We start from the raw sequence: 115,343 nt of genomic DNA, 5'->3' as shown, positions 1-115,343 counted from the left end.
CGACTGGAGACCTTGCCGCCGGGTGCGGTCGATCCGGTGAAACTGTTGCGCCGGTGCGAAATCGATGATGCCGACACCGTGCAGGCGTTCGCCGCGGCGCAGGTCGACGCCGCATTGGACCGCCTCGACCCGGCGACCGGAGTTGTCGTGCAGTTCGTCTGGCTCGATCCGCGGCGGCCGGGCATGCCCGGCCGACTGGTCATCTGCGCACACCACATCGCCGTAGACGGTGTGTCATGGCGAATCCTGCTTCCCGATCTGCTCGCTGCCATCCAGGCCGCCGTGAAAGGCGTACCGCCGCAACTGGATTCGCCCGGCACCTCCATGCGCCGGTGGTCGCATGCCCTGGTCGACGCGGCGTGTGATCCGAGCCGGATCGCCGAACTCGTTCGGTGGCAGCACATCTGCGCGACACCGGATCCGCTGCTCGGGTCCCGGCCGCTCGACCCCGGCATCGACGTCGCCTCGCGCATCGCGACGGTGGACGTCACCGTAGACGAGACGGTCACCGCGGCGCTCGTGCGGACCGTCCCCGGCCTATTCCACGCCGGCGTCGACGAGATCCTGATATCCGCGCTGGCCGTCGCGCTGGTGATATGGCGGGCGCGGCGGGGCGAGAACGTACCGGTGTCCCTGCTGCGGCTGGAGGGCCACGGCCGCGAGGAGCAGATCGCGGCCGGCGCCGACCTGTCCCGGACGGTGGGGTGGTGTACCTCGCTCTACCCGGTTCGGCTGGACCTCACCGATATCGACACGGCGGCGGCCGCACTGGCCGGTACCGAGGCGGCCGGTGCGGTGATCAAGGCGGTCAAGGAACAGTTGCGCGCCATCCCCGATCACGGGATCGGCTACGGACTGCTGCGCTACCTGAACCCCGACACCGCGGAACTGCTGCCGGGAGCGATGCCAGGACAGCTTGTCTTCAACTACCTCGGACGCGTCGACGACCGCGGTGCCGGAGTGCTCACGACGCCGGCCGATCCGGACCCCGGCCTGCCCGTGGCCGCCGCGATCGATATCACCGCGATCGTGACCGGCTCCGGGCTCCGCGCCGGATTCGCCTATCCGGAAACACTTCTCGACGCGGCCGAGGTGTCGGAACTGGCCGACCTGTGGGTGCGCGCGCTCGGCGCGATCACCGCCCACGCTCGAACCGCGCACGCGGGCGGGCACACACCCTCGGACTTCCCGCTGGTCCGGGTGAGTGGCGCCGACATCGCCCGGTGGGAGCGCGTCTACGGACGGCTCACCGATGTGTGGCCGCTCGCGCCGCTGCAACCGGGGCTGTATCTGCACGCCATGCTCGCCGAGCCGCTGCCGTCCGGTCGCACCGCCGTCGACGTTTACAACGTGCAGGCGGTGCTGCGTATCGGCGGGACGGTCGACGGCGATCGGCTGCGCCGGGCCGCGCAGGAAATTCTGCGACGGTATCCGAATCTGCGCGCGGCATTCGTGGCCGATACCACCGGCGCGCCTCGGCAGGTGGTGCCGGAGACGGTCGAACTGCCTTGGCGCGAGGTGGATCTGCGTGCCGAGGGCGAACTGACCGAACTCCTCGCCCGCGACGGCGCCCACTGGTTCGACCCGGCAAGGCCGCCCCTGATGCGATTCACCCTCGCCCGCGTCGGGGACTCGGCACACGTATTGATCGCGACCTACCACCACCTTTTGCTGGACGGCTGGTCGGTGCCCCTGGTGCTGCGGGATCTCATGGCGCTCTATGCCTCCGATGATCCGCTGCCGCCGCCCGTGGGTTCGTTCCGCGCCTATCTCGCGTGGCAGCACGACCGCGATGCGACGGCGTCCGCGACGGCATGGCGGCGGGCATTGGACGGTGTGTCCGCGCCGACATTGGTCGCACCGGGCACCCGCAATCGCGAAATCACCGCCACCACCGCCGAGTACCGGTGGGCGCTCGACCCGGACGCCACCGCCGCGCTGGGCGCGACCGCGATCGAACTCGGGATCACGGTCAATACAATGCTGCAGGTCGCGTGGGCAATCCTGTTGGGGCGCAGGCTCGGCCGTGCGGACGTGGTATTCGGTGCGATCGTTTCGGGCCGTCCGGCCGCGCTGCCTGGTGTCGAATCGATTGTCGGACTGTGTATCAACACCGTGCCGGTGCGGGTGCGCTTCGCGCCGGACCTGCCCGCGGCGGCGCTCATGCGGGCCGTGCAGGCCGAGCAGGCGGAACTGATCGAGCACCACCACCTCGGCCTGACCGAGATCCATGCCGCCGCCGGGCTGCAGGACACGCTGTTCGACACGGCGCTGGCCTATGAGTCCTATCCGGTCGATACCGAGCGGCTCGCCGCGGTGGCCGCCGCGGTCGGCGGCGTCACCGATACCCGCGTCGAACTCCACGACGCCACGCACTATCCGCTGACGCTCATCATCGATCCGGGCACCGCACTGACCATCCGATTCGGTTACCTGCGTGACCTTTTCGACGAAGCGCGGGTAGCCGCGCTCGCGGCGGAACTGGGGAACCTGATCGCCGCGTTCGTGCGAAACCCGCATGTCGCCATCGAGGAATTGCCATGACATCGAGCTGGCCGCTGACGAGCGCGCAGCAACATATCTGGGTCGCCCAGCAACTCGACGACACCGGGCGGCAGTTCGTGATCGGTGGGTACGCGCATATCCACGGCGCGGTCGACGAGGTGGCGTTCGAGCGGGCGCTGCGCATCGTCGTCGGCGGCGCCGAGACGATGCGGGTGCGGTTCGACACCGATGCCGAGGGCGAGGTCGCGCAGATCCTCGAAGCGGAGATCGACTGGCCCCTGCACCGCAACAGTTTTCGCGATGCGGCCGACCCGCGCGGCGAGGCGATGCGTTTCATGTACGCGGCACTCGACCGGCCCTTCGACCTGCGCCGCGCCCCGCTGTTCGAACACCATCTGATCGATCTGGGCACCGAGGGCACCGCGTGGTTCGTCAGATCGCATCACGCGGTTCTCGACGGCGCCGCCTCGGCCGCCATGGTCAGACGGGTCGCCGAGACCTACACCGCGCTTGTCGCCGGTCGACCGGTGGTGGAAGCGGTATTCGATCGGGTGCAAGCCCTGGTAGCGGAGGACGTTCGCTATCGCGCCTCCGCCCGGTTCGCCGACGACCGGCGGTTCTGGGCGCAACGGCTCATGATCCCCGGACCGGCCGATGCGCCGCTGTTCGCCGGAATCCCGGCGACCGCCGACGGTCCCCGATACATCAGGCATGTCGGAGCGCTCGAGGCACCGGCGTGGCATACCCTCCGAACCCGTGCGGACGCGTCCGGAACCGCGTGGCCGGCCTGGGTATTCGCCGCGATTGCGACACTGCTGCACGCGGATTCGGGCGCGCGCATGGTCACGCTCGGCCTCGCCGTGCCCGCGAAACGCTCCCGCACCGCACTCGGTGTCACCGCGAATGTCGTCCCGCTACGCATACCGGTCGACCCGTCCACATCCGTCGGCGAACTCGTTCGCGCGGTGCGCGCCGAATCCCTGATCATCCTGCGCCACCAGCGGTACCAGCGAGCCGACATGCTCGCCGACCTCCGGGCGGGCGGTGTCGGGGGCGGTGTCGTCGGTCCCACGATCAACGTGTTGCCCATGCAGAAGGACCTGCGCTTCGGCCCGGAAACCGCGACTCTGCGCCATCTGTCGGCCGGCCGCTCCGACGACCTGACGATCGGCGTATACGACAATGGCGAGCCGGTCCTGCCGCTCGTCCTGGAATCCAGTACGGTCCGGTATTCCGAGCGCGACCTGGCCGCGCACCATCGCCGGCTCACCGAGACGATCGCGGCCATAGCCGCGGCTCCGCAGGATCTCCCGGTGGGGCGCCTACGAACTCGGGCGCACCGGATACTGCCGGGCCTGGCGCTTCGAACGTTTCCAGATCCGCCCGCCCCCGCCGCGGCACCGCCGGAGACGCTCGTCGCCTGGTTCGAGCGGACCGTCACCGCACGCGCCGCCGCCACCGCCGTCGTCTGCGGTGCCGAGTCGCTCACCTATGCGGAACTGGACGAGCGCGGCCGGCGGTTGGCCGAGCTCATTGCCGGATACGGTGTTGGCGCAGGGGAATTCGTGGCACTGGCGCTGCCTCGATCCTTGGACCTCGTTGTCGTCATGGTCGCCGTGCTGCGGGCCGGCGCCGCCTACGTTCCGCTGGACCCCGGCTATCCGGAGCATCGGTTGCGGGCGATCGTCGCCGATACCGCCCCCGCGCTGATCGTCACCGGAGGGGGAGTCGCCCTGCCCGATTCGGTCTCGACGGTGCCCATCCTGCGGATCGGGGACCGGGCCCGGGTCACACCGGCCGAGCCCGCGACCCGGCCGTCCGCGCTGCACCCCGCCTATGTCATCCACACCTCCGGCACGACCGATCGACCCAAGGGGGTGGTGGTCACGCACGCGAACGTCGTGCGACTGCTCACCTCGGCACAGCCGTGGTTCGGGTTCGGCGCCGACGACGTGTGGACGCTGTTCCACTCCACCGCATTCGACTTCTCGGTGTGGGAGATCTGGGGTGCCCTGTGCCATGGCGGCAAGCTCGTCGTCGTCGACGCCGAGGTGGCGCGCGCACCGGGTGACTTCCTGGATCTGCTGGTGGCGCAACGGGTTACGGTGCTGAACCAGACGCCGTCCGCATTCGGGATGCTGGTCGACGCCACGGCGGACCGGCCCGCGGCGAGCGACGGGCTGTCACTGCGCCACGTGATCTTCGGCGGCGAACCGGTGGAGCCGTGGCGGCTGGCCGCCTGGTGGTCGCGATGCGATCCGGAGCGGCCGCGTCTGGTCAATATGTACGGCATCACCGAGACGACGGTGTTTACCACCGGAACGCCGTTGACGCGTGACTCGGCGGCGGGCGAGATCGGCACACCGTTACCGGACCAGTCCGTGTACGTGCTCGATGCCGCGCTGTGTCCGTGCCCGCCGGGAATCCCGGGCGAGCTCTACGTCGCCGGACCCGGCGTCGCCGCGGGGTACCTGCGTCAGCCGGGTCGCACGGCGGCACGTTTCACCGCCGACCCGTTCGGCGCACCCGGCACCGTCATGTATCGCAGCGGGGATATGGCGCGCTGGACCCGCATCGGCACGCTCGAATACCTCGGTCGGGCGGACCGGCAGGTGAAGGTGCGTGGCTTCCGGATCGAGCCCGGTGAGATCGAGGCCGCCCTGTGCGGGCAACCGGCGGTGCGTGCAGCGGCGGTCCTGACTGTCGAGTACCGACCCGGTGACCGTCGACTGGTCGCCTTCGTCACGGGAGACCGGGTCGACGTCGACACCGCTCGCACCGGAATCGCCGAACTGCTTCCCGCGCACGCGATGCCATCCGCGATCATTGCCATCGACACCGTCCCGATGACACCCAACGGCAAGATCGACGAACAGCGGCTGCGTGCCATCGCCACGGACGGCGCCGCCCGCGCCGCCGGCGCACCACCGCGCACCGATATCGAGACGCGGCTGCACGCGCTGTTCGTCGACGTGCTCGGACATGATGGCATCGGCATCGACGACGGCTTCTTCGCCGCCGGCGGCGACAGCATCCTCGCCGTGCGGCTGGCGGATCGGGCGCGGGCGGCCGGGCTCGCCATCGCGCCCCGGGAGGTGTTCGAACAGCAGACCGTGCGCGCGCTCGCGCGCACGGCAGGCACCGCCCGGCCGGTCACCGGGCCTGCCGTCGTGATCACCCCAGCCATAACGAGCGATGGCCGCCGGTTCCTGCCCGCGACACCATTGCAGTCCGGCCTGCTGTTCCATTCCCTCTACGACGGCGCCGACGGCGACGACCCGTATCTCGTCCAGTTCGCACTCGAGCTGGACGGCGCGGTCGACGTGGATCGGCTACGCGCCGCCCTGCGATCCGTGCTCGCGCGGCATCCGCATCTGATGGGATCCTTCGTCGTCGACCACGGCGAGCAGCCGCGGTACGAGATTCAAGACGATATCGAATTGCCTTGGCGGGTAGTCGATCTCGTGGCCGAGACGGCCGACGAGCGGGAGCGCGCCATGCATCGGTCGCGCGCCGAGGACGCCCGGCTCGACCCGCTCCAGGCGCCGCTGCTCACGGTCACCTTGATCCGCACCGAGGTGCGACGCTGCACTCTGGTGCTCACCCACCACCATGCGCTGCTCGACGGCTGGTCGGTGGGAATCCTGCTGCGCCAGTTGCTGATCGGCTACCGGGGCATAGAGCTGCCGCCCGCGACACCGTGGCACCGGTTTCTGGAATGGTCTGCGGCGCAGGATCGCGACAGTGCTCGCCGGGCCTGGGCGCAAGCGCTCACCGACGCCGAACCGACCAAGGTGGCGCGGGCGGCTCGGCAGCCGTGGCGGCGGCCCGAAGACCACACATTCCGTATGCCGGACGCCTTGGTCGCGGCGTTGCGCGAACGGGCCGCCGAACGTGGGTTGACGCTCAACTCACTGATGCAGGCCATGTGGGCGATGGTGCTGTCGAACCTGACCGGCAGCGATGACGTCGTCTTCGGTATCACCGTATCCGGCCGTGCGGGCGCTGAGATGGAAGACGTTGTCGGGCTGCTCATGAACACCGTGCCGCTGCGGGTGCGATTGGTGCCGGGGGAGTCACCGCTCGACCTGGCCGCTCGGATCCAGGCCGGGCGCGCGGAATTGATGGAGCACGACCATCTCGGACTGCCCGACATCATGTCCGCGGCGGGGGAGGTCGACCTTTTCGACACCTCGCTCGTCTTCGAGAACTTCCCTGTCGACACCGGCCTGCTCGATGACCCGGACGCGGACTTCTCGGTCGCGTCCGTCGAAGTCCTTGGTGGCACGCATTTTCCGCTCACGGTGGTCATCGTTCCCGACCGCGGCGAGTTGACCTTCCGGATCGGTGTGCAGCTCGCCCGCATCGACTGCCTCGCTGATGCGGGCGACTTGTGGTCGCGGATGCTGGCCGCCTGCGCGGCGCTCGCCGCACGACAGCAACCGCTGGTCGGGCGAGTCGCCCTGTTCGAGCCCGCGCGCCGGATCGAGCTCCTTGCCGCCGGGCACGGCATGCGCACCGATATCGAAAACGGCAGCATTGCCGACTGTTTCGAGTCCGTCGTGCGACGCTGCCCGCAGCATGCCGCGATCTGGTCCGACGGCGTGGAGATCACCTACGCGGACTTGAACGCCCGTGCCAATCGTGTCGCGCGCTGGCTGCGGGACCGCGGCGCCGGACCAGGAGTTCCGATCGGCATCGCGCTGCCGCGCTCGGTCGATCTCGTGGTCGCCTTTCTCGCCCTCTACAAACTGGGAGCGGTGTGCGTGCCGCTCAGCGACCGCTATCCGCCCGCGCACGTGCGGCGGCTGTTGCGCTTCACCCGAACCGAATTGGTGCTGGACGATCTCGACGGCGCGGCCTGGGCCACCGACGATGACAGTGACCTCGGCATCGTCATCGCCCCGGACGCGGTCGCGACGCTCATGTTCACATCCGGGTCGACCGGAGCGCCGAAGGGCGTCGAGGTAACCCATCGCAATATCGTGGCTCGGGCCCGCGATCGCGTCGGCCACGGCGACGGGCACGACCGGGTGCTGATGCATCTGCCGCACACCTGGGACATGGTGGTCTACGAGCTGTGGCTGCCGCTGCTGGCCGGTCGCACCGTGGTGCTCGCGCGGCCCGGCGTGCTGGATGTCCATGACTACGCGCACGTGCTGCGCGCAGGACGGGTCACATCGATGTTGTTGTCGACGGGCCTGTTCCACCTGCTGGCGGAGCAGGCTCCGGATGAACTCGGCCGCCTGTCGAGACTCGCGGTAGCCGGGGATGTGCTGTCGCCGCGGGCCGCGGTGGCCGTGCGCCGAGGCGCGCATGCGCCGGCGGTGCGGAACCTGTACGGGCCCGTCGAGGCGACGAGCTTCGCGGTGACCTTCTCGATCCCCGACGACGCATCGTCCGAACTGCCGGTCCCGATCGGAGGTCCGGCCGACAACACATGGGTCACGGTGCTCGATTCGGCGCTGCGGCCGGTGCCCACCGGTGTGGCCGGGGAGATCTACCTGTCCGGTGCGGGACTCGCCAACGGCTACCACCGGGCCCCGGCCCGCACCGCGGAGCGGTTCATGGCCGACCCGTACGGCCCGCCCGGTGCCCGCATGTACCGCACGGGTGACCTCGGCCGATGGGATGCGGCAGGTCTGTTGCATTTCCTCGGCCGCGCCGATCGGCAGTTGAAGATCAATGGATTCCGGGTCGAACCCGGGGAGGTGGAAGCGGCGATTCGACGCGAGCCCGGCATTGCCGCGGCGATAGTCACGGTGCGGCGGGCCGCTGACGGGCAGTCACTGGTCGCGCACGTCGTCGGGCGCGCCGGGGTCGACACCGCGGCGCTGCGGACCCGGCTGGCCGCGAGCCTGCCGTCCTACCTGGTGCCGTCGGTGATCGTGCCGGTCGAGGAACTGCCGTTGACCGCCACGGGCAAGGTCGATACCGCCGCGCTCCCGATGCCGTCCGGCATTGCTCGCGTACCCGTCCGAACCCCGCGTCAGCAGGTCATCGCGGCGGCCTTCGCGGAGGCGCTCGGCGGCCGGGAGACCGGGGTCACCGACGATTTCTTCGCGCACGGTGGCAACTCCTTGTCCGCGATTCGCGTTGTCGCAGCACTGCGGTCGTCACTCGGTGTCGAGGTATCGCTGCGCGATCTGTTCGAGTCGCCGACGATCGCCGCACTGGAGCAGGCGCTCGATCGGCGCGGGCACGGCACGGTGACTTCCCGGCCGGGCTTCGCGGCTGTCGCCCGCACCGACCCGATCCCGCTCTCGCCCGCGCAGCTGCGCCTGTGGACGGTGAACTATCTCGGCGGGCAGCAACCCGACTACCTGATCGCGACCGCGCTCGATATCCATGGACCGCTCGACGCGGCGGCGGTCGCGGCGGCGGTCGGCGATCTGGTCGCCCGGCACGAAATCCTGCGCACGGTGCTGCCGTATGCGGTCGATGGCCCGGTGCAGCAAATCCTGCCGATCGGATCGGCGCAGCCGGATTTCCGCATCGTCGACGTCGACGATATCGACAGTGTCGACCGGGCAATGGAATCCGAGCTGCGGCGCGGGTTCGACCTGACGGCGCGGCCGCCGCTGCGCATCCGCCTGTACCGGTTGGGCCGGGAGCATCACGTGTTGTTCGGGGTGGTGCACCACAGTGCCGGCGACGGCGAATCCATGGGCATTCTCCAGCGTGATCTTTTGACCGCCTATCAGGCGCGGGCCGCTGGTTGCGTGCCGCAATGGCCTAGTCCGGCAACGCAGTTCGCGGATTACGCCATGTGGCTGCGGCACCTGCTCGGCTCGGATACTCCCGTACTCGAGCAGCAGTCGCGATACTGGCGCACCATGCTCGACGGCGTGCCGGAACAGCCCGTGCTCCCCGTCGACCGTCCCCGCGCCGCGCGGCTGGCGAATACGGCGGCGGCGGTGCCCGTTCTCGTCGCTGCCGACAGCCATCGCAGGCTCGCCCAGCCCGCCCTCGACTACCGGGCGAGCATCTACATGCTGGTACACACCGCGCTCGCCATAGCGCTGAACGGTCACGGCGCGGGCACCGACCTGCCCATCGGGGTGGCGCTGAGCGGACGCGATTCGGACGGGCTACAGGATGTCGTCGGGTGCGTGGTCGATACGGCGGTGGTCCGCCTCGACCTGTCGTGCACGCCCACCCATCGCGAACTCGTCCATCAGGTCCGCGAGCGGGTCCTCGGCGCGTACGAGAACAAGGAGTTTCCCTTCGATCGCCTGGTCGAGCTGGTGAACCCGCGACGCTCCCGTACCCATCATCCACTGTTCCAGGTGATGGTGACCTATCTGCGCGGATTCGACACCGGCACGGCCCCACACGGATTGGCGATCCGGCAACGGCCGGTGGCGGTGCGCCGAACCCCATTCGAGCTATTGCTGAACCTGCGGGAGGAATACCATCCCGACGGATCATGCGCCGGAATCCGCGGCGAGATGATTTACGCCGCCGAACTTTTCGATCAATCGACGGTCGAGTCCATTGTCACCGCCATGACCGCGTCGCTGGCGGCGATGTGCACCGAACCCGACGCACCCGCGAGCTCCGTTGCGGTCGAGTGTGCCGGTGCGCATGTCGAATTCGGTGGTGATGCCTAAGCGTATGACGCCCGCGGCCACGGCCGCTCGACGTGGCCAGATCGACACGTCGACACAGACTTTTCAGACACTCGCCGACGACCTGGCCGACGTCATCGACATCACACCCGGCGTCATCGTGACGATGTAGCTGCCGGCTCGATGGCGGCCCGCTCACGCGGCGGGCCGCCACCTTGTCACCGTCGTGCCGTAATAATCGACTCGGCCGAACCTGCCTGACGCTGCATCGTGTCGGAGACCGGCCAGGTTCACAAACGCCCCGCTAACCGTCCGTCGGGTGGGCGGTCACCGGCTCTAGGGTCAGCACCTTATTTCAGGAGTACCGGCAGGCGGTCGTGCCCATTGGCGATGAAGCCGGGTACAGTGCCGAGTTCGTCGGGCGAGACGGCGAGTTTCATGTGCGGGAACCGCTGGAAGAGGGAGGGAAGGGCCACCTGTGCCTCCAGCCGTGCCAGCGGTGCGCCCGGGCAGCGGTGGGCGCCGTACCCGAACGCCATGTGGTCTTTGTGCGCCCGTGTGGGGTCGAACTTGTCCGCGCTGTCGCCGTAGATCTTGGGGTCCCGGTTCGCGCCGGCGGGGCAGGAGAGTATCGGATCGCCTTCGGTGATCGCCACGTCACCGAGGACGAAATCCGTGACCGCGTAGCGCAGCGGGGCGTGCGCGATCGATGGCTCGAACCGCAGTGCTTCCTCGATCACATCCACCCAGGGCAGACTGCCGTCGAGCGCGGCGGCCCGGTGTTCCGGGTTGGTGAGCAACAGGTATATCGACTGGTCGATCAGATCCACCGTCGTCTCGTGCCCGGCATTGATTGTCAGATATAGCGTCCCGACGAGTTCCTCAACGCTGAAATCCTTTGCGGGATCGTCCGCGTGGGCGATGAGCGTGCTGGTCATGTCATCAGCGGGATTCTCGCGACGATACGCAACGAGATGCTGCAGGAGCCCGATCATCTCCTCGTAGTTGGCTACGGCTTGCTCTTCGCTCGAGGCGATGTCGAAGATGCCGTCCACGCATTTCCGCAGTGGCCCGACCAGGTGCTCGGGAACTCCCATCAACTCGTTGATCACACGTAGTGGCAGCGGATAGGCGAAATGCTCGCGGATGTCCACGGGGTTGCCCTCCGGCGCGGCATCCAGACCCGTCACCAGGTCATCGGCAATCGCCTGAATGCGGGGCTCCAGCGCCGCGGTGCGCCTGTTGGTGAACGCTGGCGCCACGAAGTTGCGGAGCCGCCGGTGTTCGGATCCGTAGGCGGTGAACATCGAGCGCGTATTCACCCAGTTGAGGAGAGGAAAGTCCTTGCCGATCTCCCCATTCCGGAACGCGGGCCAGTGCTTGTGCGGGTCCTTGGAAACCTCTGAGCCGGAAAGAATCTCCTTGAGCATGGCCGCGTCGGTCACCGACCATGCTGGCACTCCGCCCGGGAGCACGACCTTGGTGACCGGTCCTCGCTTCCGGATGCGGGCGATCTCACCCTGAATGTCCCGACCTTCGGGATCGAGGACGATGGGGTCGGTGTAGTTTTCCATGCAAACTCCAATCTGACCGTAAACCAGCGGGCGGGGCCTTGTGTGTTGCCACCGCGTCCTCTGGGCGCTCACAACAAACGTAGCCGTCGATACCCGTTGGGGCTCTGTCATTTCCGGCAAAGTTGCGATGTTTTCGGCCAGCGGTGGGTCGGCCCGAATTGGTGAGGTTGCCTGTTCAACTGTCGACGTGGTTGTCGACGGAATCTGTCATCCGCTACGGCAAGGTAGCCGAGGGCCAGTTGCTCGGCACGGCCAGACCTCACCGTCGAGCAGGCGGGCCCTATCAAGGCGCGAATGCAGCTCCGTGACAACCAGCACCGAGGCTGCGGGCATGCTCGGTCGCGGCGGCCGGCATCGCCATGTTGGCGTCCACCATGTTCACCCGCACCTCGCAGCAGCGTACTCGGTCAGGAATCAGCCCCTGCCACACGGAATCTCGGCGACATATCGACACTGGGCCAGCAGCTCGGCCGGCCACTGCGGACGGGGCACCTCCGCGGTTTTGGAGCGCGAATTCGGCCCGGCCGGTGTATTCGTCCACCATCAGATCAGTGCTGTCGGTGGGATGTACTGGTCGCCGCGTCTCAAAAGGCTTACGCCTTCAGAGTTGCAATGGAGAAGAAGGCGGGAACACAACCGGCAACGCTTTCAATGCTCGGTGAAATGGGCCCGGCCGCCAGTCCAACTTCTCTGGTGGCAGCGCCAGCCGCATCTCTGGGAGGGCGTCCAGGAGTTGATCGATGGCTTCCTGTGCGAGCAGAAGTCCGTACGGCCGTGCGTGGGCAGGGCAGTTGTGCGGTCCGGTGCTGAACGCCAGATTCCATCCGTTGTCCAGGAATTCGCCTGTGTTCATCTCTGGATCTGTATTACACGCGGCCATGCTGATGATGACCGGCTGATTCGCCGGCAACCAGACGTCGTCGATCAGAATTGGCTGGCGAGGATAGGTAAGGCAATAGTTCGCCATTGGCGGGTCGGTTGCCAGCCGCTCATAGAGTGCGGTCTTGGTTGGCAAGTGATTGTCATGGTTGGTAAAGCGGGGATCGGTCAGCATCAACAGCAGGGTGTTGGCGATGAGGTTCAGTGGTGGTTCGATACCGGTAGCAAACAGCAGGACAAGCTGCTGCACCATCTCTTCGTCGGTCAGCTCGGCGGGATGCTGGACGAGTCTCGTGGCGACGTCGTCAGTCGGGTGCGCGCGCTTCAGCGCGGTAAGGTTGAACAACGCGTTGCCCATTTGCGCGTTCACTGCTTCGGTATCCACACCGTCGAACATCGCGGCACTGGCCGCTGCGACCTCATCACCGATGTCTGGTGGACAGCCGAGTACTTGGCAGAAGACCGAGAAGACCAGCGGGAGGATGTATTGCTGCAACACGTCGGCGTTCCCGTCCTTGCAGAACGTGTTGATGATCGGGATGGCGGTTCTCTGCACCGTGGGTTGCAAGGAGTTGAGGTCGATCCCGGCCAAGGCGTAGTTCAAAGTATCGCGGTAGCGAGCGTGATCTGCGCCGCTGGTGCGGATTGCGTTGGGTCGGGGCTCGATCATCGGCATGATCGGGATATCGGCAGGTGCGGTCTTGTGCCAGACACTCGGATCGGCTGGAAAATGGTCGGGGTCGTTGAGAATGCGTACGGCGGTGCGATAGTTGATAACGAGGGTTGCAGGCACTCCTGGCCACATCTCGACTGGTACCAGCGGACCGAAGTCTCGACGCATCTGGCGGTAGAAGCCGTGGGGATCGGCCGCAAATTCTTTACTGTAGATCTGGATTCGAGGACCTTTGAACTCGATCGACGACATTGGGTCGGCGGTAGTACCCTGCTGCGGATACACATAGTCTCCTTGAGATCGGTTGCGGCAGCATAGTACCCAGGGCGAGGGTCGAGCGATGACTGTCGGGTCGCTATATTGTTCCCTGCCAACAGGATTCCGCCGTCGAGGTTGGTTTCGGCCCCACATCGCCCTTTGCACCCGCCTACCTGGGGAATCTTCGATCCAGCGGAGGCCACTGCAGCACTGGTTGACGCGTTGCACTACGAAAGTCCGGGTAGGGCGCCTCCGTTGGGGGCGCCCTACCCGGACTGGCTTGGCAGGATCAGTTGCGGCTCAGGTCGTTGCAGCGGGAGTCCCATGCGGCGGGCAGATCCTCGGACAGCACTGGTGCGCCGAGGATCTCGTCGTCCAAGCCGAACGCGTCCAGTAGCGCGGGCACGTGGTCGGCGAGATCGTCGATGGCCTGTGGAAGGAGCCCACCGCGGAGTTGCTGCTTCACGGCCTTTATGGCAGCGATGTCGAGTAGACCGTGGGTGAGATACCACGCAGACTGTTTGTTGATCTGCTCCAGAGCGAAAACGTCACGCAGGGCGGCGATCTCGGGATGGTGTTCGGCGTGTTCGTCGAGCAGTCGCAGGGCCTGCTCTGCGCAGTAGGCATCGGCGAGCTCGAGCGCGTCTGGAATGACCTCCAGCCGAGCTTGTAGCGCTGGATCGCCAAGGAGCGGTTGAATCTCTTGCGCGATCGTCAGTGTGCGGGCGCGGAGCAAGCGCGACCGGTCGCCGGGGTCGGCGGGATCGTGGAGAGCGGGTTCGAGTGGCGGCGTGCTAACGAGCTGTTTGGCCAGCACGCGACCGGCGACGGACCCGAGGACGTAGATGTCGCCCTCGCCGGTGATAGCGGCATGATTTACTCCGAGGTAGTTGGCGACCCGGTTGGCGCTGAACATGCCTTGCGCAGCCATTTTGATGCGACAGTCGGTGACTGTCTCCAAGGCATGCTTCTGGATGAAATATTTGGCCAACATCACCGATACGACGGTGTCGCGGGCGGTGAGATCAGCGCCCGCGAGGAAGGTCTTGATCGCGTTCCCATAGATGGTCCGGGCGACAGTGCCGGCCAGATCGGTGAGCAGGGTGTCGCGCACGTGCGGGATATCGATCATGAATGTGGTGTCGACCGGCGTCAACGGCACTACCCGCTTGGCGGCGTAACGCAAAGCGATGTAGAGCGAGGCGCGGGCCGAGGCGTTGAGGCACGACGAGAGCGCCAAACGCCCGACGGTCAGTTGGCTGATCGCCGATGCGAACGCACGCTTCCGGCTTGTCTCATCGCGCCAGGTCAGCACACCCTCATCATCGATAGTGGCCAGGTCGTTGCTCAGCCAGGCACTGCGCTCGACTCGGAGATTATCGAAGCTGATGACCGAGTTGTCCATGATGACCAGCGGCTGGTGGTCGAGCTGGGTGATCGTCACACCGGGGCACGGTTCGCCGTTGGCGTCGCGTAGTCGCGCCGTGAACAGGTGCACGCCCTGATCGACGCCCGCCGCGTCGATGAACCGTGCACCGATGACGCAGACCCGAGCAACCGGGATGCCAACGCTAGGCATGAATTTCCGCGCCCGCGGGTTCGGGGTGTTGAGCACGAACCCGTTACCGTCCCATGTCGCGGTGGTCTGCATGAATCCGATGTTGGAACCGCACCCGTACTCGGTCAGCAGCATGACGCCGACGCTGGAAGCGTCATCCAGGTCGTGAAGGTACGGCGCGGCGGCGTCGGAATCGGTCAGGGTGGCCAGGCTGCCCGAGGCCAAATTGAAGTGGCCGGAGATCAGCGGGATCAGGTCCGTCGCCAGCACGGCGGACCAGTCGAACACCGCGAACAGCTCCGGTAGATCGGTCGCGACATCGCGAGTGCCGCCGATCTCCTTGACCAGATATCGCAAGTGATCATACGCGTTCTCCCGCCGCCGCTCCTGGCTCTGCTTCTCAGTAACGGCGAAGTCCGGGTTGCTCAGAACCTGCTGCAGCTGCTGGTGGAACTCCAGGTTGCCGTGCCGAAGAAGCTCGGCAAGTGCTGTGTGTTCCCTATACCCCTGCGTAACCATAACCGCCTCCTACTCATTTCCGATCCCAGCGGCTACTCGTCCACCGTTGGGCATACCGGGGCCATCGCTGCCGAACTTCGACGCACCGGAGCCAGCCGTTACCCACGCTCACGCGGATACCGTCGGGACCGGGACAACGGAGCCGGACGATGACCTGTCAAAAGCTCAATGCACCATGCAACTTCACGTGAGGTTTCGTTCCGCCACCCGGCCAACACGTTTCGGACACCGCGCCGCAAAGTTGGCGCGCGTCGATCTGGCCCTCGGGGAATCACAGGCACAGGAAACGGCCGCTACCCAAGCGAAAAGCTCAATTTGCACGTCTCCGAGTGTAGCCGTTGTCCGTGAGTTCTCAACTGGGAGAACGCATTTCGGCGTTTACCACAGGGTGTGGCCAACGATCGCCAAATTACCCGCATCTGAGTCGCGCAGAGAGTGGACCTCACCAACCCGAAATGTTGGACTCCACTGGGTGTGGTCATCGACAGCGCAGAATCTGGTGCAGGAGAAGATATTCAGCCGGGCGGGGACGCCGCAGCCAAGGACGTGGCCCGCCGACCGCGGGCAGGAATGGTCGGTGCCGTCTCGTCATCACCCACCTCTCCTGGCGCACGAGGCGTTCCGATCAAATCATTCAACTTTCAACTACATTCGGCGCTGGAGCTGTAAAGCATCAACGCACACTTGGAAAGCTTGGCACGGACGACTCGGCCTCGGGGCAGAGGTGTGATAGGCGCCGATGATCAGGGGAGCGTATGCGCCGGGTGCGCAAAGCGTCTCGACCCGAGTGCTACACCAGTCCAGTCGGGCTCGCAATTGGTAGTCCATGCGGAGCCGGTCTCGTTGTGGCGGAGCGAGTATTGGGCGGAGTTGCAGCGCGACCTCCGCGATGAGCGTGACAGGCATTCTCTGGACGAGCTCGAGACCGATCCGACCCCTAGCGCGGCTTGTCTCGCGCCGAAGGCGGTGGTGACTGTGGATCGACAACCGGTCACGCGGACACTAGAAACCGACTGGACCCGGAGGGTCCAGTCGACGAAACACTGCGAGGGATCTGCACGTCCCAGTGCGATCTCGACATGCTGTGCACTCCCTACTCGTCCGGCCAGTGATCGGCATGATCGCCGAGCTCCAACGGACGGACCACCCGCCCGGCAAAGTCAAAGACGTTCAACCGCAGTCAGTTTCAGCGCGATCAAACCGCCCTATCATACCCGCCGACACCAGGGCTCGCAGCCCGTACCGGCCAGTACTATGCCGGACTCCGGCTTGACGAGGGCCGATATCAGTCACGGGCGGTCAACACGACTGCGGTGAACAACTACAACCTGTCAACGGTGAGAATGCCTGGCCGCCACCGTATGTCGCCACGATATCTCCGGCGCAGCTGTGGCCCCGCAGGGCGATGTCGCTGCGGCGGATCAATGAAAGACGCGAACAGTGATCGGGCCGTGGGGGCTCGATCACTGCTCGTGGTGCCTGGATGCCAGTGCCGCGGGCCGCGTCGGTTGCGAAGAGGAATTGTGAACAACAGCGGGCCAGTACTGCCGGATGGTCCGGCGCAGGCAATCGGGACCGGAACCGGAGCCTGAGCTGTCGTCTGGTTCGTCGCCTCACAACCACTCGTGCAGGACCTCCGCGATATGCCGGAGCGCCGCATCGGTGGTCATCCGCCAGTGGGTGGTGGCCACCGGGTGATTGTGCACGGAACCCGTCACTGCGGCAGTCCAGGTCGCCGCGCCGATGGAACAGGTCGGATCGTCGTGGGTGGCGGTGAAGTAGACGAGGTCCCCGTCGAACGACCGCGCACTATATACCGAGTCGAGAGCGGTCGAATCGATCGCCGCGGCCACGACCCGTTCGATCCGCGCGGCCCCGAAGGATGCGAACGGCTCGGGGAGCATGCTCAAACGCTGGGCCAGCTGGGTCAATTCCACGGTTTCGTCCAGGCCGAATGTCGCGGCCTGGTCACCGAGCAGTCCACCGAGCAGCTCCGGCACCGCTACCTCGATCCCACCGAGGCAGGATTCGGCGGCGGTGCCGAGTAGTCGACTATCCAGCATTCCCAGCAGCGCCACCTGTGCGCCCTCGTTTTGGAGTTGGACGGCCATGGCATGCGCGAGCACACCGCCGAGTGACCAGCCGAGCAGGTGGTAGGGGCCCTCCGGTTGCACCGCACGAACGTGTTTGACGTAGAGCCGTGCCCAATCCTCGATCGAATCCGGCAGTGGCGCCGCCGAACTCAGCACCGGTGACTGCAGTCCGTAGATCGGCCGATCCGCATCGAGGTGGGCGGCCAGCCCGGCGAACGACCACGCGATGCCCCCGATCGGATGGATGCAGAACAGCGGCTCGGCGGTGCCAGAGGTGCGCAGCGGCAGCAGGACATCGAATGCCGCGTCGGCACCGGCGCCCTCCGCGCCGCGCGCACGCAACTCCGCAACGATGCCCGCCGGGGTGGGCGCGCTGAACACCCACATCACCGGAATCGTTTCGGCCAGCGCCGCACTCAACCGAGCCGTCAGCTTGGTCGCGATGAGCGAATTTCCGCCGAGTTCGAAGAAGTTGTCAGCCAATCCGATGCGATCGAGACACAGTACTTCCCCGAAGATCTCGCAGACCGTGGTCTCGAGCGCCGTTGTCGGTGCGCGGTAGGCGCGGGTTCGCAGCTCCGGTTCGGGCAGCGCCGCGCGGTCGAGTTTGCCGACCTGGGTCAAAGGAACATCGTCGAGGACCGCGACCGCCGCGGGCACCATATGCGAAGGCAAAGTGCGTGCGGCCCAGTGGATCAGCCGATCCGGATCGATCACCCGATCCGGGGCGGCCAGCACGTACGACACGAGAATTGTTGCCCCAGCGGAATTCTCCCTGCCGACCGTTACAGCGAAATCCACGTCCGCATGGGCGGCTAGAATCGCGTCGATCTCGCCGAGTTCGATTCGGAAGCCACGGATCTTCACCTGGAAATCGGCACGGCCCCGATAGTCGAGCACGCCGTCGGCATTCCATGCCACCAGATCACCGGTGCGATACATCCGGGCACCCGGCTGGAACGGGTTGGCAACGAAACGATCCGCCGTCAGGTCGGCGCGACCGAAGTAGCCCCGCGCCAACTGCACTCCAGCCAAGTACAGCTCACCCGCGACACCGGCAGGGACCGGCCGCAACCGCGAATCCAGTACGTACAACTGACTGTTCCACGCCGGTCTGCCGATCGGCACGGCCAATTCGTCACGCCGGCCCACCCGATGGCTGGTGATCGACACCGCCGCCTCGGTCGGGCCGTACAGGTTGTACAGCGACGTCTCGGGCGCCGCCGCCGCGAACCGGCGCGCCAGCGCGGCGGGCAGGGTCTCGCCGATGGCCAGCACCCGACGCAACGAGTCCGGTAGCCGACCGGTCAGCAATGCGTCCAGCATCGATGGCACCGCGTGCAGCGTGGTCACGCCCGCACGGGTCATCAGTCCGTTCAGGTACTCCGGGTCGCGATGGCCATCCGGCGCGGCGATCACCAGGCGGCCGCCGCAGACCACGGCCGCCCAGAATTCCCACACCGACAAATCGAACGTCGCCGCCGTCTTCAACAGCACCACGTCATCGATGGTCAATCCGAATTGCGCTGTCTTCCAGACCAATTGATTGACAATCGCGCCGTGTGAGACCGCGACCCCCTTGGGGCGACCCGTGGAACCCGACGTGAAGATCACGTAAGCCAGGTGCTCGGCGCGCAACGGCGCGATCCGCTCGTCGTCGGTGATCGGGGCCGCGTCCACCGCGGACAGGTCCAGCCTGTCCATCAGCACCAGCGGCGCGGCGGAGGTTCCGAAACCCGCATCGGCATTCGTCAGTACACAAACCGGTGCCGCGGTCTCCAGCATGGAATCGGTCCGCTGCGCGGGTTGATCCGGATCGACCGGCACGTACACACCACCGGCCTTGCTCACGGCATACATCGCGACGACCAGATCCACCGAACGCCGAATAGCCAACGCCACCCGCGACTCCGGGCCAATTCCCAACGAAATCAAGTACCGCGCAACTCTGTTCACGCGTGCATCCAGTTCACCATAGGTGATCCGAGTACCATCCGCGGCGACCAGCGCTGTCGACTCCGATGCGGCAGCGACGGTCTCGTCCAGCAGCGACACCAAGGTGGTGGCGGTATTCAGTTGGTGTCGGGTGTCGTTCCATGTCGTGAGGATGCGTGCACGTTCGTCGCTCGCGAGCAGATCGATTGCACCGACCGGCACCCGCGGATCCACGATTACGGCATCGAGCATCCGCACGAACCGGTCCACGAAACTCCGCACCGTCGACTCGTCGAACAGATCCGCGGCGTAGGTGAAGAAGCCGCCGATACCCGTCGGCACACCGTCCACGTCGTAGCTGTCGGCCATGATCACATGCAGATCGAACTGCGAAAGCCCTCGATCCGTTGTCAACTCGGTGACGGTCAAGCCCGGCAACTCCATCGTGGCCGGCGCCAGGTTCTGGAACGACAGCCCCACCTGGAACAGCGGATGCCGTGCCGTCGAACGCGCCGGATTCAGCACTTCAACCAACTGCTCGAACGGCACATCGGCATGGGCGAACGCTTGGACGTCGATATCGCGTTGCCGCGCAAGCAATTCCGTAAAACCAGCGCTCGCGTCCACCCGGGTGCGGAACACCAGGGTGTTGACGAACATACCGATCAGATCGTCGAGCACCGCCTCACCCCGACCCGCTATGGGTGTGCCGATCGCAATATCGTCGGTGCCCGACAATCGGGCGAGCAACACCGCCAGCGCGGTATGCACAACCATGAACAGCGTCGCGCCCTCGGCCTGTGCCAGCTCCGCCAGCGCCGCGTGCGCCCGCGCATCGATGCGCAGCTCCACTCGGCCGCCCGCGAAAGACTGCACCGCCGGGCGCGGCCGATCTCTCGGCAACTCCAGCTCATCCGGCAGGTCGGCAAGGGCCCGCCGCCAGAAGGCGATCTGCTCTGCCGCCATCGACCCCGGCTGTTCCGCACTGCCGAGCAACGCTCGCTGCCACACCGTGTAATCCGCGTACTGCACGGCCAACGGCGACCAATCCGGGGCCTGCCCGAGCGCCCGAGCCGTGTATGCCGACGTCAGGTCACGAGTAAGCGGGCCGCCGGAGTAGCCATCACCCGAGATGTGATGGACGACCATGGCCAGCACGAATTCGCCGTCCTCGACCCGGAACAGTACGGCGCGGACAGGCACCTCGGCAGTCACATCGAAAGTCGTCGACACCAGTTCCAGCACAGCCGATTCCACCTCGGCAACACCGATGGTCCGGACCCCCAGCCGCGGCACATCGGAGTGGCCGGGCGGCAGGATGACCTGCACCGGATCCGCGGCGCTCGACTCACCCGTCTCCGGCTGCGGATAGATGGTTCGCAGGATCTCATGGCGCACAACGACATCGGTGAACGCCTGTCCGAGCGCTGCGATATCCAGATCGCCGGTCAAGCGGATCGCGACCGGAATGTTGTATGCGGTCGATTCGGTATCGAACCTGTTGAGGAACCACATCCGCTGCTGTGCGGGCGACAGCGGAATACGTTCCGGCCGTGGGCCCGCTACCAGGGCGCGGCGACTCCCGGTACCGGTGAGCTCGGCCACCTCCCGCGCACAACCCGCGACGGTGGGCGCGGCGAACAGCACACGCACCGGAATGCGGGCATCCACCGCCACGCCGAGGCGGGCTGTCACCCGAGTGGCGAGCAGCGAATTGCCGCCCAGCTCGAAGAAATTGTCGTCGGTGCCGATGCGTTCGATGCCGAGCACCTCGGCGAAGACACCGGCTACGACCCGTTCCGCAACTGTCGACGGTTCCCGATAGGTGCGCGCCCCGAACTGTGGTTCGGGGAGTGCATTCCGGTCGAGCTTGCCGACCGCCGTCAACGGAATCGCGTCGAGCACCACGACCGACGCGGGAACCATATGCGACGGCAGGCTCCGCCCCGCCCAGCGCGCCAGTTGCTCCGAATCCAGCGCCCTGCCCGTCACATACGACACCAGAATCATAGTCCCGCTGAGGTTTTCACGCCCGAGGGTCACCGCGTAGTTCACGTCGGGGTGCGTGGTGAGCACCGCGTCGATCTCGCCCAGTTCGATACGGAAGCCACGGATCTTCACCTGGAAGTCCGTGCGGCCCAGGTACTCCAACTCCCAGCCGGCAGCTGTGGCATCCGGTAGCCATCGGACCAGATCGCCGGTCCGGTACATCCGGTCGCCCGGCATGCCCCACGGATTCGCAACGAACCGTTCCGCCGTCGGGCCGGTACGCCCGTGATAGCCGCGGGCGAGTGCCGGGCCCGCCAGATACAGCTCACCGGCGACACCCGTGGGCACTGGCTGCAACCGCTCGTCGAGCACCGCTGCCCATCCGCCGGGTATCGGACGGCCGATCGTTATCCGTTGTCCCGCAAGCAGAGTCGCATAGGTGGCGCCGATCGTCGCCTCGGTCGGGCCGTATCCGTTGATGAAGCGGCGTCCCGGCTGCCATGTGGCCAGCAGTTCGGCAGTGGTGGCCTCGCCACCCGCGGACACCACCGCCAAGTCGGGCAGGCCGCAGGGATCGACGGTGCCGAGCAGCGCCGGGGTGATGATCGTATGCGTCACCCGTTCGACGCGCAGCAGGTCATGTAGTTCGGTGCCGCCGACGATATCCGGTGCGGCGATTACCAGGGTCGCGCCGCTGTAGAAGGCACTGGTCCACTCCTCCACCGATTGGTCGAAACTAGGCGAGCAGACATGCAGCATCCGATGGTGCGGGCCGAGTCCGAGCATGTCGACGGTGTGCCCGATGAGTCCACCGAGCCCGGCGTGGGTGACGGCGACCCCCTTGGGCAATCCTGTCGACCCCGACGTGTAGATCACATAGGCCGGATGCGACATGCGCAGCGGCGCACGCCGATCCGCATCTGTCACCGCGGCAGCCGAGTGAGCGGCGCAGCGAGCGAGCACGGCGGGATCGTCGAGCACCAGCCAATCCACCGTGTCGGGTAGACCGGCCTGCTGAGCGACCGTAATGCCCACCACCGCACCGGAATCGATCACCATATGCCGCACCCGGTCCACCGGATAGGTCGGATCGACCGGCAGATACGCGCCACCCGCCTTGGCGACCGCCCATACCGCGGCGATCATCTCGTACGAACGGCGCATAGCCAGTGCCACCACCGTCTCCGACGCGACACCTCGATCGATCAGTACGCGTGCCAGACGCGACGACAGCTCGTCGAGCTCACCGTAGGTGTACGCCCGCCCGGCGTCGCGCACCGCGACTCGATCACGCCCGAGACCGACTCCCCGGGCCAGCAGATCCGGCAGCATCCCGACGGTAACCGGGGCGCCGCCGCCCATCCCGGTCAGCCACGTGTACTCGTCGTCGACCAACAGTGGCAGATCGCTCACCCGCGCCGCTGGCTCGTCCACGACCGTCGTGAGCACCTGTACCAACCGCCGGGCAAACAGCTCCGCCGTACGGTCATCGAAAAGATCACGCAGGAAAGACATCTCGCCGCTCATCCGGGCCGAGTGACCGTCCTCGGACGAGATGGCCAGTGCCAGATCCCCGACCGCGTCCGGCGGACTCTGGAACGACAGAGCCACCTGGAACAGGGGATGGCGCCCCGGCGATCGCCGCGCTCCCAAAAGATCGACCAACTCGTCGAACGGAATCCCGGTGTGCGCGAACCCTTGCAGTTCACGCTGGTGTGCGTCCGGTAGCAGGTCGACGAAGCGCGCGCTCCGATCCACGCGGGTACGCAGCACCAATTCCGCACGGCGGCTACCCGGCATCGGTGTCCCGATCGCGATATCGTCGGAGCCCGACAGTCGCGCGAGCACTACCGCCAATGCCGTGCGCACCACCGCGGTCCATGTCACGCCCGCCGTGCGCGCGAGCCGTCGTAGACCCAAGTGCACCTGGTTCGGCACCGAGAACTCAACCCGCCCACGGACATCCGAAAGCACCGCGATGCGCGGCCGGTCCGTTGGCAGCTCCAGTCGATCGGGCAGGCCAGCCAATGTGGTGCGCCAGTACCGGGACCTGGTGATCGGGTCGTCCGATTCGCCGTCGAGCAGCAGCGCGGTATCGGCCGCGGTACGGTCCGGTGTCGTGAGCAGATCGCCGAGCACGCGGCGCAGCCGATCAGCCACCGCCTGCGCCGTCGTGTCGGCGACGATATCGCGCCGGTACTTCACCTGCACCAGCGTCCGGGTATCCAGGAAGACCACAACGGTGATCGGGTAGTGCGTGAAGTCGGCCCCGCGCATTTGCTCGATCCGCAACCCGTCGATGGCGCCGCTGGCCTGCTGCAGCCCTTCGGCGTCGACGGGGTAGGACTCGAAAACCAGCATCGTGTCGAACAGTTCGCCGTGGGGGATGGCAGAGGTCGGAGCTTGCGTAGTCGGCCCGGTGGATTCGGACATTCCGGCGAGGCGCTGGATCGCGGCTAGCCCGAGATGGTGATGGTCCAACAGCGACGCTTGCTCGGCCTGCAATCCTGCTAGCAGTGCCCGCATCGTCGTGTCGCGATCGAACCGGATCCGCACCGGGATGGCATCGACGAACAGGCCGATCATGCCGCCGATACCGTCGAGTTGCGGTGGTCTGCCGGACACGGTCGCGCCGAATACGACGTCGTCGCGTCCGGTGCTACCGGCGACGACCAGACCCCACGCCGCCTGTAGCACCGTATTGGCGGTGACCTCGGCCGTGGCCGCGTACGCGATGAGCGCCGAGGTCTGTGCGGTCGACAGTTCGAATTCACAGAGGCCGAACCCGGCGCCGACGGCCGCGGGCCACGCCAGTTCAGGGGCGAGCGTGGTCGCGGTGGCGCCGGCCAACATGTCCGACCACGCGCGCATCGCGGCCTCCCGGTCTTGTTGCGCGAGCCACCGCAGATAGTCGCGATAGGGCCGGACCGGTGCGAGCAGTGCGGTGTCGCCGCCGGTCGCGTACAGGACCAGGAGTTCCTTCATCAACAGCGGCATCGACCAGCCGTCGAGCAGGATGTGATGTCCGGTCAAGACGAGGTGGCTGTGCTTACCCACCCCGCCGACTCCGCAAGCTCCGTCGGCTGCCATCCCCTTGTGCTTACCCACCCCGCCGACTCCGCAAGCTCCGTCGGCTGCCATCCCCTTGTGCTTACCGCCGCCGTCTGCCGTCCCTGGGTGCCCGGAGTCGTTGGTGTACACCGTGAATCGCAGCAGCGGTGCCACTGCCGGATCGAATCCGCGTCGCCGCTCGGCAAGCAGTAGTTCCGGCAGCTCTGCATCGGACACACCGTCGACAATTTGCCACGGCACCTCGACGCCGTCCACCACCAGCTGCACCGACGTCCCGTCGACCGTGGGTACGAAGGCCGACCGCAGGTTCGCGTGCCGGTCCAGAATCGTCTGCGCGGCTCGGCGCAACCGGCTCATGTCCAGCTCGCCCGTGAGCCGCGCCGCCAGCTGGATGATGTAGGCGTCGACCGAACCATCCAGGAGTTCGATGAGCACCCGCAGTGCGCCCTGCAGCGGTGACAACGGCAGCACATCCGACATCGTGGGATAGTTCCGCCGCCACTGGTCCAGCTCGACCTGCGAGACCGGTACCAGCGGCACATCCGATGGAGTCAGACCGCCAGCGGTCGGATCCTTCGAGTGGTCGGCAATCGCGGTGAGCGCGGACAGCCAGTCCGCGGCCAAATCCCGCACCGCCGCCTCGTCGAGAATCGACGCCGCGAAAGCGAACGACGCCACCATCCGCGGCCCATCCGCGGTATCGCTGACAATCGTGTTGATATCGATCACCGCGGACAGCGGAAGGTCCGGATTCGGCTCCGCGGCAACGGCTCCCAGTTCCGCGGTCGGCAACCAGCCCGCATTCGACAGACCGTCGGGCACCGTACCCGCGGAGACGCGGCCGAGGTAGTTGAAGCTGATCTGCCCGAGATCACCGGCCAGCGCGTCGGCGGTATCCGGATTCAGATGCCGAAGCAGTCCGAAACCGATGCCGCGATCCGGCACGGAAAGCAGTTGCTCCTTCACCGATTTCAGTACCGTGGCGGTGGCCTCGCCACCGGCGAGGGCGGCCTCGGTGTCGATCCCCGACAGGTCGATGGCCACCGGGCTGATGCTGGTGAACCAACCCACGGTGCGGGTCAGGTCGGCGCCGGGCACGGCGTCTTCCTCGCGACCGTGCCCCTCCAGCCGGAGCAGCGTGACCGGAGTATCGATACCGCGCCGCGCCCGCCAAGCACGCACCGCCATCGCGAGCGCCGCGAGCAGACTGTCGTTGGCACTGCCCTGATACAGCGCGGGAACCGTCGTGAGCACCGCGTCGGCGACCTCGACCGGAATCCGGATGTCGAACCCGCCCCTGGTCTCGAAGGTATCGGCGACCGGGTCGAGGGCACGCGCGCCGAGCAGCGGATCCGGCGTGGCCAGTAGCCGCTGCCAGTAATCGATCTCCGCGGCACGGTCCGCCTTGGCGGCCGCCTCCACCAAACCGTGCGCCCAGCGCCGGAAGGAGGTGCCGACCGTGGGCAGTGCCACCGGCTGCCCAGCGCTGCGCTGTGCCCACGCCAGCACCAGATCCGGAATCAGAATCCGCCAGGACACACCATCGATCACGTAGTGATGGACCGCGACGGCGATAGCATCGAGCGCATCGGGTCTGCGCAGCCAGGTGAACGTGATCATCCGGCCCGCAGCGGGATCCAACCTGGCCAGCGCGGAATCCATTGCCGCGTCGGCCATCCGGTTCAGCTCGGACTCGTCGACACCGGTGGGCACTTCGATCTCGGCCACCAGTGTGTCGACCTCGACGGCACCATGTCCCAACACCTCGAACCGCCACGACCCGTCCACCTGCCACACCCGCGAGCGCAGCACATCGTGATGATCGAGCACCGCGTCGAGGGTGGCCACCACACCCGCGCGATCGATCCCCTCCGGCAACCCGAGCACCAAGCTCTGGGCGAACCGATTGAACGAACCGTTGGCGAGGAACCAAGCGAGTACGGGAGTCAGCGGAACCGTGCCGACACCACCGCCGGGCAACTCCGTCAAAACCGCCGCTGTCGATTCGTTACCGACGACGGCGACACGAGCCAACCTCGCGATTGTCTTCTGTTCGAACACATCTCGCGTGGTGAAGATGATCCCCGCCGCCTTGGCCCGCGACACCAACTGGATCGACATGATGCTGTCACCACCGACCGTGAAGAACGAATCGTCCACCCCGACCCGCTCCACAGAAAGCACCTGCGCGAAGAGCTCGGCAATCCGCGACTCCATCGCGCCGACCGGGGCACGCGACACCGTCGTCGGGAACACAGGCTCCGGCAACGCTTTACGGTCCAGCTTCCCATTCGAAGTCAACGGAATCCGGTCCAGCACCACAATCGCCGCGGGCACCATATGCGACAGCAGGAGCTCGGTCGCATACTCCCGCAGCCCGACCGGATCCACGACCCGCCCCGGCGCCGCGCGTACATACGATACCAATGCCGTTGCACCACCGGGCATTTCACGACCCAGCGTGACCACGAAATCGATATCGCCATGTCGCCGGAGCACCGCATCGATCTCGCCGAGCTCGATACGGAAACCACGGACCTTCACCTGGAAATCAGCGCGACCGACATAGTCGAGCTGCCAATCCGCCGACGAAAGGGCGATATTGCCCGTCCGATCCGCCGGCGCCGCGTACCAGCGCACAAGGTCGCCGGTGCGGTACATCCGCGAACCCGGCCCACCCCAGGGATTGGCGACAAACCGCTGTGCCGACAACCCGGCACGGTTCCAGTACCCGCGCGCCAATGCGGAACCGGCCAGATACAGCTCACCCGTGACACCGGGCGGTACCGGATGCAACCGCGAATCCAGCACGAACGCCGAACTACCCGGAATCGGCTTACCGATCGTGATGTGCTGTCCCGCAACCAACTCCACATTCGACGACATGACCGTCGCCTCGGTCGGACCGTACGCGTTGAACAACCGGCGGCCCGGCTGCCACGTGGCCAAGAGCTCCGGGGTCAGGACGTCCCCACCCACGAACAGCGTTTCCAACCGGTCCACACCGGTCGGATCGACTGTGCCGAGCACCGCCGGAGTGATGATCGCGTGCGTCACCTCCTCGGTCCGTAGCAACTCGCCGAGTTCCGCTCCGCCCAGGACAGTCGACGGCACGATCACCAACGTCGCCCCGACCGAGAACGCGCACATCCATTCCATTACCGATGGATCGAAACTCGGCGAACAGATATGCAGGTACCGGTGGTGGGGCTCCAGGCGGTACTGACCAACCGAATGATCGACCAAATCGCGCAATCCGCCGTGGGTTACAGCGACCCCCTTGGGCAGGCCCGTCGAGCCCGAGGTGTAGATCACGTAGGCCGGATGTCGCGTCCGCAATGGCGCGATCCGGTCGGCGTCGGTTACCGTTTCGGCGGATTTGCCAGCGCATAACACCGCGGTCGTTGGTGCATCCAGCACCAGCCAATCCACCCCATCGGGTAGCCGGTCGACATAGTCGGACTCGGTAATGCCCAGGGCCGCACCGGAGTCCGTCACCATGTACCGCACTCGATCCGCGGGAGACGTGGGATCGACCGGCAGGTACGCAGCACCGGCCTTGGCGATCGCGATTGCCGCAAGCACCATGTCGTAGGAACGCGGCAGTGCCACCGCGACCGGCTGTTCGGGACCGAGACCTCGATCGATCAAGACCCGCGCCAACCGCGACGACTGTTCGTCGAGTTCGCCATAACTGATCGACCGACCCTGGTAACGCACCGCAACCCGATCCCGCCCGAGGGCCACTCCACGGGTCAGCAGATCTGGCAGCAACCGGGTTGCCCGCACCTCATCGTCGTGGACCCGGGTCAACAAGGCCAGTTCGGCGTCGCCGAGCAGCGGCAGGTCACCGATCGGGTCCCCGGGGCGGTGCATCGCGGCCGCCAACAGCCGGAGGAATCGCTCGGCGAAGACCTCCACGGTGCGCCGGTCGAACAGATCGGGCGTGAAATATAGGTTCGCGGCGATGCCCGCGCTGTCTCGGCTCTCCCGAATATGCAGGGACAGATCGAACGCCCTGCGCGCGACGGGGGCCTGAGCACCGGCGGACAACATCACCGGTACCAGCGACCGGGCCGGATCCAGCAATGCCAGCAATCCGTCGAAGGGCAGGTCGGCTCGTGTGAATGCCTGTAGAGCAATGTCTTTCGCCTGCACAAGCAGATCGTCGAAGGAGATGTCGCCCGACACCCTGGTGCGCAGTACCACCGTGTTGACCGATCCGCCTGTTTCGGCGGGAGTGCCGATCGCGATGTCATCGGTACCCGATAGTCGCGCGAGCAGTACCGCGAAAGTCGCGTGGACAACGGTGAAAACCGTCGTGTCGCGAGTCTGCGCGACCTGGTGTAGCCGGTGCTGCAGATCCGCACCGATCTCGAACTCGACGCAGGCTTGCGCAAGCGAGGACACCGCAGGCCGTGGATGATCCGTTGGCAGGTTCAGCTCATCCGGCAGCCCCTGGAGCGCGGTGCGCCAGTAGCGCGTCTGTGAAATCAGATCGCCGCGTTCATCGAGGATTCGATTGATTTCCGCCGGCGTGCACTCCGGCGTCGCAACGAATGCACTGATCAGCACCCGCAACCGGTCGGCGAGCGCCTGCGCGGTCGCAGTGCTGATCATGTCGCGCCGGTGCAGCACCTGCACATGTAGTTGGGTGTCCAACTCGACCTGGACAGCCACCGGATAGTGGGTGAAGTTGCGACCTTGGAGATCGACGACTTCCAACCCGTCGATCGTCCCGTGGGCCTGCCGCAGACCATCGGTGTCGACGGGGTACGACTCGAAGGCCACAAGAGAATCGAACAACTCACCAGCACCAACGGCGCGCTGAATATCGGCCAACCCGAGGTGATGACAATCGAGCAGCGAAACCTGTTCGGACTGAAGCCGAATCAGCAGTTGCCGCACCGGCGCATCGGAGTCGAACCGAACCCGAACCGGGACGGTGTTCGCGAAAAGGCCGACCATTTCGTCGACCCCGTCGACCTGTGGTGGTCGCCCGGAAACCACCGCGCCGAACACGACATCGTCGGCGTCGGCGCAGGCCGCGAGCACCAGACCCCACGCTGCCTGAACCACCGTATTGACGGTGACCTCGGTTGCGGCGGCGAATGTCAGCAGCTCCGCTGTCGCGGCAGGTGACAAGTCGGCGGCGCAAACCCCATGGCCGTCCGCGGCCGTCCCGGGCGGCGGCAGGGTCGCGGCCAGCCGAGTCGGCGTCGGACCGGCCAGCGCTTCGCGCCACATCTGCCTGGTTGCGTCCCGGTCGTACACCGCCAACCAGGCGAGATAGTCTCGATACGGCCGGACTCGCGGTAGCGCCGCCGAATTGCCGTCGGCCGCATAGGAAATCAGCAGTTCCTTCATCAGCAACGGCATCGACCAGCCGTCCAACAGGATGTGATGTGCGGTCAACACCAGATGTACGCGTCCGGAGTCCGTGCGGTACACCGTGAATCGCAGCAGTGGCGCCACCGTCGGATCGAATCCGAGGCGCGCTTCGGCGGCCAGCAGCGACGCCAGATCGGTGTCCGGTGTGTCGACGATCCGCCACGGGACCGCCAGCCCCTCGGCAATGATCTGGACCGGGGTGCCCTCGGCCGAAGTTCTGAATGCGGCCCGCAGGATCATATGCCGATCCAGCACCGTCTGCGCCGCCCGCCGCAGGCGATCCAAATCGATCGCGCCGGACAATTCCACCGCCGACTGCAGCAGATACGGATCTGCCGAATCGTCCGAAAGCTGTGTCAGGAAAAGCAATCCGAGCTGCAAGGGCGACAGCGGCAGGACATCGACCAGACCCGGATGCTCGCGCTGCCAGATATCGAGTTCACCCTGGGTGATCCGCACAAGCGGGACATCCGCCGGAGTCAGGCCACCGGCCGCCGGATCGTGTACATGTCCAGCGAGCATGGTCAGTGCGGCCACCCAGTACTCGGCCAGCTCCCGCACGCAGGCCTCGTCGAGGATCTCGGACGCGTACGCGAACGACGCATTCAGCTGGGTGCCCGCGTCGGTATCGGTCACGATCGCGTTGATATCCACCACGGCGGCCGCGGGCATCGCGCGATCTTGGTCGGCCTCCGGGGCGCCCCAGTCGGCGGTCGGCAGCCAACTCCGATCCGTGAGCCCCTCCGGCACGTCGCCCGCGGAAACCCGACCGAGATAGTTGAAACCGATCTGGCCGAGCGCACCGCCGAGCTCGCCTACGGAATCGCCGTCGAGATAACGCAGCATGCCGAAACCGATGCCCTTATCCGGCACCGCGAGCAGCTGCTCCTTCACCGTCTTGAGCATCGACGCGGTGCCATCGGCCTTGTTCCACGCCGCATCGACGTCGATGCCGGACAGGTCGAGCACCACCGGATACATGCTGGTGAACCAGCCGACAGTGCGGTTCAGGTCGGCACCGGCGACGGTGTTTTCTTCACGACCGTGCCCCTCGAGCCGGATTCGCGTGGCCGCGACATCGCCCCCTCTTTTCGCCCGCCACGAGCGCACCGCCAGTGCCAACGCCGTGAGCAGACCGTCGTTGACTCCGCTTCGATACAGCGTCGGCAACTCGGTCAACACCGCATGGGTGACCTCGGCAGGCACGGCGACGGTGAAATGCCGCACTGTTGCCGCGGTATCGACGACCGGGTCGAGCGCCCGTGCGCCCAATAGCGGATCAGCGACGGTCAGAACCTGCCGCCAGTACGGCAGCTCGCTGGCACGGTCCGCGGCGGTCGCCGCCTCGGCCAGACCGTGCGCCCACCGCCGGAACGACGTGCCAACGCCGGGCAGGGTGATCCGGTGCCCAGCATCGCGTTGCACCCACGCGGTCACCAAGTCCGAGATCAGAATGCGCCACGATACGCCATCGATCACGTAGTGATGCGCGGCGATGATCAACGCATCCCGGCCGTCCGGTCGAGACAACCAGGTGCAGGCGATCATCAGGGCCGCCGCCGGGTCGAGTGTGTCGAGGGCGGAATCCATTGCCGCACTGGCGGTTCCGCACAGCTCATCGATGTCCAGACCCGCGGGCACGTCGATACGCGTGAGCAGCGCGTCCGCGTTCACCGCACCCGGCGCAAGAGTTTGCAGCTGCCATCGCCCGTTGGCAGCCCACACCCGTGCGCGCAGCATGTCGTGGTGGTCCAGCACCGCGGTGAGCGTGGCCACCAAACCCGCCCGATCGATGTGCTCGGGTAAGGCCAGCACCATCTGCTGGCTGAATCGGCCGAACGACCTCCCGCCGACGAGGTGCGCGGCCAGCACCGGTGTCAGCGGAACCTCCCCGACACCCCCGCCGGGCAATTCCGCGAGCCTCGGCACGGGCTCGGCACCGACCACCGCGACCCGCGCCAATCCGGCCACCGTGCGCTGCTCGAACACATCTTGGGGAGTGAACACAATCCCGGCCGCACGGGCTCGCGACACCAGCTGGATCGAGAGGATGCTGTCGCCACCGGCGGCGAAGAACGAGTCTTCTGCCCCGACCCGCACACCGAGTACTTGGGCATACAACTCGGCGAGTCGAGATTCCACGGCGCCTACCGGGGCACGCGACACCACCGCATCGAACACCGGCTCGGGTAACGCCTGCCGATCGAGCTTTCCATTGGCGGACAAGGGGATCGCGTCGAGTACAACAATCGCGGACGGCACCATATGGCCAGGCAATGAGGTTCCCACGAAGCCCACGAGCTCTCCGGTATCGATGGAAATGCCGGTCCGCGGCAGCACATAGGAGACCAGCAAGGTCGCGCCCGATGGCGCGACCTTGCCGAGAGTCGCGGCGTATTCGATATCGGGGTGATCGGTCAGTGCCGCGTCGATCTCACCGAGCTCGATACGGAAGCCGCGGATCTTGACCTGGAAATCCGAGCGGCCCACATACTCGATTGCGCCATCGGCCCCGCGGCGCCGCACCAGATCGCCGGTGCGATACATCCGCGCGCCAGGGGTACCGGCTTCCCCGCCGAACGGATTCGCCACGAATCGCTCCGCTGTGAGCGCCGCCCGCCCCAGGTAGCCCTGCGCCAGCGCGGGACCGGAAAGATAGAGCTCGCCGATCACGTCGGCGGGTACCGGCCGCAACCGCGCATCCAGCATCACCGCGCCGACACCCGGCAGGGCGGTACCGATGGTGATCGGCTGCCGAGGCACCAACTCGGCGCTACCCGTGGCGAGAATGGTGACCTCGGTCGGCCCGTATGCGTTGTAGAAAGACCGCCCGGCCACCGCCCACCGCCCGACCAGCCCGGGACCGAACGCGTCACCCGCGACGACCACGACCCGCAACGCGTCGAGTCCGACCGGATCGACCGACTCCAGCGCCGCTGGCGTGATCAGCATGTGCGTGACACGCTCACGACGTAACAGGTCGGCGAGTTCGGTGCCGCCGAACACCGTTGGCGGGGATACCACGAGCGTCGCGCCGGAACTGAAGGCGAGCAGCAGCTCGAGCACCGATACGTCGAAGTTGGGCGAACAAACGTGCAGTACTCGCGAATCGCCATCGACCGCGTAGCGCTCTCGCTGCGCGTTGACCAGCATCGCAAGACCCGCGTGGGTCACCACGACGCCCTTCGGGCGACCGGTGGAGCCGGAGGTGTAGATGACGTAGGCCGCATGCTGTTCGGTCGGTGTGCCCACCCGATCGACGTAGGAGATCGGATGTGCGGGTCGTGCCGCGATCCGCTCCCGCTGCAGTGGATCATCGACATCGAGCCAGCAGATCTCGGTGCCGAGCCGCGAGCGATGCGTCGAGTCGGTAAGCCCCAGCACCGCCCGGGAGTCGGCGACGATGTATGCGATGCGCTCCGGCGGAAGGGTGGGATCGACCGGTAGGTAGGTCGCACCGGTCTTGGCAATGGCCCATACGGCCAGCACCGATTCGATCGAGCGGGTGAAGCCGACGGCGACGATGTCGCCGGGGCCCACGCCCTGTTCGATCAGTTCCCGTGCCAGTCGCGATGACGACTCGTCCAGCTCCGTGTAGGTGAGTTCGCGCTGATCATTCGGTTCGCCGGTCGGGTTGTAGCTGATCGCGATCGAGTCGGCCGCGGATTCGACCGCTGCGGCCAGCAACTGTATGAAGAGCGGGCTACTCGATCTGCGGCGATTTCGACCCCGAACGGTACGACGAACCCTATCCATTCGAGTACTACAGTCCTCTCGCGTCGAGCCCACAGGTGTTGCCGAAACCCACGAACCCGGCTGGATCCCGGCACACCGTTGGGTGGACCAGTGTCGAACTAAGCGAGAAGGAATCGATTTCGGAGCATTTGTGCCATATCAAAGCACAGCAATCGAAATCATGACGTGTCATGTCTTTCGTTCGGCGGGAGAACGCTCACCGGTTGCTGGATCAACAGCTGAGTCCGTCGGAACCGCCGCACGCACCACGGGGGGACGTAGTGCCCGAAGTCTGGGAGGATAGCTGGCTTGCCCCTGTCGCCGGACAGATCATCGAGTGGGCACCCATCCGCGCGATCAGGTGCAGTGCGGCGGCGCGGGCGGTTGACCGCACAGCTCCGCTATTCGGAGGTACGCAGTCGTCGCATTGTCGCGATCGCATCGGTCAACGTCGGGGAGACGGGCGGTGGCGTGTGGGTCACGAGTATCTGTTCGCGGCGATGGTGGCGGCCCTACGGCGGGCGTCGTCGGCGGCGTGCAGTTCGTTTGCGTACAGCAGGCCGTAGGTGAAGCCGTTCTCGCCTGCCGCTGTGCCCGCGGTCGTCGCGGTGCGCCACAGGAATCGTGACGATACGATGCCGTCGTTGTAGTCGCCGAGCACGCTTTGAATCTTCTTGTAGTACTTGATGTTCGGCTTCGCTTGCCTGCATTTTCCGGCCGGCTCGACCAGTTCGGCGGCGTAGCGGGCTCGTTTGGCAGCCTTGCGGGCGCGGTGCAATGACTCGTGTCGTTGGTTATGTAGCGCGGTCGCGAGCCGGCGATCGGCCTTGCGCGCGGCCGCGCGAGCCCGCTGCACGAGTTCACGTCTGCGAAGTCGCCCGTTGAACGGCGGGTGCGATTGCCAGGTATGCAGGGTCGCGAGCAACTCCAGGTAACGAGTCGAGTCCATGGCCTCGGTGAGTGCGTTGCGGCTTGACGCCTGTCGGGCCAGCAGCGTCGCGTCGATGCGCGCGGCGACCGGACCGAGGACGAGTTCGGGCGGCAGTTTGTTCACCTGGTCGGCCAGACGGCGACGTTGGACGTGGCAGTCGCGCACATCGCCGAGCACCCCTGCGTACCAACGCAATTCGTCCTCGACAGCACTGATGGCGCAGCGGTCCAACAGTCTTCCGAATACGCGCAGAGTGCTGCGCAGGCGCCGCGTCGCGACCCGAGTGTCGTGGATCGGATCCTCGCCGCGCCGCAGAGCGACGTCACCGGCGAAGATCATGTCGATCTGCGCGGACAGGTATGCACAGATGGCGCGTTCCGCCCCGGTATCCGTGACCGGCTCAGGCTGCGCGGGTAGCACGCGAGACAGCTTGGAGGGAAACTCCGACCTGCGTGCACCCGCCTCGGCGAGGCTGTCCACCAGCGCCGCGGGTACCGCGTCGATCCGCGGGCCGAGTTCGACCTCGACCTCGTGCCAGGCGACGGAACTTCCGCCCGCCGCTGTCGTGTCGACGATGTCGTCGTCGACTTCGACTATCAATTCGCCGTCCGGCCCGAGTACGCGGTGGCGATGACGCAGCGTGCGAATCGTGGCGACCGCGTGCAGTTGTTTACCCAGCAACGCGCCGGCGACTACCTCGACGAACTCGTGCGGCAGTTCCGTCGAGAGCGGGGCATGCAATTCGGTCCGACCGCTCGGATGGGGAACTTTCAACTGCCAACCGGATTCGTCGGTACCTTCCCGGCGGCGCAGGGTGAGATTGTGAGCGAGCAGATCCAGCTCGGGGGTGTCGAAATAGGTGCTGGTCAATTCGACCGACGTCTCTTCGATCCGACTGCCGGAGACGAGGTTGTCCAATGCCGGAAGCGTAAAAACCCCGTCGACCTCCCATTTTGTCTCGCGTTCCAGTGCTTCCTCCATGTATTGCGCGTTCCCGGCCCACCGCACCTGAAACAGCGGGCATCACCCCCGAGGCGGATGCCGGGCAATCGCACCCGCCCGAAGGACGTTTCCGCCAGGTCGGCACCCGACCGCGGCAATCGGCCTGTATCGGACGGAATACCTGCTCGTCGCTACACCATCCAGACCGTTATTCCGCGTGTCGGTTCGAAGCCGAGGGCATACTGGTCGGGCCATAGCTGCACCGAGGAAAGACAAGACCCGAAGGGGCGCTGTCACATTCGAAGCCGCGCACCACCGCTCGTGAGCACGGTTCGGCGCCGACCCGTGACGGGTAGCCCCAGCCGTGCGCCATCGATAGATACTCGCCTACCTGTGCACGATCCGCCTGGCTGTTCTCGAGCTTTCGCACATTGGAGGAACGGATGAATCCATGGACCGCGCGGCTGTCCGTCAACAGAGTCGCTGTCGCGTCCGCCTCGGTCCTGATGGCACTTGCGGCGGTCGCGTCCTTCATATTCGGACACCATCTGGCACGGTTGGCCGGAACGCCGTCAGCCATCGCATGGCTGTGGCCGATTGTCGTGGGCTGCACGGTCTTTCAGATCGCTTACTGCTACGTGATGGTCGGAACATTGCCGTACCGGACCGGAATCGTCCGACCGTACTTCGGGGTTCTCCTGCTGGGCGGCGTCGCCGTCGGCGTCTTCGGAAACGCTTTCAACGCAACGGATCCCGCCGAGCTTTCGCTGGCCGTGAAAACAGCCATAGCCGCCGTTCCGCCGCTGTGCCTGCTGCTGGTGGTCATCAACACCTCGATCTTCTTCAGCGCTACCAAACCGTGGCTGCACAGTGCGGACGAGCTACTGCGACCTGCGGCAGCTGAAACGCCCGTCGTCGACGCAGCCGGACGTCTGCTGTCGTAGCTCGACCTTTCAGCCTCTCAATTCGCCTGCTCGGTGTTCAGGCGCGCGGCGGTGAGGTGCTCGGCGGCGAACCGGGCGATAGTGCAGGCCTGGCGGGTGTGAGCTTCCGGGTGTGCGGTGCGCTGCTCCAGCGTGGCCCGGATCCGATCCAGCGATGCCGTGGCATCGCTGGTGGCTCGGCGGAGCACGGTGTGCCGATGGTCGAGTTCGCGGTAAGCGAGGTCGATGTCGTGGCAGCGGCGGCGTAGATCGGCGACGTGGTTGAGCAGGTCGGCGACCTCACGGGTGGTCAGGGTGAGGGTCGGGTGCTGCTCGCCGGAGAGGATCGCCTCGCCAGCGACCTCGGCGCAGCGCGCGTGCAGTACATCGAGAATGTCGGCCACCCAGATCACCTCCCACACCGCGCCCGAAACGAGAGAGAGGTTGCAGGTCAACGCATCCGGCAAGGATCGGACGCGAATCGACGCTCCCGCTCGTTTTGATTGCATTGATCGACACGCAATTCGACTACGACCCGATCATGGGTACGGTACTGGAAGCCGGCCCGCCGAGGAATTCCGCCACTAGTGTCATAGGCGCATAGAAGGAATTTCCCACGATACGCGCGGGTAACCACCTGACGTTGTGTACCTACGCGCGATCGAGGTGCAGACTACGCGGGACCGGCAGTCGCAAACCGTCGCCCGACCGGGCCAGTGCTATGGAGTGGAAGGAGTTGGCGAGTGTTCAGCCGCATCGCCATCGTGAACCGGGGAGAGGCCGCTATGCGGCTCATCCATGCCGTCCGAGATCTGGCCGCGGAGACCGGGCGACCGATAGAAACCGTCGCGTTGCACACCGATGTCGATCGGAACGCGACATTCGTGCGCGAGGCCGACATCGCGTACGACCTCGGTCCGGCGTCCGCGCGCCCGTATCTGGATCTGAAGGCGCTCGAGCTCGCTCTGGTGACGACCAAGGCTGATGCCGCATGGGTCGGTTGGGGTTTCGTCGCGGAGGATCCGGCGTTCGCGGAGCTCTGCGAGGAGATCGGCGTCACCTTCATCGGCCCGAGCCCGGAGGCCATGCGCAAACTCGGTGACAAGATCGGTGCGAAGCTGATCGCGGAGGAAGTCGGCGTGCCCGTCGCGCCGTGGAGCCGCGGCTCAGTCGAAACCGTGGACGCGGCCCGCGTGGCCGCCGCCGAGATCGGTTACCCGCTGATGCTGAAGGCGACCGCCGGTGGTGGTGGCCGGGGTATCCGGGTGATCACGAACGAGGCTGAGCTCGTCGATGCGTACGAGCGCACCCGTCAGGAGGCCGCGCGCGCCTTCGGCAGTGGCGTGGTCTTCCTGGAACGGCTGGTAACCGGCGCCCGGCATGTCGAGGTCCAGGTGATCGCGGACGGCCAGGGAACCGCGTGGGCGCTCGGCGTCCGCGATTGCTCGGTGCAACGGCGCAATCAGAAGGTCATCGAGGAGTCGGCGTCACCCGTACTGCGTCCCGAGCAGACGGCCGAACTCAAGGCGTCGGCCGAGCGGTTGGCGATCGCGGTCGAGTATCGCGGCGCCGCGACCGTCGAGTTCCTGTACCACCCAGGCGACGAGCTGTTCGCCTTCCTCGAGGTCAACACCCGTCTGCAGGTCGAACACCCGATCACCGAGTACACCACCGGTTTCGACCTGGTTCGGGCGCAGCTGCTGGTCGCATCAGGCGGCAAGCTCGAGGGTGAACCGCCGGCCGAGCGCGGACACGCGATCGAGGCCAGGCTCAACGCCGAGGATCCGGACCGCGACTTCGCGCCCGCTCCGGGCCGCATCGCGCGGCTGGATCTGCCCGCCGGGCCGGGCATTCGAGTCGATACCGGCGTCAGCGAGGGCGACACGATTCCCGCCGACTTCGACTCGATGATCGCCAAGATCATCGCCTACGGTCGCGACCGCGACGAAGCGCTGGGCCGGCTGCGCCGGGCAGTGGCGCAGACCAGGGTCGTCATCGAGGGCGGCGCGACGAACAAGAGCTTCGTGCTCGACCTGCTGAACCAGCCCGAGGTGATCGACGCCAGCGCCGACACCGGCTGGATCGACCGCGTTCGCGCCGACGGGCGCCTGGTATCGCATCGCCACTCCGCGATCGCGGTGGCCGTCGCCGCCATCGATGCCTACGAAGAGGACGAGCGCGTCGAGCGGCACCGGCTGCTTTCCACGGCGGCCGGTGGCCGTCCCCAGGTGCAGCACGAGAGCGGCCGACCGCATGAGCTCAAGTTGCGCGGCGTCGGCTACCGGGTCCGTGTCGCGCGGATCGGTGCGCATCGGTTCCGCATCGGCATCGAGGCGGGCGGCGATATGCGCGCGGCCGATGTCGATCTCGAGCGCTTCGACCGCCACACCGGGCAGATCGTGGTCAACGGCACCCGCTACCGCGTGATCACTGGCACGCACGGGACGATTCATCTGGTCGATGTCGACGGTGTGACGCATCGGATCAGCCGGGATGAGGGCGGTGTCGTCCGATCGCCCGCGCCCGCGCTGGTCGTTGCCACGCCGCTGGAGGTCGGTGCCGAGGTCGAGGCGGGCGCACCGGTTCTGGTGCTGGAGAGCATGAAGATGGAAACGGTGCTGCGCGCGCCGTTCCGGGCTCGGTTGAAGGAATGCGCGGTTTCGGTCGGCACTCAGGTCGAGACCGGCGCGCCGCTGCTGCGGCTGGAACCGCTCGCCGAGGAGGACGAGGCCGAGGACGCCGCGGCGGTCGAGTCGGTCGAGCTGGACCTGCCGGGCGAGCCCGCACCGGTCCGGCCGCATGAGGGTCCGGCCCGCAGCCTGCAGGACCTGCGCAGTTTGCTGCTCGGCTTCGACGTCGACCCGCATGACGAGCGCCGCGTGCTCGACCACTACCTCGCCGTGCGCCGGGCGGCCATGGCGGACAACCGCCGCCCGCTCGCCGACGAAATCGAACTGGTGCAGGTGTTCTCCGACCTGTCCGAACTGAGCCACAATCGCTCCTCGGACGAGGACGGCAGCCAGGGCCATGTCCACAGCGCCCGCGAGTACTTCCACACCTACCTGCAGAGCCTCGATGTGGAGCGGGCCGGTCTGCCGGAGTCGTATCAGGCCAAACTCGCCAAGGCGCTCGGGCATTACGGTGTCGCCGAGCTGGATCGTTCCCCTGAGCTCGAGGCAGCGGTCTTCCGGATCTTCCTCGCCCAGCAGCGGCCGTCCGACACCGTCACGGTCATCACCACCCTGCTGCGCGAGTGGCTGCGCGAGCCGGTGCCGGACCGGGCGCTGCGCGAGCCGGTCGGTCTGGCGCTGGAGCGGCTGGTGGCCGCGACGCAGGTGCGATTCCCCGTGATCGCCGACCTCACCCGCGGCCTGGTGTATTCCTGGTTCGGCCAGCCGCTGCTGCGGCGCAACCGTGCCCGCGTCTACACCAATGTCCGTAAGCAGCTGAGCCACCTCGACGCACATCCGGAAACACCCGATCGCGCCGATCGCATCTCCGAGATGGTGCGCAGCACCGAGCCGCTGGTGCGGCTGCTCGGTCAGCGGCTGGTGCGCGGCCTGGCGGACAACACGGCCATGCTCGAGGTGCTGACCCGTCGGTACTACGGAAACAAGGGTCTGGCCGGTGTGCACACCCGGGAGGCCGGTGGGTGCACCTTTGTGATCGCCGAGCGCCGGGGTCTGAGCCTGGTGTCGGCGGCGGTGAGTTTCGATGCGCTCGACACCGTGCTGCGCGGTCTCACCGAACTGGCGAGTGTGGCCGCGTCCATCGAGGTCGATATCTACCTGAGCTGGGAGAAGCAGCCGGAGGACTTCGACGCGATGGCGGCGGCGTTGCAGGAACGGCTCGGTGTGCGGCGGTTGCCGAACCAGATCCACCGGATCACCGCGACCGTCGCGGGCAGCGGCGGTGCGGTGATGCACCATCACTTCACTTTCCGCCCGTCCGCCACCGGCATGGTCGAGGAGCGGTTGATCCGCGGCCTGCATCCGTACATCGCGGAGCGGATGCAGATGAAGCGGTTGCGTAAGTTCGATCTCACTCGGCTCCCGTCCTCGGATGAGGAGATCTACCTGTTCCGCTGCATCGCGAAGGAGAACGCGTCCGACGAACGTCTGGTCGCGTTCGCGCAGGTGCGTGACCTGGCCGCGCTGCGTGAGCACGACGGCCGGTTGCTGGCGCTGCCGACGGCCGAGAGCACCATCGCCACCTGCCTCGACTCGATCCGCCGGGCACAGTCGCAGCGGCCGTCGGCCAAGCGGTTCCACACCAACCGGATCGTGATGTACATCTGGCCGCCGGTCGAGGTGACCCGCGCCGAACTGGAGATGATCGTCGATCGGGTGCGGCCGACGACCGCGGGCGCGGGGCTGGAGGAGATCCTGCTCATCGCACGGCACCGGGACCGGAAGACCGGTGAGTTGATCAAGGTCGCCGTGCGTATCGCCTTCGACGCCACCGGCGGCACCGAGGTGACCATCGGCGAGCGGTCCGACGAGGTGGTCGAGCCGCTCGACGAGTACCGGCAGAAGGTGCTGCGGGCCAGCAGCCGCAACACCGTGTACCCCTACGAGCTGACCGGTCTGCTCGGTGAGTTCGCTGAGTACGACCTCGACGCGGGCCACACACTCGTACCGGTCGACCGGCCGAAGGGACGCAATAAGGCCGCGATCGTCGCGGGCGTGGTCACTACACCGACCGAGCAGTATCCAGACGGTGTCACCAGGGTGGTGCTGCTCGGTGATCCGACGAAATCCCTCGGCGCGCTCTCGGAACCGGAGTGCCGTCGGGTAATCGCCGCGCTGGACCTGGCCGAACGGATGCAGGTGCCACTCGAGTGGTACGCGTTGTCCTCCGGCGCCCGAATCTCGATGCAATCGGGCACGGAGAATATGGACTGGGTGGCGGCGGCGCTGAAGCGAATCGTCGAATTCACCCAGGACGGCGGCGAGATCAATATCGTGGTCTCGGGCATCAATGTCGGTGCGCAGCCGTATTGGAACGCCGAGGCCACCATGCTCATGCACACCAAGGGCGTGCTGGTGATGACGCCGGATTCGGCGATGGTGCTCACCGGCAAGCAGGCACTGGACTTCTCCGGTGGCGTGTCGGCCGAGGACAACTTCGGTATCGGCGGCTACGACCGGGTGATGGGCCCGAACGGGCAGGCGCAGTACTGGGCGCCGAACCTGCTGGCCGCGCGGGATGTGCTGATGTCGCACTACGACCACACCTATGTGGCGCCTGGTGAGCAGTCGCCGCGACGGTCGGGCACCAGCGACCCGGCCGATCGCGACATCTCCGATTTCCCGCATGTCGTGGCGGGCAGCGACTTCACCACGGTCGGCGAGATCTTCTCCGCCACCGCCAATCCGGACCGCAAGAAGCCGTTCGACATCCGGACTGTGATGCGGGCGGTGGCCGATCAGGACCATCCGGTGCTGGAACGCTGGGCGGGGATGGCCGACGCCGAGACGGCCGTTGTGCAGGATGCGCGACTCGGCGGTATCCCGGTGTGCCTGCTGGGCATCGAGTCCAGGGGAGTGCCGCGCCGCGGCTATCCGTCCACCGACGGCCCGGACACCTACACGGCAGGCACGTTGTTCCCGCAGTCCTCGAAGAAGGCCGCGCGGGCGATCAATGGGGCCAGCGGCAATCGGCCGCTCGTCGTGCTGGCGAACCTGTCGGGCTTCGACGGCTCGCCGGAATCGATGCGGAAGTTGCAGCTCGAATACGGTGCCGAGATCGGCAGGGCGATCGTGAATTTCGAGGGCCCCATCGTGTTCTGCGTGATCTCGCGGTATCACGGTGGTGCGTTCGTGGTGTTCTCGAAGCTGCTCAACCCGAATATGACCGTGCTCGCGCTGGAGGGCTCGTTCGCCTCGGTGCTCGGCGGCGCCCCTGCGGCCGCGGTGGTGTTCTCCGGTGATGTCGATGCGCGTACGGCGGCCGATCCGCGGGTGCGGGATCTCGAGGCGCTCGCCGCGAACGCTGTCGGCGCCGACCGTGCGGCACTGACCGCGGAACGTGACGAGGTCCGGTCGTCGGTTCGCACGGAGAAACTCGGCGAGGTCGCAGCGGAATTCGACCGCGTGCACAATATCCAGCGGGCGGTCGAGGTCGGTTCGGTCGATGCCATCATCCGTGCCGCCGAACTGCGCCCCCGCATCATCGAAGCCATCGAGGCCGGCCTGCCCGGCTGACCCTCTGGATTGCTGAAATAATCGGCCGTCTCGGCGCCTATCGGGCCCCGAGACGGCCGATTTTCATTGCCCCCGCGCCTCGGTGGCGGAGTACCATTGAAACTTGTCTCTGACAAGTGTCACTCGACGCCTCACAATGACGTGAGGGCTGAGGAAGCACTTCTCACAACGGCGTGAGAGGTGAGCAAATGGGCGACCGAAAGGTGGTTCTACTCAAAAGGTGGCCGATCGCATCGACATTCGCGGTCTTGCTGATCGTGGCGAGTGCCGTGCTCGGTCCGCATGCGGCGGCACAATCATGTGCCGCGGTGGATCTGGTGATGGCCAGGGGGACCCAGGAACCCGGGTACCTCGGAACCTTCGTCGGTGATCCGCTGTACGACGCGATGCGGCACGCATTGCCGATGAGCGTGCAAGCGTATCCGGTGAACTACCCTGCGAATCTCACGGATGTGGGTACGGGTAGCGCTGATCTGGTCGCACACGTCGCTGCTCAGGCTGCGGCCTGTCCGGACGAAGAGTTCATCCTGGCCGGCTACTCGCTGGGCGCGGGTGTGGTACACGCCGCACTCGGCACCGGTATCGTCGCCGGACTGCCGGGCATGGTGCAATTGCCGGGCGATCTTGCCGACCGAGTGGCCGTCGTACTGCTCTTCGGTGACCCGCTGCGCTCGATCGGGTGGCGTGTTCCCGACCAGTACCTGGCCCGCACCGCCGATTTCTGCGCGGCCGGTGACCCGGTTTGTGGCGGCGGAGTCAATCCGAGTGCCCACGCCCGATACGACGATTTCATCAGTGCCGCAGTGGGATTCAGCGCCGCGCATTTGCCTTGAACCAGGACCCCGCGTGGCGGCGAATTCGGCCTTCTCGGTTGCGAATTCGGCCGATGGGGCGACGATTGGTGCGACCAGCGTTGGCCAGGAAAGGAAGTCGGCGTCGACCTTGCCGACGAGACCGTTGCCGAATTCGACGTAGCGGGAGCGCCTCCTACAACCTCGACACCGACGAGTGGAAGTGCGCAACGGAGCACCGGCCTGACCGGCGCTTGCACATGACCGAACGAGCGGGTACTCCGGATATCAGGAGGTGTTCGATGTTGCCCTCCGCATCCGATCCCCTGATGCGGACAGAAGAGGTTATCGTGTCGTCGGAGTCCGTCCGGCTGACAGGGATACTGGCCGTCCCAGAGACCTCCACCGGTCTGGTCGTCTTCGCGCACGGCAGCGGTAGCGGCCGACACAGTCCGCGGAATCGGCTGGTCGCCGATGTACTGAATCGGGCGGGACTCGCGACCATGCTGGTCGATCTGCTGGACGCCGCCGAGGAGGGTGACCGCGCCCGGGTTTTCGATATCGAGCTGCTCGCTGATCGTCTCGTCGCGGTGACCCGCGGGCTGCGCACGCGATCGGTACTGAGCGGGCTTCCGACAGGATACTTCGGGGCCAGCACCGGTGCCGGTGCCGCACTGTGGGCGGCGACCGAACCCGGCACCGAGATCGCGGCCATCGTGTCCCGTGGCGGCCGCCCTGACCTGGCCGGTCCGCGGTTGGCGCACGTCCGCGCGCCGACGCTGCTCATTGTCGGCGGTAACGACCGGCAGGTGCTGGAACTCAATCGCGCGGCCCAGCTGCGGATGCCGTGTCCGAGCGAGATTGATGTCGTGCCCGGTGCGACGCACCTGTTCGAGGAGCCCGGTGCGCTCGAGCAAGTGGCGGATCTGGCCCGCGACTGGTTCCTTCGCCATCTCAGCGTTGTGCGGTCTTGAACACCACCGGCAGGTCGTCGGGCCGCGGTGCGATCCGGGTACCGAAGTCCTGACTGGTGTGCTCGATCATTTCGCACAGCCATCGAGATTCGTTGCGCGCGGCCGATTCCAGACGCATATGCCGGATCCGCAGTGGAATCAGTCGCGTCCGCATCGCGCCGGGTTCGATGGACACCAGATATAGCAGGCGAAGATCCGGGCGGTACCGCTCATAGCCGCGAATGCCTTCATAGTCATCGATGACGTCCCCGCACCCGTACAGAATCGGTTTGCCCCGGTAGATCTCGATCGGCCGCGGATGGTGTGCGGAATGCCCGTGCACGAGGTCGACTCCGGCGTCGATCAATCGATGGGCGAATTGCCTTTCGCTCAGCGGTACGCTGTAGCCCCAGTTGGGCCCCCAGTGCACGGAGACGATCGTGATATCGTCAGCGCGCTTGAGCGCCAATACTTCTGCGGCCACCTCGTCGGCGGCGCGAATATTCGGTGCATCGCCGATCCACCAGAGCCCCGGCTGATCGTGACGAGCCGCCCAATGATGTGGAACCCCGCTCGACCCCGCACCGACCGAGACGATGACCACGCGCCGTCCGTCATCGAGTTCCGATATTGCCGGGGCTCGGGCGTTGTCGAAATCCACGCCTGCCCCGGCGCGCTGGATGCCCGCGGTATCGAGTGCTGCCACGGTGTCGGCCAGCCCTTGGATACCGAAATCGAGAATGTGATTATTGGCCAGCGCGCAGACGACCGGCGCGATCGCGGTCAACACCGGCACATTGTCCGGGTGCATGCGGTAGTGGATGCCCTTGACGGGCGCGAACGCGCCATCGGCGGTGATCGCGGTTTCCAGATTGATCAGTCGCACCTGCGGGGCGAGCTGAGCAAGAATCGGCAGGACGTCACCCCATGGATGACGGAAGTCCACGGGACGGGTGAATTCACCGTTTATTCGCTCCGCGAGTTCCGCATACGTCCGCGCATCTTCGACATACCGTTCGTGCAGCGTCGGATCACCGGGGTGCGGGAGGATCTGATCCACACCCCGGCCGAGCATGACGTCGCCGCCCAGCAGCACTGTCGCCATACACCCATTGTCGATCATTTCCGGCACATCGTTGAATGCGTGGCGTCGCACTTCTGTGGGTGTGGCTGCAACGGGCTGGGTGTGCCGCTGGATGCCGCAGGTCGCGTCGGCGGACGGTGCGCAAGCCGCACGCCGGACCGACGCTTTCACCTTCCAACAGGTACTGCGGGCCGATGAGCACGCAGGACTGTCACCCAGAATTTCGCGACACAGTTTGCGGCGTCAAAGACGCGAATCATCCCGCAGCTCAGCACATTTCGTCCTGCGACCGTGGCCGCCGTCGAGTTGGAGACCCGCACGAATCGGCCGCGCCGACTAGGGCGTGTGTCGCAGTGGGCGGGCCACGGGCCCGCCCACTGCGCCTTGGTGGCGGAGCCATTGGTTGATAGCGGCGATGTGGATTGTGGCGAGGTAGCGGACGGCGAGTTTGGCCACTTCGTCGTGCGTCATCGCCCGGCAGCGATCCGGACGACCGGTCGTAACCGGCCTACCAGGGGTCACTGTCCAGGGGCGCAGGACATATTTCAGAAAACAGCAGGTGGGCTGGCACCGCTGCACGGTGCTAGCCCACCTGCTACTTCGACACACGCTCTAGGTGGGGATGGCGCCGAGTTGTTTCAGCTGTGCGAAGACGTCGACGACGCCCCAGATCTCGGCGATTCGACTGTTGGCGAAGCGGACGATGAAGATCTCGTTGTAGGTGACGGATTTGCCAGTCGGTGGCAGGCCGCGGTACTCGCCCTGGTGGGTTCCGGTGACCGTGTTTCGGAAGACGACCTTGTCGCCCTCGGCGATCACATCCTCGACCGTGACGTGAACGTCGGGGAAGGCGCGAAGGAGCACCGCCCACACATTCTTCAATGCCTGCGCCCCCGTCGCGCCCATCGGCACTGGTGCGTGGAACAGGAAGTCCGGCTCGATGACCTCGTCGATCGTCCTCGCGATGACCTCCGCATCGCCGCTGTTGACGGCATCGTGGATGCGGCTGAATGCCGCTTTGTTGCTTGTTGCTGGATCCGTTGACATGTGATTTCTCCTCTACCTGCTGATCCGGCGCGGAACCGCCACCGTGACGAGTTTGTCCGGGTTGCGGATGGCGTAGAAGTTGGTGATCTTGTCGTCGATAATTTCGATCAGGAAGACGCCTTCCAGCTGGTCGCCGCCGTAGACGGCCATGGCGGGCGTGTTGTTGCAGTTGACCATCTCGGTCCGCAGGTTCGGCGTCCTGCTCGCCTTGTGGAACAGCTCTATGAGGCATCGGGCCACCTTCTCCGCGCCAACCACCGGCCGGCGCACCGCAACGGCCTTGCCGCCGCTGTCGGCGGTCCAGGTGGCGTCTGGAGCGAGGAGCGAGAGCAATCGTTCCGTGTCACCGGTGGCCGCCGCTGTCATGAACTGCTCGGTGATCTGCGTGATCTTCGGCGCGTCGACGGGCTCGAAGCGTTTACGCCGTGCCTGCACGTGCTCGCGGGCCCGGTGCGCTACCTGACGCACCGTCAGCACAGATTTGCCCACCGCTGCGGCGATATCGGCGTAGTCGAAGCCGAACACCTCGCGCAGCACGAATACCGCACGCTCGTCGGGAGTGAGTGTCTCCAGCAACACGAGCATCGCCATCGACACCGATTCGGCGAGCACAACGTCAGCCGATGCGTCGTGCTCGTCGATCAACAGCGGCTCGGGCAGCCACGGGCCGATGTAGTCCTCGCGTCGGCGCGCGCCGGCCCGCACTGTGTTGAGCGCTTGATGGGTCACCAGCTTGGCCAGGTACGACTTGGTATCGCGCACCGTCGTCAGGTCCACCTCGGCCCACCGCAGATAGCTGTCCTGCAGCACGTCGTCGGATTCGGTTGCCGAGCCGAGGATTTCGTAGACGATGGTGAACAGCAGCGGTCGCAGCACGGTGAACCGGTCGGCATGCTCGTCGGTCGTCATGCGGCCGCGACCACCGGTGTCGCGGACGTCGGCTGCGCGGGACGCGGGCCGCCCTTGGGCCAGATCAGGGAACCCGGCTTGCGGGCCTCGCGACGGATCTTTCCTAGCCCGATCTTGCAGGTCACCTCCTTGATCCGCGCGCCCATGCGGCCGCCGATGTAGACGTTTACCGAAGTGTCGTCTCTGCGGGCGAGCTGTCGGATGCCGACACGCCGACCGAGGCTGATGCACGACCCGATGATGGCAAGGTTGATCACTGCGGGTTCGGTCCCCGCGATGTGGCTCAGCACGGTGTTGGCAGCCTGCGCCCCGAGTGCCCCGGCGGCCTGACTACTCATCCGCAGCGGCTGTCCCGACGGCGCGGCAGCGTCGCCCGTCGCCACGATGCGGTCGTCGTCGATACTGGTCAGCGTCTCGTCGGTGAGTAGCCGGCCGAGCATGTCGGTCCGCAGCCCGCTCTCGGCGGCCAATCGCGGTACGCCGAAACCTGTTGTCCAGATGGTGAGTGCGCTCGGCCGCACCGTACCGGAGGCGAAGACGATCGCGTCCGACCGGACCTCGGTCACCAAATCGCTCTCGAACACGGCAACACCGTGCCGGGACAGCCATTTGGCGACGTACCGGCGTCCCGGCGCGCTGAGTGACGGCATCAGGGTTGCGCCGCACACCAGCGTGACCGTTCGTCCTTGTTCGGCCAGTTCGGCGGCTGTCTCGATGCCGGTCGGTCCGCCGCCGACCACGGTGACCGGAACATTGAGGGGTAACTCCTCCAGCTGGGCGCGCAGCCGCTGCGCGGACTCGAATTCGCCGATGGGGAAAGCGAACTCGGCCGCGCCGGGGACGGATGGTATCGCCGCGGTGCTGCCGACCGCGTAGATGACGTGGTCGTAATCCAGTGCGCGACCCGACGCCAGCCGCACCCTACGGGTCGCGGTGTCGATGCGGGTGGCGCTGTCGACGACCAACTGGATGCCTTCGCCGAGCAGCGTGCTGTAGTCGACCATCGCGTCGCCGGTGCCGGCGACGAACTGGTGCAACCGGATTCGATCGACGAAATTCGGGCGGGGATTGACGAGCGTGATGTCGATATCGGTGCGCATCCGCAGATGGTTGGCCGCGAGTGTTCCAGCGTAACCACCGCCGATGACTACGACTTTATGGCGTGTGTGGTGTTCGGTCATGCCCTCGAGACACCGCTGCTCGCCGAAATATGACACGATATGAAGTGATGTACGTCACTGGGATGCGGGTGGAATGACCCAGCATCGGCGATGTCGGCGACCCGGTACGACCGCCGTGGACATCGATGACAGTTCCATGGACGAAGGTCGCATCGTCGGAGGCGAGGTAGGTGGCGATGGTGTCGGGGTGGCCGGATCGTCCGGCCGGGGTGCCGTGCATGAGTGCGTCGGCAGGGTATTCGACCGTGAGGTCCCAATCGGGGCTGGGATGACTCCCGATGAGATGGTGATGCCGGACATGTTGGGCGACAACATGATCGGCAGGCGTCCTTGTCGAAGCGCAGCCGTGATTGTAGACCGCGGGGGTTGTGCCCCGGACGGTACTATTACCTTTCGATCACTTTTGTGGTCGACTGAATCACGTGGCCCGGCACGGGCTTTCGGGGACGTGTCGGCGCGCGATAGCCGATGAAATGTGGGGAAAACCATGAGCGCTACCAAGTTCGCCGCCACCGCCCTGCTCGCGATCGGTGCGACCGGCATCACCGCGGGCGCAGTGCATGCACAGCCGGTTGCAACGGATGTCACCGTGCAGGCAACCGAGCACGGCATCAACTTCGTCACCGCACCGACAGCAGATCGTCGAGGAGTCAGCACCACCGTCGAGGCCGGACGGTTCACCGTTGCCGCCGATGCGCTTTCGGTCACCCTTACCGACGCCGCGGGCAATGCGGTGACCTCGATACCACTGGGACTGCAGACGGCGGCCGGGACCGTCGCTCTCGCGCCGGAGATCGCCAACGACGGCCGAACCCTCACCCTCACCGCGCAATCCGACACCACGCGGACCGCGCAGGCAATCGATGAAGCCTCCGACACGATCGCCCGCAAGCAGTACAACGCCGGTATCGGTGCGCTCATCGGCGCCGGTATCGGCGCGGTGATCGGCTTCTTCCTCGGCGGCGTCGGTGCCCTCGTCACCGTCCCGATAGGTGCCGGCATCGGTGCCCTGATCGGCTACTCCACCCCCTGATTCCGGGGCACAACCATTGCGGAGTCCCTGTGTGCCGATAAGGAAGCAGCGGCGCACGGGGGCTCGCGTCTTTTCGCCCGCTTTCGATATTCGTGTACTCCGTGCCGAGTAGCTACTTGTCGGCTGGGGGTTGCAGGCTGATGCGGTCAGCGAGGGCGTCGACGGCGTCCGCGTCGGCGTACGCCTCGGTGGTCAGTTCGAGGAATGCGGCCCACCGGTTGATGCGTGGCGTCCAGCGTTGGATGAAGGCGTGGGCATGTTCGAACTCGCCTCGCGTGCCGCTTATTCGTGCCCGCGCCGCTGCCTCGGTGGCGGCTTGGACGGTGTTCTGGGCCAATGCCAATTGTTCGCGGCAGTGGTCGGCGTCGGGGACTTCCTCGCGCACGGTGTCGGCTTCGACGCGCAGGTTGAGGATGAGTCCGGCGAGTCGGGGATCGGCTGGTCCCGACCGTGGGGCAGCGGTGCCCGCGGCGATGGCCTTATCGCGGCGTTCGCGCCGCCGCCGCTCCCGTTTCTCGGCCAACGCCACTTGTTTACGGTGGCTTTCGGTGTCCGCGACGGTGACTACGGGAAAGGTCAATGTTGCTGTCGCCGAGAGCTTTTCGGCGCCGTTGCCGTCCCGGACCTGCATGCTGACCTGGTCCAGCGGCGGGGCAGGGTCGGGTTCGTCCTCGAGCCGGGCGTCGAGCACCGCGTTTCGGTATTCGATCATGATGTCGGCGACGACCCGGTCGAGCACCGCGGTGCCGACCTCGACATGGTTACTGCATGTGCGGCCGGTGCAGTCATCGGGAGTTCCGAATTCGCCGTCACCGGAGTCGACAATGGACTCCCCGGCTGGACCGCTGCCGACAATCTCCCAGCTATAGGTGTTGGATTGCGCTACCTCGGATCGCTCTACACAGTCCTCGGACATGGCCTGACCGTACTTCATCAAGGCACCGCGAACCAGGTTGTTCTCCGAAGCGGTCCGAACGCGTGCATCGCCGCACAATGAAATTCATCGGAGGGGCCGGTACATGCCATGTTCTCATCAGTGCGCGTGCGATGGGCGCGCATGTCGATGGGTGGAAGAGCGGCCGAACTTGTCGGTGGCGTCCGCAATACTGTCACGTGCCGATGAATTCGAGCCGCCGGTCCCGTCTGAATCACTGTGGCGCGATCCGATGACTTGACAACAAGCCACACCTATCCCTGTCGACATGCTCTGGAGGTACACCCGATGTCAGCCGAACTTTCCGCCCCCGCTTCGGGAGGGCGGACGCCGACCGTCATCCGGGTGCTGGTACTCGCCACCTTCGTGGTGATCCTGAACGAGACCATCATGATCAACGCGATCCCGCGTCTGATGGCGGATCTCGAGGTCACCGAGCGGGCGGCACAGTGGGTGTCCACCGCATTCATGTTGACGATGGCCGCCGTGATCCCGACCACCGGCTGGTTCCTGCAACGGGTTTCGACCAGACGGGCCTATGCCGTGGCGATGGGGGTCTTCCTGGCCGGTACCGCACTGTCGGCCGTCGCGCCGTCGTTCGCCGTGCTGCTGCTCGGACGGATCATTCAGGCCGGCGGCACCGCGGTAATGATGCCGCTGCTGATGACCACACTCATGACCGTGGTGCCCGAGCAGGATCGCGGCCGGGTGATGGGCAATGTCACCCTGGCCATTTCGGTCGCGCCCGCTCTCGGCCCGGTGGTCTCCGGGATGGTGCTGCAGATCGGTTCGTGGCGTTGGCTTTTCGTGCTGGTACTACCGATCACAGCGGTCGTCACCTGGCTGGGCCTGCGTCGGCTGGAGAATATCGGTGAACCGCAAGCCGGGGCGATCGACTGGTCGAGTGTGGTGCTGGCCGCGCTCGGATTCGGTGGGCTGGTGTTCGGGCTCAGCCGGTTCGAGAGCGACGACCTCACCAGCCCGGCCCTGATCGTCGGGGCGGGTTCGGCCCTCATTGCGCTGTTCGTATTCCGTCAGCTGCGCCTGCAGCGCAACGGCACCCCGCTGCTGGATCTGCGGGTCCTGCTGTCCGGCACCTACGCGAAGGCGCTGGTGTTGATGTCGATCGCGTTCATGTCGATGCTCGGTTCGATGATTCTGTTGCCGCTGTACCTGCAGAACATCCGTGGTCTGAACCCATTGCAGACCGGCCTGCTGGTGATGCCGGGTGGGTTGGCGATGGGTCTGCTCGGACCGATAGTCGGCCGCCTGTTCGACCGGTTCGGCGGGCGCGTACTGGTGATTCCCGGGTCGGTCGGGATCGCCGCGGCGCTGGCCGGATTCACCCAGATCTCGATGTCCATGCCGTACTGGCAGCTGCTGGCCCTGCATATCCTGCTGATGGTGTCGCTGGCCACCACCTTCACCCCGGTCTTTACCCTCGGCCTCGGTGCGCTCCCGCAGCAGCTGTACTCGCACGGCAGCTCCATGCTCGGCACCCTGCAACAGGTTGCGGCAGCCTTTGGCACCGCCCTGGTGGTGACGGTGATGTCGGCCCGCAGCTCCGGACTTGTTGCCGACGGCATCGACCCGATCACCGCGCACCTCGACGGCATGCGCCTGGCCTTCCTGGTCTCCGCCGCCCTGGCACTGATCGTGATCGCCGCGGCGGTGCTCCTGCCGGGCCGAGCGCCGGCCGTTCCGGAGGAGGCCGACGAACTCGACACCGCAATCCCCGAATTGGTCAAGAGCTGACCACAATTCGGCACGACGAAACCCCTGGCTGCATTCGCTGGGTCAGGGGTTTGGTATCTCCGATCGAACGCCGATCGGTTCCTCGCCAATCCGCTCGTCGCCCTGGTCGGCGGTGTCTGAACGGGCACGACGATTCATGCACGATTTCCGCAGTTGGGTTCGGTTCGGAATACTGCCCACAGACGCGGAAGCCGGTCGTTGCTCGCGGCAACCCGATTCGCTGGCAGTGCTCGACGAGCGGTGCGAGGCGTCACCTTCCGGCGTCGCGGACGCGGTTACAGCGTGCCTGAAAACCCTTTCAGCATTTCCAGGCACCCATCCTTCTCGGATGTCCTCCGTGCGCACCACGAGACTGCGCACCTCGGTTTCCGGCCAGTGCTGTTGGCGTCCACGGACATTGGTCACCGGGGTCGCGCTCAGAGCCCCCGGACCCGAGGCAGCGCCCCGAATAGACGGTAGCCTGCCAGTGGGCACCGACAAGGTGCTCAGACGCCTTCCTAGGCGTTGGCCTTCTCGTACGCCTGGGCTACTTCTGCTGAAATCCGTCCGCGGGCAGATACCGCGATGCCTTTCGCGCGGGCCCAGTCGCGAATGGCGACGGTGCGGGCGCGGTCGTTCGCCGTGCGCGCGGGCTGGCTCTTGCCCCGAGCCGCGCGGCCGATTTTGCGCGCGTTCGAGGTCCATGGCTCGAAGATGTCACGCAGTTGGCCGGCATTGTCGGTGGATAGGTCGATTTCGTATTCGACGCCGTCGAGGGCGAAGGTCACTGTTTCCTCGGCAGGGGATTTGCCGTCGTAGTCATCGACGAGCGTCACAACGACCTTGCGTGCCATGGGCATTCCTTTTCGTGGGTGGACAGCGGGCAGAGGATCGTGAGCAGAGGATCGTGATCATAACGAGCGTCCGCACAACGATCGAAGCTGCCCCGAATCGGCGATCGCGAACCAGTTGTTCGGATGCGGCGCGGTGGTGTCCGTGCCGCATGGTGTCCCGGCGGTAGCGGACAAATTGCCCAACCCGAATGTGCGCACTTGTCGGGATTCGTTCCAGACGAAACGGTTTCGACCAAGCGGTCGGTTCAGTGAACTGTCAGCGATCCACACGTTGATCGCTGGTGAACAAGGGATCATTCGGGGTTTATTGCTCAATACCGGCCGGAACCGCTAGCCTGGCGACATGGTGGCAAACGACCTGCGGCGAGTTGACCTGCCTGGCAATCGGAGTGGCTCCGGGGTGGAGACAAGCCGAAGCGTTTGCCAATCGTGAGTGCGGTCAACGCCTCCGAACCCTCGGCGCCCCGCACCGAAGCGCAGATCATTGCCCTGTGCAATCAGAAAGGCGGCGTCGGCAAAACCACCTCGACCATCAATCTGGGTGCTGCGCTCGCGGAATGCGGGCGGCGAGTGCTGCTGGTCGACCTCGATCCACAGGGCGCGTTGTCCGCAGGGTTGGGCGCGGTGCTGAATGACTTGCGACCGACGGTATATGACCTGCTCGGGGGGTCGCCATCGCAGATCGACGAGGTGCTGATCAGGACTCGCGTCGACAACGTCGATCTCCTGCCGAGCAATATCGACTTGTCCGCGGCGGAGATTCGGTTGGTACACGAGGTCGGCCGGGAACATTCGCTGCGGCGGGTACTCGACCCGATTCGGGACCGCTACGACTACATACTCATCGACTGTCAGCCGTCCTTGAGCCTGCTCACCGTGAACGCGCTGGCCTGCGCGGACGGAGTGATCGTCCCGATGGAGTGCGAGTTCTTCTCGCTGCGCGGGGTCGCACTGCTCACCGACACCATGGACAAGGTTCGGGACCGGCTGAACCCGGGGCTGAGCCTGTTCGGAATCGTCGTCACGATGTTCGATCAGCGCCTGCTGCACTCGCGTCAGGTATTGGCCCGGGTCGCCCAGGTTTTCGGCGACCGGGTCTACGACACGGTGATCTCACGGACGGTCCGCTTTCCCGACGCCACCGTTGCCGGTGAACCCATCACCACCTGGGCACCCAGATCCGCTGGCGCCGAGCAATACCGGGCTCTGGCCCGCGAGGTCATCCATCGGTCCGGCCGCTGACGCCACTGCTATTCCTCGGATTCGTAGTTGCCCATCACCCGAGGTGTACGCGACGTAGGTGACGTGGATGCTCGAGGTCTACAGGCTCTGGAACGCCTTGTGCCGTCCTAGTTGTCGCATCAGATGGTGGGCTTGTGGGGAGTCTCGGTAGTGGCCGAGCGCGGGCTTGATGTACGCGACGAAGCACGCGGCTTCTGTCGGCCAATCGGCGAGGACGGACTGTGCGATGGACCGAACCGAGGCGCAATGTATCTCGTGAACGAAGGTGTGAGAGTCGGGACCTGGTCAGACTCGAACGGTTTCCTCAGCGGTGGTGCCACTTGTGTGGGGCCGCGGCGGGCTGCTCAGTCGCGGGTATCGCGGACAGCGGCTATTGCCTCGATCTCGACGAGCTGGTCATCGTAGCCGAGTACGGTCACACCGAGTAGTGTGCTCGGAACATCGTGCGCGCCGAAGGCATCTCGCACGACCTCCCAGGCCGATACGAGATCCGCCTGGGCCGCCGAGGCCACCAGAACGCGGGTGCTGATCACATCCTCGAGGGAGGCACCTGCTTCCTCTAGAGCGATGCGCATGTTCTCGACCGCCTTGGTGGCTTGCCCGGCGTAGTCGCCGATCGCTGCGGTCGTACCGTCGGAGTTCAGCGGGCAGGCGCCGGCGAGGAAGATCAACCTCGAGTCGGCGGGAGCCGTGGCGGCATAGGCGTACTCGGCCACATCGGACAACGCATTCGATCGGATCAGGGTTACTGCCCGCGGCATAGCGCGCACGACCTTTCAAGACGAAGTTCGTTTCCACAGCCAGGGTATCGGGGTCTGGCACCGGCCTTGCGGAACCGAGCCCTGTGCGACCAGGCCATGCGGGCAGACGACCGTCTCGCAGCAATGTGCCAAGACAACCAGGGAGCGCCGACGACCTTCTGGTACCGATGGCCCGACCAAGTGAGCTGTCGGGAAACCGATCAATTCTCAGCACCTGGGCAACGCAAGCGGAAGTGCGACCTTTGCCGGAAAGTGGCGGGAAATCTTCTGCGTTATTTGGCGGCCAGTGGTTGGTCGTCGCCGAACAGCGGAAGCTGCGGCGATGCAGAGATGCGCCCACCGATCTTGCGCAGGAACCGCACGCAAGTGGCCTCCGCCCATGTCGGCTCCAAACGCTGTGGGCGACCACCCGGTCACTTCGGTGTGGCACAACCATTGGTGACGTTCTCGTCCGAGCGGGGGAGATGCCTCGGGCCGGATCCTCCAAGCAAGGGCCATGCATCTCCTTGCCACTTCCAACGTACAGCCCAACGGGGGGCTTGCGGCAAGGCCCCCCACGTGCCTCATACTGCCCGTCCGGTGCCGAAACGAGCGAGGTCGAGATGCACGATGTGGTGATCGTCGGGAGTGGGCCGACGGGGATGATGCTGGCTGGCGAGCTGCGGCTGGCGGGGGTGGACGTCGTCGTTCTCGAGCGGCGCGAGTCCCAGGGCCTGGCGGGCTCGCGCGGTGGCGGAATCCACGCCCGCACGATTGAGCTGCTCGACCAGCGCGGAATCGCCGACCGGTTCCTCGCCGAGGGCAAAACGATGCATGCGGCCACATTCGGCAGCACAAGGCTCGACCTGAGCGGCCTGCCCACGCGCCATCCGTACACGCTAGCGCTGTTCCAGAATCACATCGAGCGGCTCCTGCTCCGGTGGGTTGAGGAGCTGGGGGTGCCGATCCGGCGCAGCGCTGAGGTCACCGGCATCGTGCCGGACGACGAGGGCGTCGATGTTCGGCTCGCCTCCAGCGGGTCGCTACGGGCTCGGTACGTGGTGGGCGCGGACGGTGGGCGCAGCGTCGTGCGGCGCGAGGCCGGCATCGAGTTCGTGGGCCCGGACGCAACGCGCAGCAGCCTGATCGCCGAGGTGGAGGTGACCGAGGAGCTGCCGCAGACCGGAAAGGTCGACGAGCGCGGCATCCATGGGCTGCACCCGATGGGCGACGGCACGGTGCGGGTGGTGCTGACCGAGGCCGAGCTGGGTCCGATCACCGAGCCCACGCTGGAGGAGCTGCGGCGAGGGTTGATCGGGGTGTTCGGCACAGACTTCGGCGTGCACAGCCCCAGGTGGTTGTCGCGGTTCACCGACGCCACGCGGCAGGCCGCGTCCTATCGCGAGGGCCGGGTGTTGCTGGCCGGCGACGCAGCGCACGTGCACTCGCCCACGGGTGGACTCGGTATCGGCCTGGGGGTGCAGGACGCCGTCAACCTCGGCTGGAAGCTCGGGCAAGTAGTGCGAGGCGTCTCTGGCGAGGAACTGCTCGACACCTACCACGCGGAGCGGCACCCGGCCGGGGCGCGGGCGCTGAAGTACACGATGGCGCAGTCGCTGTTCCAAAAGGCCGACCCGAGGCAGGAGGCGCTGCGCGACCTGCTCGACGAGCTACTAGGCCTCGACGGCACGAGCACACTGGTCACGGCGCTGATCACCGGGCTTGACGTGGCCTACGACCTGGGCGCGGGACACCCGCTGCTGGGACGCCGGATGCCGGACCTCAACATCGTCACCCCCGATGGCCCGGTGCGAGTGTTCGAGCTGTCACACCAGGCCCGGCCGATGCTGCTGAAGTTCGGTGGGCCGTGGCTGGACGCCGGCGCCTGGACCGACCGGGTTCAGCACGTGTTAGCGACCTACAACGGCGCGTGGGAGCTGCCGGTGGTGGGCGAGGTGGCCGCGCCAACGGCCGTCCTGGTGCGCCCCGACGGCCACGTGGCGTGGGTCGGCGAGGACTCAGCTGAGGGGCTCACCGAGGCGCTGACCACCTGGTGCGGCGCGGCGAGGCGTTAGAGCGCTTGCCGACGTGCGGCAGTTTCGCGTTCACGAATCGCATAGCGACATCATGACCAAACCCCTGCACGAAACGTGTTGTATGCGTGGCGAATAGGAACGAGCGCTGCCATGCAGCATCGCGCGATGACCTGGGTGAGCAACAGGCGATCGGCTTGTTCGGCTCGGATCGATCGCAGCCCAATACTTCGGCCTGCCTCGCGATCGGACCATCATCATGGGCGCCCGCATCGACGTCTGATGTCCGAACTCGGCCGGCAGGCAGTACCTCGCTGTGTCGGAAAGCACTGCACGACAAAGACATTCCCCGAATATTCCAGCTGTTGGACGCCTTGCCCGAGCTGCGCGATGTAGTACCGGCCGACGAAATGGCTTGGCGGTCAGGGCCCTTCCACTGGGCCCTGACCCGCCCACGAGCCTTCGGAGTCGAGAACGTCAGCTGCGGACGAGCAACATCAGATTACCGAGCGATTCGGCAGATCCGAGCCCGAGGGCCTGCTCGGCGACGGCGCGTGCCACCGTCGGGGTCAGTCGCTGTTCGACGTTGAGATCGAATTTCAGGGTGAGCTCGGCATCGGACAGCGGATTCTCGGGCCCCCCACGGTTGTGGTCGATCCGAGCCTCACGCCATACACCGTCGCGGGTACGTACCCGCAGGACGGCGGGGAACTGATGGGGATAGAGCTCATCGCAACGGTTGTCGCTGCGACAGACCACGAGCGACGCCAGCGCGAGTGTACGCGGATCCCGCGCCGCCTCATCGGTGAAGTCGGCGTGACCCACTCCGAGTCCCGATCCGCCGAGCAGTGCCCGCGCCACAGTAAACGGGCCCGAGAAAGCCGCGTGATATCCCGACTCCGGCGCGGCCTTCGCCGCCGCGGGTTCCGCGATCGTGCGCAGCACCGGCTTCGGTACCCCGAGTTCGATTTCCACGATCTCGTCGGGGTCCAGTCCATCACGTCGAAGCGCGCATGCGGCATCGATTCCGGCATGGGTGAAGTGGTTGCACGGATAGGGTTTGAAGAATATGCGGGGCAATTCCCAACGCTCACCCAGCTTTTCGATCACCTTCGCCACATCGGCCCGGTCACCGCAGAATGCGTGCAGGAAACCGAATCTGCCTTCGATGACCGTCGGGGGACCGGTGAGCCCGTGCCGGGCGAGTTCCGCGGCGGTCACGCCAGAATGCGCCGCCCAGCCGCAGTGCGCCCGCTTGACCGTACCGCCGGTGCGATTCGCCTCGAGCAATCCCGCACCGAAGCTGGCGGCAATGCCCATCGCGTCCGCGATGCCCTCGGTGTCCAGACCGTACAGCATCGCGGCCGCGGCGGCGGAGCCGATCGCGCCGCAGATCGAAGTCGCGTGCTGGCCGCGTTCGAAGAATTCGGAATTGCCGAGTTCTTCGTCGTAGCCGCCCATACCCAGGCGCACCGCGATCTCGATGCCGACACCCGCTGCGTCGAGGACCGCGGCCCCCGACGCGGCGGTTGCCTCACCGACTGCGAGCGCCGTGGGAACGACCGACGCGGATGGATGCAACACCGAGGGCAGATGGGTGTCGTCGAAGTCCATCGAGTGCGCGAGTGTGCCGTTCACCAGGGCAGCTGTCGTCGCGGGGAACCGGTCGCCGGTGCCGATGCCGGTAGCCGCGTCCATACCGGCCCAGCCACGGGCCACCGCGGTGACGGCACGCGCGGACGGCTGTCCCTGTGCGGCGAGACAGTTGCCGAGCACATCGAGGACCCGGCGTGCGACGTCGGTGCGTAGTTCCTCGCCGAGCCCGGCGCTGCGGGCGCGGTCGGCCAACGCGGCGAGACGACCCACGACTGTCCCCTGCACATCGTGTCGGGATGTGCTGTCCGGGCCGCTCATTCGGCCACCACCGCCACGGGGCGAACCGGGGATCCGGTTCCACCGGTGATGCGCAAGGGAGCCATCACGAAGGTGAACTCGGTGAGGCCATGCTCGCTCGCCGCTTCGAGGTTCAGGTGTTCGATGATGTGGATCCCGTTCTCTACGAGCAAGATGCGATGCACCGGAAGTACGCTGTGCCCCTTGCCCGCGGGAACGTGCTCGAACGCGGTGGTATCCGCGCCCGCGGCCACGATGCCCGCCTCGGCGAGCCAGCGCGCCGCCCCGACATCGGCCCCGGGAACACCATCTTGCTGTCCGAGATAGCGCTCGGGGTCATCGAAATGCCGGGCCCAGCCGGTGCGGATGAGCACGACATCCCCGCGTCGCGGAGCAATACCCGCAGCATCGGCGGCGTCACGCAGATCCCGCTCGGTGACGGCGCGACCAGCGTCGAGGGCCTCGACCCCGTGGACGCGCGCCACATCGAGGAGCAGGCCGCGACGTAGCAGGAACGGTATGGCTTCCGCGCCCAGTTCCGAGAACCGTCCTCCCCGTTGCGCCTCTTCGGCGTCGATACCGCCGTGCAGCTTGCCCTCGTGGCTGACGTGCGAGAGGGCGTCCACGTGCGTACCGACGTGCCCGCCGGTCACGATGATTTCGTTGGATGCCGATCCGCCGTCCGGACGGACCATATCGCCATGCCTACGGATCAAGGTCATCCGGAACCCGGGATGGTTGGGTGAGCACGGCATTCCCGTTGTGTGGGGGTGTCCGAGCTCGACGATGTCGACTTCGGTGTCCATCACGGCGTTCAACAGTGCGTCCGGTCCGGTGGTGGTGGTGCGTCCGGTCATGTTTTCCCTCCTCGTGCTGCTGTGACGTCTGCTCTCTCGAGGACAATGCGCGCATTCGCGACGACGGCGGGATCGATGAAGTGGCCATTCTCATCGGCTACGGCTGTCTCGCCCGCCGCCATGGCGGCGGTCGCATGGTCCACAATCCGTTGCGCCCTGCGCTGTTCGTCCGGCGACGGTGTATAGGCCTCGTTGACGATGTCGATCTGGTTCGGGTGCACGACGGACCGCCCGAAAAACCCCTGTGCGCGTCCGGCACGGGAAGTCTCGGCCAAGCCCGCAAGGTCATCGATGGCGGTCCAGACACTCTGCACCGGCGAAGACAGCCCGGCAGACCGTGCCGCGGCCACGATCCAGCCACGAGCCCACGCCAACCCACTCGGCTCGGTGCGCATATCGGCCGCAAGGTCGGCCTCGCCGAGCGCGATGCCCGTCACTTGCCGATGACACAGCGCGATCTGGGGTGCTGCGAGGAGTCCCGCCGCGGATTCGACGATGACATGCACATCGCATGTGAGCCGGTTCGCCGTTGCCGCTACCGACTCCGGGTCCTCGGCTTTGGGCAGCCGGATACCGGTGGGCGCGGTGTCGACCGAAGCCAGTGCATGAAGCTCATGGTCCAGCCATTCGGACCCGATGGCATTGAGCCGCAACCAGATTTCCCGGTCCCGCGCCGCCGCACGCAGGGCATCGAGCGCATTGGTCAACGCGCGGTCCTTCGCTCCGACCGGGACGGCGTCCTCGAGATCGATGACGACCGCATCGGCGGCGCTGTCGAGCGCTTTGCCTACGCGGTCGGCGCGATGTCCGGGTACATACAGCCAGCTACGTGGGATCACATTGCCTCCGTAACGCCCGAGCCCGCCGTCCGATACCCGAGGGCGCGTGAGACCCGCTGGGCTGCCTCGACGAGTGGGGCTTCGTAACGGGCACACGCCTCGTCGGTCATTCGAAAGCTGGGGCCGCACACCGAGACCGATCCGATAACGGAACCGTCGGCTCCGAATACTGGGGCGGCGATGGATCCGGCCCCCTCCTGCCGCTCTCCGGTCGATCGGCACACGCCTCGCTCGCGCGCCGCACGCAGTTCCGTGCGCAAGGCGACCGGGTCGACGATCGTGGTCGCGGTCATCCGAGGAAGCGGCCGGGACAGGAGATCGTCCTGTTCCTCCTCGGACAGATACGCCAGAATGATGCGCCCCGACGAGCCGCTGTGCAGATCGAACCGCCTGCCGAGTTCCACTGTCATCTTGATTTCCTGAGTGCTCTCGACCTGGTCGAGATAGACCCGCCCTCCTGGCAGCCGCCCGGAGACGGTCACCGTCTCATTCGTGGCTCGTTGCAGATCCACCAAGGCCTCGCGGGCCATCCGCCGCAGCGGTGACACATCCAGGGCCCGCGCGCCCAGTGTCGCGGCCGCCGGACCGAGCAGGTACCGCCGCGTCGAGGGCTCGTAGAGCAAGAGGCCGCATTCGACGAAAGTCGTCAGAATGCGGTGGGCGACCGCCTTGGACACACCCGTCGCGCGTGCGATCTCCGAGACACCGAGTGCATTCGACCGGCGGCCGAATTCGAGCAGAATATCCGCTGCCCGCGCGGCGGATGTGGTGCCTCCACTGGAGGAGTCCATCGTGGCTCCGTTCTCCGAAATCCGTTGTTCTCCGAAATCCGTTCGTTGATCCCACGGCCACGCATGTGACGCGACCGGGTAAACCTAGAAACAATTTGTACCGCTCAGCGGAACGGTTGTCCAGGGATGGAATTGGCTCGCTTCCGACACATTTTGCGTTTATCTGCGATACGCCCACTTGTGCACGCAAGGATTGCGGTGCATAGTGCTAAAGACCACATTCCAATGTTCCGCCCAGCGGAACACAGAAGGAGGAAGCGTGGAGGATCTGGATTTCGATCTCGTCGTCGCCGGCGCGGGCGGCGGGCTGGTGGCCGCCCTGCGGGCCGCCGAACTCGGCTCGCGCGTGCTGGTAGTCGATGCTGACGAACACTTCCAGCGGGGCAACAACACCTCGATGTGCACCGCGATGATTCCCGCCGCCGGTACCAGGTGGCAGCGCTCGGCCGGTGTGCAGGACAGCCCGGACCGATTCATCGGCGACATCGAACGCAAGACCGGAGGTACGGCCGACCGGCGACTGGCCCGCGCACTGGCGCAGGCGAGCGCGCCCCTGGTCACCTGGCTGGCCGACAGTCAAGACCTCGATCTCGAACTCGTCACCGACTTTCGCTATCCCGGACACAGCGCCGATCGCTGCCACACCGTTGCGGGACGGCACGGATCCCGTCTGTTGCGGCACCTCGTGCAACGCGCACACGCCCATCCCCGGATCGAGCTCATCGCGCCGATGAGCCTGCGCGAGGTGTGCATGACCGACGGCCGCGTGAGCGGGGTCGAGATCGCCACTCCCGACGGCCACAGCGAGCAACTGGCCACAACTGGGGTGCTGCTGGCAACCAATGGTTTTGGAGCCGACCGCGCGCTCGTGCGCCAGTTGATTCCCGAGATCGCCGACTGTCACTACCACGGCGGACAGTTCAGTCGAGGCGACGCGTTGCGCATCGGCTGCGGCCTCGGAGCCGACACCGCGTATCTCGACGCCTATCAGGGCCATGCCGCGTTGTCGTCCCGCAGTCAGACACTGGTCGGCTGGGCGACAGTCGTGCACGGCGGAGTAATCGTCAACCGCGACGGACGCCGCTTCGCACCCGAATCGACCGGGTATTCGGAGTTCGCGGCGACGCTGGCCGCGCAGCCGGGCGGTACCGGCTGGATCGTCATCGACGAACACATCGAAACTCTGTGTGCGGCGTTCGACGACTTCCGCGCGGTAGCCGCCAGTGGGTCACTCGTCCGAGCCGACAACGCCGGGGAGCTGGCCGAGTGTCTCGGCGTGTCCGCGACTGCCCTCGAGGACGAATTGGTGGCAGCGCACCGCTCGGCAGCCGGTCAGGAACCGGACCGTCAGGGCCGTACCGATGAGCGGCATCCGCTGACCGCTCCGTGTATCGCGATAGCCATCACTCCCGCCCTCTTCCACACCCAAGGTGGTCTCGTCGTCGACGAACACGCACGCGTCCTCGCTGGCGGATCACCGATTCCGGGCCTGTACGCGTCAGGAGGCGCGGCGATCGGCATCTCCGGTCACGGAGCGAGCGGCTACCTCGCAGGCAACGGCCTCATCGCGGCACTCGGTCTCGCCTTCCTCGCCGCCGAGCATCTGAACAGCCCGGTTGCGGCCTGACCACCGAAATCACTGCACCGCATAACCGCCAGGAGATAACCATGACCACCTACCTGATCAAAAATGGCACCGTCGTTCGCACTGACAATGCGGCTCCCGACGAGGGCGAAGCCACGGACCTGCTCATCGTCGACGGCACGATCGCGGCGATCGGCCCCGACCTGCGGTCGGCGGAAGCCGAAATCGTCGACGCCACAGGCAAACTCGTATTCCCCGGTGTCGTAGACGCACACCAGCACTGGGGGATCTACAACTCACTGGACGTCGATACGCGCACCGAGTCCCGTGCGAGCGCACAGGGCGGTGTCACCACCGCGCTGACGTACATGCGGACCGGGCAGTACTACCTGAACAAAGGCGGCGCCTACGCCGACTTCTTCCCCGAGGTCCTCGATATCGCGTCGGGACGCAGCTACATCGACTACGCCTTCCACCTGGCGCCGATGTCCAAGCAGCACATCGGCGAAGTCCCCGACCTCGCATGCGAACAGGGTGTGACCTCGTTCAAGATCTTCATGTTCTACGGCAGCCACGGCCTGCACGGACGCTCCACCTCGCAGAGCGACTTCCTGATGATCCCCGAAGACGAACGCTACGACATCGCCCATTTCGAGTTCGTCATGCGCGGAATCCAACAGGCGCGCGAACGGTTTCCGGAAATCGCGCCACATATTTCGCTCTCGTTGCACTGTGAGACGGCCGAGATCATGAGTGCCTACACCAAGATCGTCGAAGAAGAAGGCGCGCTCACCGGTCTCGCCGCATACAGCGCGTCCCGTCCACAGCATTCCGAGGGACTGGCCGTCACCATCGCGTCGTTCCTCGCGGACGAGACAGGCCTGCCGAATATCAATCTGCTGCACCTGAGTTCGGCGAAGGCGCTGAAGGCGGCGATGAATATGGCCGAGGCCTTCCCGCATGTGGACTTCCGCCGCGAGGTGACGATCGGACACCTGCTCGCCGATATCGACACCGCCAACGGTCTGGGCGCGAAGGTGAATCCCCCCATCCGGCCACGCGAGGATGTCGAGGCGCTGTGGGATCACATGCTCGCCGGCAACATCGACTGGGTGGTCTCCGATCACGCGTGCTGCAAGGACGAACTCAAATTCGGCGCGGACCGCGACGATGTGTTCGCTGCCAAGTCCGGTTTCGGTGGCGCCGAGTACCTGCTGCCCGGCCTGATCACCGAGGGCCGCAAGCGCGGCCTTTCGCTACGCCGGATCGCGCAACTCACGGCGACGAATCCCGCTGATCGCTACGGACTCCCCGGTAAGGGCAGGATCGCCGAGGGTGTCGACGCCGATATCGCCATCGTGGATCCGAACCGGACGTGGACCGTGCACGCCGCCGACTCCGAGTCCACACAGGAGTACACGCCGTTCGAAGGGTTCGAGTTGACCGCCGCGGTAACCGACACCTTCGTTCGCGGCAATCGCGTACTGACCGATGGCACCGTCACGGGCGCCCCCACGGGACGCTACCTCGCCCGGCCGTACTGAGGAGAACGGTGAACGACACTACGAACAACAACCAGCCGACCGGCCCACTGCGTGGGATCAAGATTCTGGATGCCTCCACCATCCTGGCCGGTCCGCTGGCGGCCCAGATCCTGGGCGACTTCGGCGCGGACGTGATCAAGATCGAACATCCGCAGCGGCTTGACGGGATGCGCGGCCATGGACTCGACAAAGCGGGAGTTCCGCTGTGGTGGAAGATGGTCAGCCGTAACAAGCAGACGATCACGCTGAACCTGAGCACCTCCGACGGGCAGGAGATCTTCCGGGAACTGGCGCGCGAAGCAGACGTTGTCATCGAGAACTTCCGGCCCGGGACGTTCGAGCGCTGGGGCCTGTCCTATGCCGAACTCTCGGCCGCCAATCCGGGACTGATCATGCTGCGCGTCACCGGGTTCGGGCAGCACGGTCCCTATGCCACCCGGCCGGTGTTCGGCACCTTGGTCGAATCGATGAGCGGATTCGCGCACCTGACCGGCCAGCCCGACGGACCGCCTACCCTCCCGGCTTTCGGGCTCGCCGACTCCATCGCCGGAATCGCTGGTTCCGCCGCGGTATCGATGGCACTGTTCGACCGCGAACGGCACGGCGGGACCGGACAGGTAATCGATCTCGACCTGCTCACACCGATCATGACGGCGGTCGGCCCCGGCGTGATCTACGCCGACCAACTCGGGATCGACCAGGAACGCACCGGCAACAGATCGCAGAACAACGCCCCCCGCAACCTCTACCGCACCAAAGACGACCACTGGGTGGCGATCTCGACCAGCGCCCAGGCCATCGCGGAACGCGTTATGCGCATCGTGGGACATCCCGAAGTCCTCGACGAGGAGTGGTTCGCGACCGGACGTGAACGCGCTCAGCACGCCGACCTGCTGGACGAGTACGTCGGCGGCTGGATAGCAGAACGCACCCGCGACGAAGTCAGCGCTGTTTTCGAAGAGGCGGGCGCGGCGGTCGCGCCGGTCTATCGACCGAGCGACCTCCTCACCGACCCGCAGGTCGTCGCCACCGACATGATCACCACGGTCGAGGACGACGAACTGGGTCCGATGCGCATGCACAACGTCATGTGGCGCATGGGGCAGACCCCCGGTTCGATCCGGCACACCGGCCGCCCCGCGGGCGCCGACACCAACAGGATTCTCACCAACCTCGGGCTCAGTACCGACGACATCGACAACCTGCGGCTGCGCGGGGTCATCTGACCCGCCACAGTTCAATCCGAGGAGTTTGCTATGAAATCGCGTTGGTGGACCATCACCATCATTTTGGGCCTGGTGGTGGTGAACTACATCGACCGCAGCGCCATCTCATTCGCCGCCAGTCATCTCCGACAAGAATTCGGAATCACACCCGGCCAATACGGCATGATCAGTTCCGCATTCTCGATCGGCTACATGCTTTTCGCCCTGCTTTCCGGACCATTGGTCGATCGTTTCGGCTCGCGGCGTGTGCTCCTCGCAGGGATGCTGATCTGGGCCGCGGCGACAGCATTGACCCCGTTCGCCGGAGGATTCATCGGCCTCATCCTGTTGCGGATACTGCTGGGGGCGGGTGAAGCGCCCTGTTTCCCGGCGGCGACCCGGATCGCAAGCCGCTGGTTGCCCGCACAGGAGCGAGGCAAGGCGCTCGCGCTCATCGGTGGAGTAGCGGTCTCGGGCAGTCTGCTCGTCGGCGGCCCGATCCTCACCCAGTTGATTGCCTTCACCGGCTGGAAGGGCATGTTCTGGGTGCTGGCGGCGGCCGGCATCGTGTGGCTCGGCGCGGCATACCCCTACTTGAAGAACTCGCCGAGCGAGGCGTCTTTCGTTTCTGACGAAGAGTTGCGCTATATCCGAGCAGGTCAGACCGATGGTGAAGACAGCGGCCATGAGTCGAAGGTCGACTGGGGCGAAATCCTGCGCAATCGCAATCTCTGGCTCGTCGGCCTCGGCTACTTCGCCTGGGGCTTCATGTTCTGGGCATTCATGTACTGGCTCCCGCAGTACCTGGAACACGAATTCAGCTTGTCGATCAAAGCCGTCGGCGCATTCTCGGTCGCGCCGTGGACGGCTGGCGTTATCGGAGCGCTCATCGGTGGAATCATCGTCGACCGCGTGTACAAGCGCACCCAGAGCATTCGTTCGCGATTCGTCATCATCGGTGTGGCGTTGCTCCTCGCGGGCGTTTCGATCGCCCCAATCCTCTTCGTCCCCGGCAATCTCACGGTCGCGCTCGTGTGTATTTCGGCAGGCGTCGGCTTCGGGTTCATCACCGGCGGCATATGGTGGGTGGCCTCGATCGACGCAGCACCCAGTCAGCCCGGCACCGCAGCAGGTTTCGCGGATGCCTGTTTCGCCCTCTCCGGAATCATCGCACCCTCGGTGATGGGTTTCATCGTGGCTCGAACGGGCACCTACGACGGTGGATTCATCGTCATGAGCGCGCTGTGTCTGATCGGCTCGGCGGCCATGCTGCTGTTCACCAACGAACCGGCACGGCGTCCGGGCTCCGAGCACCGGCGAACAGCCACCGACGACGAACGCACCGCGGCGGGATAGCAGGGCTCCGGCCTCCAAGGGCTCGACAGCGGCCTGGGACAGTTGTCCGGCCGACCACCGCACGAAGGCGCACATGAGGAATACGGAATCGGTATGCAGATCATGGCGTCGCGCTCGGCACCTCGACCGGCTGAGGGTTCTGGCGCCGGATGTCGGGCCGCCAGCTCGAAAACCCCAGGAGTGGAACGCGTTAGAGTCAGAACAAGGGGCACGTAGCAATTCGGCGAGATGCGAGCCGATGCCAGCGGAATGCGCACGCAGGGCCGACGTGCGGTCGTATTCGCTGGCCCCTCACAGGGCTGCGTAGACCGCCTCGATCAGCTGGCATGCGCGGCGATCGCCGGACAGCCAATCTCGGCGGAGGTTCGGGACGAAGGCGAAGGCCACCTGATGGTCGATGTCACCGATCGCGATCGAGCCGCCCGCCCCCGGATGGCCGAAGGCAGTTTCCCGGGCGGCGGGCGGCAGGGGCATGTTCTGGGACGCGCGGGCATACCCGAGACCGTAGGCCGACTCGAGCAGGAGCACCTCGTCGCGGCCGCGGACGCGTTCGCTGATCGCGTCGTCGAGGATGTATCGCGGTAGCAGTGCACCGGCGATCAGATCACGATAGAAGCTGGCGAGGGCGCCCGCTGTGGTGACCAGTCCGGAGGCCGGCCATCCCCCGGTGAGGACCTCCGGCTTGTTGTAGGAGCCGCGGGGATTGGTGGTGGAGCGAGTGATGAGCGAATTGGGGTCTGCGTATGCGCGCGCCATCCGTGTGACCGTCTCGCTATCGATAGGTGAGGAGTCTCCGGTCCATTTCGCTTCGACTGCCGGCGGTGATGCAAGACGGGCGGTCTGTTCCAAGACGGGCCCGGCCGGGCCGATGTGGAGGTCCGCGTTGAGATGGCGGCGGGTGTACTCGCCGACCGTCGATCCGGCGTGGCGGCGGACGAATTCGCCGGCAAGCCAGCCGAAGGTGAGGGCATGGTAGCCGTGCCGGGTGCCTGGTTCCCAGACCGCGGTCTGGGTGGCAAGGATGGATGCCATCAGTTCCGGATCGGCAGCCTCGCTAGGGGAGATCGGCCGATCGAAGGCTGGTAGCCCAGCCGTGTGTGCGAGCAGGTCCGCGGTGGTCGTGGATTCTTTACCGGCACAGGCATACTCGGGCCACCAGGAGGCAACAGGGGCATCTATCGACACGCCGGCATCGGCGGCGACCCGCAGCGCCGCCGTTGCCGTTACCGCCTTGGTGCAGGAGAACGTGACACACGGCGTTTCGCGTTCCCATGCACGCCCAGTCGTCGCGTCGGCCGTCCCACCCCATAGATCGACCACCAGTCGCCCGCTCACGTAGACGGCAACACCGGCACCCAGATTCTGCCCGTCCGCGAAGCTCGCCTCGAAACTATCTCGAACTGCTCGAAATGCAGAGTCGACTCGACCCGATATCTGATCTACCATGCCATAAAGTAGAACACGTTCTAGTTTTTGGCGGTAGTGCGCTGATGACTGAGCAGCATTTTGCGCGGTCCGTAGCCGGTTGAGCGCTTCCGCCTCGCCGCTCCAGGTCCGACTCGGAACATGCGGTTGTGTAGGAGGATGACGTCGTATTGCCGATCGCGCAGATCGCCTGCCGCCTAGCGTATGTCGGCGGCATGGCGTTCGATTCGGTCTTCGACACCGGCTTTCACAACGCGTCCGCGCGTAGCGCGCAACGACGGCTCGAGGTGTCCGGGACCGTAACGTGGTGGCCCGCTCGAGCCGGCCCCGCTGCGTCGCCGCCGCTCGAAATATCAGAGCGCCGCGCGCGACAGCGAAAACCGTAGAGCCGGAACTCGTTTCTGCCGGAGCCGCACGATTCGTCAACTTCTGTGACAGGAGATCTGTGCTGCGCGCTGTTCGCATCGACCGCCGATTTCCCAGCAGCGAGAAGTTTGCGCCATCGATGCCGGGCCTCGGCAAACTACGGTGTGGCGGTGGTACTGGAACCGAATGACCGGTTTGCTGGATTCGTTGTGCAGGCTCGGCTTGGTCATGGCGGTAGCAGTGATGTGTATCTGGCCGAGGAATCGGAACGGGCACGGCAGGTATCGCTGAAGATTCTCGGACCCGAGGACAGCCGGTCACCCGAGGCGCGTGCGCGATTCGTGCACGAGTTCGACATCCTGTCTGTGCTGCGGCATCCCAATATCGTGCGGATGTACACGCACGGTGAAACCGACGGCAGGCTGTGGTCGGCGCACGAGTACGTGGCTGGTGCAACGGGGGCGACATTGGTGCCGGCACCGCACCGAGATCCGGACCTGCGGCGGGTGCTGCACGTGCTGGCCCGGGTCGCGGCGGGTTTGGATTTCGTGCACGCCAACGACATAGTCCATCTCGACGTCAAACCGGCGAATCTCTTGGTGGGTTCGCACGACCCCGGGACGGTGAAACTTTCGGATTTCGATCAAGCCCGATGGCTGCATCGGCCGGAGCCGCCCTTGGCCACCAACGGTTTCGTCGTCGTTTCGGTGCCGTATGCGGCGCCCGAGTTGCTGCAGGCCGGCGCGGTATGCCCGGCGACGGACCAGTACGCGCTGATCTCCACGGCCATCGAACTGCTCACCGGCCGCCCACCGTTCCCTCGCGGAAATCTCATGGCCACCGCGCAGGCCCAGCTGCACGACCCGCCCCCGGAAATCTCCGCTCGTCGACACTGGATCCCACCCGAGGTCGACACGATCCTGCACCGTGCACTCGCAAAGGATCCGAGCGCTCGCTACACCACCTGCACCGAACCCATCGCCCTACTCACCGAGGCCCTGCACGACGCCGACCCTCGCGCGCATACTCCCTTCCTGAAGCGCTTGAATGCTGCGTTCACTCGATCGCCGCTGCTGCGAACCACCTTCGGGCGCAATGCCTCCGGTGACGATTTCCGCAGGATTGATCGGCGCTAGCGCCATTAACTGGTGGTTCGAACCCTGCGGTATTCCCCCGTGGCTGCGCTGGTGAATTCTGACGTCGGCTATCGGCGAACTACGATGTCGCCCATCGAGACCGAGATCCGATGGACCGGCTTCGATGAGCAGGACTGTTCGGCGCTGGTGGCCGATCTGCTCCCCGATGACGCGGAGTTACCCCCGGTGCGCACCATCACGGTGGATGTCTCACTACGGTATCGAGCTGCCTGGTGCGCAGCGTTGTGACGAAACCGACGACTATCGCGCACCAGTCGCGCCAGTAATACCCGAGCAACGCAACGGCTGTCGCCACGTGTAGCGCGACCACGAACGCCAAGTAGGGATTGCCCGCGTCGGAGTCGTTCTGGACCAACAACTTCCGCCAATCACCGCCTACCCATGCGGCGATCAGCACGGAGTGACCGAGGCTGGAGATCGGGAACAGCTCGCTGACCCCCTGTACCACACCGATGACAGTCGCTTCGAGATAGGTGATCATCGCGACGATTGTTGCACGTGCGCGACTGTCCTTCCGGCGGGGAGAAGCACGTGCCGATTTGTCCGAATCTCCGTTGCCGCAGCATCTTTCGGGAGTGGTATCTGCCGGATCACCGGTGCGGCATTGCCGTCTGACGGTCGCCCGGCTTCGCGCCGTTCCATCGGCGGTCGGCACGACTGGAGACCGCTGTGTCGTGCTGGCGGAGCGCGTCGGGGAACATCCGGCACGGAAAGACCTGCGGTGCCCAGCAATTCGTCGGCGAGCATCGGGCGAACTTCGCCCACTGGTTCATTTTGCGAGGTGTCCTCGGGCGGAGAAGGTTTCGAATTACCGATGTCCGGGAGGAATGTGGTGATTTCGCAGTGCGCCACTGGATCGGGAACAGCAGCCATGCGGTGGGGTATTTGTTGACCTGCCCGGCGACACTGTGTCTCGCCGGGCAGGTCCCCTTCCCCGTTCGCTGCGCATACGCCGCCACGTCGCGCAGCGCTGCCATGCTAGCCCAACCGGCCCGCAATGCCGGGCAGCCACGCCGACTGCGGGGTGTGCGAAGCGTAGATCGGCTGGGGTGACGCACTAACCAAGGTGAGCTCGTAGTTGATGCAAACGGTGGACGGCCTATGTGCTGCTGGACCAGCCCGCCCTACCCCGAGGTGTGAAGCGGACAGTCCGCGGTAACTACTGCGCCGCAGCAGGTTCGGCTTCCGGGGCCGGCAGTCCGGCGAGCCGGTGCGGTGCCAGTAGGGATTTCACGGTCTCGGCGGGTAGCAGGCCGAGTTCGGTGGCGATTTCCTCGACGGAGCGGCCGGTGTGCAAGGCCTGCTTGGCGATTTGGGCGCTGGCGGCGTAACCGATATGGGGGGTGAGCGCGGTGACGATGCCGATGGAGCGGCGCACACCCTGTTCCAGGTGGTCGCGGTGGGGGGTGATCCCGGCGACGCATCTGGTTGCCAGGGTGTCGATGGCGGCGGTGAGGTGGGCGGTGGTGCGCAGCAGGCTGTAGGCGATGATCGGCTCGAAGGCATTGAGCTGGAGTTGGCCCGCCTCTGCGGCCATGGTAACGGTCATATCGTTGCCGACGGCCGCGAACGCGACCTGGTTGACGACCTCCGGGATGACCGGATTTACTTTGCCGGGCATGATGGATGATCCGGCTTGCACTGGGGGAAGGGAGATTTCCCCCAGACCGGTCGTCGGTCCCGAGGACATGAGCCGCAGGTCGTTGCAGATCTTGGACAGTTTGACCGCGACGCGTTTGACGATGCCGGAGATCTGCACGAACGCCCCACAGTCCTGGGTGGCTTCGATGAGGTCGGCGGCCGAGATCACCGGAATCCCAGTGATATCGGCGAGGTGGGTGCAGGCCAGCGCCGGATAATCCGGATGGCCGTTGATCCCGGTGCCGATCGCGGTGCCACCGAGATTGCATTCGCGCAGCAGTGCGGTGCCCTCGTCGAGGCGGGCGCAGTCCTCGCGCACCATGATCGCGAAGGTACCGAACTCCTGCCCGAGTGTCATGGGCACGGCGTCTTGGAGCTGGGTGCGGCCCATCTTGATGACATCGCCGAATTCGATTGCTTTGCTGTCGAATTCGGTCGCCAGTCGACCCAGTGCGGCGACCAGATCGTGGATGTGGTGCACGATGGCGAGTTTCACGGCGGTCGGGTAGACGTCGTTGGTGGATTGGCCCAGATTTACCTGGTCGAGCGGGTCCAGTGCGGTGTAGTCGCCGCGATCGTGGCCTAGCAACTCCAGTGCGCGGTTGGCGATGACCTCGTTGGCATTCATATTCGTCGAGGTACCAGCCCCGCCCTGGACCGGGTCGATGGGGAACTGGTCGTGCAGTGCGCCGCCGCGGATCTCATCGCAGGCCGCATCGATGGCGTCGGCACGGCGTGTATCGAGCAGGCCGAGGTCCCGGTTGGCGCGGCAGGCGGCCTGTTTGACCGCGGCGAGCGCGGAGATCAGGGCCGGGTAATTGCCTATGTGGTCGCCCGTGATGGCGAAATTGTCCAGCGCGCGGGCGGTGTGGACGCCCCAGTAGGCCGCGCGTGGTACCGCGCGGGTGCCGAGGGAATCGCGTTCGGTGCGAGTGCTTTCGGTCATCGGATTCCTGTTCAGTTGAGTGCATGCGGGATCGGCTGTGTCGCGGGGTGATTCGAGAGTTAGCCGAGTAGGTTCGTGGTCATCCACCGGCGCGGCTCGCCACCGGGCAGTCGGTGTCGACCAGGTAGCCGAGTTTTCGCGAGCGCGGCCTCCTTGATCATATCGGTGCCACTGATGGCACCGGCAGCGCACATGGCCCGGCCGGGTTGATGGCGGTCGAGATCGACTGTGCCGCTGTCGCAGTGAGTGATGACGACCACGGTTGTCCCACTTGCGGTTGCCGCACGGATCGCCTCGACCGTTGCCGAACCAAGCAGCGGTAGTGCGCGCTGGATGGTGAGTGATGCGGCGAGCAGGCGCGAGTTGTTCGGGTCGGTGGGATCGATGTCGGCAAGTTCGGTGATGCGGCGTAGTCGATAAAGTGTTGGGGCGCACATGAAGTCGTGCGTGCGCCGCTTTGCGGTCGGAGCCGTGATACAGATGTGCTTCCAACGCCTCCTGCATATGAGGGGTTGCTCAGCAGTGGGGTGATCCGCTCGGCCAGTCGATCGCGGGCATGGCCCCGGTCGGGTGAGTTGATATTCGAGCAGCAGATCGTCGAGTCGGTAGGTTCCGGTTGGGCGGGCCGAGTAGGCGTTCGAGCGTGGCGAGTTCGGCCACTGCCGCCGCGGCATCGGGCAGTTCGGCGCGCGGGACCGCCAGGCAATCCGCGAGATGTGGTTCGGCCGGACTGTCGCCAGCCCGACGTATCCGGGCAGCCCCGGTTCCTCGGGATACGGCTGGGAGCAAGGCGATTCCGGTGGATCCGTTGAACGTCACCAGCGCCGTGTAGTTGCGCATCATGTCGAGAGCGTGTTGCAGGTCGCCGATCTACTGGCCCGACGACGGATGCCTTGATCAGGATCGACAGCGGAAAGCGGTCTTCAGAGTCGATCGATGAACCCCCTGCACGAATCGGCCGAGCCGGGCAAGGTGCGGACTTCCCAATCTCGAGAGGTTCGACGATCTGAGTGAAGATTGACTGTGCCACTGTCCATACTCGGGCCATGCGACGCGGACCGTGGTTATGGGTCAGCACACCCGGTTGTACCTGACCGCGGTAACGACACAGCAGGAGACCTCGGTGAATCAGCGGTCGCGATTCGACCCGGGCGAACTGCGGGCGATGGTCACGAGGCTGGAACGCCTCATCGCCGAAGCGAACCGAACCGTCATAGAGTTGAAGGCCGCGATCGAATTTGCGGAGGTGCGTTCGGACGCGGTATCCGTGGAGGTGCCGTCGGACCTGGTATCCGTGGAGAAGCCCTCCGACGTGACATCCGGAGCGGCGCATTCTGTTGGCGCATCCATGGAAGTGCATTCGGTCGTCGGATCTGCGGGGGTGCATTCGGTCGGCGCAGCTCCGAGGGCGCAGTCGATCGGGGCAGCTGCGGCGGCCCGGTCAGACGTGGCAGCCGCGGTGCAGTCGGACGCCACGGCTTGTGCGGTGCAGTTGGATGTCACATCTGCAGTGGTGCGGCCGGATATCGCGTCAGGTCAACCGGCAGCAGAGCAACCCACCGCAAGACGCCACCGCCCGCCCGTGCGCGAGCCTGCACCGACCCCGTGGTCCCGTCGAACAGTGGTGGACACTCCATGGTCGCAACGTACGGTCCGGCCGCGCCCGGCGAGGCCGAGTGTGTCCGCCGAAGTCTCCGCATTCCCTGCACCGCAAGCGATTCCACTCCCAGCCGCACCGGTTGCCCAACCGACCGCACCGCGACAAGCTACCCCAGTCTTCGCGGGACCTGACGCTGTAGTGTCGGCACCGAATGGTCCACTGGGCAAGATCACGAAGCCGGAGACGATCCGACAGACGACAAATATTGAAGCGCCCAGGGTAGTTTCGCCACCGGTGGATGTTCGGCCACCAGATCCTCTGCCGCTGTCGGCTGATGTTGCGGAGCACGTCGCGGTGCCGATAGATGTTGGGCCACGTCCGACTCCACCTCCGCCGGCCGATGTTCGGGAACCCGAAATGGCACGGCAGCAGCCCGTGGGTGTTGGTGAGCCGGAGGGTAAGCCGCTGCCGATGGCAGTGCGGGGGCCGGGGGCTGGCCGGCAATCCGCCGATGTTCCACAACCCGAGACGGTAAGTGCGCCAGTGGATCTGGAGTCGCCTGTGGCCGTGCCGTTGCCAGCGGATGTTGCGGAGCCCACGGCGGTGGTACCACCGGCAGATGCTCGTGAGCCGCGGGCGATGCCGTTAACGACAGATGTTCGGGCGCCTGGGGCACTGTCGCCGCTGGTGAGTGTCCCCGAGCCGGAGGCAGCGTCGCAACCGGGGGATGCTCGCGAACCGGAGGCAGTACAACTGTCGATGGATGTTGAAGTCCCGGAAAGGGTGCCGGTATCGGCGGATATTGCGGAGCCCGAAGCGGAGGCGGATGTTCGGGAAGCCGCGGCGCTGCCGGTGGATCTTCCGAAGCCGGACGCAGTGCCGCTCCCGGCCCACGCTTCGCCCGAGACGGAGCGCCCGCCGGTGGATGTTGGAGCGCGGGAGGCGGTTCCGCTATCGGCAGTTGTTCGGGTACCGGAGTCACTGCCGGTGCCGGCGGATGTCGAGCAGTTCGATGCGGCTTCGTTGCCGGTTTATGTGCAACAGCCTGAGTCTGCGTCGATCTACATGGACGGCCCCGGGTCGGTACACCCGCCGGTGGATGTTGGGGTGTCCGAGGTGGTGTCGTCAGCGGTTGCTGCCGAGTTCGCGGCGGTTCCGCTATCGGAAGATGTTCGGGTGCCGGAGGCAAGGGTGGTGCCGGCGGATGTCGAGCAGTTCGATGCGGCTGCGCTGCCGGTGTGCGTTCACGAACCGGAGTCGGCGTCGGGGCACCAACCCGAGTCGGTGCCGCTGCCCGGCTATGGTCAAGAACCCGAGGTGGTGGGGCCGTCGGCGGAGGAACTGGAGCCGGCGACTGTACCGCTACCGGTATACGTTCCGGAATCCGAGACTGTACAACCTCCGGAATATCCCGATGTGGAGATGCCGCGCTCTCCTGGGGATTCCGCCGATTCGGTGACACCTCGGACGGCTGTCGAGTTGGCGGCACAGCACGGGCTGGACATTGTCGGGTTCGATGGGCCGAGCATGGATACGTATGTAGTTGGGGAGATCACCGCGGCGGTCGACGATATGCTGACCAGGTATCCGATCGCCTTGCGTGGCATACGGATTACCGACCCGGACGATAGTGCGCCCGCGGTGCGCGGGCCGTCTCCGGCGCTACCGCATTCGGATGCTTCGGCGATTTGGATGGTGCTCGATGGCGGGGCCTTGGCGACCCTGGTTCCGTCGGCCGAAAGCGCGCGGCCGCGGAGGTGGCTGCGCCGTCGGCGCAATGCCGACCGGCCGGTGTATGCCGCGGTCGTGCGCGAATTCGGTTGTGCGCTCGATGTCGCGGGCGACTTTCGTGCCCGGCACGAGGCGCAGCGCCGACTGATAACCGAATCCTTGCGTGGCAGTGCGAATCTCGCCTACAACCCGCTGGATCCGAGTCTTGCCCTGCTCGATGCCTTCACCGATGTCGTGCTGCATGGGGATCGTGCGGGAAAATTGGCAAAGGAGTTGCACGACATGCTGGTGAAAATGGCGCGAGCCGCGTCGACCGATCTGTCGGCCTGAGCGGGGTCACGGGGTGAGCACCCACCGCCGACAGCGTGTCTCGAACACTCGCAGATGCGACACCGAAGCCGCAGTCGGTGCCGCTGGTGTCGCGTGTTCGAGGGCAGACCGCGCTCACCCGGTTCGGGTAATCCGATCCCTCCCCGGTCTGCGTAGGCGCCTCCTATCGATGCTCTCGATTCGGTAGACCGGTCACGTTCCGAAGGCGAGGACCGCGCTGGCCAGCGTCAGGCAGTACCAGTAGGTGTAGAGGAGGTAGGTGATGTGATCCGCGCGGCGATCCCGGCACCGCAGCACGCGGTAGGCGATGACGTAGGAAAGCAGCGCCGCGACCAGACCGAGCAGCGCGGCGGGGGCCGGTGCGTTCCGATAGATGAGAAAATGCATGGCGATCGGATAGCTCGCGAAGGCGGCCGCGAAGAACCGTCGGCAGGCTATTTCGCCGAAAACCACTGCGGCGGTGCGTCTTCCGACTGCCATATCCCCGTCGATATCGCGCAGATCTTGCAGGGATACGAGCACGCTCAGTGGGATGGCGATTGCCGCGATCCAGGTCCAGGCCGCAGGCGTCAGGGGAGTCACGATCTGCCAGGCGGCCGCGAGCTGGGCGATCGTACCCGCGACCATTGCGGCATTCTTGCCCCACAGTGTGCGGGCACCGCCGAAGAGATTGTGGAAGGCCCACGCCACTATCCAGAGCACCGTCCATTCCAGGACCCGCAGCACCGCACCCAGCGTGAGGAAGGCGGCAGTGGCCCAGACGAGCCGCCACTTGGCGCCTCGCGGGGTAACGAGTCCGACGACGAGCGGGCGGTGCGGCTTGTTGCGGCGATCCTCCTCGATCCCGGTCAATTGGTTGGACAAGTTGAAGGTGTAGATGTAAAGCCAGAAATAGATCAGACATTCGGCCAACACCTGCGGTAGTGACGCGACACTCGCATGAGTGCTCGTCCAAGCCGCAACGGCGAAGGTCGTCGCGGGCACGACGGTCGCCGTGAGATCACCTGCGCTGAACGACCAGCAGATGTGGAGTTCACGCAGTAGGGCACTGGTCAGCTCGCCGACCCTGCGGTACGCAGGCGCGTCGGCGGGGGCGGCCATGTCCGCTACCCTGGCTTCGACGTCGCGGCTTCGGCTGCCGCCGGATCTCGACGCCACACCCGCATACCGAGTTTCGTCGGTGCGGGCAGATGCGCAAGCGATACGGATACGGGCCGAGTCGACAGCGGGGCGACGCGCCAACGCGCCGCGATCGTCGCCAATGCCAAACTGGCCTCGACCAGCCCGAATTGGTCACCGATGCAGCGACGGGCGCCAGCGCCGAAGGGGATGAACAGCATTCGGTCCGGCTCAGCGCCGATCCATCGATCGGGCTTGAATTCGCCTGCCCGCTCATAGATTTCCTCGCGCCGATGAATAACGTGCGGACTGACCGCCACGGTTGTGCCCGCCGGGAGCGGGATGCCGTCAAGGGTGGTATCCGCTGAAACCACCCGGGTGAGCAACCATCCGGCCGGATACAACCGCAGCGTTTCGGTCACCACCCGATTGACGACCGGCAGATTCGGCAGGTCCTGGTAGCGGGCCGTGTCATCGCTCAGCACGGTATCGACTTCGTGCTGAACCTGCTGGAGCATGTCCGGATTTCGTCCGAGTAGATACAGCGCCCATGTCAATGTGCTCGCGGTGGTTTCCGCACCCGCGAACAGAAACGTGAATACCTGGTCGATCAGTTCCTCGTCGTTCATCGCCACCTGCGCGCCGGTGGAGTCCGGATCGCGGGCGCGCATGAGCGAGGACAGCAGGTCACCGTGGTCACGATTGTCGGTCCGCCGCTGTTCGATGAGCTCGGCGGCCACGGTCCGCAGCCGGTTCCGGGCCTGGTAGTAGCGCCGGTTCGCCGGTGTCGGCAGCCGATTGACAACCGGTGGCAGCACCATCCGCCGGAATATGTTTTCGGCGATGGTCGCGAAATCATCGGCGACCTGCTGAACCGAGTCCTCCGGAAACGATGAGGAGAACATTGTCCGAACCGCCACCCGGACAGTGAGTTTCGACATTTCCGCGCCGAGCAGGATCCGCTGTCCGTCCTGCCAGGAACCGACGACGTCTTCGATCGAGTCGATCATGGCCTCGGCGTATCCGGGCAAACGTCCCGGTTGGAATGCGGGTTGGCTCAGGCGGCGTTGGCGGCGGTGTCTGCTGTGCGGGCAGGTTCCGATGCCGTCGCCCGCGACCTCGCGGGAGCGATCGTAGAGTGGTCCGCCGCGGTCGAAGGTGCGATCGTCGAGGAGTACCGTCCGGGCCAATTCGGGATCGCAGACCACCACGACCGGCAGCGGACCCAATTGGACTCGATTGAGGCGCCCATGGTGGGGCAGTGTCGACAGAAATCCGATCGGATCGGTGAGAAAACGCAGGCCGTGACCGAGAAGCGGCACAGCGTCAGGAGCGAGCGGGATCGACTCGATCGGGTTTGTCATGCGGTCCTGCTCGTTATCATCGCGGCAAGTAGTCGAAGGTCCTCGGTGGCTTCGTCGGCGGATACGCCCGTCAGGCAGTTCAGCGCGGCATCAAGCTGCCGATCGGCTTCCCGTTCGGCCCACCCGCGTGCTCCGGTGAGTTCGATCAGACAGGCGATCCGGTGCAGCGTTTCGTGATCTCGTCCGACATCGCGATACAACTCGCGCAGCAGATCCGCGGTGGGACCAGTCGAATCCAGTGCGCGCGCGATCGGCGGGGACTTCTTGCGGCTGGCGAGATCGGGGTAGAGCGGTTTGCCGGTCACGCTCGGATTGCCCCAGATGCCGAGTACGTCATTGATCAATTGGGAGGCGATGCCGAGATGGCGTCCGAATTCGGACAGCGCTCTGGCTTGTTCGGGGTCGGCTCCACCCGCGATCGCGCCCATCTCGCAGGCACAGGACAACAACGCGGCGGTCTTCGACTCGATCATGGCCAACGATTCGTCGAGCCCGACGGGCTCGCGGTGTTCAGACTCGATCTCCGCGGACGGTCCATTGCACAGGGCGGCAAGGGTTTTCGACAGGAGCGTGATGCCGGGGCGGCCGGCCATCTCGTTGATCGCCATGGCGAGTAGCGCATCTCCCGCGAGTTGGGCGCCGCGTTCGCCGAAGACCGACCAAGCCGATCGGCGGTTGCGCCACTGCTCGTCGCCGTCCACCAAATCGTCGTGCAGCAATGAAAAATCGTGTATGAGTTCGACCGCGACGGCCTCGGCGATACCCTGCGGAGGCTCCGTGGCCGCGACCGCTTTGGCCGATGCGAGGACCAGCGCCGGACGGATCGACTTCCCGCTCTGCTTGCTCGGCCGGCCCGTAGCGTCAAACCAGCCGGCGTGGTAGCCGACGATCATTCGGATCGGTGGGGCGATGCGGTCCAGGGAGGAACGATATGCGGGCTCGACCAGACTCCTGGCCTCGTCGAGCACCGTGGCCGCGGTTCGCGACCCGGATTCGTACCTGGTGATGCCCACTATCCGTCCTTCGATGCCCGTCGCTCGTACTCAGCCGCACGTAGCATTGAGATGGTATCAACATTTGGATGGTATGCGCATCTGTAAACGAACAGAACGGTTGGTGGAGAACCGATGGGTCGTCAGAGCAGAGCCGCATTGCAGCAACGCAATCGCGACCGGGTCCTAGCGGCTGCCAAGGCAGAGTTCGCCGAACGTGGTTTTCGCGGCGCGACGGTCGATGACATTGCCGAGCGCGCGGACCTCACCCGCGGCGCGGTCTACTCCAACTTCGCAGGTAAGCGGGCGTTGTATCTGGCCGTGCTGGCCGCGGAGGCCGAAGCGGCGCCGGAACTCCTCGATGGTGGACCCGCGCGGACCCCGGTGGCGGCCATCGCCCGATTCGCACGGACCTGGGTCGAACGTCTCCCCGGTTCGGCAAACCATCCGGTGGGCGGCCTCGTGCAGCTGCGTTCGCCGATGCTGGCGCACGACCTCATTCCCGAACTCGTTGTCGACGAATGTCTGCGCGGCTCGTTCGTACAACTGATCAAACTGGACGCCATCCTCCTCGGCCTGGCACTCGCGGGCCTGGACGGCGGTGGTGAGTCGGCACTGCCCGGTCGTTGGCTCGGCATCGCCGAATCGGTGCTCACCCTGCTGTACGGCGCAAACCAATTGTCCTTCGTCGCACCGGAATTCGTGGACGGAGCGAAAGTGGTCGCCGCATGTGAGCAGATGGTGCACCATCGGATCGACGACGCCGCGCGGGCTACGGCACACGCCGCCGCGGTGGTGAGGGTCGACGAACTGTGGACGCCACCACCGTGCCGCGACCTCGTCCATACAGTGGCCGCGGACCTGTCGGGCGGAAATGTGGTTGCCGTACTCGGGATGAACAGGCTCGGCGCGGTTGCGGATATCCTGCGTGACCAGCCGATCGGCGGTCGCACCACGGTTGCGATGGTCACCGCCGACGAGACGGAGGTGGCACAGCTGGCTCGCCTCGCGGTCAGCGATATCAGCCGGTCGCTGCGCGCCGCATTTCCGTGCCCCGCGGTGCCCGGCATGCAGGTGGTGCTCGACGAATCCGGCGAACTCGCACGGGCGTGCGGGGTCGATACCGTCGATGACGACACCGAGGGTGCGGTCGTCATCGACGGCGAACGGGTGGTCGCGCGGGCGATGGGGGCGGGTGCCTGTCAGGCGCTGGCGAAAATGCTCGGTCCGCTGGAAGACTCACGCTCGATCCGGAGTCGATGAACTCGCATATGCGGTTGCCGCGGCCTCACCTGCGCCCCGCCCGTCGGCCCGCGCCGTGATGCGGCTGTTCTCGACGAGGACAGCGAACTCGGAATTGTCGTCGACCTTGTCGAATCCGCATGCGGCCGCGAGTGTTCCAGCGTCATCGACGATCACCTGCAGCCGAGGTAGCGCCGCCGCCGGGAACGCATGGCGCAATGAACGGCAGATGTCGGCGATCGCCAGCCGCGCCAGCGGGGCGAGTTCCGCGGGATGATCGCTCACCAGTGCCAGCGTGATATCGGTGTGCTCGGGCCAGATCGACAGTGCCGCTTCGATGGTGCCGATCCGGTGCATGCCGAGGATGGCGACCAGGCCGCTGCGGTCGAGCCGGGCCGAGTCGCCGCGTACCCGATCGATGCAGCTCGGTGGCTCCCAAGGCTCGTCGACCCGGGTGACGCGCGCGTCGATGCGCGAGGGCGGGGTCGGCGTCTTCACGCCCCCGAGGAGCGCGACCTGTTCGCACAGCGCGACGGCTCGGGCCGGATCGGTGAACTCCGGTGCGACGTATGACAGCTGGGTCGTCCCGTACAGGATCGTCAGCACGGATTCGGAACTGGCGATGAAACTTTCGAGTGGCGCGGAGGTCGATTGGCTGATTGCCCGCAGTGACATGGCGAGCAGCAGCGCGTCGAGTGCGAGCAGCTGTGCGAACGGTCGCCGGATCTGTTCGCTCATCAGAACTTCGGGTACGAAATCGACGCTGAGCGCGGGGGAGGTGAACTGCGCGTCTTCGCTGTATTCGTACTGACTCGACTGCGGTAGCTGCTGGAGCCAGGTACTCGCGAACGCTCCGAGCGCGGCGGCCGGTGAATCGGCGCTCGGGTGGCCTTCCGGTGCGGGAGCCTGTTCGGCCTCGTGTGCGAGCACCGCGAGATACAGCGCTCGCTTGCCCGGGAAATTGGAATAGACCGCACCGCGTGTCATATCCGCACGCGCGGCGATGCCGTCGACCGTCGTGCCGCGGAATCCGCGCTGCGCGAACTCGGACTTGGCCGCGGCCAACACCTTTCTGCGGGTGGCGTCCTGCTGCTGTGCCCTCGTCAGACGAACCATCGGTCCTTCGCTATCTCCTTGCTTCCTGCGGCATCGCGCAGCGTACTCGTTCGACGCTCGCGTGCGGCGCCACGAATGGGCGAGATGTTGCTGGTGGCCCGTCATTGGGCCCGCTCAGCGTTGTCATGCACATTCGGATGTGTCTATCATCCAAATGGTAACAACATCTCGACTGTCGATGCCCTCGCCCGTCAGTTGCTGCCGTCTGACCGTGGCGGGGACGGTCAGACGGCACTGGACATAGGGCGCCCGCCAGGTGGATTCCGATTGGCGTTGTGCGCTGTCCGGAACCGAGCCCGAAACCGGCGAAACCGCCGGTAACGAGGTACGTTGCGTCGGAGTGGATCTCGGTGTCGCGCGCACGGGCCGGGTCAGCTGCGCCGCCGCGCTGATCTTGATTGTGGTGACCGGTCTTTTCGCGCCGCCCGATCTGGCGATGATGCAGTACATCGCCCTCGGCATGGTCACCGCGCTGTTCAACGATGCCACCGTCTTGCGGATGCTGTTGGTCCGGCGACCATGCGGCTGCTCGGTGACGCGTCCTGGAGGCACCGGTCGGCTGCGGCGTATCCAGCGGAAAGTCGTTGTCCGCGAACCAAATCCCGCCGAGGCGGACACGATGCCGACGCCCGATCCGCGACCGGAATCGGACGCGACGTCGGTTCGACGCTGCTCAGCTCGCCAGGTCGGTGAGATGCGGCTTGCGGCCGGATTCGGCGACCCGGACCGCGGCAGCGATCGCGACCACGGGCGACACCCGGCGGGCCTCGCTCGGGGAAATCCCCCAGCAGGCCGACCCGGCCGACAGGCGGGTCGGCGGGAGTGGGATGCTCGCGCCGTCGGTGTGCACGATCGCGCCGACGGCACGCAGTGCGCCGATTGCCATGGCTGCCTTGGCCGCGCCGACCACCAAGTGGATCTCGCGGCGCTGCGGTCCCGGGATCTCGATCACCGGACCGGACAGGTTGTTGGCCCGCAGGTACCGGCGCACGGTGGCGGCCAGTGCACCGGTGAGTTCGATGGCCGATATCTGCTCGTCGGTGATCAGGCAGACGCCATTGGTGGTTTCCGCCACTGTCCAACCACGTCGGCGGCAGTCCTGCACCGTATCCGATGTGGCCTCGGTGACGGAACTCGGAAAGGTGGTCGACACTATCTTCTCCGTTCTCGGCTCAAATCTGCGACCCCTCAGCGTCACATCCGTACCCGGACATCAAATCTGTTCGGGCTTAGAGTTTCCCAACAGATTTCTAATGGCCCTGATTCTGCGGCGTTTCCGACACTGGGGTATTCGGGCAATCCGCAGAGTTGCCCGCGCAGTCCGAACTAACCGAGTCGACGCGCGACCTCGCTGAGGCCGGTGGCGATCGCCTCTTGTTGTTCGGGTGTCAGCACATCGATGAGAACGCGGCGGACCGTTTCGACGTGGCCGGGAGCGATCTGCTCGAGATGATCGCGGCCCGCCGCCGTGAGGGTGGCGATGACGCCGCGGACGTCGGTCGGGCACGCTGCGCGGCGCACCAGACCGGCCTTCTCCATTTGGGTGACCTGGTAGTTCAGGCCGCTTTTCGAGGTGTAGAGTGCATCGGCCAATTCGGTCATGCGTAGCTGGCCCGCGGGGGCTGCGGCGAGGCGAACCAGGACCTCGTACTGGGTGTGCGAGAGCCCCTCCTGTTTGAGGTGCTGTTCGACCTGTCGGCCGACGAGCGCCCCCGCCGCCAGGAAGCCCTGCCAGGTGCGCATCTCCCGCTCGTTCAGCCATTTCGCGTCAGCCACCGGGCCATCCTACCGAAGTTGTTCAAATTTGAACAAAGAGCTATAGTCGGTTCGCGTTCAAATTTGAACTAGTTGGACGGAGGACAGCGATGGCCGGACAGATGCCGGTGCTCTACCTCTCACACGGCGCGCCGCCGCTGGCCGATCATCCGCGGTGGCCAGGTGAGTTGGCCGCGTGGTCGCGCGAATTGCCGCTTCCCACAGCGATTTTGATGATTTCCGCGCACTGGGAAGCCGCGCCGATCGCACTCGGCGCAACCACGAATGTGCCGCTGGTCTATGACTTCTTTGGTTTCCCGGAGCACTACTACCACGTGCGATATGTGGCACCTGGAGCGCCGGAACTGGCCGACAAGGTGCGCAAACTGCTCGGTGGCAGTGTCGTCGACGTGCCGGATCGTGGACTGGACCATGGTGCCTATGTGCCGCTGAAGGAGATGTATCCCGAGGCCGATGTCCCGGTATTGCAGCTGTCGATGCCGACGCTGGACCCGAGGCGGCTGATGGAACTGGGCCGCCGGCTCGCGCCGCTGCGCGCCGAGGGCGTGCTGATCATCGGCAGCGGCTTCTTCACCCACAACCTGCGCGCCATCACCACCGATGACGAGCACGTCTACAACTTCACCGCCGAATTCGACGACTGGGGCCGCGAAACCCTTGCCGCCCACGATCTCGACGCCCTGCTCGACTTCGAAAACAAGGCCCCCGCGGCACATCTCGCGCATCCGCGCACCGACCATTTCGCACCACTGTTCGTCGCACTCGGTGCGGGCGCCGATGATTTCACCAACCAACGCACCGTCATCGACGGGTTCTGGCTGGGCATGGCCCGGCGCTCCATCCAACTGGGCTGAGCCACCACATCACGAAAGGTATTCCTGTGACCGCCATCATCACAGCCCCCGCTACGTCTACCGAAACCGCAACGCCCACAGATACTTACGACCTCGGTCTACTTGTCCTGCGGTTGGCCGTCGGACTCACCATGGCCGCACACGGTGCGCAGAAACTGTTCGGCTGGTTCAACGGTGGCGGCCTCGACGGCACCGGCAAGTTCTTCGAGATGAACGGCTACCCCGCGGGCAAGGCGATGGCCGTTGTCGCTGGTCTCAGCGAAACCTTCGGCGGACTCGCCCTCGCCGTCGGGCTGCTCACCCCGCTAGCCGCCGCGGCACTGGTCGGCACCCTGCTCAATGCGATCGCCGTCAAATGGGGCGGCGGCTTCTTCGCCCCGAAGGGCATCGAATACGAACTGCTGCTCATCCTGGCCGCCGCGTCGCTGGCCCTCACCGGTCCAGGCCACTACGCCGTCGACCGTGTCGTCCCGTCCCTGCGCAACCACCGCCTCATCTTCGGCATCGCCGCCATTGTGCTGGCCCTGGTCGTCGCGGGCGGGGTGCTGTTCGTCCGCAACTGACGCGATACCTCGTGTAGACCCGCTCGGCGGTGCCGGGCGGGTCGCGGTCGCGCATCCACTCTTACCGGGGCGGCTGCGTCCATCGCTTTTGCGAGACCGGGTGTTCGGTGGCGGTCGAGGGCCTGCCTCAGCTGGCGGCGGACTTGTCGGTGCAGATTTCGACGATCGGGAGGACTAGGGCGGCGGGGGCGTCGGCGGGGACGACCGGGTTCTTGGGGGCGATGGGTTGGATTTGTTGGTAGGCGACGCCTTGCGAGGGGCGCAGGTCTTGTTCGCCCTTGTTGGGCCAGTAGGCGGCGCAGCGTTCGGCTTGGGCGGTGATGGTGAGTGATGGGTTGACGCCGAGGTTCGCGGAGATGGCGGCTCCGTCGACCACGCTGAGCGTCGGGTAACCGAAAACTCGGTGGTAGGCGTCGATTACGCCGGTGTCGCGGTCCGCGCCGATGGGTGCGCCGCCGAGGAAGTGGGCGGTGAGGGGGACATTGAAGATTTCGCCCCAACTGCCACCCGGGACGCCGCCGATTTCGTCGGCCACTTTGCGGGTCACCTCGTTGCCCGCCGGAATCCAGGTCGGATTGGGTTGGCCGTGGCCCTGTTTGCTGGTGAGCTTGCGGCCTAACATGGTGCGTTTGGTGTAGGTGGTGATCGAATTGTCGAGGTGCTGCATCACCAGCGAGATGATGGTGCGCTCGCTCCAGTTCTTCACGCTCAGGAAGCTGATGAGCGCGAACGGGTTTCGCACCACTTGGCCGAGGAAGCGCAGCCAGCGTGGCATTCGGCCGCCGCCGTCCACCATCAGGGTCTGCAACAGCCCCATGGCGTTCGAACCCTTGCCGTAGCGGACCGGCTCGATATGGGTGTCGTGGGTCGGGTGGATCGATGAGGTGATCGCGACGCCACGAGTGAAGTCGACGTCCGGATTCACTGTGCGGGTCGCAGCGCCCACAATGGATTCGGAGTTGGTGCGCGTCAGTTGGCCGAGCCGATCGGACAATTCGGGGAGTACGCCCCGATCCCGCATGGCGTGCAACAACTTCTGGGTGCCGAGCGTACCCGCAGCGAGCACGACCTGGCCCGCGGTGTGGGTATGCGGGCGCTTGCGGAACCACGCGCCGGTGCGCTGGGTCGCGATATCCCAGGTGCCGTCGGGCAGCGGACGGATCGCGGTCACCGTGGTCATCGGAATCACCTGCGCGCCCGCCTTTTCCGCGAGATACAGGTAATTCTTCACGAGGGTGTTCTTCGCGCCGTGGCGGCAGCCGGTCATACATTCACCGCATTCGAGGCAGCCGGTCCGGTCCGGGCCGACACCACCGAAGTACGGGTCCGCCACGGTCTTTCCCGGCTGGCCGAAGAAGACGCCGACCGGGGTCTGCACGAAGGTCTCGCCGAAGCCCATATCGTCGGCGACCTTCTTGAACACCTCGTCCGCCGGTGTCAGATGCGGATTCTGCACCACGCCGAGCATTTTCTTCGCGCGCTCATAGTACGGGGTGAGCTCGGCGCGCCAGTCGGTGATATCGCGCCACTGCTGATCCTGGAAGAACGGCTCCGGCGGCACGTAGAGCGTGTTGGCGTAGTTGAGCGAACCGCCGCCGACACCCGCGCCGCCGAGGATCAGCACATTGCGCAGCGGGTGGATGCGTTGGATGCCGTAGCAGCCGAGCTTCGGCGCCCACAGGAATTTGCGCAGGTCCCAGCTGGTTTCTGGCAGTTCGTCATCGGCGTAGCGTCGACCGGCCTCCAGTACACCGACCCGGTAGCCCTTCTCGATCAGCCGCAGCGCCGTGACACTGCCGCCGAATCCCGAACCGACCACGAGTACGTCGAAATCCGTTGCTCGCTGGTCCATGTGGTGCTCCTCGATCCGTGTCGCCAGTGACACCGGTAACACTACTACCGAGTAGCAAAGGTTTAGAGCTGGGTCTGCCACCAGGCGACCGTGGCAGCGATGGCATCCTCGATCGGGGTCGGATGCAGGCCGAGGCGCTCCTCGCTGGCGGAGGAGTCGAGTACGTACGGCCGCGTCACCTGGTAACTCATCTCGGCGAGCTCGCGCATCGTCTCGTTGGTGAGGCCCAGTATGCGCAGCAGGACAGCCGGTGCCGCGAAGACCTTGGGAGCCGCGACGCCCGCGGCGGCGGCGATCGTGTCGAAGAGCTGCTGCTGGGTGATCGGCGGTGCGGTCGGGGCGTGCAGGAACGAATTCCAGACCGATTCCTCGGCGGCCGCGCGGATCATGGCAGCGGCGAGATCGGGCATATATGTGTAGGAGTGCGGGAGGTTCAGCTTGCCTGATGCCTGCACCCGCTTGCCAGTGAGGATCGGGACGAATACCTGTTCCCCGGCCAGCGACGCCCGCACATATGGGCCGAGGAAGTCCGCGGCGGCGACGCTCACTGTCGCCGCGGCGTGTGCCGCACGGGCGCGCACCAGTTGGGTGCGAACGCTGGGTTTACCGAAATCGGCATTGCGGGGCAGGTTTTCGGTAATCGGACCGTCGACCTTGCCGTAGGAGTAGATATTCTCCGCGAAAACCACTACCGTGCCGGCCTTTTCAGCTTCATTCAGCACGGTGCGCTCGGCCGGCGGCAGCTCCGCGCGCCAGGCCTTCGCCGTGTATTCCGAACCGCCGAGGCAGTGGTAGATGGCCGTCGCGCCGTCGAATTCGCCCGAAAGTCGTTCGGGTAGTGTCACATTGACCATGCGTCGCTCGACGAGGGGATGATCGGGACCGCTCCCGGAGCGGGTGAGTACCCGAACCTGTTTGCCCGCCGCAGCCAATTGCTCGGCGATCGTGGTTCCGGTGGGTCCGGCTCCGGTGACGATGTGCAGCTCCGACATGGGCGAATCCTCATCTACTTTGGTGAGCGGTGCTCACTGTTGCGTACAAGCATGCAACGAGTGCGCCCCAAAGTCAAAGAGCATCGCTCTCATTAGTTGACATCGCTCTCTAGAGAGCGCATGGTGATCGTATGCCGACGACACCACGTGCCCGGGCCAGGGCCCAAACCATGAACGACATCGTCCGGATCGGCCGCGAACATCTGGCCACCGATGGCGCGGCCGCACTCTCGCTGCGCGCCGTCGCCCGCGATCTCGGTGTGGTGTCGTCGGCGGTATATCGGTACGTGCGCAGCCGCGATGAACTGCTCACCCTGCTGGTGATCGACGGCTACAACGCACTCGGCGACGCGGTCGACGCGGCACTGGCCGATGCTCCCGACGACGACCCGATCGAGGGCCTGCGCATCGTCGGCCGCACCGTCCGCTACTGGGCGCTGGCCGAACCCGCCCGCTACGGACTCCTATTCGGCACACCGGTGCCGGGCTACGACGCTCCAGCGGAACAGACCACCGTTCCTGGCACCCGGGTCATCACGACGATGCAAACCCTCTTCGCCCGCGCCTATCATGCGGGCAAGCTCACCGCACCGGTCGAGGAGCGCCCGTTATCCTCGGCACTCGCAGCGAATTTCGCCGACATCAGAGCCTCGTTCGGCCATGACATCCCGGACTGGCTCGTCGCCCGGGGCATCACCATGTGGGTCGGCCTGTTCGGTGCGGTCACCTTCGACGTCTTCGACCAATTCGGCACCGACACCTTCGCCGACCGCGCCGAATTATTCGAACTCCAACTCGACGGGCTCCTCGAACAACTCGGCTACCACGGCTGACGACGCCGCGATATGGGTCGCCGACCTCGTGGGCGGTCAGGTGATAATGCGGGGGCGGGAGCACGCCGTGGGGGAGCCGGGGGGCGATGGCCCAGCAGACTGTCCGCGGTGCGGCCCTCGCCCCAGCCGATCTTCTCGCGGTAGCGGCTATCTGGTCCTGGGCGATCGGGCTGCCAGGCAGTAGCGGGGTCGATTCAGCGTCGACGTAGCGGGCGTCGGTGGACAATAGACCTCGCGTATGAAGCACGTCTGGCGGTCGGATTGTCTTGCGATGACCGGGATTCCGGAATCGGTGCGGTCGAATACGTTGGCGGGGTGGGCATCCCACACCGCCGCACGGCTGCGCGCTGAGATCGCGCCGGAACCCGACGGGGACGAATCTCGCCGCGGCCTAGCCGAACCTGCCCGAGTCGCTGCGCAAGCTCGCCGCCCACACGATACCGATCCGATAGGCCAGAGGCCCGGCTCATCCAGGCCGTGAGGCATATGCGGTCCTCGCCGGGCGGGGGAGCGGGGTTTCGTGGGGTCGTGGGACTCAGGGGAGTTGGGAAATGAGCTGGGGCGCAGGGGAATTGCGCGGTTCAGATCGACCTCGGTGGTGCTACGACGCGGCGCGTCATGAATGAAACCCGGGTAACGGCCAGTTCAGAAATTACATCTAGGTAGATAGATATGCGCATCTATGCATGATTGCAATTAGAACAACTCCACGAATCACCTACCGAACAAAAGGCACCACCCAGCAACCACACCTAGCTCGAGAGCAGCTGACCCTAGCCATGACCAGTGTGCTCAGGTGCACTGATGCGTGCGTAGTCGGTCTCGAGCGAGGTGTGGTCAGCGCGAAGTGTCGGTGCCGGATTGGAGTTGCCCACAACAACCGGCTCCTGAGCTAGGGCGACTTCTCCACCGTCGCGATCGCGAACCCGCCCCAGGCACGCCGAGTTTGCGTGTCCTCGCCGAGGGTCTGCTGATCGGAAAGCGAAAGCCCGCAGGATCGGAGCAGCTCGGCTAACCGTTCACGGGAAGGCGGGGTGCTGTCGACGCCGAACTTGAATACCTCTCCCGCGGCCTTTGTCGTGGCCCTGCCATAACGCCAAAACAGCGCCCGCGACTGGAAGGCTTCGGTGGTGAAGTAGTCGAACGCGACGACGCTTCCGTTTGCCGTCGAAGCGATCTTCCGCAGGGTGTCCTCGACGGCCGCCCGGTCGAGGTACATGGTCACGCCCTCCCACAGGAACAGCGTTCGCTGACCAGGGTCGAATCCCGCCGTGGTGAGGCAGGCGAGCCAATCCTCCTTCTCGAAGTCTGCCGGTACGAACGTCACCCCGGTGGAACCTATGCCGGCCTTCTCGAGCGTCTTGCGTTTGACCATCTGCGTTTGTGGCGAATCGACCTCGAACACACGTACCCGCGTGTCGGTCGGAAGTCGGTAGGTGCGCGTGTCGAAACCCGCGCCGAGGATGACAAACTGCGCGACGTCGGGCAGGTACCGATCGACGGCTGCATCGAAAAACCAGGTGCGTGCCGAGACCTCGTACTGCGGGGGTATATCGCCCTCGAAGGGGTATCTGAAGGCCCTCGGCACGTACCCGGTCAGCCGGTGTGCCAGCACCACAGGACCGACCGCAAGGCGCAGTCCCAGGGGCGGGACGTCGGGTAGTGTCCGTATCAGCCGGTCCGCGGCCTCATCCTGCCTGGTCCCGAATTTGTGCGCGGAGAACCGGGCGGTTAGCGGGCCCTGCGCCGTCCCGGATACACCCGAGCGGCCCGTGGTGATGGTCTTGACCACCCACACGATGTACCCGATCAGGATCAGGGGAGACATCAAGGTGCAGAGGATGTAGTAAGCGACAGTCGAGATGAGCTTGCGCATGTGCCCTCCAGTCGTCTTCGCCGTGCGCAGTGGGAGAACGGATCCCGGTCGTACACTGCGCGAGAGTGCTCGTTTTACCACGGTAAACCGATAAGGCCCTCAGTGTTCGGCGCAGAGGGCGGCGACGAGCTGGGTCGGGTCGAGGTCGTCGCGCAGTCTTCGAGCACGCAACGCTGACCAGACTTGTTGCACTACCGGGAAAGTCTCGCGCTTGACTTCGAGCGCACTCTAAATTCTAGCGTTGGTGGCATGGCAGCAATATTGATTACCGGAGCGAACAAGGGTCTCGGCTTCGAGACCGCCCGCCAACTCATTGCGGCGGGGCACACCGTCTATCTCGGCAGCCGGGATGCCGAACGTGGTCGCCGGGCGGCCACGGAGTTGGGTGCGCGGGCAGTTCAACTCGATATCGTCGAGGATGCGTCCGTTGCGGCCGCGGTGCAGACCATCGAGGCCGACGGCGGTCTGGATGTCCTGGTCAACAACGCCGGTATCCAGGCAGAGATGACCGACCGCAGCGACGTCATCGGCGCAGCGGACATCACCGCCGATGTGATGCGAAAGACCTTCGACACGAATGTCTTCGGCACGGTGCGCGTCTTGCACGCCTTCCTGCCGCTGCTGCAGCGATCCGCCGCGCCGGTCGTGGTCAATGTCAGCAGTGGTCTGGCATCGCTGACCAGGGTCTCAACACCGGGTACCCCGGCGTACGCCTACCCGGGCGTAGCGTATCCGGCATCGAAGACCGTGGTCAATATGCTCACAGTGCAGTACGCGAAGGCGTTCCCGAATATCCGGATCAATGCGGTAGAGCCCGGCTACACGAAGACCGATCTCAACGGAAATACCGGAACCCAGACGGTCGAGGAGGGTGCGGAGATCATCGTGCGCATGGCGCAGATCGGCTCCGATGGACCCACCGGAAGCTACGTCGATGCCGCCGGCGCGCTGCCCTGGTAATCGACCACGGCCGTGGCGACGATGTATCCCTTGGGATCGCGCCACGTCCGCCCCGGATGGTGGGTGAACCAATCTTCGACGTCCTCGCGCAGATCGTTCAGAATCACCTGCCGCCGTGGGTGATTCGGTGTGACGCCGTAGAAGGTGAACAGCGCCTCGGCGAAGCGCACCAGTGGATCGGGGGTGTCGAAGACGAGCGCATTGTCCGATCGTTGGATCCGCACCTCGCCGAAAACCTCGGACATCAGTGCCGGCAGGGTGTCGGAGTCGACGGTGACCGCATCGGCCACGTCGAGGCCGTATGTTGCGGCGTGCGCGGCCACGAGTTCGGTCGTGTGGGGGTGGGTTCCGGGATGATTGACGACCACGGCAACCCTCCCGCCGGGTTTGGTCGTGCGCCGGAATTCCCTGAGTGCGGCGACGGGATTCGGGAGGTGGTACAGCATATGCCGAGCGGTGAGCACGTCGAAGCTGTTGTCGTCGAAGGGGATCCGGTCCGCGCTGCCGAAAACGCCGCGTACCCGGGGTACGGCATTCGCGGCGGCGACCATTGCCGGGGAGGTGTCGATACCGACCAACGCACCTTGGTGACCGCCTCCGGCCAGGTGGGCGAGGAATCGGGCGTCGCCGCAGCCGATATCGGCTAGATCTTCGGTTCCGGTGAGTTCGAGCGCGGTCAGCACATCCGCGATGGGGTCGTCGGGCCGCTCCGAATAGTGCTCGTGGGTGTCGATCCGTACCTTCAACGGTGTCGGATCGGCGTATTCGGCATCGAGACGGTAGCTGCACATCGCGGTCGTCCTTCGGTCCAGTTGGCCGGTGGTTGACCAGGTCGCCGGTTCGGCGATCGGGTCCGCGGGCTTTCCGGCGGTGAGCGTACCTCCCGAGGCAGCGCGCGGCGTTCCCTTTTGGTGGGGTAGCTACGAACCGTCCGACCGTCCAGTGGTGACGGTGGGGAGCCGCAGCGTGATCGGTGTGGTCTCGATCGGGGCGTGCATATCCTCGGTGCTCGGGCGTTCATCGTCGAGAATAGGTTCGCCGAGTCCGATTTTCTCCTGGAGCCGCTTCATCCATGCCGGTGCCCACCAGCAGTTGTCGCCGAGCAGCTGCATGACCGCGGGTACCAGCAGCATGCGCAGCACGGTCGCATCGATGAACAATGCGGCGATCATGCCGTAGGCGATGTACTGCATCATCACCAGATCGGAGAAGGCGAAGGCGCCGGTGACCACCAGCAGGATCAGCGCGGCCGCGGTGATGATGCGGCCGGTGTGCGCGGTGCCGGTGCGCACCGCGTCGCTGGTGCTCGCGCCCTTGGCTCTGGCCTCGACCATGCGGGAGAGCAGGAAGACCTCGTAGTCGGTAGACAGGCCGTAAATTATCGCGATGATCAGTACGAGCACATTCGACTGGATCGGCTGCGGGGTGAAGTTCAGCAGTCCTGCGGCGTGGCCGTCGACGAAGATCCAGGTCAGGATGCCGAGGGTGGCGCCGAGGCCGAGTGCGCTCATGAGTGCGGCCTTGATCGGCAGCACGAGCGAGCCGAAGGTGAGGAACATCAGGAGTGTGGTCACGAACAAGACCAGGGCGATCATGATCGGGATGCGGTAGAGCAGTGCGTCGATGCTGTCCTTCTGCATGGCCGGAATACCGCCGACGTACATGGTGACGTCGTCGGGGAGTTCCATTTTGCGCAGGTATTCGATGGTTTCCCCGCCTTCGTCCGGGTTCACCAGTGTTGCCTTGGAGCGGTAGACGTTATCTTGCGTCAAGGATTTGGACGGCATTTCGAATGGACCGGCCAGTCCGGGTGCGTGTCCGGCCGCGCGCCACGCCTCGCCGACCAGAGTGCTGTTATCGGCGACGAAGACCAGTTCGATGGGATCGGATCGGCGCTGTGGGAAGAAGGTGTCGATCTGTTCCTGTGCGACGCGAGTCGGGTTGTCCGGTGGGAGGTATCGCTCGCTGAAGCCGCCGAAGATGAGGTTCTTGACCGGGATGATCAGCAGGAAGAGCACGACGATCAGTGGGATCGCGACGGTGAGTGGGCGCCGCATCACCCAGCGGGTGGTCTTACCCCAGAAACTGTCTTCGATTTGTTCGGCGGTCTTGGTTCTTCGGAACCGCTTGAACCCCAAGATATCCACGTGCGGACCGAGGACGGCCAGGCTGGCGGGCAGGACGGTGATAGCGGTGAAGGCGGCCAGTAGGACGGTCGCGATGGCGCCATAGGCCATGGATTTGAGGAAGCCCTGGGGGAACAGCAGCATGCTGCCGAGGCTCGCGATGATCATGGTCGCGGAGAACACGACGGTGCGTCCGGCGGTGACGACGGTACGGCGCACCGCGGCGCGGGTGTCGTAGCCCGCGGCGAGTTCCTCGCGGAATCGGCTGACGATGAACAGGCCGTAGTCGATGGCCAGGCCCAGGCCGATCATCGAGAGCACCGAGGAGACAAAGGAATTCACCTCGGTGAACCGGGTGAGGAGCATGATGATGCCGGATGCGCCGATCACCGTGAGTCCGCCGACGAGCAATGGTAGCGCGGCCGCGACGAGGCCGCCGAAGATGAAGAACAGCAGCACCGCGACGGCGGGTATGGCCAGGACTTCCATGCGGTGCACATCGTCGGCCATGGTGTCGTTGAGTGTGCCCGCCACCGCCTGTAGGCCGCTGACCTGCACGTCGATGCCCGGTATTGCGAAGGCGTCCTTGACCTTGCGGAAGTTGCGTACGGAGTCGGTGTCGTTGTCGCCCGCGATGGCGATTGCGGCAACGGCGCGCTTCTTGTCCTCGGTGGCAGCCTTCGCGCCACTGATCTTCGCGCCGTCGACGCGCCAGTAGGAGGCGTTGACGCCGGTGATCTCGTTCGGATACTTGTGCGGCAGGCTGTTGAGATTGTCGATGATGGGCTGGCTGAACTGCGGATCGTCGACGGTCTTGCCGTCCGGTGCGGTGTAGAGCACGACGACGTCGAAGTCGTGATTACGTCCGAAGGCGGCGTCGGCGAGGCGTGCGGCTTGTGCGGATTCCGAGGTGGGATCGTCCATCCCGCCGGAACTGAGGTGGTCCTCGAGTCCGAAGCCGTATGCGCCGAGTGCAAGGAGCGCGCCAACCACTATCCCGAGTGCGGCGAAGCGCAGCCGGTAGACGAGATCCCCCCAGCGCGTGAACATCAGCGGGCTCCTTGCCAGCGGGAAAATGGGTGTGCTGGTTGCTTTGCCGCGCCGATCGCCAAGGGGCTGCATCCTTTCCGGGGTGCACGCTCGATGTGCCTGCCATCAAAGGTACAGGCCGGTGTGAAGTACTAATGTTTCAGAAGTGATTTCACCACGCGTGTGAATGTGACTCGGATTGCATTGACTGCCACGGTGATCAAATCGTGACAACTGGCAGTCGGTGCAGGCCTCTGCGGGCTATGAACTGCGCCAGGGTGTGATCATGAGATCGGTTGGGCTGAGGATAATTCGTCCGAATCGAGCTTGTCGGCGAAGCATCGCTCGATGCCCGCGAGGTAGCTGGGCGCGGCCGCGCGCAGGCGCTCACGACCGGCATTACGGGTCGTGCGCACATGTCGGGTGAACCAGCGCGCGGTCAGACGGTGCCGCGATTCCCGCAGGGCACCAACGGCGTTGGTCTCAACGCGGGGTCCCGACGGTGCTCCGGTGTGGGATTTCTGCCAAGATTTCGAATTATGGTGTCGAATCCGCTGCCCGCGCTAGCTCGCTGGATCGCGCAGAAGAGCTGGGTAATGCGCATGGCGCCGATAGTGCTGCGGCTGGAACGGTGTGTTCGGTGGGTCAGCCGTGGTCGTCACGGGGTGCTCGACCTGGCGGGTTTGCCGTCGATCGAGATCACCGTCCCGGGCCGCAAAACCGGGATCGCGCGCACCACATCGCTGCTGTATGTGCCGCGCGGTGACGACTTCCTGATCGTCGGCTCCAATTGGGGCAAGCCCAAGCATCCGGTGTGGTCGGCCAACCTGCGGGCGGTCGGCACCGCGACCGCCCGGCTCGAGGGTGAGCAGTTCGAGGTGACCGTCACCGAGGTCACCGGTATGGACCGCAAACGCGTCTGGGATGTGGTGGTCGAGTTCTGGCCGGGCTATGAAATGGAATGCGAGCTGTCCGGCGGGCGCACCTTCCGCATTTTCGAGTTGCGCCGCAGCTGAATTCATTCAGCGGCAGGCACGATCGGCCTGCCCCGGTTCGGGACCGGCGCCGGTGGGGTCAATGCGGCGGCGGGCGAATTCGGTTTCGCGGGCGGGGGTGGTGCGGCCGGCGTGAGCAGCGGCGGACCGGCCGGCGCGAGCACGATGCCCTGGCCGGGATTCTTGTCGGTGGTCGGCTCGGCGCAATCGGGTGCGCCGGGTTCGCCGCAGGTGGCGGGCACGATCGGTGCGGCGTGGGTGACGGTCGACAGTGCGCTCGTGGCGATCGCGAGGACTCCGGCCATGACCAGCACGGCTCGCCGGGATGTGATGGACATCGCCGTCACAACCAGATCGGATCGCCGTACACCGCGACCGAATTGTCAGCGGTATCGGTGGAAATGGTCGCGATCACATACGAGCGCAGGCTGACCGGACCCATACAGGCATCGATTTTGATCTGCACCTGATCGGTGGTGATCGAACCATGCGGTCCGGCAAGGGCTTTGGTGCCGAACGGGATGGTGGTAATCGTGCCCGGTTTGAAGGTGGTGGATACGCTGGGCATTGCCATGGCCCCGACACCGGCGCTCAGCCCCGGACTCGGCGCGACCATCACGTTGACATTCGGCCCGACCGTCGCTGCGAGCCCGAGCGATATGCCGTTGGAAACGTCGATTTGGCAACCGATCTGGTAGCCGAGTGTTAGTGTGCCCGAGTTGACCGATTCACTGCCCGCACCAGTGATATCGGCGGCCGCGCGCACACTGACGAAGCCCTCTCGAGTGAACGCGGTGTCGGCGAGATTGGGAACTCGATTGAGGTCTTCGGTGGACTTCGTCACCGTGAGCTGCCAGCCGTCCTCGGTGGTGACAGTGCGGACCTGATCCGGCAGTGCATCCGCCGAAGCCGATTGTGCTGGAACGAAACTCAGTACCCCCGCGGCCAGTAGGCATAGCGGGGCGGTCGAGCTATTCATATTGTCGATCTCCTCGATTACGTTGCAGTTAAACGATATCCGACGCCATGGGGGACCTCCGTCGACTGTTCGCGTGTTCAAAACGGTGCGTGGTCGTGTGGCAGCGCGCAGAATTCGGATATGCGATTCCATGCCTTCAACGCCGATGTGCTCGCCGACCACGACGCGGTGGCGATTGCGGAACAGGTGCGTCGCGGGGCGATCGGCGCGGCCGAGGTCGCCGAGGCGGCGCGGGCGCGGGCCACGCAGGTCGATCCGACATTGCGCGCCCTTGCGATCTCGGCGGAATCCGCGCTCGCGGCGGGTGATCCGGATGCGCCGCTGTTCGGTGTGCCGACGTATGTCAAGGACAACACCGATGTGCGTGGGCTGCCGACCAATTACGGCACCGCGGCGTTCGTCGGACGGCCCGCCGCCAAGGATGGGCCGTACGCGAAACAGTTTCTGAGCACCGGGATGTCGGTGCTGGGCAAGAGTCGGCTACCGGAGTTCGGTTTGAATGCGAGTACCGAATTCGCCGCGGCCGAACCGACACGCAATCCCTGGCATACGGACTATTCGCCGGGTGCGTCATCGGGTGGTGCGGCGGCTTTGGTGGCCGCGGGTGTCGTGCCGATCGCGCACGGCAATGATGGTGGCGGCTCGATCAGGATTCCGGCCGCGTGCTGCGGTCTGGTCGGGTTGAAGCCGAGCCGATCGCCCTTGAATCCGAACGCCCTTGGCGGCGCATCCAGGATTGACTTCGCCTATCCGGGAACCGCGCGCCAATCCTCGCCGAAAGGTCCGGCGCGACGTGTGACCAGGTCCAATGCCTCGTCGCGCGCACCCTCGATCGCGCGCTGCCACTGCTCGGGCACCAGGCCAAGCCGAATGGCTAGTGCGTATTCGTCCTCGTCCTTCCAGTGGTAGCTCAGATCCGGTTCGACAATGAGATCCAGGTGCAGGTCACTGGTGTCGACACCATCGGCGGTCCGCGTGAACGGCAATTGGAAATTGACGTACCACCACAGGAATTCGCCGTGCTCATCCCACATCGGGGCAATCGCGAAATAGCGATCCGCATACATGATCGCCAGCCGCGTAGTGCGCTGCCACACCCATGCCCCCATCTCCCACTCCCGCCGCGCATACGCCTCGAGCAACCGCCCCCGTGCCCCCGGATCGCCCTCCCGCATGGATCTGATCCACAACTGCGGCCCCACTCCCTCGGTTCCGGGCGTCAGCAACACCCGCAACTCGTCCCCCCGATCCACCACTACCCGCTGCGGCCACTCGGTGAACGCGCGCCCAAAGATCGTGTCCCGCACCATAATCGTTCGACCAACAGCGAAAGGCGTCACCGTGCCAGCTTAGTTGGCCGAGCCGTCTGGATGCCCCTCACGGCGCCTTGGTGATTCAGTCGGTATCGGGAGCGGCGACACTGTTCGAGGAACACACCGCGCTGATGACGCATGGCCCGTTTACGCAGCACCAGCTGCGCCACTCCCGGCTCACCCACGCTGCAGAGCGGGGAGCGTCCACGCCGATGCTGATGGCGTTGTCCGGACACACCTCGGTGCGCTGCCTGAGCAAGTACACGAAGGTGTCGGCGAAGCCCTCGGTCGATGGCAGGCGAGACCGATCCCGCCGCACGACGGCGCCGATGAACGCGAAAGGCGTTGTGGCCTGCCATGGTGAGGATTTCTACTCCGGGTGGGTTTGCTGGAATCCGATGATCATGGCGTGCAGTCCGGTGGTGAACCACTGGTCGTAGTAGTCGAGGGCGGCAGGGTCGGGTGATTGTTCGTCGGTTCCGGGCGGGATGCCGACCTGGGCGAGTGCGTGCCCGAGAACGTAGACGCCGACCGACTGCAGGATATGGGTCTTTCGAGGACTGGTGACGTAGCAGTATTCGTCGTGTCAGGTTGCCGGAATCGGCACTGACGATTGCTGCTCTTATCCGTCGTGCAGGCGGCGGGAGTGCCTGGTGTCGACGTTGCCGGTCAGGGTGTTGAGAAGGCTCGGTAGTTCGGTGATGGTCTGGGCGGGCAGGCCGGTCACGGTTTCCTCGGCCAGCGCGCACCACATCCGCTTGACCTGTTCGGTCAGGACTTTGCCGCTGTCGGTGAGTTCGACGATGCTGGCGCGCTTGTCGGAGGGGGCGGGGGTGCGGCGGACATGGCCGGAGGCTTCGAGTTTACGGGTCATGAGTGTGACGCTGGGTGGCTCACAGCCGAGCGCCTCGCTGAGCTGGGCCTGAATCATCGGGCCGGTTCGATCGAGTTCGAGCAGGAATGCCTCCTGACCGGGGTGCAGGCCGAGCGGCGCCAAGAGTGCCGCGGCCCTGGCCCGGTGGCGCAGGGTCAGCAGGCGGATGGCTTGGTTGAGGGCGTCGGCTTGCTCGAAGTCCACGGGCTCTCCTTGACAGATTTTCATTATTCGCATAACTATTATGCGCATAACTAATTCTACATCGAGGGAGCCGGACATGACGGTGAAGGTCGCAGTCATCTACTACAGCGCGACAGGCAGCGTGCACGCGCTCGCACAGGCCGTCGCCGCGGGCGCCACTTCCGCCGGGGCCGAGGTACGGTTGCGGCGGGTCGCCGAGCTGGCACCCGACAGTGCGATCGACCAGAACCCGCAGTGGCGGCGGCACGCCGATGCGGCCACATCGATCCCCGAGGCCGCTCTCGAGGACCTGGCCTGGGCCGACGCGTTCGCATTCGGGACGCCGACCCGCTTCGGCACGCCAGCCGCCCAGCTCAAGCAGTTCATCGACCAGGCCGGCGCGCTGTGGCGGGAAGGAAAGCTGGCCGACAAGCCGGTGACGGCGTTCACCTCGGCGTTCAACCGGCACGGCGGCAGCGAGGCCACACTCTTGGCTTTGGGTAACGTCTTCTACCACTGGGGATCGCTCATCGTCCCGCCCGGTTTCACCGACCCTGCCGTATACGCCGCGGGCGGAAACCCTTACGGCACTTCGTTTGTGAGCGGCCCGACCGGCAACGGCCCGGATTCGGAGGCGCTGGGAGCAGCCCGATACCAGGGCCGCAGGCTAGCGGAAATCGCGATTCGGTTGCTCGGCGAGGGGCGTGTCCCCGACGCCGCGGACGGGCACATCGGCGAAACCTTGGCCGACATGGCCTCTCAGTCCGCGTGAGCGGTGGATCGGCAAGGAGAACGTTCATGACAGGCATCAACGCGGCGACTCGGCAGGCCACGCCGCGCATCAGCTCTATGCGGTGGATTCTGGTGCTGGCGTGTGCCAGCCAGTTCATGGTCATCCTGGATTCGTCCATCGTCAATGTCGCGCTGCCCGCCATCCAGCGCGACCTCGGCTTCACCGCCACCGGTCTGGCCTGGGTGGTGAACGGCTATCTGCTGACCTTCGCCGGGCTCATGCTGCTGGGCGGCCGCGCCACCGACCTGTTCGGTCAGCGTCGGATGCTGGCCGCCGGGCTGGTGTTATTCGCCGCGTCGAGTCTGGTCGGGGGTTTGGCCGGGACGCCGGAGGTGCTGGTGGCGGCCCGCGTGGTGCAAGGCATGGGTGCCGCGATGCTGGCACCGGCGACATTGGCGGTGATCAACACCAGCTTCACCGAGGAGCACATGCGGGCCAGGGCGTTCGGTGCTTGGTCCGCCTCCGGCGGTGTGGGCGGAATGGCGGGTGCGCTCGCGGGTGGCGCGCTCACCACCGGCCTGTCCTGGCGGTGGATCTTCTTGATCAACGTCCCGATCGGCGCGGTGCTGATCGCAATGGCGTTGACGGCATTGTCCGGCAAGCGAACCGGTCGCAAGGAATCGCTCGACTTCACCGGCGCGATCACGGGAACGGCAGGGTTGGCCGCGCTGATCTTCGGGGTCATGCAGACCACCGATCACGGCTGGACGTCGGCACTGGTGCTCGGACCGATCGGGGCGGGCCTGCTGCTGCTCGTAGTTTTCACCGTGGTGCAGGCGCGTTTCACTGCGCAGCCACTGATGCCCTTGCGGCTGTTCGGAATACGGCGAGTGGCCGTCGGCACCGGGATGCTGTTGCTGTTCGGCGGGATTGCCATCGCGATGTGGTATTTCACGGCAATGTTCCTGCAGAACGTATTGGGTTACAGCGCAATTCGTGCCGGGCTCGGGCAGACGCCCGCGGCGGTGACGTTTTTGGTCATCGCGCGGGTGGCCGCGGCGCTGCTACCGCGAACCGGAGCGCGCCCGATAGTGCTGGCCGGATGCGGTTGTCTCCTGGTCGGTTTCGGCTGGCTCGCCCAGGCAGACGCCGGTAGCGGCTACCTCACCGGCGTGCTCGGGCCGACACTGCTCGTCGCGGTCGGCATCGGGTTGACCTTCCCCACGCTCATGGCGACGACGACCGCCGATGTCCCCGGGAGCGACACGGGGATCGTTGGTGGTCTGGCCAACACCGCCAGTCAGGTGGGCGGATCAATCGGCCTAGCGGTACTTGCCGCGGCAGCCGGGGCCAGGGCCACACAGGTAGCCGGTGAGAGTTCCCCAGCCAGCCTCGCCGCCGGTTATGACCTGGTCTTCCTGCTGGCCGCCGGGCTCAGCTCAGCTATCGCGGTCGTCAGTGTGTTGCTACCGCGCGACCAACGAAGCTGACTGCCGCCGCTCAGAGGCCGAGTTTGGTGACGGCGTTGTCTTCCAACGGGTTTGCGGTGCGAATGTAGTTGTGTACGGTGCGCGGATTGGACCAGCGGCCCTGTCGCATGATCTCGCGGTCGCTGGCCCCGCCGAGGGCGGCCTGGGTGGCGAATCCGGCGCGCAGTGAGTGTCCGGAGAAGAGGTCGGGGTCGAGTCCGGCACGCGCGGCATAGCGTTTCACGAGTTCGGCGATGGCGCGGCCGGACATGGCCTCGGTGCCGATGCCGCCGTGGCGGGTGATGGTGGGAAACAGTGGGAGGGTGTTGTTTTCGGCGAGTGCGGTGCCCTGGTAGCCGTGGCAGCGGTGGATATCCGGAGACGGCGAGGATGCCTGGGCCAGCCAGGCGCGCACATCACCGTGCGTGCGACGTACTTCGAGCAACCGGATCCAATCGGCGAAGGCACAGACCGGGCAGGTGTGCGGACGCTGGCCGCGGGGGAGTGCGACGCGTTGTTCTGCGATTCCAGTGGGGTCGGTTTTGGTGGTCGGAAGCTGAACGAGGAGCAGCGGTTCACCGGTGCCATGATCGAGATCAGCCCGCACATCGGCGATCCGCAATCCGGCGAGTTCGCTGCGGCGTAATGCCCCCGCGAATCCGACGAGCAATGCCAGCGCGTCGCGGCGGCGCGCGGGCTCGGTCGGCCATCCCGGCTCCGGCAGCCCCGCGAGCAATTGTTCGAGGGTGTGCAAGAGCACGGGGCGTTTGCGTTTCGGTTGTGTGCGACGGGTCCGGCGAATACCGCGCAAGGTCAGGCGCACGACATCGGAACGGGTGGGTGACGGTAATCCGTTGGCGGCGTGCACGGCCGCGATGGCCGCCGACTTGCGTTCGAGCGTGGCCGCACTGAACGCCCACCGCTGCGAACCATCGTCGTTGTGGCGCAACGCATCCGCGGCTGCGGCCAGGTATACCGCGACATCGAGCGGATCCGCGGGCAGCGCCTGCCGCCCCTCCGTCGCGCACCATCCGGCCCATGCGATCCAATCGGTTCGATACGCCCGCAACGTATTCGCCGACTGGGAGGCCTCCAGATACCGCCGCAACGACCCGGCCTGCTCGTCATCGAACCGCTCCCGCACCAACCGCAGCGCCACGGCATCGACAAGCACACTGCGCACGCCACGCCGCAACTCCGTGCGCACCGACTCCGGCACCGCGACCACCGCATCGCCCACCTGCTCGCTCCTATCCACCCGGCCCACGACGATCAAGACTATGCGCTCTCCGGGGATTCCGGGGTGGTCGCAACAACGTCAGCGGGGCAGCGGCACCAGCCGCTGGGCATCATCGAACAGATAGGACTCGGCGACACGTGCCGCGGTGAACGCGGCCAGCGCGGTGGCCGCGAGCAACATGTACATGACCACGATCTGATAGCGAATCGCGGTGAGGGGATCGACACCGGCCAGGATGAGACCGGTCATGGCTCCGGGCAGACTGATCAGACCGACGACCTTCGTCGCGTCGATCGTCGGAATCAGCGCGGTCCGCAGTGCGGACCTGCGGTGCGGTAGGAAGGCCGCACGCGCCGAAAGACCCAGGCACAGGCGGGCTTCGATGGCGGGACGCGCATTGCGGGCGTCCTCGCGCAGTCGGCGCAGTGCGATACCGGTGGCCTGCATGGCGGCGGAAACGATCATGCCGCCGACCGGGACGACCACGCGGGCCTGCGTGGAGATCACATCGAGCAGAATGAGTGCGCCGAGCGTGATGGCCGATCCGGTGCCGACCCCGATGGTCGCGGCGCGCCGCGACCGCGGCACCCCCTGTCCCCGTCGGCCCGCTACCTGCCCGGCGACCAATACCATCAGGACAACCCAGGCGAGTGCGCCCGGTAATCCGGTGTGCTGGAACAGGATCAGCAGAATGGCGCCCACCGCCACCAATTGTGCGGCGGCGCGGGTTGCGGCGATGAGCAGCTCGCGGGTCAGATGCAGTCGCTGACGGTAGGCGATCGCGGCGGCCAGTGCGACGAATACCACCGAGGCCGCGACACCCGGCCAGCCGGGAATGGAAAGCTGTTCTGTCACTGAGGTTTCCGTTCAGTACCGGGGGATAGATGCCCGTGTTGCAGTGTCCGGATGTCGTCGGCCACATCGGTCACGAAGGCGGTGTCGTGGCTGACCAGGACGACACCGCCGCCGGTCGCGGTGTGGTCGCGAATCAGAGTTGCCACCGCGACAGCGGATTCCGCGTCCAGCGCGGAGGTCGGTTCGTCGAGCAACAGCACCTCGGGTTCCACGGCGAGCGCCCGCGCCAGACACACCCGCTGCGCTTGACCACCGGACAGTTCGAGACAGCGCCGATCACGGAAGTCCGGCAGGCCGACGCGGGCGAGCACCGTATCGATGCGATCGGCTGCGAGATCGGTACGGCCGACGCGGATCTCGTCGCCGACGATTTCGGTGAGCAGCGTCGGTCGCTGTGGTACCAGTCCGACGCGGCGGCGCAGATCCGGCACGGGTAACCGGGCTATCGGGACATCATCGAGCAGGACCGTACCGCCGCTCGGTTCGTCGAGGCGGTTGAGCAGCCGCAACAGCGTGGTTTTGCCGGTGCCACTCGGCCCGACGACCGCAGTGCACCGACCTCCCGGAAACGTCACGGAGATGTCGGTGAGGATCGGCGTTTCGCCGTGGGTCACGCTGACCCGATCCAGACTGATGTTCGGCACCATCCCACCATTCCCTACCTGTGGAAGTCTTTCCTGGCGGGGCCCGAAAACCGCGCGAGTAGACGCGGCCAGCGCCTATGGCCAACTTTGGGGCGATGTCGCTCAGTACCCACGAGGTCGATCTGTTCGAGAGCACCAGGGGCCGTTTGGAGGCGATCGCCTACCGATTGCTGGGGTCGGCCGGTGATGCCGAGGACGCGGTGTAGGAGGCGTTTCTGCGCTGGCAGTCCGCCGACCGGGACCATGTCGAGACGCCCGAGGCATGGCTGCCCAAGGCGCTCACCAACCTGTGCCTCAACCAGCTCACCTCGGCGCGGGCCAGACACGAGACGTATGTGGGTCAGTGGCTGCCCGAACCGGTGTTCGCCGGGGACCGGATGCTCGGCCCGGTCGATACCGTCGAGCAACGTGAATCGGTCTCGATCGCGATGCTCACGCTGATGGAGCGGCTCTCGGCCAAGGAGCGCGTGGTGTACGTGCTGCGTGCGGCATTCGGATACGCGCACAACGAGATCGCCGACATGCTCGATATCACCGAGTCGAACTGCCAGCAGATCTATCGCCGCGCCAAACAGCATCTGGCCATCGACCGGGTTCGGGTGCCGATCGAGGAGGCCGCCGCTCGCAGGATCGTCGAGGAGTTTCCTCGCCGCGGCGGTCAGTGGCCGGACCGAGACGCTGATCGGCATGCTGACCGATGACGCGATCAGCATCGGCGACGGCGGCGCCTTCCTGCGGACCCTCAACAAGTACTGGCGTCGCACCCTGGCGGCACCCATAATCAGCGACCGGCGGGCATCGGCCTGGATTCGGCGAAATGGGTTGCGCGGCTACGTTATACGAACACCGGCGATATGTTGATCGCAATGAACACGGACAACGAGTCGTGCCTGCTCGCGCCGTGCTCACCGAGTCGGACTGAACCCGGTCGCGCACTCGGTGCAGGTCCCGTCAACGTGGACCGGGCACCGGGAGCGGCGGCGTTCATGGGCCGACTTCCTAGCGCTCTCGGCAGGCTTGTTCGAGGCCGCGGATCAGCTCGCGGAGTAGCTCGTCGTCCGCACCGAATGTGAGGCGGACATGGGTGTCGGGGGCGTGCATGTCGCCGCCGCGGACCGTCGCGATGCCATGGCGCAGCAGCACGCGGTCGATATCGTCCGGCGTGTCGCCGAGGCGGGAGCAGTCGACGAGCAGGAAGGCGCCGCACCCGGGTCGCACGGGCTCGGGGAGGCCGATCGCGGCGATACCGTCGCAGACCAGGTCGCGCTTCGCCTGGTATGTGGAAAGCGCCCGGTCCAGCCAGTCGCGAGGCCCGGTGAGGGTGGCGACCGCGGCCCGCTGCGAAGTCACTCCGCAGCACACCGCCTCCCATTGGAAGCGACGCTCGAGCGCGTCGATGATCGGCGACGGAGCCAGGACGTAGCCGACCCGCCAACTCGCGAGCGCATAGTACTTGCTGAGGCTGGTGACGGTCACGATGTGCGGCCAGCGATCGGCGAGTGCCTCCACCGGCTGGTGCCGACGACCGTCGAACGTGAAGTGCTGCCACGAATCGTCGGAAATGACGAGGAGCCCGTGGCGCGCCGCGATGTCGACCACGGCCGCAATGGTCGCGGCGTCGGGGAGGTAGCCCGTCGGATTGTTCGGATTACACAAGAGCACAGCCCGGCTGCGGGGCGTGACGGCGGCCTCCAGTCCGGCGAGGTCGAGTGCCCATCCATCGCTCTCGCGGGACGGGACGTAGGCAGGCGTCGCGCCGGCCTCGCGGATTGCCCCGTCGAAGAAGAAGGTGGGAGTCGGCACGATCACCTCGTCGCCCGGAGCGAGCACCGTGCGCATCACGAGGGAGAGGCCTTGCATCGCTCCGTGGGTGATCAGCAGGCGACGCTCGGGGTCGATGTGCAGGCCGTGCTCGCGCTCCAGCTCGGCGGCGATCGCGGCCCGGAGTTCGGGGAGGCCGCGGGTGTCACGGGGGTCGGGCTGGTCCATCGCTTGCACGACCGCCTGTCGCACGTGGTCCGGCATGGGAAGAATGGGTGCTCCGATGAGCGGGAGAACCCGCACGCCGTCGTGCGCGGCCCGCGCCGCGCGGTCATTCGTGCTCATCGCGCCCATTACCGGGAGATCGCTCGCTACAGGGAGATGCCAGGAATCCGAGGTGCTTTGCCGCATAGGACCAACTTATCATTGAGATATCAATTTTGTCTTTAGATATCTTTAGTCTCCAACCAATCGGGGTCGCTGCTATATCAATATTTCGTAGTAGTACGCTAACGAGGTGCGCGATATCTATCCCGTGATCGTGGGAACGCCTCATATCCCCGCGTTGCTGCTGGTCGGCAAGGAAGAGACCGGCCTCGACCGCACCGGCGAGGCATACCGGGCAATCAGGCGCCAGATCATCGACCTGACGTTGCCGCCGGGCAGCCGCTTCACCGAGACGTCGCTCGCGCAGCAATGGCACATCAGCAAGACGCCGGTGCGCGAGGCGCTCGCGCGGTTGCGGCGCGACGGGCTCGTGACTGCGCTGCCACGCGCGGGCTATGTCGTCAGCCCCGTCACACTCCAGGACACCGACGATCTCTGCGCTTTGCGGTCGCTGCTATCCAGCGAGGCTGCCGCCGCCGCGGCGCGCCTGGGCGTCGCAGCGCCGGCGCTCGAACGGCTCGAAGTGCTGTCCAAGGTGCCCTTCGCGCTCGCGGCGGGCGAAGCGGAACTGGAGGAGTCGCTGCAGGCTGGGATCGAGTTCGAGGGCATCATCGCCAACTTCAGCGGGAACAACCGTCTCGGCAAGGCGATCGTCGATGTGCTCGACGAGCTGGAGCGGGTCTTGCGGATGGCCTCGTTGATCGCTCCCGACATCGCGAGCCCGCCCGGCGAACTGGAAGCCATCTTCGAGCGACTGCGCGCGCAGGATCCGGATGGCGCCCACGCCGCGATGCGTAATCGATGCGAGCGCGTGCGTCGCGACGTGCTTCAGGTTCTGGCGAAGAGTACGTCCGTGAGCAGGGCGAACATCGAGCTGCCATCGCGCTAGGGCCGTGACCGGAAGGCATATTCTCGCCACCCGGTTATCGGTCCGCGAGCGCGGCGTCGACGATCGTCTCGAGGTACAGAAAGCCCCGCCGATGGGTCGGCGGGGCCTCGAGTCACGGCGGGCGTGGGCGGGCCCGAGTGCGTCTTGGGCGGTGGGTTCGCACGGGCTGAGGCGCCGGTAGCCAGCGATGGCGGCGGTCACCGCCGCGCCGAGCCAGGAATCGCGTCAGCACAACGACGACCAGCCCCCGGTCCGGCGCGAAGCCGATCCGGGGGTGCGGTGATCCGGTCAGATGGCCGTCGGGAAGTGGAGGTTGCCGCGGTGCTTGCCTGCCTTCGCTTCCTCGGGCCAGCGGGTGGTGACGGCCTTCGCGTGCGTGTAGAACGCGACGCCCTCTGGACCGTGGATGTGGTGCGCGCCGAACAGTGACTGCTTCCACCCGCCGAACGAGTAGAACGCCATGGGCACCGGGACCGGGACGTTGACGCCGATCATCCCGACCTGCACGGAGCGCTGGAAGCGCCGGGCCGCCTGGCCACTGGCGGTGAAGATCGCCGTACCGTTGGCCCAATTGTTGTTGTTGATGAGGTCGATCGCCTCCTCGAGCGAGTTGACGCGCACGACGACGAGCACGGGGCCGAAGATCTCGTCGCGGTACAGGTCCATCTCGGGTGTCACGCGGTCGAACAATGTCGGGCCGACGAAGAAGCCATCGCCCTGAACGTCGACCTCGCGCCCGTCGACCACAAGGTCGGCGCCCGCGTCGATACCGGAGCTGATGTAGCCCCTGATCCGCTCGAGCGCCTCCGGCGACACGACCGGGCCCATCTCGGACGCGGCTTCGAGTCCTGGCCCGACCTTGATCGCCCGCGCCTTCTCGCGCATGAGCTCGACGAGCGGCTCGGCCACGTCGCCGACCGCGACGGCGACCGAGATCGCCATACAACGCTGGCCCGCCGAGCCGTACCCGCCCGCGATCAGATGCTCGGCCGCGAAGTCGAGGTCGGCATCGGGCAACACGACGGCATGGTTCTTGGCACCGCCGAGCGCCTGCACGCGCTTGCCGCTCGCAGTCGCCCGTTCGTGTACGTACCGCGCGATCGGCGTCGAGCCGACGAACGACACCGCCGCGATGTCGGGGTGGTCGAGGATCGCGTCGACCGCAACCTTGTCACCGTGGACGACGTTGAAGACGCCGTCCGGCAGGCCGGCTTCGGCGTAGAGCTCGGCGACGAAGTTGGACGACGACGGGGCGCGTTCCGAGGGTTTGAGCACGAACGTGTTGCCGGTCGCGATCGCGATCGGGTGCATCCACATCGGGACCATCGCAGGGAAGTTGAACGGCGCGATCCCGGCGCAGACGCCGAGTGGCTGGCGAAACGAGAAGAGGTCGACATCGGTCGAGACCTGGTCGGAGTACTCGCCCTTGAGCAGCTGCGGGATCCCACAGGCGAAGTCGATCACCTCCAAGCCGCGAATGAGCTCGCCTCTGGCGTCGTCGAGGACTTTGCCGTGCTCGATGGAGACGATCCGGGCGAGGTCGTCGAGGTGTTTCTCGACGAGGTTGCGGAAGGCGAACATCAACCGCGACCGGCGCATGACGGAAGTGTCCGCCCAGCCGGGCAGGGCGGCGCGCGCCGCTTGCACCGCGGTGTCGACGTCGGCGGGCTCTGCCAGCAGCACGTTGGCCTGGCGCTCGCCGGTTGCGGGGTTCCATACCGGGGCGGTGCGGTTCGACTGGCCCGCGGTCTCGCGGCCATCGATCCGATGCTGGACTGTTCTGACTATCCCTGTGCTCATAGAAGAGCTCACCTTTCTCGTCGGGGTGCTCGGTAGGGGTGGTGGCTGTGTTTCGCGTGCTCGTAGTCGCAACTCTGATCGGCGTGCTGTTTTCTCAGACGATGAGGTCACCGCCGTTGATGTCGATGGCCGCACCCGTGATGTACGCCGCGCGGTCGGAGGCGAGGAACGCGACCAGCTCAGCGACCTCCCAGGGGTGCCCGACACGGGGCACCGGGAACGACCGAGTGACGCCTTCGAGCGCCTCTTCCGGTAGCAGGGTGCGGGCCATCGGTGTGTCGATCAGGCCTGGGCAGACGGCGTTCACCGTGACTCCATCGGCTCCGTAGCTCTTCGCCAGGTGCCGGGTGAGCCCGAGGACACCGTGCTTGGCCGTCGTGTAGTGCGCGCCCCCAGCAGTGCTGACGGTTTTGCCGGCAGTAGAGGAGAAGTTGACGATCCTTCCCCAGCGACCGCTGCGCATCGCGGGAAGTGCTTGCTGGCAGCACAGGAACGTCCCGTGCACGCTGACGGCGAGCACGCGGTTCCACTCGGCCTCGGTGATGTCCTCGAATGCGGTCGGCGGTGCGATGCCTGCGGCGTTGACCAGGATGTCGAGCCGCGATCGCTCCGCCAGCAACGTGGCGAACGCGTGGCGTACCTGGTCGCTGTCAGTGATATCCACTGCGGCCGACTGGACGCGATCGGCCGCTACCTCCAGCATCGACGCCAGCTCGGCGCGGCTGGGCGCGGCCAGATCGAATACGGCAACGGTCGCACCGCGGCGGGCCAGGGCGTGTGCGGTCGCCAGGCCCATTCCGCTCGCGCCGCCGGTCACAACCGCGACCCGGCCCTCGAGCTCGCGACTGTCCGCGCTGACGGGCGCGCGGAACCCCTCGCCGGCAGTCATGAGCCGACCAGGACTGCGCGTGCCCGACCGAACGCGGCTGCCGCGAGTTTTAGCTGATCTGCCGTGTGCGACGCCGAGACCTGCACCCGGATCCGTTCCTCGCCGACCGGGACCACGGGATGCGCCAGCGCGAAGACGAGGACACCCTCGCGGCGCAGCGCCGCAGCCACGTCACGGGCCAGTGAGCCGCCCCGCAGCATTACGGGGATGATCGGGTGCTCCCCCGGCAGCACGTCGTAGCCGAGATCACCCAATGTCCCACGGAGCCAGGCGGTGTTGGCGGCCAGGCGCTCTCGCAGCTCGGGGCGACCCTGCGCGATCCGGATCGCCGCCAGCGCCCCAACGGCCAGCGGAGGGGCCATCGCGTTGGTGAAGATGTACGGACGCGAGGCCTGCCGCAGCGTCTCCACGATCGCACGATCACCGGCGACGAAACCCCCGGCCCCGGCGCCGAGCGCTTTGCCGAGCGTCCCCGTCAGCACGTCGACACTGCCCTCCAGCCCGAAGTGCTCGGCCGTGCCCGCGCCGGTCGCGCCCAGCACACCTGTGGCGTGTGAGTCATCGACCATCAGCACCGCGTCGTAGCGCTGCGCCAGCTCGGAGAGCTGGGACAGCGCGGCGATGTCGCCGTCCATGCTGAAGACGCCGTCGGTAACGATGAGCCGGTGGCGTGCGTCTGCGCACTCGGCGAGCTGGCGCTCGAGCTCGTCGAGGTCGGCGTGCGCGAAGACGCGCCGTCGGGCCGACGCCAGCCGGATGCCGTCGATCAGGCTGGCATGGTTGAGTCTGTCGCTGAGAACTACGTCGTCCGGGCCGAGCAGGGCGTCGAAGACGCCGAGGTTCGCATCGAAACACGAGCTATAGAGCAGGGCGTCGTCGGCTCCGACCAGCTCGGCGATGCCCGCCTCGAGCTGGCCGTGGATCTCCCGTGTGCCACCGAGCACGCGTCCAGCCGTGAGCCCGAGCCCCATCTCGCGCAGCGCCCGCTGTGCCGCATCGAGGACCTCGGGGTCCCCGGCGAGCCCGAGATAGTCGTTGGAGCCGAGGTTCACGAGCGTCTCGCCGCTCACGCCGACCGTTGGCCCTTGGGCTCCCGAGACTACGAGATCGCTGCGCAGCCCCGTGCCCATTCGGCGTTCGTCGAGCTCTGTGCGGAGCCGATGCAACAAAGTGGCGTTCATGCTTCCTGTCCTCGTGTTGTCCAGATGATCGCGCATGTCATCAAGACAAGCTTGTCATATCAATTGTTCTGTCTGATATCTCAGAGCGGAATGGTCTCGCCCGGACGGAAGGGGAGTACGGGCGAGACCACTTGTTGCCCACGAGTTCCCGTGGGCCCTACTGCACCTACTTGGCCTGGGGGAACGGCTGGTTGATGGTGGTGAAGTATTGGACCGCCGCCATGACCGCGACCGGGGCGGTGACCAGCAACTGTCCGGCCAGGGTGCCCAGCGCGCCGACGGCGATGATGCCGCCGATGCAGCCGACAGCGGCGGCGGGAAGGAACGGGCCGAACAGCCCGATGATCGTCGCGGAAGCCACCGTCGCGCCTGCGATTCCGCCGATCACACAGCCGACAGCGCCGCCGGCCAAGCCGCCGATAAGAGTGCCGATCGTGGCGCCCGCGCTGATGGTGCTGGTCATGCGGTTCCAGGCCGCGACTTCACGGTCATAGGGGGTCTTGAACGGTGCCTGATCCTCGAATGGCAGCGCCACCGGCTGATAGGTGGCATGCGCGAGATCGAACTGGGGAGTCAGGACCGCGGTGCGATCGTGGATGTCGGCCGCGATCGGAAACAGGAAATCATCGACACGGAACGACAGCTCCGCGCCGGCGAGTACGGTCCCGTCGGCTGCTTTTATCTTGAATACACCGTTGTCGTTCACCAGAGAGCCCGCGTCGCTGTTGACGATTGTCGACGTCGGCGTACTGGTAGCGGTGTAGTTGACGACCCCGGCAGCGTCGGCGGGATCGGCAACTGAGACGCCGGCCGATAGCGATACCGCAGCTGTGGCCAATACCGCGCAGGTAGCAATTTTGCTGAGCATTGTTCTTGACTTTCTTGCGTGTTCTTTGTTCAGGGAAATATCGACTACTTTTGGGAATGGCGGACCATAACCGGTATTCGATACAGCAGGTGGAATCAATTTGCGCAGGGCTTCCCACCCCTCGGAATTAGAGCGTCCGCTTCTGTGTAGTCGGAATGGTCAGGGCTGTCCGCATGGTGCGAATACGCGGGTCATCGTTTTTCGCCATGCCATCCAGCGCAGTCCACGACTTCGAATCCCCGGCTGGGAAAGACGGTGTTCATGAAGAAGTCGTGCATCGCCTGATCACTGTCGGCACAACCATCACGTAGCACGGTCACTTGGTAACCACGGTCGGACGCGTCGTAGCACGTCGCTGCCACCATTGCGCCGGTCGCGACTCCGGCGATCGCGAGGGTGTCGACGCCGCGGGCACGCAGCACCAGGTCGAGATCAGTGCCGGCGAATGCACTGGCGCGGCGTTTCAGCACGACGACGTCCTCGTGGGTGACCGGCAGGTCGATCTCGGTTCCGGCCGACCCCTCGTGAAAGTTGTCCCCGGCATCGTGGAACGACCGGTACAACGCGTTGCCCGGCGGCAGATCGGCCCCATTGGCCCGGAAGGCGATGTGCACGAACACAACCAGCACACCGGCCGCGCGGGCACGCGGGAGCAGTTCGGTGAGCGGTGGCACGACCTGCCTGGCGAACGCATAGTTGCTGGTGATGCCCCGCTGGATATCGCCGATGATCAGTGCGGTGTTCCGGACAGGATCGGTGTCGCCGGGCTGCGGATCGCCGAGCGCGACCGCACCCCAGCCGAGTCCGGTGACTCCTGCCACGGCAGCGGCCCCACCGAACACGTCTCGGCGAGTGACGCTTCCTTGGCGGGCGGACTCGCCCACCGTGCCCGGGGTTTCGTGGGGTGAGGTGGTCATGACAGGTTCCCATCCAGCCGCTCCATCCGGCGCCCGACGGTGAGCAGGACAGTCAGTCCGGCGGCCATGATGATTGCAATCGCCAACAGTGCATAGGTGAAGCTACCGGTCGCGTTCGCGATGAATCCGGTGAAGTACGGGCCGATGAAGCCGCTGAGGTTGCTGACGGAGTTGATGAGACCGATCCCGGAGGCCGCAGCCGCGCCGGTCAGGCCGATCGCCGGTATCCGCCAGAACTGGGGCATCGCAGTGATGATCCCGGCGACACTCATGCAGACCGCGAGGATGAACAGGACACCGCTGTGGGTCAATGTCGCCAGCAGCAGTCCGGTCACTCCGAGGACCATCGGTACGGCGGTAGCCGTGACGGCCGTCCGGCGGGCAGCGAAGCGAGCCCAGCTCAGCATGACGATCCCGGCCACCGCGTACGGGATCGCCGACAGCAGTACGCTGCTGACATCGCCGGCGCTACCGATGCTGTGTGTGATGGACTTGATCATCGTGGGCAGGAAGAACGCCATCGGATAGAGCCCGAACGCGATCGCGAACCACGCCACGGCCATCGCCCACACCCGTCCACTGCGCAACGCCTCGCGCAACCCGGTCAGCGCACCGTGGGCAGCCTGTTCGGCGGCCTCGGCGGCCAGGGTGTTCTCGATGGCGGTCTTCTCCTCATCGGTCAGCCAGCGCGCATCGCGCGGTCGATTGGGCAGGAAAGAGTAGATCAGGATGCCGAGCAGGACCGTCAAGAAGCCCTCGACGAGGAACAACGCCCGCCAGCCCGGGATACCGAGCATTCCCTCACCCCATGCGAGCAGCGCGGCAGCCAAGGGCGAGCCGATGATCGAGGACACCGGGATCATCAGGATGAAGGTTGTCAACGCCCAGGAACGCTGGCGGCGCGGGAACCAGAACGTCAGGTAGAGCAGGATCCCGGCGGCCAGCCCGGCTTCGGCGAACCCGAGTAACATCCGCGCGATGTAGAGCGTGGCCGCCGAGTTCACGGCTGCGGTCGCAGCGGTGACCAGTCCCCACGTGACCATGATCCGGGTGATCCAAGTTCGGGCGCCGAAACGGCTCAGCATCATATTGCTCGGCACCTCGACGAGGACGTAGCCGATAAAGAACAGCCCCGCGGCCAAGCCGAGCTGGCTGCTGTTCAGGTGTAGCTCACGTGACATCGGTGCGGCGATGTAGCCGACGTTGGCACGGTCGATGTAGCTCGCCACATAGGCGAGCCCCACCAGTGGGATGATCCGAATGCCAACCTTGCGCCAAGTGCGGGGCGCAACGGCGTCCTGGGTGGTAGCGACGGTCGAACTCATCGCAGTGTCCAATCTTGAAAGGGATAGATATTTTTGTGGCGTCAGCGCGCCTGGCCGCGCAACCCGGCGGTGGCGCTCGCGTCGATCACACCGTCTTCGGTGATCACGACACCGTAGTCGCGTTCGGCCCCCGCACGGCTTACCTTGCCGTCGAGGACGTCTTCGCGGACCAGTTCAGGGGCACGCTCGAAGGGGCTACCGTGCCCGCCCCCGCCCGCGGTCACATGTCGGTGACGGGTTCCGGCGGTCATCGTGAAGTGCGGTTTGGATTCCAGTACGCGTTCACCGGGCCCACCGGGGTCGAGCACATTGAGCGAGGGCGTCCCTTGTGCACCGCCGGCCAGGCCGTAGGGCAGGAACTTCCGCCGGTCGGATCTGATCTGCACGCTGGCTTGGGGCGACAACAGCGTCATATCCCGGAAGGTCGCCAGGCCACCGCGCCAGCGGCCCGCCCCACCGCTGTCGGGGAGGTAGCCGTAACCGTCGATGCGGATGTGACCGGAACGTTCGAGCTCCTCGATCGGGGTATTGGTCAGATTGGCGCCCAGTGAGCTGATCCCGTCGACGCCATCGCGGTCGGGACGGGCACCCCACGCTCCGGCCAGGGGATCCCACAGCACGACGGACGCCCCGTCGGCTCCGACGACGCCGATCGCGATCCCGTCCGGCCCGCCCTCTCCGGCGGCGGGCACCTGATCGGGGAACACCGGGGCGAGTGCCCCGAGCACCGCATCGATGATCCGGAAGCCCACGAGACCGCGGGCGCCGCGCGCGGAGGGGCGCCGCCCGTTG

74 protein-coding genes and 5 pseudogenes (2 of these 79 cut by a window edge) are annotated in these 115,343 nt (G+C 65.9%); 31 read left to right on the top strand and 48 right to left on the bottom strand.

The features are described 5' to 3' along the window. The 3 genes in view from AB0L63_RS20210 to AB0L63_RS20200 are tightly spaced (at most 4 nt apart) and all read left to right on the top strand, a layout consistent with a single transcriptional unit that may run on beyond the window. A protein-coding gene (locus tag AB0L63_RS20210; RefSeq protein ID WP_364502837.1) for an amino acid adenylation domain-containing protein crosses the window boundary here: on the top strand, positions 1-2,544 show its 3' end. It extends 5,646 nt beyond the left edge of the window; only the last 2,544 of its 8,190 coding nucleotides appear in the window; the start codon falls outside the window, past its left edge; its stop codon occupies positions 2,542-2,544. Further along, entirely contained in the window at positions 2,541-10,118 is a 7,578-nt protein-coding gene (locus AB0L63_RS20205; protein ID WP_364502834.1) for an amino acid adenylation domain-containing protein, read from the top strand. Before AB0L63_RS20210 ends, AB0L63_RS20205 begins: the two co-directional genes overlap by 4 nt. A gap of 4 nt (positions 10,119-10,122) precedes the next feature. After that, positions 10,123-10,248, top strand: a complete 126-nt coding sequence (locus AB0L63_RS20200) for a hypothetical protein (protein WP_364502831.1) — start codon at positions 10,123-10,125, stop codon at positions 10,246-10,248. A gap of 178 nt (positions 10,249-10,426) precedes the next feature. Here the strand turns inward: AB0L63_RS20200 and AB0L63_RS20195 are convergent, their stop codons facing one another. The 5 genes from AB0L63_RS20195 to AB0L63_RS20175 form a co-directional block, all read right to left on the bottom strand. Further along, positions 10,427-11,650 (bottom strand): cytochrome P450, encoded by a 1,224-nt coding sequence (locus tag AB0L63_RS20195; protein WP_364502828.1) that lies wholly within the window; start codon positions 11,648-11,650, stop codon positions 10,427-10,429. Positions 11,651-12,251: 601 nt separating this feature from the next. Then, positions 12,252-13,487: a cytochrome P450 gene (locus tag AB0L63_RS20190; RefSeq protein ID WP_364502825.1), complete on the bottom strand. Its 1,236-nt coding sequence runs from the start codon at positions 13,485-13,487 to the stop codon at positions 12,252-12,254. A gap of 262 nt (positions 13,488-13,749) precedes the next feature. Then, positions 13,750-15,537 carry an acyl-CoA dehydrogenase gene (locus AB0L63_RS20185; protein WP_364502822.1) on the bottom strand — a complete coding sequence of 596 codons (1,788 nt, stop codon included), beginning with the start codon at positions 15,535-15,537 and terminating at the stop codon, positions 13,750-13,752. 1,613 nt (positions 15,538-17,150) lie between these two features. Then, entirely contained in the window at positions 17,151-33,704 is a 16,554-nt protein-coding gene (locus AB0L63_RS20180) for an amino acid adenylation domain-containing protein (protein WP_364502819.1), read from the bottom strand. Positions 33,705-34,230: 526 nt separating this feature from the next. Then, positions 34,231-35,664 carry a CYTH and CHAD domain-containing protein gene (locus AB0L63_RS20175; protein ID WP_364502816.1) on the bottom strand — a complete coding sequence of 478 codons (1,434 nt, stop codon included), beginning with the start codon at positions 35,662-35,664 and terminating at the stop codon, positions 34,231-34,233. Between the two features lie 404 nt (positions 35,665-36,068). Here AB0L63_RS20175 and AB0L63_RS20170 point away from each other — a divergent pair, with 404 nt between their 5' ends. Continuing rightward, positions 36,069-36,569, top strand: coding sequence for a hypothetical protein (locus AB0L63_RS20170; RefSeq protein ID WP_364502813.1), 501 nt, complete (start codon positions 36,069-36,071; stop codon positions 36,567-36,569). 17 nt (positions 36,570-36,586) lie between these two features. Here AB0L63_RS20170 and AB0L63_RS20165 read toward each other — a convergent pair whose 3' ends face one another. Beyond that, the gene (locus AB0L63_RS20165; protein WP_364502810.1) at positions 36,587-36,952 is read right to left on the bottom strand and encodes a hypothetical protein; all 366 of its coding nucleotides are present in this window, start codon (positions 36,950-36,952) and stop codon (positions 36,587-36,589) included. Positions 36,953-37,291: 339 nt separating this feature from the next. Here AB0L63_RS20165 and AB0L63_RS20160 point away from each other — a divergent pair, with 339 nt between their 5' ends. The 3 genes and pseudogenes from AB0L63_RS20160 to AB0L63_RS20150 form a co-directional block, all read left to right on the top strand. Continuing rightward, complete coding sequence (locus AB0L63_RS20160; protein WP_364502808.1) at positions 37,292-42,754, top strand: carboxyl transferase domain-containing protein; 5,463 nt, start codon at positions 37,292-37,294, stop codon at positions 42,752-42,754. Positions 42,755-42,942: 188 nt separating this feature from the next. After that, complete coding sequence (locus tag AB0L63_RS20155) at positions 42,943-43,587, top strand: cutinase family protein (RefSeq protein ID WP_364502805.1); 645 nt, start codon at positions 42,943-42,945, stop codon at positions 43,585-43,587. Positions 43,588-43,922: 335 nt separating this feature from the next. Further along, a pseudogene (locus AB0L63_RS20150) lies at positions 43,923-44,519 on the top strand (phosphoribosyltransferase); the annotation flags it as partial. On the opposite strand, the gene AB0L63_RS20145 reads toward AB0L63_RS20150, so the two are convergent. The 4 genes from AB0L63_RS20145 to AB0L63_RS20130 form a co-directional block, all read right to left on the bottom strand. After that, a complete protein-coding gene (locus AB0L63_RS20145) occupies positions 44,500-45,603 on the bottom strand; it encodes a CapA family protein (protein WP_364502802.1) in 1,104 nt (367 codons plus the stop codon). The pseudogene AB0L63_RS20150 and the gene AB0L63_RS20145 overlap by 20 nt on opposite strands. 591 nt (positions 45,604-46,194) lie before the next feature. Further along, entirely contained in the window at positions 46,195-46,629 is a 435-nt protein-coding gene (locus AB0L63_RS20140; RefSeq protein WP_364502799.1) for an ester cyclase, read from the bottom strand. A gap of 12 nt (positions 46,630-46,641) precedes the next feature. Beyond that, on the bottom strand, positions 46,642-47,538 hold the full coding sequence (sigJ, locus tag AB0L63_RS20135) for an RNA polymerase sigma factor SigJ (protein ID WP_364502796.1): 897 nt from the start codon (positions 47,536-47,538) through the stop codon (positions 46,642-46,644). Then, positions 47,535-48,719 (bottom strand): FAD-dependent oxidoreductase, encoded by a 1,185-nt coding sequence (locus AB0L63_RS20130; RefSeq protein ID WP_364502925.1) that lies wholly within the window; start codon positions 48,717-48,719, stop codon positions 47,535-47,537. The genes sigJ and AB0L63_RS20130 overlap by 4 nt, the downstream gene beginning before the upstream one ends. A 487-nt stretch (positions 48,720-49,206) precedes the next feature. On the opposite strand from AB0L63_RS20130, the gene AB0L63_RS20125 reads away from it, so the two are divergent. Next, entirely contained in the window at positions 49,207-49,752 is a 546-nt protein-coding gene (locus tag AB0L63_RS20125; RefSeq protein WP_364502793.1) for a hypothetical protein, read from the top strand. 112 nt (positions 49,753-49,864) lie between these two features. On the opposite strand, the gene AB0L63_RS20120 is transcribed toward AB0L63_RS20125, so the two are convergent. Then, positions 49,865-50,668 carry a hypothetical protein gene (locus AB0L63_RS20120; RefSeq protein WP_364502790.1) on the bottom strand — a complete coding sequence of 268 codons (804 nt, stop codon included), beginning with the start codon at positions 50,666-50,668 and terminating at the stop codon, positions 49,865-49,867. 306 nt (positions 50,669-50,974) lie between these two features. Between AB0L63_RS20120 and AB0L63_RS20115 the strand changes: the two genes are divergently transcribed. Then, positions 50,975-52,441 (top strand): MDR family MFS transporter, encoded by a 1,467-nt coding sequence (locus AB0L63_RS20115; RefSeq protein WP_364502787.1) that lies wholly within the window; start codon positions 50,975-50,977, stop codon positions 52,439-52,441. A gap of 497 nt (positions 52,442-52,938) precedes the next feature. Here the strand turns inward: AB0L63_RS20115 and AB0L63_RS20110 are convergent, their stop codons facing one another. Then, positions 52,939-53,274, bottom strand: coding sequence for an Lsr2 family protein (locus AB0L63_RS20110; protein ID WP_364502784.1), 336 nt, complete (start codon positions 53,272-53,274; stop codon positions 52,939-52,941). 429 nt (positions 53,275-53,703) lie between these two features. Between AB0L63_RS20110 and AB0L63_RS20105 the strand changes: the two genes are divergently transcribed. After that, positions 53,704-54,516: a ParA family protein gene (locus AB0L63_RS20105; RefSeq protein ID WP_364502781.1), complete on the top strand. Its 813-nt coding sequence runs from the start codon at positions 53,704-53,706 to the stop codon at positions 54,514-54,516. Between the two features lie 344 nt (positions 54,517-54,860). On the opposite strand, the gene AB0L63_RS20100 is transcribed toward AB0L63_RS20105, so the two are convergent. Then, the gene (locus tag AB0L63_RS20100; protein ID WP_364502778.1) at positions 54,861-55,277 is read right to left on the bottom strand and encodes a Rid family hydrolase; all 417 of its coding nucleotides are present in this window, start codon (positions 55,275-55,277) and stop codon (positions 54,861-54,863) included. A gap of 602 nt (positions 55,278-55,879) precedes the next feature. Between AB0L63_RS20100 and AB0L63_RS20095 the strand changes: the two genes are divergently transcribed. After that, on the top strand, positions 55,880-57,331 hold the full coding sequence (locus tag AB0L63_RS20095) for an FAD-dependent monooxygenase (RefSeq protein ID WP_364502775.1): 1,452 nt from the start codon (positions 55,880-55,882) through the stop codon (positions 57,329-57,331). Positions 57,332-57,766: 435 nt separating this feature from the next. Here AB0L63_RS20095 and AB0L63_RS20090 read toward each other — a convergent pair whose 3' ends face one another. The 4 genes from AB0L63_RS20090 to AB0L63_RS20075 are packed head-to-tail and all read right to left on the bottom strand — an operon-like array spanning position 57,767 to position 61,669. Further along, the gene (locus AB0L63_RS20090) at positions 57,767-59,155 is read right to left on the bottom strand and encodes an MmgE/PrpD family protein (RefSeq protein ID WP_364502772.1); all 1,389 of its coding nucleotides are present in this window, start codon (positions 59,153-59,155) and stop codon (positions 57,767-57,769) included. A gap of 44 nt (positions 59,156-59,199) precedes the next feature. Beyond that, complete coding sequence (locus AB0L63_RS20085) at positions 59,200-59,988, bottom strand: cyclase family protein (protein WP_364502922.1); 789 nt, start codon at positions 59,986-59,988, stop codon at positions 59,200-59,202. Positions 59,989-60,035: 47 nt separating this feature from the next. After that, complete coding sequence (locus AB0L63_RS20080; protein WP_364502769.1) at positions 60,036-60,878, bottom strand: CoA ester lyase; 843 nt, start codon at positions 60,876-60,878, stop codon at positions 60,036-60,038. Then, positions 60,875-61,669 (bottom strand): IclR family transcriptional regulator, encoded by a 795-nt coding sequence (locus AB0L63_RS20075; RefSeq protein WP_364502766.1) that lies wholly within the window; start codon positions 61,667-61,669, stop codon positions 60,875-60,877. Before AB0L63_RS20075 ends, AB0L63_RS20080 begins: the two co-directional genes overlap by 4 nt. 259 nt (positions 61,670-61,928) lie before the next feature. On the opposite strand from AB0L63_RS20075, the gene AB0L63_RS20070 reads away from it, so the two are divergent. From AB0L63_RS20070 to AB0L63_RS20055, 4 genes are read left to right on the top strand one after another with little or no spacing between them, the layout of a single operon-like run. Further along, entirely contained in the window at positions 61,929-63,296 is a 1,368-nt protein-coding gene (locus AB0L63_RS20070) for an FAD-binding protein (RefSeq protein WP_364502763.1), read from the top strand. A gap of 41 nt (positions 63,297-63,337) precedes the next feature. Further along, a complete protein-coding gene (locus AB0L63_RS20065) occupies positions 63,338-64,798 on the top strand; it encodes a dihydroorotase family protein (RefSeq protein WP_364502760.1) in 1,461 nt (486 codons plus the stop codon). An 8-nt stretch (positions 64,799-64,806) separates the two neighbouring features. Beyond that, positions 64,807-66,024, top strand: coding sequence for a CoA transferase (locus AB0L63_RS20060; protein WP_364502757.1), 1,218 nt, complete (start codon positions 64,807-64,809; stop codon positions 66,022-66,024). Between the two features lie 30 nt (positions 66,025-66,054). Continuing rightward, positions 66,055-67,359 carry an MFS transporter gene (locus tag AB0L63_RS20055; RefSeq protein WP_364502754.1) on the top strand — a complete coding sequence of 435 codons (1,305 nt, stop codon included), beginning with the start codon at positions 66,055-66,057 and terminating at the stop codon, positions 67,357-67,359. 291 nt (positions 67,360-67,650) lie between these two features. Here the strand turns inward: AB0L63_RS20055 and AB0L63_RS20050 are convergent, their stop codons facing one another. Next, on the bottom strand, positions 67,651-68,805 hold the full coding sequence (locus AB0L63_RS20050; protein ID WP_364502751.1) for a serine hydrolase domain-containing protein: 1,155 nt from the start codon (positions 68,803-68,805) through the stop codon (positions 67,651-67,653). Between the two features lie 515 nt (positions 68,806-69,320). On the opposite strand from AB0L63_RS20050, the gene AB0L63_RS20045 reads away from it, so the two are divergent. After that, complete coding sequence (locus AB0L63_RS20045; protein ID WP_364502748.1) at positions 69,321-70,286, top strand: serine/threonine-protein kinase; 966 nt, start codon at positions 69,321-69,323, stop codon at positions 70,284-70,286. Between the two features lie 217 nt (positions 70,287-70,503). Here the strand turns inward: AB0L63_RS20045 and AB0L63_RS20040 are convergent. The 3 genes and pseudogenes from AB0L63_RS20040 to AB0L63_RS20030 all read right to left on the bottom strand — a co-directional run. After that, positions 70,504-70,788, bottom strand: a pseudogene (locus tag AB0L63_RS20040) (undecaprenyl-diphosphate phosphatase); the annotation flags it as partial. A gap of 678 nt (positions 70,789-71,466) precedes the next feature. Continuing rightward, positions 71,467-72,894, bottom strand: coding sequence for an aspartate ammonia-lyase (locus tag AB0L63_RS20035; RefSeq protein WP_364502745.1), 1,428 nt, complete (start codon positions 72,892-72,894; stop codon positions 71,467-71,469). A gap of 59 nt (positions 72,895-72,953) precedes the next feature. Further along, the gene (locus AB0L63_RS20030; protein WP_364502742.1) at positions 72,954-73,331 is read right to left on the bottom strand and encodes a hypothetical protein; all 378 of its coding nucleotides are present in this window, start codon (positions 73,329-73,331) and stop codon (positions 72,954-72,956) included. Positions 73,332-75,670: 2,339 nt separating this feature from the next. Here AB0L63_RS20030 and AB0L63_RS20025 point away from each other — a divergent pair. Next, positions 75,671-76,555 carry a hypothetical protein gene (locus AB0L63_RS20025; protein WP_364502739.1) on the top strand — a complete coding sequence of 295 codons (885 nt, stop codon included), beginning with the start codon at positions 75,671-75,673 and terminating at the stop codon, positions 76,553-76,555. 192 nt (positions 76,556-76,747) lie between these two features. On the opposite strand, the gene AB0L63_RS20020 is transcribed toward AB0L63_RS20025, so the two are convergent. Genes AB0L63_RS20020 through AB0L63_RS20010 form a run of 3 tightly spaced genes read right to left on the bottom strand, consistent with a single transcriptional unit; the run spans position 76,748 to position 80,051 of the window. Beyond that, positions 76,748-77,656: a UbiA family prenyltransferase gene (locus tag AB0L63_RS20020; RefSeq protein ID WP_364502736.1), complete on the bottom strand. Its 909-nt coding sequence runs from the start codon at positions 77,654-77,656 to the stop codon at positions 76,748-76,750. Positions 77,657-77,661: 5 nt separating this feature from the next. Then, positions 77,662-79,038: a cytochrome P450 gene (locus AB0L63_RS20015; protein WP_364502733.1), complete on the bottom strand. Its 1,377-nt coding sequence runs from the start codon at positions 79,036-79,038 to the stop codon at positions 77,662-77,664. Continuing rightward, a complete protein-coding gene (locus tag AB0L63_RS20010) occupies positions 79,035-80,051 on the bottom strand; it encodes a polyprenyl synthetase family protein (protein WP_364502730.1) in 1,017 nt (338 codons plus the stop codon). The genes AB0L63_RS20015 and AB0L63_RS20010 overlap by 4 nt, the downstream gene beginning before the upstream one ends. Positions 80,052-80,189: 138 nt before the next feature. Here AB0L63_RS20010 and AB0L63_RS20005 point away from each other — a divergent pair, with 138 nt between their 5' ends. Continuing rightward, positions 80,190-81,293, top strand: coding sequence for a helix-turn-helix domain-containing protein (locus tag AB0L63_RS20005; protein ID WP_364502727.1), 1,104 nt, complete (start codon positions 80,190-80,192; stop codon positions 81,291-81,293). Here AB0L63_RS20005 and AB0L63_RS20000 read toward each other — a convergent pair. Then, on the bottom strand, positions 81,270-82,388 hold the full coding sequence (locus AB0L63_RS20000; RefSeq protein WP_364502724.1) for a helix-turn-helix domain-containing protein: 1,119 nt from the start codon (positions 82,386-82,388) through the stop codon (positions 81,270-81,272). The genes AB0L63_RS20005 and AB0L63_RS20000 overlap by 24 nt on opposite strands. A gap of 349 nt (positions 82,389-82,737) precedes the next feature. Between AB0L63_RS20000 and AB0L63_RS19995 the strand changes: the two are divergent. Continuing rightward, positions 82,738-83,081: pseudogene (locus AB0L63_RS19995) on the top strand (hypothetical protein); the annotation flags it as partial. Here AB0L63_RS19995 and AB0L63_RS19990 read toward each other — a convergent pair. Together AB0L63_RS19990 and AB0L63_RS19985 are read right to left on the bottom strand one after the other, a co-directional pair. After that, complete coding sequence (locus AB0L63_RS19990; protein WP_364502721.1) at positions 83,062-83,541, bottom strand: hypothetical protein; 480 nt, start codon at positions 83,539-83,541, stop codon at positions 83,062-83,064. The pseudogene AB0L63_RS19995 and the gene AB0L63_RS19990 overlap by 20 nt on opposite strands. A 173-nt stretch (positions 83,542-83,714) precedes the next feature. Continuing rightward, the gene (locus AB0L63_RS19985; protein WP_364502718.1) at positions 83,715-84,164 is read right to left on the bottom strand and encodes a MarR family transcriptional regulator; all 450 of its coding nucleotides are present in this window, start codon (positions 84,162-84,164) and stop codon (positions 83,715-83,717) included. Positions 84,165-84,253: 89 nt separating this feature from the next. Here AB0L63_RS19985 and AB0L63_RS19980 point away from each other — a divergent pair, with 89 nt between their 5' ends. Then, on the top strand, positions 84,254-85,018 hold the full coding sequence (locus AB0L63_RS19980; RefSeq protein ID WP_364502715.1) for a class III extradiol ring-cleavage dioxygenase: 765 nt from the start codon (positions 84,254-84,256) through the stop codon (positions 85,016-85,018). Positions 85,019-85,044: 26 nt separating this feature from the next. Further along, entirely contained in the window at positions 85,045-85,581 is a 537-nt protein-coding gene (locus AB0L63_RS19975) for a DoxX family protein (protein WP_364502712.1), read from the top strand. Positions 85,582-85,708: 127 nt separating this feature from the next. On the opposite strand, the gene AB0L63_RS19970 is transcribed toward AB0L63_RS19975, so the two are convergent. Next, complete coding sequence (locus AB0L63_RS19970; protein WP_364502709.1) at positions 85,709-87,433, bottom strand: GMC family oxidoreductase; 1,725 nt, start codon at positions 87,431-87,433, stop codon at positions 85,709-85,711. A gap of 62 nt (positions 87,434-87,495) precedes the next feature. Continuing rightward, positions 87,496-88,425: an NAD-dependent epimerase/dehydratase family protein gene (locus AB0L63_RS19965; RefSeq protein WP_364502706.1), complete on the bottom strand. Its 930-nt coding sequence runs from the start codon at positions 88,423-88,425 to the stop codon at positions 87,496-87,498. A gap of 131 nt (positions 88,426-88,556) precedes the next feature. Between AB0L63_RS19965 and AB0L63_RS19960 the strand changes: the two genes are divergently transcribed. After that, positions 88,557-89,258, top strand: a complete 702-nt coding sequence (locus AB0L63_RS19960) for a WHG domain-containing protein (protein ID WP_364502703.1) — start codon at positions 88,557-88,559, stop codon at positions 89,256-89,258. Positions 89,259-89,353: 95 nt separating this feature from the next. Here the strand turns inward: AB0L63_RS19960 and AB0L63_RS19955 are convergent. Together AB0L63_RS19955 and AB0L63_RS19950 are read right to left on the bottom strand one after the other, a co-directional pair. Further along, a pseudogene (locus tag AB0L63_RS19955) lies at positions 89,354-89,612 on the bottom strand (hypothetical protein); the annotation flags it as partial. Between the two features lie 538 nt (positions 89,613-90,150). After that, positions 90,151-91,134, bottom strand: coding sequence for an SAM-dependent methyltransferase (locus tag AB0L63_RS19950; RefSeq protein ID WP_364502701.1), 984 nt, complete (start codon positions 91,132-91,134; stop codon positions 90,151-90,153). A 249-nt stretch (positions 91,135-91,383) separates the two neighbouring features. Between AB0L63_RS19950 and AB0L63_RS19945 the strand changes: the two genes are divergently transcribed. Next, positions 91,384-92,094, top strand: coding sequence for an SDR family NAD(P)-dependent oxidoreductase (locus AB0L63_RS19945; protein WP_364502698.1), 711 nt, complete (start codon positions 91,384-91,386; stop codon positions 92,092-92,094). Here the strand turns inward: AB0L63_RS19945 and AB0L63_RS19940 are convergent. Beyond that, positions 92,061-92,885 (bottom strand): class I SAM-dependent methyltransferase, encoded by an 825-nt coding sequence (locus AB0L63_RS19940; protein WP_364502695.1) that lies wholly within the window; start codon positions 92,883-92,885, stop codon positions 92,061-92,063. The genes AB0L63_RS19945 and AB0L63_RS19940 overlap by 34 nt on opposite strands. 129 nt (positions 92,886-93,014) lie before the next feature. After that, complete coding sequence (locus tag AB0L63_RS19935) at positions 93,015-95,270, bottom strand: MMPL family transporter (RefSeq protein ID WP_364502692.1); 2,256 nt, start codon at positions 95,268-95,270, stop codon at positions 93,015-93,017. 518 nt (positions 95,271-95,788) lie between these two features. On the opposite strand from AB0L63_RS19935, the gene AB0L63_RS19930 reads away from it, so the two are divergent. Next, positions 95,789-96,265, top strand: a complete 477-nt coding sequence (locus AB0L63_RS19930) for a nitroreductase family deazaflavin-dependent oxidoreductase (protein WP_364502689.1) — start codon at positions 95,789-95,791, stop codon at positions 96,263-96,265. A 2-nt stretch (positions 96,266-96,267) separates the two neighbouring features. Here the strand turns inward: AB0L63_RS19930 and AB0L63_RS19925 are convergent, their stop codons facing one another. Then, positions 96,268-96,582 carry a hypothetical protein gene (locus tag AB0L63_RS19925; RefSeq protein ID WP_364502686.1) on the bottom strand — a complete coding sequence of 105 codons (315 nt, stop codon included), beginning with the start codon at positions 96,580-96,582 and terminating at the stop codon, positions 96,268-96,270. A 5-nt stretch (positions 96,583-96,587) separates the two neighbouring features. Continuing rightward, positions 96,588-97,223 (bottom strand): MspA family porin, encoded by a 636-nt coding sequence (locus AB0L63_RS19920; protein ID WP_364502683.1) that lies wholly within the window; start codon positions 97,221-97,223, stop codon positions 96,588-96,590. Between the two features lie 120 nt (positions 97,224-97,343). Here AB0L63_RS19920 and AB0L63_RS19915 point away from each other — a divergent pair. Next, a pseudogene (locus tag AB0L63_RS19915) lies at positions 97,344-97,919 on the top strand (amidase family protein); the annotation flags it as partial. A gap of 50 nt (positions 97,920-97,969) precedes the next feature. Here the strand turns inward: AB0L63_RS19915 and AB0L63_RS19910 are convergent. Next, entirely contained in the window at positions 97,970-98,530 is a 561-nt protein-coding gene (locus AB0L63_RS19910) for a DUF402 domain-containing protein (RefSeq protein ID WP_364502680.1), read from the bottom strand. An 83-nt stretch (positions 98,531-98,613) separates the two neighbouring features. On the opposite strand from AB0L63_RS19910, the gene AB0L63_RS19905 reads away from it, so the two are divergent. Next, positions 98,614-98,976: a tyrosine-type recombinase/integrase gene (locus tag AB0L63_RS19905; protein WP_364502677.1), complete on the top strand. Its 363-nt coding sequence runs from the start codon at positions 98,614-98,616 to the stop codon at positions 98,974-98,976. A gap of 182 nt (positions 98,977-99,158) precedes the next feature. Here the strand turns inward: AB0L63_RS19905 and AB0L63_RS19900 are convergent, their stop codons facing one another. Beyond that, entirely contained in the window at positions 99,159-99,614 is a 456-nt protein-coding gene (locus tag AB0L63_RS19900; protein WP_364502674.1) for a MarR family transcriptional regulator, read from the bottom strand. A gap of 76 nt (positions 99,615-99,690) precedes the next feature. Here AB0L63_RS19900 and wrbA point away from each other — a divergent pair, with 76 nt between their 5' ends. Together wrbA and AB0L63_RS19890 are read left to right on the top strand one after the other, a co-directional pair. Then, positions 99,691-100,365 (top strand): NAD(P)H:quinone oxidoreductase, encoded by a 675-nt coding sequence (gene wrbA / locus AB0L63_RS19895; RefSeq protein WP_364502670.1) that lies wholly within the window; start codon positions 99,691-99,693, stop codon positions 100,363-100,365. A gap of 26 nt (positions 100,366-100,391) precedes the next feature. Continuing rightward, entirely contained in the window at positions 100,392-101,816 is a 1,425-nt protein-coding gene (locus AB0L63_RS19890) for an MFS transporter (protein WP_364502667.1), read from the top strand. A 10-nt stretch (positions 101,817-101,826) separates the two neighbouring features. Here the strand turns inward: AB0L63_RS19890 and AB0L63_RS19885 are convergent, their stop codons facing one another. From AB0L63_RS19885 to AB0L63_RS19875, 3 genes are all read right to left on the bottom strand, one after another. After that, positions 101,827-103,035 carry a site-specific integrase gene (locus tag AB0L63_RS19885; RefSeq protein WP_364502665.1) on the bottom strand — a complete coding sequence of 403 codons (1,209 nt, stop codon included), beginning with the start codon at positions 103,033-103,035 and terminating at the stop codon, positions 101,827-101,829. Between the two features lie 78 nt (positions 103,036-103,113). After that, positions 103,114-103,890 (bottom strand): iron export ABC transporter permease subunit FetB, encoded by a 777-nt coding sequence (fetB, locus tag AB0L63_RS19880; protein ID WP_364502663.1) that lies wholly within the window; start codon positions 103,888-103,890, stop codon positions 103,114-103,116. After that, positions 103,887-104,534, bottom strand: coding sequence for an ABC transporter ATP-binding protein (locus tag AB0L63_RS19875; RefSeq protein ID WP_364502660.1), 648 nt, complete (start codon positions 104,532-104,534; stop codon positions 103,887-103,889). Before AB0L63_RS19875 ends, fetB begins: the two co-directional genes overlap by 4 nt. Positions 104,535-104,869: 335 nt before the next feature. Between AB0L63_RS19875 and AB0L63_RS19870 the strand changes: the two genes are divergently transcribed. Both AB0L63_RS19870 and AB0L63_RS19865 read left to right on the top strand, forming a co-directional pair. Further along, positions 104,870-105,235 (top strand): sigma factor-like helix-turn-helix DNA-binding protein, encoded by a 366-nt coding sequence (locus AB0L63_RS19870; RefSeq protein ID WP_364502658.1) that lies wholly within the window; start codon positions 104,870-104,872, stop codon positions 105,233-105,235. Then, a complete protein-coding gene (locus tag AB0L63_RS19865) occupies positions 105,222-105,395 on the top strand; it encodes a hypothetical protein (protein ID WP_364502655.1) in 174 nt (57 codons plus the stop codon). Before AB0L63_RS19870 ends, AB0L63_RS19865 begins: the two co-directional genes overlap by 14 nt. Positions 105,396-105,533: 138 nt before the next feature. Here the strand turns inward: AB0L63_RS19865 and AB0L63_RS19860 are convergent, their stop codons facing one another. Next, positions 105,534-106,649: a pyridoxal phosphate-dependent aminotransferase gene (locus tag AB0L63_RS19860; RefSeq protein WP_364502653.1), complete on the bottom strand. Its 1,116-nt coding sequence runs from the start codon at positions 106,647-106,649 to the stop codon at positions 105,534-105,536. A gap of 163 nt (positions 106,650-106,812) precedes the next feature. Between AB0L63_RS19860 and AB0L63_RS19855 the strand changes: the two genes are divergently transcribed. After that, positions 106,813-107,571, top strand: coding sequence for a GntR family transcriptional regulator (locus AB0L63_RS19855; RefSeq protein ID WP_364502650.1), 759 nt, complete (start codon positions 106,813-106,815; stop codon positions 107,569-107,571). 288 nt (positions 107,572-107,859) lie between these two features. Here AB0L63_RS19855 and AB0L63_RS19850 read toward each other — a convergent pair whose 3' ends face one another. The 7 genes from AB0L63_RS19850 to AB0L63_RS19820 form a co-directional block, all read right to left on the bottom strand. Further along, positions 107,860-109,371 carry a CoA-acylating methylmalonate-semialdehyde dehydrogenase gene (locus AB0L63_RS19850; protein WP_364502647.1) on the bottom strand — a complete coding sequence of 504 codons (1,512 nt, stop codon included), beginning with the start codon at positions 109,369-109,371 and terminating at the stop codon, positions 107,860-107,862. 94 nt (positions 109,372-109,465) lie between these two features. Next, the gene (locus AB0L63_RS19845) at positions 109,466-110,260 is read right to left on the bottom strand and encodes an SDR family NAD(P)-dependent oxidoreductase (protein WP_364502644.1); all 795 of its coding nucleotides are present in this window, start codon (positions 110,258-110,260) and stop codon (positions 109,466-109,468) included. Then, the gene (locus tag AB0L63_RS19840; RefSeq protein WP_364502641.1) at positions 110,257-111,441 is read right to left on the bottom strand and encodes a glycine C-acetyltransferase; all 1,185 of its coding nucleotides are present in this window, start codon (positions 111,439-111,441) and stop codon (positions 110,257-110,259) included. Before AB0L63_RS19840 ends, AB0L63_RS19845 begins: the two co-directional genes overlap by 4 nt. Before the next feature lie 166 nt (positions 111,442-111,607). Further along, a complete protein-coding gene (locus AB0L63_RS19835) occupies positions 111,608-112,309 on the bottom strand; it encodes a hypothetical protein (RefSeq protein WP_364502638.1) in 702 nt (233 codons plus the stop codon). A gap of 191 nt (positions 112,310-112,500) precedes the next feature. Further along, on the bottom strand, positions 112,501-113,226 hold the full coding sequence (locus AB0L63_RS19830; RefSeq protein WP_364502636.1) for an isochorismatase family cysteine hydrolase: 726 nt from the start codon (positions 113,224-113,226) through the stop codon (positions 112,501-112,503). Then, positions 113,223-114,551, bottom strand: a complete 1,329-nt coding sequence (locus AB0L63_RS19825) for an MFS transporter (protein WP_364502633.1) — start codon at positions 114,549-114,551, stop codon at positions 113,223-113,225. Before AB0L63_RS19825 ends, AB0L63_RS19830 begins: the two co-directional genes overlap by 4 nt. A 41-nt stretch (positions 114,552-114,592) precedes the next feature. Further along, a protein-coding gene (locus tag AB0L63_RS19820; RefSeq protein ID WP_364502630.1) for a hydantoinase B/oxoprolinase family protein crosses the window boundary here: on the bottom strand, positions 114,593-115,343 show its 3' end. The gene runs 965 nt beyond the window's last position; 751 of the gene's 1,716 nt are visible here — the last part of the coding sequence; the start codon falls outside the window, past its right edge; it ends in the stop codon at positions 114,593-114,595.

It is taken from the genome of Nocardia sp. NPDC051990 (genome assembly GCF_040680755.1).
GTDB lineage: Bacteria > Actinomycetota > Actinomycetes > Mycobacteriales > Mycobacteriaceae > Nocardia.
This window is presented reverse-complemented; position numbering and strand designations above follow the sequence as displayed.

Bases quoted from the DNA above. Each gene is read 5' to 3' on its own strand.
- AB0L63_RS20205 (WP_364502834.1), top strand. From the start codon at position 2,541: ATGACATCGAGCTGGCCGCTGACGAGCGCGCAGCAACATATCTGGGTC.
- AB0L63_RS20200 (WP_364502831.1), top strand. From the start codon at position 10,123: ATGACGCCCGCGGCCACGGCCGCTCGACGTGGCCAGATCGACACGTCG.
- AB0L63_RS20195 (WP_364502828.1), bottom strand. From the start codon at position 11,650: ATGGAAAACTACACCGACCCCATCGTCCTCGATCCCGAAGGTCGGGAC.
- AB0L63_RS20185 (WP_364502822.1), bottom strand. From the start codon at position 15,537: ATGGTTACGCAGGGGTATAGGGAACACACAGCACTTGCCGAGCTTCTT.
- AB0L63_RS20175 (WP_364502816.1), bottom strand. From the start codon at position 35,664: ATGGAGGAAGCACTGGAACGCGAGACAAAATGGGAGGTCGACGGGGTT.
- AB0L63_RS20170 (WP_364502813.1), top strand. From the start codon at position 36,069: ATGAATCCATGGACCGCGCGGCTGTCCGTCAACAGAGTCGCTGTCGCG.
- AB0L63_RS20155 (WP_364502805.1), top strand. From the start codon at position 42,943: ATGGGCGACCGAAAGGTGGTTCTACTCAAAAGGTGGCCGATCGCATCG.
- AB0L63_RS20145 (WP_364502802.1), bottom strand. From the start codon at position 45,603: ATGGCGACAGTGCTGCTGGGCGGCGACGTCATGCTCGGCCGGGGTGTG.
- AB0L63_RS20140 (WP_364502799.1), bottom strand. From the start codon at position 46,629: ATGTCAACGGATCCAGCAACAAGCAACAAAGCGGCATTCAGCCGCATC.
- sigJ (WP_364502796.1), bottom strand. From the start codon at position 47,538: ATGACGACCGACGAGCATGCCGACCGGTTCACCGTGCTGCGACCGCTG.
- AB0L63_RS20130 (WP_364502925.1), bottom strand. From the start codon at position 48,719: ATGACCGAACACCACACACGCCATAAAGTCGTAGTCATCGGCGGTGGT.
- AB0L63_RS20125 (WP_364502793.1), top strand. From the start codon at position 49,207: ATGAGCGCTACCAAGTTCGCCGCCACCGCCCTGCTCGCGATCGGTGCG.
- AB0L63_RS20120 (WP_364502790.1), bottom strand. From the start codon at position 50,668: ATGTCCGAGGACTGTGTAGAGCGATCCGAGGTAGCGCAATCCAACACC.
- AB0L63_RS20115 (WP_364502787.1), top strand. From the start codon at position 50,975: ATGTCAGCCGAACTTTCCGCCCCCGCTTCGGGAGGGCGGACGCCGACC.
- AB0L63_RS20110 (WP_364502784.1), bottom strand. From the start codon at position 53,274: ATGGCACGCAAGGTCGTTGTGACGCTCGTCGATGACTACGACGGCAAA.
- AB0L63_RS20100 (WP_364502778.1), bottom strand. From the start codon at position 55,277: ATGCCGCGGGCAGTAACCCTGATCCGATCGAATGCGTTGTCCGATGTG.
- AB0L63_RS20095 (WP_364502775.1), top strand. From the start codon at position 55,880: ATGCACGATGTGGTGATCGTCGGGAGTGGGCCGACGGGGATGATGCTG.
- AB0L63_RS20085 (WP_364502922.1), bottom strand. From the start codon at position 59,988: ATGGACACCGAAGTCGACATCGTCGAGCTCGGACACCCCCACACAACG.
- AB0L63_RS20075 (WP_364502766.1), bottom strand. From the start codon at position 61,669: ATGGACTCCTCCAGTGGAGGCACCACATCCGCCGCGCGGGCAGCGGAT.
- AB0L63_RS20065 (WP_364502760.1), top strand. From the start codon at position 63,338: ATGACCACCTACCTGATCAAAAATGGCACCGTCGTTCGCACTGACAAT.
- AB0L63_RS20055 (WP_364502754.1), top strand. From the start codon at position 66,055: ATGAAATCGCGTTGGTGGACCATCACCATCATTTTGGGCCTGGTGGTG.
- AB0L63_RS20050 (WP_364502751.1), bottom strand. From the start codon at position 68,805: ATGGTAGATCAGATATCGGGTCGAGTCGACTCTGCATTTCGAGCAGTT.
- AB0L63_RS20035 (WP_364502745.1), bottom strand. From the start codon at position 72,894: ATGACCGAAAGCACTCGCACCGAACGCGATTCCCTCGGCACCCGCGCG.
- AB0L63_RS20030 (WP_364502742.1), bottom strand. From the start codon at position 73,331: ATGTGCGCCCCAACACTTTATCGACTACGCCGCATCACCGAACTTGCC.
- AB0L63_RS20020 (WP_364502736.1), bottom strand. From the start codon at position 77,656: ATGGCCGCCCCCGCCGACGCGCCTGCGTACCGCAGGGTCGGCGAGCTG.
- AB0L63_RS20015 (WP_364502733.1), bottom strand. From the start codon at position 79,038: ATGACAAACCCGATCGAGTCGATCCCGCTCGCTCCTGACGCTGTGCCG.
- AB0L63_RS20000 (WP_364502724.1), bottom strand. From the start codon at position 82,388: ATGGTTCGTCTGACGAGGGCACAGCAGCAGGACGCCACCCGCAGAAAG.
- AB0L63_RS19980 (WP_364502715.1), top strand. From the start codon at position 84,254: ATGGCCGGACAGATGCCGGTGCTCTACCTCTCACACGGCGCGCCGCCG.
- AB0L63_RS19970 (WP_364502709.1), bottom strand. From the start codon at position 87,433: ATGGACCAGCGAGCAACGGATTTCGACGTACTCGTGGTCGGTTCGGGA.
- AB0L63_RS19965 (WP_364502706.1), bottom strand. From the start codon at position 88,425: ATGTCGGAGCTGCACATCGTCACCGGAGCCGGACCCACCGGAACCACG.
- AB0L63_RS19960 (WP_364502703.1), top strand. From the start codon at position 88,557: ATGCCGACGACACCACGTGCCCGGGCCAGGGCCCAAACCATGAACGAC.
- AB0L63_RS19950 (WP_364502701.1), bottom strand. From the start codon at position 91,134: ATGCGCAAGCTCATCTCGACTGTCGCTTACTACATCCTCTGCACCTTG.
- AB0L63_RS19945 (WP_364502698.1), top strand. From the start codon at position 91,384: ATGGCAGCAATATTGATTACCGGAGCGAACAAGGGTCTCGGCTTCGAG.
- AB0L63_RS19940 (WP_364502695.1), bottom strand. From the start codon at position 92,885: ATGTGCAGCTACCGTCTCGATGCCGAATACGCCGATCCGACACCGTTG.
- AB0L63_RS19935 (WP_364502692.1), bottom strand. From the start codon at position 95,270: ATGTTCACGCGCTGGGGGGATCTCGTCTACCGGCTGCGCTTCGCCGCA.
- AB0L63_RS19930 (WP_364502689.1), top strand. From the start codon at position 95,789: ATGGTGTCGAATCCGCTGCCCGCGCTAGCTCGCTGGATCGCGCAGAAG.
- AB0L63_RS19925 (WP_364502686.1), bottom strand. From the start codon at position 96,582: ATGTCCATCACATCCCGGCGAGCCGTGCTGGTCATGGCCGGAGTCCTC.
- AB0L63_RS19920 (WP_364502683.1), bottom strand. From the start codon at position 97,223: ATGAATAGCTCGACCGCCCCGCTATGCCTACTGGCCGCGGGGGTACTG.
- wrbA (WP_364502670.1), top strand. From the start codon at position 99,691: ATGACGGTGAAGGTCGCAGTCATCTACTACAGCGCGACAGGCAGCGTG.
- AB0L63_RS19890 (WP_364502667.1), top strand. From the start codon at position 100,392: ATGACAGGCATCAACGCGGCGACTCGGCAGGCCACGCCGCGCATCAGC.
- AB0L63_RS19865 (WP_364502655.1), top strand. From the start codon at position 105,222: ATGCTGACCGATGACGCGATCAGCATCGGCGACGGCGGCGCCTTCCTG.
- AB0L63_RS19860 (WP_364502653.1), bottom strand. From the start codon at position 106,649: ATGGGCGCGATGAGCACGAATGACCGCGCGGCGCGGGCCGCGCACGAC.
- AB0L63_RS19850 (WP_364502647.1), bottom strand. From the start codon at position 109,371: ATGAGCACAGGGATAGTCAGAACAGTCCAGCATCGGATCGATGGCCGC.
- AB0L63_RS19845 (WP_364502644.1), bottom strand. From the start codon at position 110,260: ATGACTGCCGGCGAGGGGTTCCGCGCGCCCGTCAGCGCGGACAGTCGC.
- AB0L63_RS19840 (WP_364502641.1), bottom strand. From the start codon at position 111,441: ATGAACGCCACTTTGTTGCATCGGCTCCGCACAGAGCTCGACGAACGC.
- AB0L63_RS19835 (WP_364502638.1), bottom strand. From the start codon at position 112,309: ATGCTCAGCAAAATTGCTACCTGCGCGGTATTGGCCACAGCTGCGGTA.
- AB0L63_RS19830 (WP_364502636.1), bottom strand. From the start codon at position 113,226: ATGACCACCTCACCCCACGAAACCCCGGGCACGGTGGGCGAGTCCGCC.
- AB0L63_RS19825 (WP_364502633.1), bottom strand. From the start codon at position 114,551: ATGAGTTCGACCGTCGCTACCACCCAGGACGCCGTTGCGCCCCGCACT.